The sequence below is a fragment of the Flavobacterium sp. JAS genome, assembly GCF_020991455.1.
Classification (GTDB): domain Bacteria; phylum Bacteroidota; class Bacteroidia; order Flavobacteriales; family Flavobacteriaceae; genus Flavobacterium.
In genome coordinates this window covers 1-115,343 of sequence record NZ_JAJMOX010000015.1, presented here as the reverse complement: position 1 = coordinate 115,343, position 115,343 = coordinate 1, and the positions used below count along the sequence as shown (strand labels likewise).

The following is a 115,343-nucleotide window of genomic DNA, read 5'->3' as shown; positions in this document are numbered from 1 at the left end:
TCCAATATCTGGTTTGCTTCGTTCTGTGCTTTCTTATTATCTCCTTTAGCAAAATAATAATGCATTTTAGCCTTCTTATTAAGGCATTTTTCATAATAAGATAATAGCTGTAAATGCTGATCTTCAATTTTATCAGCCTGCTTAATTAAATCTTCTGCTTCAGGAAATTCTTTTGTTTGAACATGCAAGTCAATAAGATTGGCTATAGTAGTGTAAAGATTTTTAATCGCAACTGGACTTTCAGGATCGGCCAATACACTTTCCTTATCATATTGTTTTACTAAATTGTAATGCTGTATTGCTGTATTATACTGATTGCTGAGTAAGTAATAATGTGCTATATGCTCATTAGTAAACCTAATTTGCATTGGGTCGTTTGTTTTTACAGAAATCTGCTTGAGCTTTTTAATATAAAAAAGAAGCGAGTCTGTCTTATAAAAATTACTTTCTTCACAGGCGGTAAACAACTGCGAATATGCTCTGAAATTATATTTAAAATTATCATCAGGCTGCTCTTTTAAAATTTTTAAAGCAAGCTGGTTTTGTTCAATTGACTTTGGGTATTGGCTAATTTTAGTATTGTCCTGAGCCGCACTAAGTAAGCAGATCACTTTTGCTAATGGTTTGCATTTTAGCGAATCGTCATTCATAATTATTGCAGCCGACTTATTGAAATAATATACCGACTGGTAAAATTTGCCTTCATGTTCTGCTATTAAACCGGCTCCGTTGTAAATGGTAAATTTAAGTACATTGAATCCTTTTTCCTTTTCTATCAAATTTAAAGCAATATTGATGTGATTTTTGGAACTGTCTATATTGCTTTTTACCAGATTTTTAGCCAGATTATAATGTATAAAAGCCTGAGCCGAACCTGTTTTTGAGAAATCTTTTTGTTGGAGCTTACCAGACCAAAATGCAAGTTTGTCGATTTGAGGATTTTGATCCAGACTATCACTTATTACTTGTAAATTTTCTAAGATTTTTTCCGGATTGACTATTACTTTCTCGGATTGCCTCTGACAGGAAATTACAAACAGCAGCAAAAAAAGCACAATTTTATTCATTATCTCAAAGGATTTAAATGATCCATAACAAACTCTTTTCTGCGCGTAGCAACAGGAATTTCAGAATTGTTTTTCATGATTATTATCCCTGTTTTCATGTATTTATCAATGAAGTTTTTATTAACGATATAGGACTGGTGTGTTTTTATAAAATAAGCATCCGGCAAGATATCTTCGTAGTATTTTAAAGGTTTCGAAGCTGTAACTATTTTTTTATTCTCCAGATGAATTTGAGTATAAGATCCCTCACCTGATAGATATATAATTTCATTTAGGCGTATTATCTGCATACAATCTAAAGATGTGATACAAATACTGGAATTCATCTCTACAGATTTCACAGCGCTATACTCTTTCAAAACATTAAGCTGATTCAGATAATCAGTACTTTTAACTTTATTGACTTTTTGTATTGCAATTGAAAATTCATTGCCATCAATTGGTTTTAGAAGATAATCCAATGCTCCGTATTTAATAGCTTTTATGGCAAAATGATTATAGGCGGTGATAAAAATAATATGAAAACCTGGCTCCTGTATTTGATTTAATATATCAAAAGCGTTACCATCTGTTAGTTGAATATCCATCAATACTAAATCTGGTTTTATATTTTCTATGATTTGCAACGACTCTTTTACTGAACCTGTAATCGCTTCTAACTTGAGGGATTCTTCTTGTAAAACCAACCACTCCAGTTCTTTTCTTATCGCTGGCTCGTCTTCTATAATTACTGTTCTTATTTTGTCCATATATGGAATAATGGTTAGATAAATTTAAATTTTAAACAAGTCTTTTTTATTTAAATTTCCGACTCAATGAAATATTTCCAGAAGTAATCTAAAATACAACTTTAGGCTCTGCTCATTTTTAATATTTTAATCTTTTCTGCAAGTAATTCCAATACAGCTTGTTTGGCGACTAGATCGAAACTCCAAATATCATCGGTAATAAAAATGTAGTTACCTTCAAAACTGTAAATATAGTCTCCTCCTTCCAATCCTATAAACCACGTTTCTTTTTTTAGACTCGGATAGGAATTCAGCACTTCCCAACAATAATCCCTAATCTCTTGTTCCTCCTGGAAATCACTTAGCATGGGTAAAATACTTTTCTCTCCCAAAAGCCCATAATCAGTAAGCATATTTTCAATCTCATTTTTCATAGCAATACTATAAGTTAAGCACTTCTCACTGTTTTAATCAGGATCTGTAGTTATGCTTATTCTGATGGCGTATTTCATTGCTATTTCAGTAAGCGTAACAATCTTACTTATCTGAGTTTTAGTTTCCTCATTTAGCGTATTGTAAATGGGACTTGGTATAATTTTATTTAAAAAATCGTTTAACAGAAATGGATTTATTGTATTTTCCCATGAAGATAAAAACACCCTGCGATCTTCAGGATTTGATTTTTGATGATAAAAATTAAAAGGAAATTTTTCTATCTCCTTCTCCCCATAAAATTGCTTTAACTGTATACTCTCATTGGTTATTAAGTCATAAAGTTCCCAAGACAATTCAAAGAGATAATTATTATCCTTGTATAACTCATTGTACTGATCCCAGTAACTGTTTTCTCCGGCTATAATAAAATCTGCAATCGAATTTATGCTTTCCAAATCATTTTTAAAAACATAAAATTCTTTTTGTGGTAATTGTAAATTAAGTGTTACTGGCATAAAATTCGGTTTAAATCAATTAGGTCTTTTTTTCTTTTTAAAAATTTTTTATTGGTTATGATGTCTTCTATATTTAGATAGTTTATGGCATTATTACTAATAACTATCATTTTTTTATTCTCAAAACTGTCCTTAAAATTAAGGCCATTCATATGAGATATCATTTCTATCTTGCAATTATTCTTTACAATTTTAATGTAAAAATTATCGTCAATTATTGTATCAGATAAGATTGCTGATTTTTGTAATCTTTCAATATTTTCCTTTTTGTTATCAATCCAAATATCTAAATCATTTGGAAGTCTTTTAAATCCATTAAATAGAATTGCCCAGCCGCCAACTACCAAGTAATTAATGGAGTGAGCGGATAACTTTTCTATTACTTCAAGGTGTTCTTTTCTCATAAAGATATTGATTACCACAGGATAAATACAAGAGGAATTTGTTTTAAGTATTATTGATTTTATATAATAACTTTTCCTGCTGTAACTACAAATATAATACAAGTCCCAGTTCTATTATACACTATCTCTTAATTGGTCAGGAAATTAAAAATTATAAACTGTACAAATATTAAATATGACAAAACAAAAAAGGGTCTAACTAACAACAACTTACATTTATTTATAATGTAAGTTGTTGTCAGCAGACCTAACCTTATCTACGACAAGAAATTTATTTTATTAGCAACATTTTATACTTAGGTATATCTTTTAAAACAACACCAGTACCTATAACCACAGCTCTTAAAGGATCTTCGGCAATATAAACTGGTAAATCCGTTTTCTGCGATATTCTTTTATCAAGACCTCGCAGCATTGCTCCTCCTCCAGCGAGATACAATCCGGTATTATAAATATCAGCAGCCAATTCTGGTGGCGTCAACGAAAGCGTTACCATAATCGCGTCTTCAATTCTCTGTATTGATTTATCTATAGCTCTTGCAATTTCCTTATAGCTAATCTTAACCTCTTTAGGTTTACCAGTAAGCAAGTCTCTTCCGCGAACTGTTATATCATCAGGAGCGTCTTCTAGTTCTTCCAATGCGGCACCCACATCAATTTTTATTCGCTCTGCTGTAGCCTCTCCAATATATAAATTATGATGAGTTCGCATATAATACAATACATCACTCGTAAACACGTCCCCGGCAATTTTTATGGATTTATCACAAACTATCCCGCCAAGGGCAATAACCGCAATTTCTGTAGTTCCTCCACCAATATCAACTATAATATTTCCTTTGGGCTGCATCACATCTAAACCAATTCCAATAGCTGCTGCCATGGGCTCGTGAATTAAATAAACTTCTTTCCCGTTCACACGTTCACAAGACTCTTTTACGGCTCTCATTTCGACTGCAGTAATACCGCTGGGGATACAAACCACCATTCGGAGCGCCCTAGAAAAAAAACCTTTATTTAATTCCGGTATATTTTTTATAAACCAGCTGATCATTTTCTCTGAAGCATCAAAATCTGCAATAACTCCATCTTTAAGTGGTCTAACCGTTTTAATATTTTCATGCGTCTTTCCTTGCATTAAACTAGCCTCTTTGCCTACAGCGATAATTTTTCCGTTTCTAATATCTCTGGCTACAATTGATGGACTGTCTACTACTATTTTTCCATTGTAAATAATTAAGGTATTTGCTGTTCCTAAATCCATAGCAATTTCCCCTATCATAAAATCAAATAAGCCCATAACATCGTTTTTAATTTTTAACGATATTCTTATTGATTTTATTCTCTATAGAAACGAAAATTCTGCGATAACATTTAAGATAATACTTAATATAAGAAAAGTCCCACGCCTAGAAAAAAACAAGCAACCGGTTTTAAAACTATTAGTACAACTGTAACACATATTACTTTTTTGATGAAAACTCATCCTCAATGAATCTAAACTTTTCTTTATCGAGAGGTTTGTTAAGAAATCGAAATACAAAAGGGTTATTCTCTGCACGCATAAAATCATCCGGATGTATGGATGTAGTAATCATTAAAATAATGCATTTTGTTCTAATAGCTTCAGAAAGTTTTCTATACTCTTCCAGAAATTCATATCCATTCATTCCGGGCATATTGATATCTAAAAAGATAAATTGTGGGAGTAATTCGGGTGTATTTTCTAATGATTTAATATAATCAAGAGCTTCAAGAGCAGATTCTTGTAGAATTATTTCTTCGGCAAAATGATATTTTTCAGCCATTCGCTTTGCAATATAACGATCTGTAGGATTATCGTCTATTACTAAGATTTTTTTGAAGGTTGGTTTTGTAGTTTCTTGATCCATGATTAAGATTTGGTTTATTGTTTTGGTGTGTTGGTTTCCTGGTTTGGAATTTTAATTATAAAGGTGGCACCTGTACCTATTTCAGATTGAACTTTTATTTCGCCATTAAGTTTACTAACAGCTTCTTTTACTATATATAACCCCAGTCCTGATCCAACCGATTCATGCGATACACGATAAAACATATTAAATATTTTCACCTGAGATTCTTTATCGACACCTATACCATTGTCCTGAATTTCAATTCTGGTTTCGGTTTGCGATGTATCTACTTTAATACTCACAAAAGGATTTGAAATTTTGGGATTTTGATATCGAATAGCATTTGAAACAAGATTGCTAAAAATGGTAATAAGACGATTTTTATCAGAGTAAATAGAAGTTTGTCCGGTAATTTCAATTTTAAATTCAACCATTCTGTTATTGTCGCCTATGAATTTTAGATTCTGGGTAACATCATTCAAAAGATCAGTAAAATTAATCTGCTCTATAGCGACCTCCATACGAGAATTTCTGGAGTAATCAAGAATATCACAAATAAAACCATCTAGTTTTTTCGCACTTCTGTTCAGCATTTTAAGATGCTCAAGCGTCAGTTCTTCATGAGTGTCATCTTTAGCAATTTCAATAAGACCAAGCATCGAATTTAGCGGCGCACGCAAATCATGTGATGTGCTGTAAACAAAACGATCCAGCTCGTAATTCGCCGTTCTCAATTCCTGATTTTCGATTTCACGTTTATTAAAAATGAGTTCAATATGTGCCTCGCTGTATTTTTTAAATTGATATGCCCATAATCCGCAAATAGAAAAAATAACACCTGCGAGTATCATGTGAATAATAAAGGTTTGTAGGGACATATAATCTAACTGAGAAAAATAGATTTTATCAAAACCAATGTATTGAAAATAACCAAACAGTGCATGATGAATTGTAACAACCAGCATAAGTGGTATTTGTAGTTTCCAGTTCTGATAAGTGATAAGCATTGCACTTGCAATAAATGCCACAAAATGCATTTCGAACATACCATGCATCTGATAAATAAACTGCGCCATAAAAATCCCCAATACAACACTGAGTACGTATTGGTACAAATTTGATTTGGGCAGGACAATTTTTGTGGAATAATACGCAATCAATAATAAACCTCCAACTCCTATTCCAATTTGCCATGTATCATAGTAAAAAGCAAGAAGCAAGCCTACAATAAAAAAACCGATCAGAAAATAATTAATTAAATCATCTGATTTTCGTTTAATTATCAAAAGAAAATCCTGAATATGCTTAGATTGTTGGTACTCTTCAATTACTTGGTTCATTGTTTTTCAATTTGGGATTGTTGTTTTATTTTCTTTTAATTGTAGGTTATAAGAAACATAACCTCACATCAGTAATTGAGGAGGTGTAAAAACTTTGGTCTTAAGTTTATTAAAAATTCATGTTTTTAGAAAAATCGTTAACAAAGTCTTTACCAAATTATACAAAAAATAACATAATGCCAAACTTTTATTAAGATAATCCACATAATAAATAATTGGATTTTCCAGTTGTTAGTTTTTAAAATTTAAGTTTGAAATATAAGGTATGGAGAATAATAGATATTGAACAACAATTGCTCTTTTGCATTGCTAAATTTAAGAATTCTGAAAACTCAAAAATGGAATTTATATCCAGGTGTAACAAAGCCCTGCTGTTGGCACAGCAGTTATTTTATTGTTCTTGATCTAAAAAAAAATTAAATTTTAATTCCTGATATTAAATTTTCAATTTTAGAATGCGAAATCTCAGGGTTTGCTCCCGGCGCTTCAGCTACTAATGCTCCAACTACACATGCAAAATCGATAGCATATTGTGGTGCTTTTCCGGTAATTAAACAGGTAATTAAAGCTGCGAGAAACGAATCGCCACTTCGCATCCGAATGTTTTCGTATGTAAAGCCACATTCAATGGAGCGCCTCCAATCTTTTTTTCATTGGCAAAAACGTCCCAAAGAACCTCTCCATAAGCTACCGCCTTAAGATTTCTTTCGTTATTCATTCTAAAATAATAGATTTCAATTTAGTATAATCAGAATTTATTTTTTCTCAAAATAAAGATAATCAGTAGTATTACTTACATTGCGTAATCGTATTTGCGAGTTATTAAACTCAAATAACTTCCAATTACTATTTAATTTACCCAGTAATTCTGAACTAAAAGTTAGTTGCAGTTCTCGAACACCATACTGTATTGTACTATCCCATTGACCGGTTTCAGTAATTGCCCCTTTTGTTGCAACCACAGATTTGTCACTTTTAAAAACAAATGAATATCCGCTATAAGAGGAAGTTTTTTCTGAATCATCAAAATAATAAGGTATTCCCCAAGAACCATTTGTTATTGCTGCTGTAAAATCAAGTGATACAATGTTATTTTCAGGACAGGAATCAATAGCATATTTGATAGCATTTTCGAACTCTAAATTACTTGTAATTGATTTTGTCTGATTATTGTAATCTGCTATAGAAATTGGATATTTTAAGGAAATATACTGGCTGGCACTCAAATTTTTTATAAAATTAAAAAATGCCTGATCACTTATAATCGATACAGAACTTGCAATTTGATTGGCACTGTTATAAATATTAATTGTAATAGGATAATTGATATTTAGTCCGTTGATTTTGGATAAAAGATCAGGATAAAGATTCCAATAATCAATTAAAGAATTAAAATCAGCTTCGTTGGGAATATTTTTTTCGATGTAGTTATAATACACCATTGTTACCGGAAAATTAATTTTTACAACATCATCATCATAAGTATTTGCATTGATGTTGTCTGCTACTTTTTGATAATCTGCGGTGGTATTAACTGCGATTTGCGTATTATTAACAGTAACGGTATAAGGTAACTTTATCGTACAATAACTGGATCCGTCAATCACATTATCCTGCACTGTTTTTACCATTGCAACCCTTTGCAGATAAGACGTAAGAGGAGAAACACTTGTAATTGTTCCCTGTGTATTACTACCTTGCTCATCCATCTCGCTTTGGCAAGACAATAAGAACAAGAAAACTATTAGTGATAAATATTTTTTTAAGGGTAACATATTTATATTTTTACAAAGGTAATAAAATTTAAAGAATCTGTTTTTTAATAAATTCGGCATCAAAGGTTTCGGTTCCTTCTTCTGTACTAAATCATCAAAAGGTAATAGCATTTTATACTTCTATAAAACAATCAGCTTTGCTTTTACCCTACTTAAAATAAAAACAAATACTTTTGTCAGGTACAAATTGAAAAATTCAAATGCCAAATCAAAACCAATCAAATACTTGCGACGAAATAATCTTTTCGTCTTTTTTCAAAAGTCATGTAAAAGCACTTCGGAATTTTCTTTTTTACAAATTTGGCAATATCGATCAGGCAGAAGATCTAACTCAGGAAGCATTTGTAAAACTTTGGCAAAACTGTGCCTCGGTACCACTGGAAAAAGCAAAATCATATATCTATACGATTGCAAACAATAGCAGTCTCAACGAAATTGCACATCAAAAAGTTGTTTTGAGATATGAAAAAAACTTCACGGGTATAGATAAAACAAATGAAAATCCGGAATATCTTTTGGAAGAAAAACAATTTCAGTCGAAACTTTTGAAGGCTATCGAAAACTTAAACGAAAAACAGCGTATTGCCTTTTTGATGCATCGAATAGACGGAAAAAAATACAGCGAAATTGCCACGGAGTTAAACATTAGCGTAAAGGCGGTCGAAAAACGCATTCATTTGGCTTTGGTAAGCCTTCGAAAAGAAATTGATTTATAAAAGTAGGGTAAATTTAGTTCCACTTGTTTTAATATATAATACTAGTACAATGAAAAAAAATCGCTTATTAGCAAAATGGCTCAACAATGATTTATCTCCGGATGAATTAGCTGAATTTGAAGCAAGTCCCGATTTTGAAAAATACCAAAAGATAAAAAATTATACAGATCATTTAGAAGTAGATGATTTGGATGAAAATGCTATGTTATCTAGTATTCTGAGTCAGAAAAAAGTAGTTCCAAAAGTAGTTCCGCTATACAAAAAGTGGGTGTTCAAAGCTGCAGCCCTATTTGTTTTATTCCTTGGAATTACCTTTGCGCTGAAATTCTTTGTAGCTCAAACTGAAACAGCAAATTATGGCGAAAAGACCACTTTTTCATTGCCTGATAATTCTCAGGTCGTGCTAAATTCCGGTTCTGAAATAAACTATAAAAAATGGGACTGGGACAACAACAGGCATCTGGAACTAAAAGGTGAAGCTTATTTCAGGGTAGCAAAAGGCCACCGATTTGAAGTGCAGACCAGTCTTGGAAAAGTATCGGTTTTAGGAACTCAGTTTAACGTTAGAGCCCGAAAAAACAGGTTTGATGTCGTGTGTTATGAAGGACGTGTTAAGGTAAATTATGCAAATACTCAAATTTTATTAACTCACGGACAAGGCGTTAGTTTTGAAAACGGGAAACAAATTAAAATGACAATACGCTCCTTGAAACCGGAATGGACAGAAAATCAGATATCTTTTTATAAAGAAAATATCCAAAACCTGTTAGACGAAGTTGAAAGACAATATAATATTAAAATCGAATTAAAAACAAAAGATACGATCTCATTATTTACAGGGAAATTACCCGCTAAAAACCTAGATATTGCCTTGCAAATTATTAGTACAACTTATCATTTAGAAGCCAAGAAAGTCTCGAAAAATAAAATAATTTTTGACGAAAAATAAATGTTGCTCCCCAAACAATTTCATTTTTTGTTTTTTATATTTTTCCTTGTCCTGAATATTTTTGCTCAGGACAAAGGAAAACCTATGTCTTTTAAAAAAATCATAATTGATATTGAACAGCAGTATCAGGTTAGTTTTAATTATACTGAAGATAATATTGTCGGACTGCAATTAAATCCTCCAAAAAAAACACTTTCTCTAGATCAAAAACTGCAATATCTTGCGCAAAACACCAATCTGTCTTTTGAAAATATAGGAAACAGATTCATTAATATTTATAAAAAAGATCCGGAATCTAAGATGATTTGTGGATACATTTTTTCCAGTACGGATAAAAAACCTATTGAAAACGCCAATATTAATCTCAGTAATAAAACCCAGGTTACAACTGATTCAAACGGTTATTTTGAGTTCAAAAAAGAAGATGCAACTGTATTTTTGATTAGTCACGTTGGGTTCACAACCAAAAGAATTGTGGCGGGTAATCAAAACTCAGGCAATTGTCTCCAAATACTATTAGAACCTGAAATTACAGAACTTCAGGAAATTAAAGCTAATGCGATCCTGGCTTCAGGGATTTCAAAAAACAATGATGGATCCTTTGAAATTAAACCCAAAAAATTTGGTATTCTACCTGGTCTTATTGAACCTGATGCTTTACAAACAATGCAGCAAATTCCAGGTGTCAATAGTCTGGATGAAAGTGTATCCAGTATTAATGTTCGCGGTGGCACACACGACCAAAACTTGTTTCTTTGGAATGGAATACGAATGTTCCAGACGGGGCATTTCTTTGGTTTAATATCGGTCTTCAATCCCAATTTGGCCCATACCATTTCTATTTATAAAAATGGAAGTTCTGCCTTTTACGGAGAAAGTGTCTCTAGTGTAGTGGCTATTTCTTCTACTCCCGAAACAGCCGAAAAAAATTCTTTTAGTGCAGGAATAAATATGATCAATGCCGATATTTATGCCAAATACAATCTTACGAAAAAGAGTTATGTCGAAATTTCAGCGCGCAAATCTATTACTGATTTTGTAGAAACGCCTACTTATAAAGAATATTTCAATAAAGTATTTCAAAACACTACAATCACTGATTTTTCAGAAAAACAGAATGTCGATTATCAAAGCGATAAAAAGTTTGGTTTTTATGATGCAACTCTTAAATATGCCCAAAAAATTGGAAGCAAAGACCAAATAGTACTTGATTTAATTACCATAAAGGATAAACTGACGGTTTTTCAAAGTGCGACTGTATATGACATGAATAAATCGGAGAATAATATTTTACGACAAGAAAATTATGGCGGAAATTTGTCATGGAAAAGAAAGTGGAACAATTCTAACACAACTAAAATTAATATTTACAACTCTTCTTATAAACTTTTGGCCAACCAAAAGACCACCATGGGAGATCAAATTGTTACTCAAGAAAATGTAGTTAACAATAATGGAATTAATTTAGAGAATAACCACATCCTTAACTCTAGATTTACTTTTAACGATGGTTATCAGTTTAATGAAATTGGTATTACAAATTTTGAACAGGTAAGTAATCCGGATTTCTATCGTAAAGTTAAAGACGTACTAAGAACCCATGCCTTAATTTTGGAAGGAAAATACAACGATACGCTTTCCAGAATATACTTTAAAGCTGGAGCCCGAATTAATTATATTGAAAAATTCAAAAAAATTATTGTAGAACCCCGAATTCAATTTAATTATGGGATCAGTAAAAACTTAAATTTAGAGCTTCTGGGCGAGCTAAAAAGTCAAAATTCCCAACAAATTATTGATTTGCAAAAAGATTATTTTGGCATCGAAAAAAGACGCTGGATTATCTCGAATAACACAACAATTCCTATTCAAAAAAGCCGACAAATATCTTTAAATTTATTCTATCAAAAGAACGACTGGCTGCTGGATGTAGAAAATTTTTATAAAAAAGTAACCGGAATTACAACCTCCAGCCAAGGTTTTCAGAACCAACTAGAGTTTGTGAGAACAACTGGCGATTACGAAATTGTAGGAACAGAAGTTCTGGTTCAAAAAAAGCTGAATTACTTTCTGACCTGGTTGAGTTATACTTATAACAACAACAACTATCATTTTACCAATTATGAATTTCCAAGTTTTCCCAACAACTTTGAGTTAACTCATACAGTATCATGGGCTGGGATTTATGAAAAAAACAATTTTAAAATCGCTTTGGGAACAAAATGGTCTTCTGGAAGGCCAAAAACATCTCCGGACGTTTCTAAGATCGATCTTTCGAATCCTGTATTAGTTTACAATAAACCAAACAGTACCAATGTGCATATTTTTTCGCAGGTCAATATTTCCTCTACTTACAAGTGGGAAACCACGCAAGGAATTCAATACAAATTAGGAATATCAATCCTGAATATTCTAAACAGAAAAAATGAAATCAGCGAATACTATAGAATAAGCTCCTTAACAAATTCTATAGAGGAAGTTGAAACATTCTCGTTGCAAAGAACCCCAAACATGAGTTTTAGAGTTTCATTCTAACACTCTCTATACAAGGGATGTAAAAACTCTTGTACTTCTTTTTTATCTTTTTTTTCATAAAATAACAATTCTTTGGTAGGGTAATCTGCATCAAAGCTGTTTTACTATTGAATCCTATTAAAAGAAAAAAATGATTCCATTAAACAACTTAATACTATACCATCAAGGTGGCTTTTTTTATGACAGTTCGTAACAATAACCAACAGGATTATTGAAGGGAATGCTCATAAAAAGCTTATGTAGTTCCCTCCTATATAACTATTCCAATAAAACACTTTACCTCTTCTGTAAAGTACTTTTTTCCCATTTCAATATTAATTTAATTAAATAACCATGAAATTAAAACAAATTAAACTCGCCTTAGTTGCTCTTGCTACAACAACATTTTTTGTAAGCTGTAGTAGTGATAATAACAATGACACTGGCACTCCTGCTCCTCCGGTATTAAAAACAGAAGTTAATCTTTCTACAAGTGCAACATTAGGCTCTTATCTTACTGATAAAAGCGGAAGATCTTTGTATTTTTTCTCGACAGATGCAAACGGACAGGTATCTTGTACAGGCGGATGTGAAGCTTTATGGCCTGCTTTTGTAGTAGATAATTTAACTGCCGATAAATTAGGTACAGGATTAACATTATCAGATTTCTCTACAGTAACCACTGCATCTGGTAAAAAACAAGTTACCTATAAAGGCTGGCCGTTGTATTATTATGCACCAGTTTCTGGAGGTGATGGATATGGTAACGGAGGAGTGAATACACCAGAAGCTGCCGGAAAAACAACTGGAGATGGAGTTGGCGGTGTTTGGTTCATTGCCAAACCGGATTATTCTATTATGATTGTAAAAAGCCAGCTTGTAGGACATGACGGTAAAAATTACAAATCAGATTACACTGTTGGAGATGGCTTAACTACCTACTTTACAGATGCTAAAGGAATAACACTGTATACTTTCAAAAATGATAATTTCAATAAAAACAATTTCACAAAAGCAGATTTTTCTAACAATGCTGTTTGGCCAATATATGAAACAGACAAAATTGTTGTTCCTTCTATTCTTGACAAATCTAAATTTGCTGTTATTACAGTATTTGGTAAATCTCAACTGACTTACAACGGTTGGCCTCTGTATTATTTTGGACAAGATGCCAGCGTAAGAGGTTCTAATAAAGGAATTAGTTTTCCTAGCCCGGGTGTTTGGCCAGTGCCTGTAAAAGACATACCACTTGCAATATAAGACTTATAAAATTTCAAATTAGTCCAATTTTCATTGGGCTAATTTGAAATAATAAAAGTGGTATTCTAATACACTACTAATTCATAGATCAATATGAATTAAACAACAATCAGAATTTTGATCACAAAAATCAGCAGCAAATATGTAATTATAAATTATGTACTTGTTTCTGAAAGGGATGACCTATGCCCTAAATCAAAAAAAAACGGCTGCTAACATACCTTTATTTGGTTGATGAAAAGTGAATTATCAGATCAATATTCAATTAAAAACGCACTTAGAAAGATTTAATATTCTAAATGAAAGAGAATTATTTCTATTTGAAATTAAAGCATAAATATGAAAAGAAAAAAAATAGCAATTGTAATTGCGGCCCTGTTGCTACTGGTTTCTGGGGGCATTTATTTTTATTACGGATTTCTCTTTAAGGAAGCCCGCCATATAGAATCAGAGGTGCCGGATTTCAGTATAGCCGCAACAAAACTAATTACAGATTATAACTCAAATCCAGATAAAGCAAATTTGCGATATCTCAATAAAACTGTTGAAATCACAGGAAACGTAACAAAAGAAACTGATTCTGTAATCATACTCGAAAATACTGTTTTTTGTCTGTTTACTCAAAAAACAAAAGACAAACTTATAAATAAGCAAGTAAAAGTTAAGGGCAAATGTATTGGTTATGACGAACTATTTCAAGAAGTTAAACTAGACCAATGCACCATTATTAAACAAAATAATTAATCAATTTATGAAGAAATTTTTAGTCCCAATATGTCTTTTTTTGGCAACTATGTCATATTCACAAGACGATTTGCTCAAGGGTCTTGATTCAACTCAGGTAGATCCAAACTACTCTACAGCTACTTTTAAAGCACTGCAACTTGTAACGTTACAAACGACAAAAATGGCTGCAAAAAAAGAATTCTATTTTGTAGTCTCACATCGTTTTGGCTCTGTTAAAGATGGTTTTGATAGTTTTTTTGGTCTTGATAATGCAACTACAAAATTAGGCGGTATTTATGGAGTTACAGATTGGTTATCTGTTAGTCTGTCCAGACATACCTTAAACAAAATGTATGAAACCGGCCTGAAATACCGAATGATGAGACAAGACGACAGCTTTCCTGTGGACATTGTTGGTTATAGTGTTGCGGATATTAATACATTTTTAGAAAAAGATCAATATCCCGGCTTAGAATTTAAGCATCGTATGACATACGTACAACAGCTGTTAATATCGAGAAAAGTTAGTGAAAAATTATCATTGGAATTAGTGCCTTCATTTGTACACAAAAACCTTTATAATCCAGATATAGAAAGAGATAATCAGTTTTCTTTTGGAGGAGGTGGCCGTTATAAAATCACCAAAAGATTATCTGTTAACTTAGAATACATGCACAATTTTGATGCCCCAAGCTTTTACAAAGATCCATTGTCTGTAGGTTTGGATATCGAAACCGGAGGACATGTTTTTCAACTAATATTTACCAATTCGCAATCTATGAGCGAGAGCGGATACCTTACTAATGCTGCAGGGAATTGGGGCAAAGGAGATTTCTTTTTTGGATTTAACTTATACAGAGTATTTTAATAACTATAAACAACAAATTATGAAAAAAATAATAGCACTTACAATTTTACTGGCTGCACTTACGAGCTGTAGTGATTCTGATACTTATCAGGATATTGAAACGCCACCAAAAACAGGAACCAATCCAGGAACCAATCCAGGAACAGATCCTGTTGTAGCAATTACTTATACTAAAAATGTAAAATCAATTATAGATGCCAGTTGTGCTGGTTGTCACTCCAGTGGCGGATCTGCTTCTTTTAGACCATTAACTACTTATGCACAAGTAAAAAGTGCAGTTGAAAGTGCAGGTTTATTAAGCCGAATTCAATTGCAAAATGGTCAACAAGGACTTATGCCTCAAGGAGGTAGAATGTCTCAGGCCAATATTGATTTGATCGTAAAATGGAACACAGACGGACTAAAAGAGAATTAATTACTATGAAAAAATCATTTTTTAATTTGTTTTTATTACTGTTGTTTTTTGCTGCAAATACAGAAGGATATGCGCAAAAATTAATCACAAAAACAGGGAATATAAAATTTCAGGCTTCTATGCCTTCGTATGAAGAAGTTGCTGCCGAAAATAAAAGTGTATCTGCCGTTTTAGAGCAGTCAACCGGAGATTTTGCTGCTTTGGTTCTTATAAAAGGGTTCCGATTTAAGGTTGCTTTAATGGAAGAGCATTTCAATGAAAATTATATGGAATCTGAAAAATTTTCAAAGGCCACTTTAAAAGCTAAAATACAAGATTTTGATATTTCTAAAATTACAAATACACCTAGTAATTTTACTTTAAAAGGAGATCTTACCATTCACGGAAAAACAAAGCCAGTGACCATAATCCTGAAAATTTCGAAAGCTGCCAACGGCGCTGCTATTGTTGGCTCATTTGAAGTAAAACCCGAAGATTTTGATATAGAAATACCAAGTCTGGTCAGAAAAAAAATTGCTGATAAAATAAAAATCAGCTACAATTTTTTATTGGTTAAATGATCGTTTTCAAAACATCAAATGTTTAGATAATAGGAATTCCCCGATACTATTGGCTAACTTGATATTTTTTGATTGAGAAGATCATTAAACATGACCAATGTTATGAGGTCAGTTTCATGCTAAACTGACTTCTTTTTTTAATAACCCAAAACTAAATTTAAAATGATCTGCAAAAATTATGTTGTTGCCGGAGAAGACGTCGATGATTTAATGGTAATGGAAAGTAATGCGTATGTTTCATACACGCTTCGATTATTATATCATTTTTTGTTTAATAACGGCTTTACAAAAGAGAAACTCAAAACTTTGCATCTGGGACTTCAGGAAGGAAATCATGTATTGGTTTGTTATAAAAATCTAATGTTTACTGAACAATTTTTTGTTGAGATGAAACATTGTTATATAGACGACAAAATTAATATTAAAAGCTGCTTTTTCAACTCAAAAAACGAGTGCTGTGCAGAAGTTACTAAAGAAGTAGAATGGTTTGACTATGCCCGCAGAGAAGTTATTGCAGCGCCTAAACAAATTCTTCAGCATTTCAATACTAAAATCGCTTAAGCCAATTGCAAGTAGGCAATATATCGGCATTGACTGTGTTTTTAAAAATATAAAGCGCCAGCCGTTGGCAGGTGCTTTATATTCTTTCTCCCAATATATTAGGCTACTACTACGTTTACAGCGTTTGGGCCTTTTTTACCTTCTGCTATGTCGTAACGTACTTCATCGTTCTCGCGTATGTTTTCTGATAAACCAGAAACATGAACAAAAACTTCATTTCCACCATTTTTTGGTGTAATAAATCCAAAACCTTTTTCTTCATTGAAGAATTTTACTGTACCTTCTTGCATATTAAAATTATTAGTTAGACGTAAATATACTATTTTTAACAGTACAAATCTGAAAAAGAATCAATTAGATATAAAAAAATATTTTCCAATTTTGTCAACGGCTTTATACAAATAGTATTAGCCTTTTTTTAACTTTTATACAAGTCTCATTTATCCTGCAATCTTTCCTACATCTTCTTCTTTCCTTCCCTAGTTTGTGCCCCTAACGAAGTAACAAAAAAATATCTCGGAGAGATTATATATTGATAAAAATCAGTTTATTCATGTTTTTTTTTGTTCCATGGGAACATCTCATCGGTAGTCAAATAAATACGGCATTTTTTACGTTCCGTAGGAACGTTTGATTTTATAAATAATAACAAAAAAACATACAGATTAGACACACAATTTGTCAAACGTCCTTACAGGACGATATTTCTCACGATCTATTTTTTTTCTACCTATGAGATGTTCCGATGGAACAAATTCTTGTTGACAATATCTCATCAGATTGTTTTGGCTAAGTATTTTTGATTTTAAAAGTCTGAAACCTCGAAAAACTGATGACCGTATATTTTAAACGCAAAATCATAAATATTAAATCGTTAATTTTTAATCTAAAATATCTTAACTTAATGACATTGTCCGTAGAGACTACACTTTATTAACCAGCAACTTGAATTAATAAATAATTTTGAAAAACTTAAAAATAGGAATTATCTTTAGACGCTACAAAACCAAAAAAATTCCACTATTAAAGCTAAACTAAAATGATACCATTAAATTCAAAAGTAGATGAATATATCGCAAAATCAGAAGATTTTGCAAAGCCAATTCTTGAATATTTGCGACAAATTATTCACGAAACCTGTCCAGATGCAGCAGAAGATATTAAGTGGGGAACACCTCATTACGCTTACAAAGGCGACCATTTATGTATGATTGCAGGTTTCAAAAATCATTGCTCATTCAGCCTATACAAAGCAGAATTCATAAAAAACAAAGAAATCGCAGAAAGTGTAAAAGCAGGAAAGAAATTTGGTTATATGGATAAATTGAAATCTGTTTCCGAATTACCATCAAAGAATATTTTGATTTCGCTAATTAAGGAAGCGATGACAATTAATGAGCAAGGAATCAAAAAAGAAAAAACAGTTTCTGACAAACCAAAAGTGATTGAAACGCCGGAGTATTTAGTCGAAGCGCTTAACGCCAATAAAAAAGCAAAAGAGGTTTGGGAATCGAAATCAGATTCATATCGTAAAGACTATTTAGTTTGGATAATCGACGCTAAAACAGACACTACAAGACAAAAACGAATAGAGCAATCACTAGAATGGATAGCAGAAGGAAAAGGCAGATTTTGGCAATACGAAAAAAAATAATTGAATTTAATTTCCTTTATAAAAATCACATTAATCCTTACAGATTTGTTCTGAAAACATACTTATTTCTCAGGTATAACAAAAAAAGCTAAATCTTTCGATTTAGCTTTTTTATTTTTTTTACGAGCCACTCACAAAGTGAGCACTAAAGTTTTCAGTATCCTTTCCAGAATCTGGTTTATTTTGCATCAAACCATAATTTTGTAGTAAGCAGGTCTTTTCCCTGAACAGTTATTGCAGCCTGATAGCTAGTTCCGTTTAACGATTGTTCTGTACCCGGATAGAAGAAACGCGAAGGTATCTGTCCATCTAAAACCGTAGCCGGGCCGGCTTTCAATACTGGATAATCAAGTCTTCTCCACTCCGCGAAAGCGTCAAGGCCTTGTCCAAAGAATGCGATCCATTTTTGTGTACCTATCGATTTGGCATAATTTGTTGCATCATATTTTACGGTTGCCTGATTAAGGTAATTAGAAATAGTTGTTGCATCAGTAATTCCAAATTGATTAAACGATGCTGTAATGGCATTTTTATAAAGCTGCTCTGCATCTCCCGCAATATAACCGCGGGCTACTGCTTCCGAAAGATTGAATAAAGTTTCAGAATAAGAAACAATTACGGCCGGTGATGCTGAAGTTAAGAAGTATTTACCTGGTTTTGACGTTTTAGCAAAACCCTGACTATTGGCATCACTATTTGATAATCCATTAGCTCCTCCAACATATTTACCTACGCTTGCATCAGATGGTAACTGAGCATAAACTGGTAAACGCGGATCTGCTAATTCATATAATTTATCAACTAATGTTTTCGAAATACGATAATCATCTCGTGTTTCAAACCATGCCGAAGCTGGATTTTGTTGAGGCGAGCTAGTGTAAACAAACTGAAAAGTATCGCTATTGCTGCTCAATACTCCTGCAGCATCTGTTGTTGCATCAATTGCAGCTTGCTTAGCTAATGCAGGTTCTTTATCAGAAATTCTTAATGCTATACGCAAACGAAGCGAATTCACTAGTTTTTTCCATTTTAAAATATCACCTTTATAAGACAAATCACCCGTTACAGTTCCATTTGTTGTACCAAGTAAAGACTGAGCTTGTTTTAAATCTTCCAGTAATCCGGTATAAACTTCCTTTTGAGTGTTATATGCAGGCGTCACTTTTAGACCTGCTTCTTTATAAGGAATACTTCCATAAGCATCTGTCAACAATAAAAATGTCCATGAACGCAAGGTCAATGCAATCCCTTTGTAATTTGAGTTTGCCTGCTCTTGTGGGAAATTAATAATCGTATTCAAATCTGTAATTAAGGTTGCATATCCCGTATTCCACAAAGAAGTGAAAGACGTGTTAGATACATCATATCTGTCTGGCTCTGTATATTGAATTTTAGCCCAATGCTGAACAAATAACAAAGACGAGTCAAAATTATTTGTTGCCCCCCAATATAAATCAGCACCCTGCTTTAATGTTCCTGTTAACAGGTAAGGCGCTAATGGTGTTTCTGTTGCATTTGGATTGTTATTAATTTCATCCAGAGCATCACTGCACGAAGTCAGTGACAATGCAAATACAGTTATATATAATATTTTTTTTAGCATGATTTTGTGTTTTTAAAATTTAAGATTAACATTAAAGCTGAAACTTCTGGTCGTTGGCAAAGCTAAACTCTCCAACCCTTGCGCATTACCAGTATTGAAAGCCGTTTCAGGATCAATATTTGGCGCATCTTTATAGATAAAGAACAGGTTACGACCTACTGCAGTAACACTTGCTCCTGCCAATCCCAGCTTCTTAACAAATGACTTATTGAAGTTGTAAGCTAATTTTACCTCTCTTAGTTTTACAAAAGTTGAACTGTAAATATAAGCTTCACTAATATTGTATGATGCTTTGTAATATTCCTGTGCACTAAGTATTGAAGTATTCGGAGTTCCATCAGCATATACTCCTTTAAAGATTATTCCATCATCATATACTGTTGCACCACCCGGGGCACTTGCACCTGCAGGAAGTAATGTTTTCGTAGTACCTACATTGTAGTAACTTAATCCGCCATTGGCAGCATCACGACCCGGAAGAGTCTGAGCTAATACACCAGTATAATTACCAGTTCTGTTTGTTCCTGAGAAAAGTTCTCCACCTACACTGGCATCAACAAGAAATGAAAGTTCAATGTTTTTATACGTCAATGTATTTGTAATACCAGCTAAATAATCAGGTGTATAATGTCCTAATACTTTCTTTGTTGGATCGGCTTTTGGTAATCCATTAGCTCCTACTACTATATTTCCGCTTGCGTCGCGCAGGTAAGCTGTTCCGTAAAGCGCTCCGTAAGCTTGACCTACAGATGCCAATACATCAACACCTCCTGAAGTACCAATTGTATAGTTTTGAATTTGTTTGTCATAATCAAGAATTTCTACTTTACTAACATTCTTTGAATAATTAACACCTACATTCCATTTGAAGTCGTCCGTTTGAATAGGATTTCCATCCAACTGAATTTCTATACCGTGGTTGTTTATTTTACCTGCATTGATTAATTGTGAATTATAACCGCTCGCAGTAGTTGTTTTTATTTCCAAAATTTGATCAAGACTATTCGTGTCATAATAAGCAGCATCAAAATGCAGTCTGTTTTTCCAGAAAGAAGCTTCTAAACCAACTTCAGTAGAGCGTGTGGTTTCCGGTTTCAGGTTCTCATTCAATTTCTTTTGCGAAGAAGTTTGAATTGGATTTCCGTCGAATGCAGTTTGATAATTGTAAACCGTAGACAATTGATAAGGATCTGCGTCATTACCAACTTCAGACCAGCCACCACGTAACTTTAAGAAATCAAGTGTATTGCTTTTCAAATTCAAAGCTTCTGATAATATTAAACTACCATTAATAGATGGATAGAAATAAGAGCGGTTACTGCTTGGCAATGTCGATGACCAGTCATTACGAGCTGTAAGATTTAAATAAGCATAGTTTTTATACCCTACCTGAGCCGAAGCGTATGCACTATATACTCTCAATCTTGATAATGAGTTTGACGACGTTAACGGGTCTCTTGAATTGGTCAAATTATATAAATCAGGTACGGCCAAACGTGGTGCTTTTTGATAATTGTTTGCATCGCTGTGATTGCGAATATTGAATCCGGCAAGAGCATCCAAACTAAAATCATCGTTTAGTTTTTTGGTATAGGTAAAAATACCTTCCGTGTTTTGTTCGTTTACGGTATAAGCATCTTCAGCATAAGATCCAAAAGGAGTTCCGTTTGTACCATATTTAATCTCATATTTTCTGCGGTCGTTGTAATAATCAACTCCGGTACGGAATTTAAAATTAAGACCTTCAGCAAGTTTAGCATCCAGATGAACATCACCTATTATACGGTTACGTTGCTGGCTTGTAGTATTATAATACGCATTCCAATACGGATTGCTGTAGTAGCTGTTGTTCCAGTTAACATCTCTGTTATTTCTAAGCTGTTCAGTATCAACCTGACGTCCGAACCAAAGAAACTGAAGCATTACACCCGCAGCACGGTTACCTGATGGACCACCTGGTAAAGCTGGAGCATCGGTAACAATATAGTTGGCATTTACACCTACTTTTATACCCTTAGATATTTGATAATTAGTGTTAATACTAAAGTTTGTTTTGTTTACTTCACTATTAGGCACTACTCCTGTTTGTTTTTGATTGTTTACTCCTAAACGGAAATCTGATTTATCATCTGATTTGGCTACAGAAATACTATTGTCATAAGTAAGGCCAGTATTAAAGAAATCCTTCACATTGTCAGGATGAGCCACAAAAGGCACTGCTACTCCATTTGAATAAAATTGAGGAATAAGGCGTCCGTCTAATTTAGGTCCCCAGCTTTCATCAACTCCATCATTAACTCCTCCACCTTTACCATCTACGTAGCTGAACTTTCCGTTTGATCCTTGTCCAAATGAATTTTGAAAACTTGGTAATGTTGCAACCTGAGAGATTGTTATACCTGAACTGAAGCTTATACCAAGTCCCTTTTGATTTTTTCCTGATTTTGTAGTGATCAAAACCACACCATGCGCCGCACGTGATCCGTAGAGAGCTGCAGCATTTGGACCTTTCAGCACCGTTAATGTTTCAATATCCTGAGGATTTATATCGGCAATTGCATTTTTGAAATCACGGGTAGCTCCACCAACACTCCCTAATTGCGAGTTATCAACTGGAACTCCATCTACCACAAATAATGGCTGGTTATTTCCACCAATAGAAGTTTCACCACGAATAATAATACGTGAAGATCCCATATCACCCTGAGAATTGGTGATACGTACTCCCGCCAATTTACCGCTAAGACTATTTAAAAAGTTTGTTTCTTTTGTGTCTGACAACTCCTTGCCCTTAAGCGCCTGAGTGGTGTATCCTAAAGATTTCTTTTCTTTTGAAATACCTAATGCCGTAACCACTACCTCTGACAACGCATTTTGTTCCTGGGTAAGTTCAAGGACAACTGAATTTTTATCCACTACAGTTTCCAATCTTTTATACCCTAAAAAACTTACTATTAATGTGTAAGGAAATTTTTGCCCTGTCTGGAAATAAAATTTCCCATCAAAATCTGTTACAACCCCGTGTGTAGTACCTTTAATATTTATTGAAGCGCCAATAACAGGCTCTTTTGTAACGGCATCAATTACTATTCCTTCGAGTTTAGATTGTATTAAAGGTTTTGTTTCCTGAGCTTTAACCCCTATGGAAATCAACAAAATACATAATCCTATATATCTATTTAATTTTTTTTTCATTACTTTGTTTTAGTTTAATAAATAAGGTGAGCCGAAAACGGATTCACTCCACTCTCGCTTTCCTTATAGAGATGTACAATTTCTTTAAGCTTCACCATTTCTGCTGCAACAGGAATGGTTTTTTTTTATCAGCTATGCATTCGTTTTTTCATTTTTACTTTATTTTAGATTATTATTATTTGAATTTAGTCTTTACACGATTTCAACCTTGAAACTAAGAATCCATCTTATTAAAATTTATATAGAATTAAATATTGGAGAATTTTTAAAGGTGAACGTAAGAAATAAGCTACCAAAGGATTCTTATCTATTCAAAAATGAAATACTCTTGATAATCTTTACTCTTTTTTGCATCAATCTAATTTAAACTCTACTAGTTTGATAGAACAAAAATATATTAAAAATATTAATCCGAAAATTTTAATTGTTCTTTTTGCAAAAAAAATGTTAATTAAAATTTTAGTAAAACCTTAAATTACTACAAACAAGACAGTTAATAGTAACCTATACATTTCCTATTGTGTAAGAATTTTTCTAAATTAGAGAGGTCAGACTCCAAGTGGCAAGCATTTTCAAAACCTCTTATTAATAAAACAAGCCGCATTTTCATTGAATAAATGCCTGAAATCTGATCATTTTTCTACATTATTACAGATCGTTTATAGTCTGATTTATGCCTATATTTTGCTTTTCATCAACGTTAAAATTATCTCAAAAAAATATTTTGTTTTTTGAATGGCACAGTTAATGCAAACGAAAAGAAAATTGAATAATCAAATACTTCAAGAAGTATTAAAAAATGAACAAAATGAGAAAAATTAAGAGTGTAGGTGTTTTTATGGTATTTCTATTATCAACACTATCGTATGGACAGGAAACTTTAAAAATGTTTGTCAAAGAAAACAAAGTGCCATGCACGGGTGTTGCTCCTATGGAATGCTTAATGGTAAAGTACAATAATGATAAAGATTGGCAACTATTCTATCATCATATAGAAGGTTTTAATTTTGAAAAAGACAACCGATATGAAATTATGGTTGTTAAAACAAAAAAACAAGGTAGTATTCCGGCAGATGCTTCTTCTTATAAATACACCTTAAAAAGTATTGTTTCTAAAACGCCTGCGACTTCTGTTAAAGGAATTTATAATACTAAAATGATATTAACCAATTTAAATGGTAAAAAGATCAATACAGGGAATGTTTATATCACGATTGATTCAAATACACAAACAATTAGTGGAAAAAGCGGATGTAATAACTTCAATGTAAAATACACCGAACTTCCTTCAAAATATCAAATTCAGACCAATTTGCCTTTTGGTAATCTAAAAGCTTGTGATCAGGAAACTATGAAATTAGAGCAGGATTTTCTTGATGTTATGAAAGACAACAAATTTAAAATTGTAAAGAAAAATAATACGGTTCAGTTTAAAAACCTGAAAAATAAAACTATTATGGAATTCTCCATCCCTACTCAAAATGATGTTTGGAGTTTTATTGAAAAAAATAACTGGAAACTAATAATGCTTGAAAATGTAGGGCAAGATTATGGATCAGCATTTATTAAATTTGATCGCAAAGGAAATAAAGTTAATGGAAACTCTGGTTGCAACAACTTTTTCGGAACATACTCTGTTAGCAATAATGACCATATTAAATTTGGCGGTATGGCATCTACCAGAAGAGCTTGTTTAGATAAAGAAGCTAATAAAACCGAACAAAAAATATTGTCTTATTTAAGTAATAATGACTTACGCTTTGATGTTGCTGAACAAACATTGAATTTCTACCTTGGTGATAAACTGGTAATGATGTTCGGAATCTCGAAATAAATCTTTAAAAACAGATGCTGCCTTAAAATAGGCACACCTGTTTTATAATAATAAGGCTCGACTTTTTAACTAAAGTTGAGCCTTATTTTTTTATAAAATAGTTAATGATGCTAATCAAGGTTTGAAATGTGCCTTTAGGTACTAAATATAGGTAGTCATTCAGTTCCAAATTCGCTAGCGTGCCGTAGGTACGCAATGATTATCGTTTTGTTGTGTACCTACGGCACACTAAATGCATCCTAATTGATGTTTTCTACCAATATTTAGTACCTAAAGGCACAAATTGTAGACTTTCAACTCTTGATCCGTATTAATAACCCGTTATAGATAAATCTTAGTATTCGAATGTGATAAAACAGATATCACCTGAGCTAAAAAAGTTAAAAAAAAATCACTATTTTTAACAAACCATCATTCTTTTCTTATGACAGATAAATCACAACTCCGGGGTTCCATTTTTAGACATCTTGACGGCTTAGCAGTGGCGCCAGTGGCAATAGCATTGAGAAACAAAGCAGTTTTAGAATTTATCCTAAACAAAAAGCAAGTACAATTAACAGAGCTTACAACTACTTCTAAAGCAAATGAAGGCTATCTGAATGTTGGTTTGAGGATTTTGGCTTCTCAAGGTTTTTTAGATTATGAAGTCGATAATCATACACAGGAAATTAGGATTTCAGTAAATGAAAAGACAGCAATAGCCTTTTCATTGTTTCATCTCTATGAAGATGTTGTTGATTTGCTTCAGTTTTCGATTCAGTTTCATTCACGCCTTTTCGAAGATGAACCGTTTGAAAAACTGAATGTTATTTTTGAAAAATATAAAAAAAATTACGGAATTAAACCTTCTGATAATTCGCTGACAAATACAATTCAGGATCAGATTTTAAAACATATAGAAGGTTATTTAATTGGGCCAACCATAGTGCGTTTGGCCATGAAAGGAATGTTTCACAAGTATTTTATGGAGACTTCTTTCAAGCCGGAAGAGTTTCATAAATCTCCTGAAAATTTTAAAAAAATACTAGACTTTTTTGTGCATCTTGGATGGTTTCTGGAAAAAAAAGGCAATTATCAATTTACTGAAGACGGTTTGTTTTTCGCAAAAAGAGCCAGCGCTTATGGCGTTACAGTTTCTTATTTACCAACATTTGCCAAAATTGAAGAATTAATTTTTGGTGATCCAGCCGCATTAAGAATGATAGCTGATGGCGAAAACGAAATTCACGTTGATCGCGAAATGAATGTTTGGGGAAGCGGTGGCGCTCACGACACTTATTTTAAAGTCGTAGACGAAATTATCGTTAAACTTTTTAACCTGCCAATTGAAGAGCAGCCAAAAGGAATCCTTGATATGGGTTGCGGTAATGGTGCTTTTCTGCAACATATTTTTGAAGTCATAGACAGGCAAACTTTACGAGGAAAAATGCTCGATGAGTATCCATTATTTCTGGTTGGAGCCGATTATAACCAAGCTGCCTTGAAAGTAACCAGAGCTAATCTTATCAAAGCAGATATTTGGGCAAAAGTAATCTGGGGAGACATTGGACGCCCGGATTTACTCTCGGATGACTTAAAAGAAAATTATAATATTGATCTGAAAGATTTACTTAACGTGAGGACTTTTCTAGATCACAATCGAATTTGGAAAGATCCGGAGCACATTCACCAAGACCGAATCAGTAAATCTACAGGTGCATTTGCTTCCAGAGGAAAAAGAATCAGCAACAACCTTGTTGAAGATAATCTTCTGGAACATTTACAAAGATGGTCGCCGTATGTGCGTAAATTTGGTTTACTCTTGATTGAATTGCATACCATAAATCCAAAACTTGCTGCCAATAATTTAGGCAAAACTCCTGCAACAGCCTACGATGCCACCCATGGTTTTTCTGATCAGTATATTGTTGAAATAGATGTCTTTAATAATGTTGCTGCCGAGGCAGGATTGTTTCCGGATAAATCAATTTTTAAAAGATTTCCTGAAGCTGATATTGCTACGGTTAGTATCAATTTATTGAAAGGTCATTAAAAATGGATTATTTGAAAAATACAAAAAACGAGGAAAACGGGAACAAATTATAAGTATGAAATTTAAGGAGAATAACAGAAAAGCTTTTATGTCAATTGAGCCCAATATTTATGACCAACTAAATTCGGATTATGATCTCATAGTATCGTGTTTCGAATACCTTCGAGGTAAAATTCCAACTATTTTAAATATTGATCGTGATGATATTGAGGTTTTTCTGGTCTCATTTTGTAACTTTTCAGGACAATATTATCCTGCAATTGGAATTCGGGATAAAGTAGATTCAAAAGAATCGGTAAATTTTGATTTTTTTGAAATTGATGAAAAAGTAGAAACCTGGTTAGCCAATCTGGGAATTGAAAATCTCAAACAAAAAGCAAAAGAAATTAAATCTATCGATTGGAAAACATTGCAAGAGCTAAAAGAATATCCAAGTCAAATATGACCATTCTAAATATTTGATCCTTATAAAAGAATACCAAATCAAGAAACCTCCAAAATCAAATGACTTTGGAGGTTTTTAATTTATAATCTTCAATATAAAATCCGAATATTATATTTCATCATATCTTAATAAATTACTTAACAATCAGTTTTTTGGAAACATTAAAATCATTAGAGCTTATTGTAACAACATATATTCCAGAAGCCAAGTCATGATTAACTTTTGCAGACGTATTGAGTTTCTTTACCAAAACCTTTCTTCCGTTGCTATCTGTTACTGTTATTGTTGCCGTATCGCCCACTTTTAATTCCGGTAAAGCAATATTAAATTCTTTGTCAATTGAAGGATTTGGATAAATACTAACCAACGAATTACTTTTCGCCGTTACTTCTGGTTCTGTAACATTAATCTTTTTTGATGTAGAAACCGTTTGAAATTGCCATTGAGCACTTTCCCAACTGTTTTGGGCTCCTGCATACTGAGCAGAACCATTTAGATTTTCAATATGAATCATGTTCCCTGTCTGCCATCTGTTTTTAATTCGCACCCATGTAGCATCAACATTCTCGGTTGACCATTGTGCGCTCCACCAATCAGATCCTGCAGTAGTACATTGCACCGCTCCTGTCAAATTTTCAATATGCATTACATCTCCCGTACCTACGTTTTTTAATATAAAATAAGTGGCATCAACAGCTACTTTTTCCCATTTGTAATTATTATTGGCAACAGTTGCGCCGTAACCTACATTGGCACCGGCATCATACAAATAATTGTTAGTCCATTTGTTTTTAATGGTAAAGTAACTTCCAGTTGCCGTGTTAACCGTAATTGTAGCGGTACTCGTTTTATTTCCGTCAGCCGTTGTTACTGTAATTATTGCTGATCCGTTAGCAACTGCCGTTACTAAACCTGAAGTATTAACCGTTGCAACGCCCGTATTGTTTGAAGTATAACTAACCGCTTTGTTCGTTGCATTCGACGGAAGAATTGTTGGTGTCAATTGTTGTGTTCCACCAACGCTTAAAGTCGCTGTTGTTGGACTTAAACTTACACTTGTTACCGCCACATTTGATGAACTTACTGTGATTACAGCAGTTGCAGTTTTTGCACCATCCTGAGTTGTCACCGTAATGGTTGCTGATCCCGCAGCAATTGCAGTAACCAAACCTGATCCGTTTACCGTTGCAATACCAGTGTTATTAGAACTATAAGTCACCGTTTTGTTGGTCGCATTTGCCGGGGCAACAGTTGAGGTTAATTGCTGTGTTGCTCCAACGCCTAAAGTAGCTGTTGCAGGTGTAACCCTTACGCCTGTAACAGGAACTGATGTACTAGAGCAGTTAGAACTTTGCGTCCACGAAAATGTACCAATTGCACTGATTTCTTCATTTATTGTTGCATTACCGCCTCTATTGGAATAATTCATGTTGCAATATGTTCCGTTTCCAGCTGGAGAACCTGCTATAAGCACAAAATATCCTCTGCCCCAATTTCTGTTAAGTGCATTATTGTTTGGATATTCTTTACCAGTTCCGTTAACTGTAATGTCCTTAAACGAAAGATTATAAATACCATCTCCGGATCGTTTACTAATAGAAATAGCATCGTTTCTTGAATCTAAAATGTCAATACTATAAAGCTGCACATTTTTAACCTGACTTCCGGCATTAGTAGCACTAAAAATATCTACCGCAGCAACCGGATTATTATAAGTATCATTAAAAGTTCCGCATGCTGTTATGGTAATATCGTGAATTTCGTGCATTCCATCATTGTTAAATGGTGCTCCCGGAAAATTATTACTCACTCTGATACCCGCTTCTAAATTGTCTTTTATAATCAAATTGTAAGCTTTGTTATTTTTTCCGCCATAAATCGCCAGACCACAGGCACGCCAACAGTTTTCAGACGTATTATATCTAAAAGTATTATTGATACATTCCAGTCCATCGGCAGACCAGATTGCCTGATCATCATCGCCATTATTTCTAAAGTTACAATGCTCTACAATAGAGTTTGCAGTTCCTTTGCAAAGATTTATTCCATCAGCATAATTATTTCTAAAACGACAATGAGACAGCGTAAATCCATCGGCAATTGCGGGACCTCCGGTATTATATTGTGCAATCCAGGCGCCGCATTCAAAATGTTCAGCCCAAATATTTCTTACTGTTGATGCAGACGTAAAAACACCATTTATAGCTTTATAAGAATTACTTCTGGATGCTGAATTTGTTGTTAAATAAAGATCCGTAAATGAAATACCTGCCGCATTAGCACGCAATCCACCATTTAAGCTGCTTGTGTTGGTAAAATTAATTTGAGTATACCACATTCCGGCACCTACTAGTGAAGTATTGGCAACACCAAAATACAATTCTCTATTAACGTTATAAACCCCACTTGGAACGAATATTTTTTTACCGCCATTTGCATCAATAAAAGTTTGAAGATCGCTTCCGTTTCCGGTATAAGTCACTGAGCCTGCCGGAGCTGTAACGGCTGTAGCGACTGGTTCCATTTCTGCAAAATCCACATAAACATTCCCTGATTCTCTCACCAATTTTAATGTTCCCGAAGCGGCTATTTTAGCCGGAAGTTTATAACGCACTTCATCAAATCGCATTCTTGGATTTTGATTTGTAATTCCGTTATTATTTGGATTTCCGTTACTCCACAAATATTCCCAAGACCAGGTTGAAGTCAAAGTTAGTGTTGTAATTTTTGTGCTTCCGTTATACACGCCAACAGTACCTGATTGCCCGTCAGGAACACTATATCGAATTACAAGTCCGTCCGCCGCTTCGGTAAGTGTCCATTGCACTGTAGCATTGGTAGCAGACATATTTATGCACTGCTGATCTGTCGCTTCCGATTGAAGATCTGACTGAATGTATGATTTTGAAGTAACCGTAGCGCCATTAGACAATTGCCCTAAGTTTGCTTCATATCTTTTGTACGGTGCATCATAATAACCTCGCTGTGCATACAAATTTGCGGTTAAGAGGATAAAAAAAATCCACATGATGTGGCAATATTTGTCTCCTTTAAAAAAAATAGTGTGTAATTTGTTTCTCATAGTTTTAGGTTTTTTAAATAGTTAGTTCCTACAAAAAGGACATAACGAAACTAGACCTAAAAAAGAAGTTTAAAAAAAGATGGGATAAAAATCAAGATTTACACAAGGCCTCAATCAATCCAACAAGCTAATAATCAACAAAATACACTCTATCATCAAATAAAAAATCAAGAATAAATATAGATGAGAAGTCCGTAATTTAAGGCTTTAAAAATAAGAATATTAAAAAATTTAACATCATTAATAATGATATTCTATTTTTTTATAATTTATAATGTAAAATTGAATTTGTTTTTTTTGAGTTCTTTACCTGTATAATTTCTTTCATCAATAAGAGATTTATTTACCAAGCATTAAAAACTAAAAAAAGCCCATTTCCTAAGAAATGAGCTTTTTTAAAATCTTTAAAAGAATAGGATTTAAAATAATTCGCGATGAAAATTTTCAAAATAAATCTCAATCAATAACTCGGCACCTTTTGCAGATGCCAAATCGATTAATCCTATTTCGCAAAGTGCATCTATTCTGCACATTTGATCTCTAGTCGATTTTAGTTTTCCCACACATTTATCAAAAATAGCGATGTTTTCGATAGCGTTTTTTACAATTTTAATCAATTGTCTAAAATCATCCGAAGATAATTTACTGTCTTTTAGATAATTTTCTAATCTGGCTCCTTCTCTATAATGAGGATAATTTTCTAAACCCATAAAGGTTAACATCCACATTTTATTATAATTCCATGTTGTTTTAATAATACCAATGTAATCGGCTATTAACTCATCGTGCAAATTATTGGTGGCCTGTCCGTATTTTTTAAGCGTATACAAATGCGTAAATTCATGTTCTTTTCGAATAGAAACTGAATATAAATTCCATAAATCCTCTGTCAGTCCTAACTGATTCGCCTTTACGTCACTGTAAGGTTTTGTGCTTAAAATGATCATTTTATCTTTGTATAAAGATTTATTGGGCATTACATTGTCTAAAAATTCTGTGTTCCAGTCTCCTAAGGGATTATTTTGCAACCAGTTTTTTTTGATCATATTTAATCGTTTCGAATTGTTAAGACCATTCAATAATACGGCTCCCATTGATGAAGGAATGGCTACCGGATTGTTTTTATAGACTAAAGACCGTACTATTTTTACAAAATCTTCTTTGTGAGGTATGATTAAAACCGGGATTTTGCCTGCGATGCTTTCATGAACTTCAAAACTAATGTTTTTTGAATCTTCTAATTTTTGATAATCCTCTAATTTTATATCATTCATTTTTCCTCTTAAAACAACATCGATATAGAGGTCTAATTTATCTCTTTCTTTTTCAATCAAAAAATTCAATTGTGAATAACATTCTTTTAATATGCCAAAGATGTCTTTTCTGCCAGAAAAATTAAATATCGTTTCTTTCCAAAATTGAATTCCCTCATCTTCGACAATAGTAGATACCTCATAGTCATCGTTTAACGAAAATTTATTAAACAAATAAGTTTTAAGTTCATAAGATAAATCAATTGATACAACTTGATCAATTCGCTCGAGTGTAAGTGTATTATTCATTATTATTACGAAATTTGACGTTTAGCCAGCTGGTAAAGAAGCCATCCATAATTTGTGATTTGGGTCGGGTAACTTTAATTAATCGATCTCATTTTCTAGTATAGAAACTTTTTCTAACACCTATTTTATAAAAATGCTATCTATATATGTTTTGCAAAGAATTATACAAACTTTCGTAGTCTGTAATAACAGAATCATTTGAATTTACTCTGTTTAATTTGCTTTTTTTTTTGCGTTTAATTCCTGATCACTATGCTTTAGTTTTATAGGAATATTGATGTATAAATATTCTGGATCAGACTGATCTGTTACTTTAATTTTTCTTCCGTTTGGCAAACTTCTCCCAAAAAATTTTTCTAATGTTTCTTCGGGGTTAGTAATTAATGATTTTTTAAAATCATCGTTTTCCCAGGCTTCCGTAATTATCCTAAAAAACACATCCTGACCTTTTTTTTGTTCTTCTGTTAAAATCATTTTATTTATTCTTAAAATTAAAATTTTACTTCGTGCTTATCAAGATTATTAATCTATAACTTATTTGCAGAGAACTGATTAATTATCATACACATAATCTTTTAAGCTGTTAGTAAAGAGTATTCACATTCTTTATTTCGAAATGTTTTATTAGGCATATTATCAATGTTATCAGATGTTATTAAAAATTTATTATCAGAGTAAAACTTTTTCAAACCATCATAACTCATTGCTATTGGTATCGTTTCAGAACCCAGATAATTAATAGAGCTTCCTATAACTTCGGCTTGTATGCCAAGCAAATTCATAATTCGTAGCAGTTTGCTATCGCACTCTGCAAAAGCAATACCTTTTTTTTGCTCGCATAAAGGGGCAATTGCACACACCATTAGTCTTCTAAATAGTGTCTTATCTTTTATGTTTCTTTTGGTCGCAAATCGCCCAATGTGCCAAACTGAAGATAATTTTTCTGAAAGATCTAAAACACTTAAAGGATTAATATCAAAAATTTTCTGAAGCGGAAGCTTCATCTCATAATCCCATTTAATTACTCTAATCGATCCTTGAATATTTCCTGAGAAATCTTTGGCCACAAAAATTTCAGAATCTTTAAAATAATTTAATTCTTCATTATAAACTTCTTGTGTATCTGTGTTAACCTTTTCGGTACTTACATTTTCGCAATGATGATTAAAGTTTTCTTCTACTACAAACTTGGCTAATTCTGTTAATTGATTTAATTCTAATCTTTCAAGGTAATTCTGGTTAATAGTCATGGTAGTCCATTTGCTTTTGGTTATCATCAAAGCTAATTGTAGAAAACCGCACTATAACTACACTAAATAGTAGTATTAAGCTACCTGAAATAAATTGTACTTTAGGGTAATATTGTTTTTAAGCTATAAATTATAAAGAAAGAAATTAATTTTATAAAGATGGATTGATCGATCCCTTTTGAGCAAATAATGGTTTTATCCGTTTTAAAAGAAAACGCTATAGTTAGCTTAAGCTAAAAAACTAACCATTAATAATCAGCAAGTTACAGTAAAACATTTTTTTTTAAAGATCTGTGTGATTATTATCACACATAACAAAAAAATTAAATTAAATTTGATTAAAATTATCCAAATGAAAGAACAGGATTTAAACTCTTTTTTTGATTCCAGAAATATCATTTATGGTATGACAGATGAAGAAAGGTCAAAAAGATTTGATTATTTAGAACCTATTAAGGCATTTGCAAGAGCAACATATACAAGTCTTTACGTTATAGATTATTTAATACAAGGGTTTGAGTTTGTTTCTGATAACCCATTATTTTTATGCGGCAATACAGCACAAGAAGTGCTTGAAATGGGCTATTCTTTTTATTTTAAGCATGTTCCTGAAGCCGATTTAGAATTATTATTAAAAATTAATACTATTGGATTTGATTTTTATGAAAAAACGCCCTTAGAAGAGCGCCCTCATTATACCATATCTTATGATTTTCATTTAAGAAATCAGGAAGGAAAATTAATTTTAATCAATCAAAAACTCACTCCTGTTTTTTTAACATCAAGTGGAAAAATATGGAAAGCAATATGTATTATTTCATTATCATCTGAACGTAAGGCGGGTAATATCAAAATACACAAAAACGGAGAAAACACGGTTCAAAAGTATAATCTTGAACTGAATCATTGGGAAGATTCCAAAAGAATTGCTTTATCTAAAAGAGACAAAGAAATTTTACAGTTTTCGACCAGGGGTTTTACTATAAATGAAATTGCCGAAGCGCTATTTATTTCGCCGGATACGGTAAAATTTCACAGAAGAAATCTTTTTCAAAAATTAGAAGTAACGAATATTTCAGAAGCAATTGCTTTTGTAACCAGTAATAAATTAATCTAAAAAATAATCTCTTTAGATTAAGGTTTTAGATTTCATGTTTTTTTCTATCTGATCGTCGTTAAATAAAACTCCGGAAATACTTTTATGCGTTTATTGATACAGATATCAAACGCAATATTACTGCATATTCCAGCCACTAACCAGGAAGCAATAGAAAGTTGCGGAGGCGAAAGATTTTTGTTTTCATTTATATATTCCCCTAGAATTTTTTCCAGCCAGTCCTGCGGATTTTCCCAATACCTCATATATTCTAAAACATAATTGACGACATTAATTTCGCTAAATTTTTCGTCCGGTTTTCTTAATGCATCTAATCCTTCATCATCTGAAATAACTAATACTAATGCTCCCCATCCTAAATTATACGGATGCAAAACCGGTATCTTTTTTTTCTGGCAAATAGAGTCAAACAAAAGCGGAACATCAGAAGTAAAATCTAAAGCGTTTATAGCAACTTTGTGATCTTTTATATAATCTTCGACATTTTCCGGTGTTAAAAAACAATTATGAGTTGTAATTTTAGCTTCACTATTAATCGCAAGTAATCTTTCTTTAAGCGCTTCTACCTTAGGTTTTGAAATATCTTTTTCGGTATAATTTTGTCTGTTTAAATTTGATAATTCAACAACATCGCCATCGATTATGGTCAGAGTTTCGAAACCCAGTCTTAATAAACATTCGGCAATAACACTGCCTATACCTGCCCCGCCTAATAATATGGGAGTATTCTTTATTAATTCTTGTTCTTCAGGGCTAATATAAAGCCTGTTTCTTATATGTCGTTGATCCATGTCTAAATTTTACAGTAATTATAATTTATCTTTTGAAAGATATAAAAAAAGTAACAATATGATATTTGAAATTTGATTTTATTCCGGTTGATAAATTGAATTAATTATAATGATATCAAAATAGAAATTACTGATGTCATTATCTCAAAATAACCCATTATCTAAGTACTTTTATAAGAAATAAAAACAGATGAATTTAAAGGTGTTTTTAACGAACTTGAATATTATTTTTATATATAATAAAGCCTTAAAGAGGACCATTTATCCTATAATGTTTCATCATTTTTATTTAACTTAGCACAGTAGATCTTAAAATGTAAGATTAAAACAAACTTTATTTTTCTGCAAAAAACTGATTGAAAAAGTATTACCTTTTTTTCTCTTACATTTTTTCTGAAAAAAGCATCTTTCTAATAATTTTAGTTAATTGAAAACTATGAACAAATTTGATTTTGGAATTGTAGGGCTCGGCGTAATGGGTCGTAACTTACTTTTAAATATTGCGAGCCATAACTTTGCGGCAGCAGGTTTAGATTTAGATACTGAAAAAGTCAATTCTCTTCAACAAGAAGCAGACTCTGACCATACAATTGAAGCAACAACAGATGTTAAGCATTTTGTAGAGCTTATACAAAAACCAAGAGCTATTATGCTGCTGGTTCCGGCAGGAAAACCTGTTGACAGCGCAATAGCAAGTTTACTTCCTCATTTAGATAAAGGAGATATTATAATCGATGGTGGTAACACTTATTTCACCGATACAGACAGAAGATTTCTGGAATTATCTGCTAAGGGAATTCATTTCTTTGGAATGGGAATTTCCGGTGGAGAAAAAGGAGCGAGATTTGGTCCTGCTATGATGCCTGGTGGAGATCAGAAAGCATACGAGAGACTTCGTCCTATTTTTGAAGCTATTGCAGCAAAAGTTGATGGAGAACCTTGTGTTGAATATTTAGGAAACGGATCTGCCGGAAACTACGTAAAAATGGTTCATAACGGTATCGAATACGGAATCATGCAATTGATTTCTGAAATTTATGACCTGATGAAAAGAGGTTATAATCTGGATGAAGACACGATTCAGAAAACTTTTGAAGAATGGAATCAAACCACTGATCTTAAATCGTATCTGATCGAAATTACCGGAAAAATCCTGAAAGAAAAAGATGCAGACGGAAGCAAACTCATCAATAAAATCTCAGATTGGGCAAAATCTAAAGGAACAGGAAAATGGACTTCTCAAAACGCAATGGATTTGCAAGTGCCGGTTCCAACTATCGATGCAGCAGTTTTTATGCGCGATATGTCTAAAACTAAACCGGAAAGGATTGAAGCCGCTACTAAATTAGTTTGGAATACTAATCCAACCGATGTAAATGCAAGTGAAGCAATTTCGGCATTAAAATCGGCATTATACTTTTCTATTGTCGTGACTTATGCACAGGGATTAGCGCAGCTTCACACAGCTTCCAAAGAATACAATTACGGATTAAATTTAGAAACTGTTGCCAAAATATGGCGCGGAGGATGTATTATTCGTGCGAATGCTTTAGAAGATTTTAGAAAAGCATTTGCTGCAAAATCAGATTTACCAAACTTACTTTTAGATGCTGGAATCGCTTCAAAATTAACCGATAACCAAGCCGGAATAAGAACCGTAATTCAATTTGCTGTTCAACAAGGATTACCTGTAGCCGGACTTATGAATTCATTGGCCTATTTTGACGCCTACAGATCTGCAAATCTACCAACAAATCTAATTCAGGCACAGCGCGATTATTTTGGTGCTCATACCTACGAACGTATTGATACCACTGGAGTTTTCCACACACAATGGTCTGAATAAAGAACTATAAGCAACACAACACACACAAATGAGTAAGTTCAAAAATATAAATCCAACAGTCATTGTGATTTTTGGAGGAACCGGAGACCTGGCAAAGAGAAAGCTCTTTCCCGCATTTCAAAATCTGTATCTTGATGGCCGTATGTCAGACAAGTTTCAGATTATCGCGCTTGGAAGAGCCGAAAAAAGCGATGAAGAATTTCGCAGCTATGTCTTAGAAAATCTAAATACTTTTTCAAGAAAAAAAGGTCTTTCTGATCCTGAAACTCAAAAATTTCTTTCCCACATAACGTATCATAGTCTTGATATCGACAAAGAAGAATCTTATCAAAGTTTAAATGAAAAGATAAACAATATCGATGAGTCCTTTGGAGAACGTGCCAATCGTCTTTTTTACCTTTCGATTACGCCTTCTTTCATTACTACAATCTCAAGTAATATCAAGAAAATTGGCCTTGCCGAAAATCCAAAACAAGACCGTATTATTATCGAGAAACCTTTTGGTTACGATAAAACTTCTGCTATTGGGCTTAATGCGATGCTTTCGCAGACTTTTAAAGAAGAACAGATTTACAGAATCGATCATTATTTAGGTAAAGAAACTGTTCAAAATATCCTTGCTTTCCGTTTTGGAAATTCGATGTTTGAACCTTTATGGAGCCGTAATTTTATTGATTTTGTCCAGATTACAGTTGCAGAAGAAGTTGGCGTTGAAGAACGCGGCGGATTCTATGAAGGTGTTGGTGCATTGAAAGATATGATTCAGAACCATTTGCTTCAAATTTTATGTATGACCGCTATGGAGGCGCCGGCCTCATTAGAAGCAGATGATATTCGTAACCGTAAGGCAGATGTTTTAAAATCTATTCGCCGCATCAAGCCGGATGAAGTGGATCACTACGTTGTCAGAGGGCAATATGATGCAGGTGAAATAAAAGGAAATCCAGTTCCCGGATACCGTCAGGACAAAGGAATTGCTCCAGATTCTACTACAGAAACCTATGTGGCAATGAAAATTTATCTGGACAACTGGAGATGGCAGGGAATTCCGTTTTATCTGCGCACAGGAAAAAGAATGGAAGAAAAGCAGTCTTCTATCATTATACAGTTTAAACCGGTTCCGCATTCTGCATTTTCTTATGGAAAACAAGGTATGACACCAAACAGACTTATTATCAATATTCAGCCTGCAATGGATATCAAGCTGCAGTTTATGACCAAAAAACCAGGTCTGTCGCTTTCTTTAAGACCGGCAGAAATGATATTTGATTATTTTGCCTGCTCGACAATGTCACCTGAAGCTTATGAAACGCTTATAGCTGACGCTTTAGCAGGAGATCCTACCCTATTTATGCGTTGGGATCAGGTAGAACAAGCATGGGATGCTATTGACACTATTCAGCAGGTATGGAAAACTACAGCACCAACCAATTTTCCTAACTATAAAGCTGGAAGCTGGGGACCTGAAGAAGCTAACGAATTATTGGCTCGTCAGGGACATGCATGGATTCCGAACACACAAAATAAAATAACCGAAGAAATCTTAGATGATACAGATATACAATAATACAGAAGAAATTAATACCGCGGCGGCAGATCTTTTTGTAACATTAGCACAGAAAGCAATTGCCGAAAAAGATAAATTCACCGCTGTACTTACAGGAGGTTCATCTCCTGCAGGGATTTACAAATTATTAGCTTCTGATGATTACAAAACTAAAATAGACTGGAGTAAAGTTTTTATATTCTGGGGAGACGAACGTTGGGTTCCTCTTAATGATGACCTCAGCAATGCAAAAATGTCTTATGCCGCATTGCTAAGCCACGTTCCTATTCCGTCCGAAAATATTTTTGAAATGTACAAAGATGGTGTTACACCAGAAGATTATGCAGTTACCTACGAGCAATCTATTCGAAAAGTATTGGGAGAGGAAGGAAAATTCGATCTTATCTTATTAGGAATGGGAGACGACGGACATACAGCTTCGCTTTTTCCTGGTCAACCTGTGTTGGAAGAACAAACTAAATGGGTTTCTGCCTACTATCTTGAACCTCAAAAAATGCACCGTATTACCCTTACTGCACCATTAATAAACAAAGCCGAAAAGATTATTGTAGTAGCTTTTGGAGAGAAAAAAGCACCTGCATTAAAGGAAGTAACAACTGGAGCATATAATCCTGCAACTTACCCAATGCAACTGATTAAACCCGTTTCTGGTGAATTATTATTTCTGGTAGATAAAAGTGCTGCCGGAACAAATTAAGGAATCGTTTTTACAATCTATATTAAAGGTTTATGCTGAAAAGTATAAACCTTTTTTTTTGTTAAAAACCATTCTACCAACATTTTGCCCCTAACGCCACAAAATACAAACTTTAAAACATTATGAATGTATGTTTATCAAGAATTAAAATATGGCATTATTTACTAAATACTAATACCAGAAAAATACCTTCAAAACTACATATTGATAGTGCGAACTGTGCCGTTAGGCACTAAATGTTGGTAGAAAACATGAATTGGAATAAATTTAGCGTGCCATAGGTACGCAATAGGCATCTTTTTGTTGCGTACCTACGGCACGCTGTTATCTTTTGTACCTAAATTAGCTACCAACATTTAGTGCCTAACGGCACAAATTGCAGACTTTCATCTTTTAATTGGCATCAAAAATTACTATCCGAAAATTAATTATTTAAAGATGTTCATTTTCTCATCATAAATTGGACTTTGCACGCTTAAGAAATTTAAAACACTGTGAAACACATTGTTCTGTGATAGTACTTTATTAGGCTTGAGCTGTTTTGAACCGTCCGACGTCCAAACTATAAAAGGAATTTCATATTGTTCTTTAGGAGCAATACTTAAAGGTAATCCATGCATATATAGATTATTTTCGCCCAAAGATTCTCCATGATCCGAAACAAAAATCATTGCACTATTAAATTCTTTTAATGCCTTTAAATCCTCAATTACATGATATAAGATATAGTCTGTGTAAACAATCGTATTGTCATAAGCGTTGATTAGCTCTGTTTGAGAACATTTTCCTAATTCAACGCTATTACAAACGGGTTTAAAAGTCTCAAATCGAGCTGGATATTTCTTGCTATAAGTAGGTCCGTGACTTGTACTGGTATGCAATACTATTAATATTTTATTCTTTTTACTGGCTAATATTCGCTCTTTTAATCCGATCAGGAGAACCTCATCATAATTACATCCTTCGCCTTTACAATTTTGTTTTAAAACATCTCTATTTTGATATTCTTTTATATGAATTGGCGGTTCTCCCCAGTTTGTAGTTCTCCAAATAACATCTACATTGTTTCTGTATAAATAATTAGGTAAAACTTCATATAAATCATCTGTATGTGTATGTTCTAAAATGCATTTTACACCGGCAGTAGTATAAGTAGCACCAGAAGTCGCTTCAAAATGAAATAGATCTGGTGTTTTGGAAAGCAAAGGATTCGTGTTTTTCTTGTATCCATATAAAGAAAAATTCTGGCTTCTTGCAGACTCTCCTATGACCAAAACTACAACTGATTTCTTATTATCTTTTATGGTAGCACTGGGTAATAAAATTTCTTTTTCATTCTTTTTATATTGATGAATATAAAAAAGAGCTGTATTTACGGTGTAAGACCAAGGCATTGCAAGTCCTCCTAATGTTTTTGAATTTTTATCAATCCACAACCAATTACTGGCATTAGCAAATATTAAAGTTAGGATAAATAAAAGAGTAAGTGAAGAGGTAATTAAAAATTTCTTTACTGTTACATTTATAATTTTAGCTTTAATAATATAAATGGCAGGAATAACGCCTAGCAGAATTATATATAGTATTAATTTGATGGAAAAAAAACTGGCAGATTCTTCACTATTGGTATTAAGTATATTACCAATCATACTTTCGTCTATTATAACGCCATAAGTATTTACAAAGTAAACTGCAATTGCATTGATCATAAAGAATAAAACCAATAAAGTTTTTCCAACAAAACGTGATGCAAAAAAAATCAGATAAAAAACAAAAGCATTCAAAACCAACATTAGAATAATTAAGCTAACTACAATGGTAATACTGCTTGAGCTTTTATAATCGACATTATTAAAAACGAAGGTGAAAAATGGAAAATGAAAAAATAAAAAATTAAGCAAACTCATCAGTAAAACAAAATGAGTAATTTTTAAATTATTTTTTAACATAAACAGTAATGATTTTAAATAGTGAAATGGCTGCACTAGTTAATGATATTGTCGCTTCATTGTTTAAAACAGATCAAAGGCTCAAAAGCCTATTTCTTATGAAACAGGCTTCTTTATGCCTTTTATTATTATTTACAAAGGTAATCCTTATTACTCACATACCCTTTAAAATGTGTTAGTTAACTCTTTTCATATGCTATTATTCGTCTTCTTTTATAGCTTTAATTTCAGCTTCTGATAAGATTTGATTGAATACTTTTAGGTTTTTCATTTTTCCGATAAAAGAATTCTTGCTATCCCCAATTTTATCCAGTGGAAAAAACAGTGTTTTCATAATCCAAATCGTATCCTTTTTGTTCCCGAATGGAATTCCTTCTCTTTCCAGTTTTTTAACCAACTTGCCATTTATATACAATGTAGTCGAGTTATTATCTCCCGAAACCGCAATGCTGCTCCACTCCTTTTCCGGAATTGCAACTCCAAAATCATAATCTTTACCTTCGTGAGAAAAACCAAGATTAGAAGTGTTTCCTTGTTTTAATTTCACAACCGCATGATCCGATTGAAAAAGAACCGCATTGTCAGCATTGTTTTCAGAAGGTTTCACTTTAAAAACAACTGTATAATTATACCCAATTTCCTTGTAAGGAAGTTTCACCTGACTGCTACTATTCTTAAAATTTAGTACTTTTCTGGCTCCATCCTTTACGTAACTTACATCGACTATTTTTTTTACTTCTTTGTCGTTCCCTTTCATTTCATAGTTTACAACCAAAGGATCTTTACTCAAAATTTTCCCTCTCAAATTCAATCCCGGACCTTCATTGATAAATTTAACCTTACCCGAAAAATCATTAAAATTTACCTTTTGATTTGTTCCGCTCCACATTTTTTCGCTTAATACCTGAATTGCAGGAAAAACTCTGTCAGTAACATCCTGAGTGGTAATTCCGTTGTTTGCCACATCATTCCACACGGCAAACATACCGCCTCGAATAAAAGGATCTCCCATTTTAAAAACTATATCACCAATTGCTACAGGTTCCCATTTTTCATATAAATATTTCAAATCTAAATAATCGTAATAATACCCCGCAGCTGGCACAATATAAAGATACCCATCCGGCGTACTGATTAGCGGATATCCCAATTCTTTCATTTTCAAAGGATCAGCATAACCATTATACCAGGCATTCATGGTTACACCTTTTGAAGTAACTGGAGTTACACCCTGAGCATGTGTTAAGGCTCCCCAAACCCTGACATCTTTGCCAAAACTTTGTACATATTTTATAAAATGATCTGTGAATTTTCTAAAGGGTTCTGCCTCTTCTTTGGCATATTCATCAGTACCAATATGTACTTCCTTAAAACGAAATACCGGATTTTTACCTTCCAAATATTCTTTAAATATATTTTCTACAATAGTGTAAGTCTCCGGATTTTTTATGTCAAGATGATCTTTTCCATATTTTTTGCTCGCAATTTGCGGAAATGCTTTAGAAATAGCCAATGAATGAGCAGGAACGTCAATCTCCGGAATAATGTTTATTCCGTAACTCTCGGCCAATACTTGTAAATCGATAAATTCTTTCTTGGTGTAAAATTCGCCCTTTGTGGGTAGATTTGGATATCGTTCATTTTCCAGTCTAAATCCGCTATAGGTTTTATCCCAGTCATTGTCAAAATGTTTTGCAAATGCATTATCGCTTAAATGTATCTGAAAATCACTCATTTTATAATAGGACATCAACTTTACGTAATCTCTCAAAAAATCTATCTTGAAATATTTTCTTCCCACATCCAATAAAAAACCTCTTACTTCATATTTTGGATAATCCCTTGAAATTCCTTTAGGCAAAGTGCAATGTTTTGTGTCTTGTTCTAGTATTTGCAAAATGGTGCGTGTTCCCCAAAATGCTCCTTTGTATTGAGCAGCATTAATAGCAACATAATCACGAATGGAAAGTGAATAACCTTCTGTTCCTAATTCTTCCTTTTTCCCATTAAGGGAAATAAAAATATCTCCTGCTTTTGGATTACCTATACTAACTTTTAGCTTTAAATTATAGGCTTTATCTAGATCGTCCTGAAAGGTTTTTGCCGCTTGCAGAAGTGTTTCTGCATATTTTGCATCAACTATAATTCTTGATTTTGAGGTCAATATAAAATTTCCTTCCTCTCCATGCCATTCTCGTAATGACGGAATCACAAAAGGTTTTGCATTCTTTCCCTGATTATTAAAAGTTCCTTCTACGTTTACAACCCACGGAATTTCCATAGACGAACCATTCTCAATTTTAACCGCTTTGAACAATAGATTAACCATCATATCATTCAACGGAGTAAAAACAGTTCCTGATTTAGTTATTATCGAAAGGTTATCTGAACCTATCAATTGCAAACTAAAACCTTCAGGGCATTTGGGTGTTTTATAGGTTGTTATTTCTTTTGAAATAACCGATTCAAATGTTATTTTTTCTACTAAAAAAATCGAATCTGACTTTGTCATTTTCGATTGTGTTAATGCTCGGGGTGAGACTAAAAAAAGACTTATAAGAATCAGATAATGTTTGTAATCCATTTTTAAGTTTTTAAAAAATTAGATTTATACTTTTTACAAATAAAAATCCTGCCTACTTTAATCGATAGATTAGTTCAAAAAAACTCCATTAGAGAGGCCCTAATGAAGTCTTTTCAACTAATCAAAAACCAATTCATTGGTAAAAAATTCTACAAATAAAAACTACAATTAAGGCAATGTCGTAAGATTAACCGTTGGTTGATTTCCTGTGGCCGTTCTTGTAAACTTTGTATATTTAGCAACATACACAGGGAAGAAACCACCGTTTTGAAGATAAAAACTTCCGTTTTGTATTCCTCCTGCATAATCCATTCGCTGTTTGTTGTCGCCAGTGGCATCAATTGTAAATTCTGCCGTGGTTCTTTCTATCCAAGTGCCTTCTACAGTGCGAACCCACTGATTATTAAAAAGTACTTTTCTGCCAAGATATCCTTGTTCCGGGTCAAAATTTTCAAGGAAAGAATAAAATCCCGTTAGATAAGTAACTGTATTAGGTCTTTTCCATGTTGCAATAAATTTCCAGCTTCCTGCTTCAGGAGCAAAAAACCATGCTGAATAAACAGTCGCTCCTGTTCCGTCTGGCTTAGCCTGAGTAAGAAACTTATAGGTATTTCCGGCAACCCAGTTGTAAACCAAATAACTTTGTCCGCCAGTGCCTTCTCCTCCAAAAGCATTATCAACTACATTTGGGCCTTTGCGCACTAATGTTGTTTTGCCTACAGATGGATCCCAGACAGAAAACAGAATTCGTCTTTCTGTTGCTGAATTAACCTGGATTCCAAAATAACCTTCTCCAAAACCATTAGCCATAAAGTAAGAACCTATTTTATCTTCTCCCACAGGAATAGTTACTTCATTATAATTCCATTCATTGTTTGAAGTAGGTGTTCCCGCATCGTAACTCAAATGAACTGACGGGCCTCTTCTTGACCAATAATAATTAGCTGGATCATTTGCATACAATACATCTGAAGCTGTTGCAGCACCGCTAATTACCAAATCAGAAACCTCAGCGTAGTTGCTTCCTGTTTTACTAACGCCTTGAAAATCTACTTTTACATAACCAACACTGCTAATATTAACAGTTGCTACGTTGTACGTTGCGTAATTTTTTCCGGTTACGTTTACATTATAAGAAGTTCCGTTTATCGTGACTTTAATGGTACTATTCCCAGACGGAACTTTGGCTTTTACTTTTACTGTTAAAGCCCCCGTAAGTCCCAGTCTAAAATAAGCACTAAAAATACTATTGGGATTTGTCCAGCCAGCCAAAGAAGTAGCCGTAACATTTTCTGTGCCGCCTGCCGCCAGGTTTGTAACATAGGCATTGCCTCCCATAGAAACCGTATAAGCTGCCGCTGGTTTACTGGTACTTTCATTTTTTACCAAACTATTTTGATCGTTGGCAGTTATCTCTTCTTTATTACAAGAATACAAACCACCAGTTATTAATACAAGTAACATAAATCCAATTCTTTCTTTAATTCGTCTCATAATTTTATTGTTTTGAGGTTAAAAAAAATCTATTTATATATAAAAAAGTTATTTCTTCGTTGTGTACGGGATTTTCATTTTAATTTCCCATGTACCTGAATCATTAATCTTCATTCCCCATCGTATATAGGCTCTATTGCGGATTTGCCCTGTAGAAGGGTCAAGATATTTACTCCAATCCCTTACTCCATTGTCTGCTTCAAAGGCGTCTTTGTCTACTGTAAAAGCATCAGCAGTGGTTAAATAATACATTAAATAGGCATCATTTCCGGTATAGTTTCTGGCATATTGCGGGAATGGCGGAGCCGGTAAACCAAAAGTGGTACTTTCAGAATCCAAGACTGTTCCTATGGTATTATCATGATAATTCTGCAAAGGCTCAGATCCTCCTCCATAGTTAAAAACAACTTTATTAGGATCAAGAGGTGTACCATGACTATCTGTAATAATCATTTTTACTTTTACTGCCAATTTAGGCTCATCACTTATTTTTACAATGGTAACATAAGGATCTGTCCCGTCTAATACACCCGGCACTTTTGGATCATTATCATTAACTATAGAATAGGTATATCCGGTATCATAAACACCAGCTCCTCTACCCAATTGTAGTCTTGATCGAATCTCGGTTTTGAACTCTATAGGTACGAAAGGTCCCATTTTTACACGTGTAAACTTGTCTAATTGACGTTCTCCTCGAACATTTTTTGCATTTACATTAACGATAAAATTATCGTTAACAACTGCTTTCGAAGCTTGTGTAAAAACAAACTCTCCACTTACCGGATTCATTATAATCGAGGGCTGCGGACTCAACTTTAATTTTTTCATTGCTAACTCCAGCGTAGTGTCTGTAGTAGGATCAAATGGAGCCGTCCAGGTTAAGATCTCATGTTTATCTTCTAGTTCAGTGGTTGGTTTTCCGTCCTTATCCGTAATACTGGTAATTGCCCATTCTAACGGATATGTTGATCCTTCGACTGCCGGTGGAGCCGAAGAAAAAAAGACGCCACGAGGAACCGTTATCGTGTCTTGTAGTGAATGTATATTATCACTGATATAACCCACTTCGGGCTGCTCACAGGACAACACAAATAGTGCAATCCCAAATAGATAAATTATTTTTTTCATATTGATGTTTTTTTATAATAGATGTCGTTCATTTAAAACAAGAACTTAATCTATGTAATTTGAAAAATGATGCGATCCTTGAAGAACATGAATTACTCCGTTTGTAGAAATTAAATTAGAAGTTCTAACTACCGTTTTAACATCATCATCAACAGCATCTGTTGGATCCCAATCGTCACCACCTTTAACAGTGTAATACACATATTCCGGAAACTCATCCAGTTGGTCTTTATAATCTTCTACAGGCTCGAGAGAAAGTAATCTTTCCTCTCCGTTATGTGCTGTATAAACTTTTCCTTCTTTTACCAATTTGCTGCGATCCAGGCTTTCGTTAAAAATATACGCGCCCAGCATTTCTTTCAAATCGGCAACAGGAATATCGTTAATACCATAATTCTGATTCTCCTCTATGTCTTTCATATAAAGAATATATTTTTTAATAGACAAGTTATTTGGAGCGAAGAGCGTGGTTGATTTAGCATTGACCACATCAATCATATCTGCTTTTTGAATTAAAATAGCCAAAGTGTCTAATTGTTTATTTGATTTTAGAAAATCATAAGTAGACACTCCAACATTTTGGTTGGCCAAACCTCCGTCTATTAGATAGTCATCGTTTGAACAGGAAGTCAAGCTAAATAGTACTATTAATACATATATATATTTCATGTTTATGTTCTTTAAAGATTATTAAATAAATTACAGTTTGCCTTTCCAGTAATCGGTTTGAATAAGGGCTGGGTTAATTGAAATCATTGATGGATCAACTGGCCAAAAGCAACCATCATGTGAAATTCTGCCAGGGGTCATCCAGCTTACTCCCGAAAAGTAATTCAGTCTTATTCTGTCAAAACCTGATTGTCCTTCTCCAACCAACTCAATAGCGCGTTCATCAAATATGGCTTTCGTTAATGATGTACGGTCAGTAGCTCCGGTATAATCGGGTACGTTAGCTTTAGATCTGATCATATTAATATCAGCAACAGCGGCAGCACCATTTCCTAATTTCATATTCGCTTCTGCTCTAAGAAGATAGACATCTGCCAATCTGAAAACTAAAATATTAGACTCTGAAAATCTTGCGTATGAATCTGATGCTTGCCCGTCTTTAGCGGTTTGAGAATATTTAAGTAAAGAAGATTGTTCGGAAGAATCAAAATCACTAAAAAATAACGTTTTACGGATATCATTATCACGATCACTGTCAGAATTCATCATTTCCTTACCATAAAAATCTTCGCTTATAATTGGCGCATTACCATTTGGATCTTTGAAAAAAGGATTCGTTAATGTTAATCCTGTAACGTATGCATCTTCATCGCTAACGCGGTACGATTCATTCATCGTGGCACTAACATTAATCTCGAAAAGCCCCGTTTTTGATTGACCAATGCACATATCATTAAACCCATCTACACCTTCATTTACATAATCAATAAGCGACGCATTACTATTAGAAATTACAGAATTGGCAGCTGCAAGCGCCTGATTAATCATAGTAATATTGTCCTGATCTCTGCTCGCGTACCAAAGAGCAATATGTGCTTTTAAGGCCTCGGCACTTGCTTTATTGGCCGTAATAGCCCATTTTGAAGCGCCTGGAGAAGAATATTTTAATAAACCAATTGCTTTATTGGCCGCAGCCAAAGAAACATCCAATACTTTTAGTTCGTTTTCTCTCGGTTTTGTAACGATATTACCGTCTTTAATCAATTGATCTGATGTTTCTATAACTTCGTCTACAATAGGTGCATCACCCCAAATACGGGCGATGTAGAAATAAGCTAATGATCTTATAAAAGCGGCTTCTCCTATTAGTCTGTCTTTCTCCGCTTTTGATTTGAATTTGCTGTCCGGCATTTCACTAACGTGTTTCTCGATTGAAAGTGCCCAGTTTGCTGCTCTGTAAAATCCTTTCCAATTGCGGGATGCATCACGATACGCTAAAACGTAATTTCCGTTTCCTTCGATGTAATCAACAATCCAGTTTTCACTGTCCATAAAAGTCATTCCCGTAAACTCTCCCCATAACATAAAGTTCGAATCTGTCATCAAAGCCTCTTTAAGTAAAGCATAATCTCCTGCTACAGCAGATTCAACATTCTCTTGAGAAACCCAGAAATTTTGTGGCGTTGCAAGTCCTAATGGTTCCTGGTCCAGCATATCTGTACAGCCAAAAGTGCTGCACAAAACAAGCATTAAGGCTATTATTTTACTATGTGTATATTTTTTCATTTTCGAGTCAATTAAAATTTAACATCCAATCCAAATGAGATTGTTTTTGTTTGTGGATAGCTATTTCTAAGAGTATATCCCATTTCATCTACCTGAGAAGCATCTGCCACTACTTTAGAACGCTGCCATTGGTACGGGTTAATAATCGAACCATAAATACGTACACGAGAAATATGTATTTGTTCCAGAATACGGCTTTTATCAATTGTGTATCCAATAGAGGCGTTTGTTATTTTCCAATAATCACCACTTTCTTTCCACAGAGACTGACCGCTTCTAAATCTATAATACGGCGTAGTATTTGGTCGTGCCGGATATAAAGCCGGATAATGTACTCCCGCTGCACCGTCTCCCGGATTCTCCCAAAAAGAGAGATTACTTAAATCTTGCAGTCCTTTAACAGCCCAATCATCGCCTCTGTCATAATTATCTAAATATTTTTGTGTTGACGAATCTATAATATCAGAACCAAATGAGAATTGGCTGTAAGCTTGTAAATACCATCCTTTGTATTTTAAGTTTAAATTGAATAAACCTGTAAAATCCGGTGTTGGTTTAAATGAAGTATCTAATTTATAATCGCCCGCTTCATCTAACAGATAATCGCCGTTGTAATCTTTCCAGATTGGTGTACCAGGTGCAATAGTGCCCCAAGCCGACTTACCGTGTAGTACTTCACCTGTATATGGATTTACAGGTAACTGACTCAAATCATCAATGATATACTCATTTTTGAATTGTACAGGAAGAATTAATGGCATTCCAACTACATATCCATAATTTCTATCTGTATCTACATCATATCCGTAGTAATCTTTGTTTCCGTTAGGAAGCTTCGTTACGAAGTTTTTGTTTTGACTAACTCCCGTGCTTATTTCCAGTTTCCAAGGATTTGTACTTGAGAATATTTGGAATTTAACCATTGATTCCCAACCATAATTCATTACTCCAGCCACATTTGACTTTGCCTGATTGAATCCTGAATAAGCAGGAAAAAGTGTTTCGAATAATAAATTTTCTGTTTTCTTATTATAAGCATCAAAAGTTACATTGATACGATTGTTAAACAAATCCAGATCAAAACCAATATCCCATTGTTTCGAACTTACCCAGGAAAGATTCGGATTTCCGATAGTATTGTAATCTGTCACAACTCCTGTTGTACCTCCGTAAGTAGAAACATTCATCAGGTTAGACCATAATGAAGATGGATTTCCACCGTATCCTAATTTGTAGGATCCGTATCTTAAAAAATTCTCATCAATTTCGTTTCCATTTACACCGTAACTGGCTCTGAATTTTCCATAGCTCAAAAAGTTTAAACCTAGATTTTTGATAAAAGGTTCATCAGAAAATATCCAGCCTACTGCGGCAGAAGAGAAATTAGCATATCGAACATCTTCTCCAAAACGAGAAGAACCATCTCTACTAAAAGCCACATCAATCATAAAGCGATCTTTATAACGATACCCTAAACGACCAAAATAAGACAACAGAGCATTTGATTCTATACTTGTATAACCGTTAATCTGATTTTGAGTATATCGGTCGTTGATAACCTTAATAGCATCTACACCAAATCCTTTGGCATAAATAAACATATCTTCGTATTTATTATAATCTGTTTTTTGACCTAATACAGCTGTAACGGTATGGATTCCAAATTTTTTATAATAGTTGACATAAAGATCCGATGATAAATTTTTACGGTTATACAACGCATAACTTGCAAAACCATCTCCCTCTTCACGGACTGTCGAAGGCTCATAATAATTTTTCTTTTCAGAACTATACACATAATTAAACTGAGCATTAACCGAAAAAGCACTAGTGAAATCATATTTCATAAAATCTGACAAAGTCATTTGTACGGTTTCGTCAGTGTTTAGTTTTTCGGAAAGTTCTCCTTTTAGCGCTTTTGTTTTAGCATCAGAAACATAAAACAAAGAAGAATTTAAATCAGAAGGATCCGTTGGTAAGGTATTGTTAAACTGAAATTTTCCACCATCGGGATTTCCCTGACCCGTTTGATTATCGGTTTGTACTAAATTCACTCTAAATTGATTGTCAAAATTCTGACCTACTTTAGAATTAACATTCCCAGAAAAAGTATAACGTTTAAAACCTGAGTTTTGAATAACTCCCTCTACATTATCATAACCTAACGACAATCTATAGTTTGTAGTTTCGCTTCCGCCTCTCATGCTTAAATTATATTTATTAGAAATTCCGGTTCTATAAAATAATCCCTGATAATCAACTTTATTATTAAACGCCGGATTCAAACTATCAGATAAAACCATTGGCACATGGGATGTCTGCACATCATCAGACTTCCACCATTTATAAAGCATCGCCATTTTGGCATTTCTTTCAGCAGATCCAATATTCATTGGCACTAAATTAGGAATTGGAGATATTCCTGTGTTTAATGAAAAAGTAAACTCGGGTTTATCCAAAGCGCCACCTTTTTTCGTCGTAATGATAATAACCCCATTTGCTCCGCGTGATCCGTAAATCGCAGCGGCAGAAGCATCTTTCAGGAAATCTATTTTTTCAATATCATTTGGATTCAGGGAAGCTAAAAAGTCTGTATTAGAAGTATTATATCCTGCTAAATCTTCCAGTGAAGTCTGTACTCCGTCAATTACATAAAGCGGACTGCTGTATCCAGAACCGGATAAATTAGAGTTCCCACGGATAACTAAAGACCCTCTTCCTCCGGGAGCTCCCGTTTGTGTAGGAGTTTGTATTCCTGTGGCCAAACTACCAATGATAGAAGAAACACTGATTACCGGAATATCCTGCAAATCTTTACTGCTAATAGTAGATACTGCAGCATTGACATTTTTTTTATGTACTTTTTGATATCCAATAATTACAACATCACTCAAATCATTTTGTGCCGATTTAAGTTTAATATTATAATTTTTCTGACTGCCTACAACTATCTGTTTGCCTTCATAACCAACAAAAGAGATTATAAGAACATCCCCTTCTTTTGCAGCAATAGAGAAACTCCCGTCGGCTGTAGTAATGGCCTGCGTGGTTGACCCTTTTACTTTAATAATAGCACCTGATAAATTTTCGCCCAGTTCTCCTGAAATTTTTCCGGTTATGATATTGTCGATTGTTAGAAAAACTAAATCCTTTTCTGTTTTTGAATTCTCAGAATACTCCATCAAATTGGTTTTGTTTAAATGGAGAGCATGTAATAAAGTATGTCCAAAAGAGGAGATACTGAATAAGGTCACACAAAAAAAGATCGATCTCTTTTTCATCCGAAGAAATAGCTTCTTTTGTTTCGTTAACATCCCGGTATTTGCCGGGCCTAACAGGTTTTTCATAAAATTGGTTTTTTATTGGTTAATAAATTGGTTACTTATGCAGCATTCATAAAGTTTCATTCGTAAAATAACTTCCGGTTCATTCTTTATGAATGGGTTTTCAATCCTGTTTTTTAAAATCAAAATCGGTTAAGTTTTAATTTTAAAAAGGGTAAAATGAGGACAAAAAGCGTCCCTTTATTTTGAAATATTTTGCGGTATTTATTTAAAAAAAAGCATAGAAAGAGCTAGAATTAAACCAATGTGGCTTAACCTTGTAAAAATCTCAATTGAAAAAAAATGTATTATTATGATTATCAGCCTGTAGCAGCTTTTTTGACTGCAACAGGCTTTTTTGGCGTTTGCTTAGCCTTTTTCAGGTTGCAAACTTTCTAATATTGGGTTTTCTAAAGTTCCTACCGATGTTTGAATCTTGTCATTTTTTTGTTCGAAAATCACAATCTCATTAACACCTTCTTTTAACCAGCATCCCGGCACGTATAAAGTTTGTTGCGGCCCAACACTCCAATAACGACCGATATTGATTCCGTTAATAAAAATTATTCCTTTGCCCCAGTCACGCATGTCAAGGAAAGCATCACCCGTTTTACTCAGGTTAAAAGTTCCCTGATAAACAGTAGGAAGTCCAACTTTAGCCGTGTTCTTGGCATCTGCTAAATTAGGCACAACATCCATTGGCAATGAATACATATTCCAATCTCCGGTGATGGTTTGTCCGTTAATGATTACCGGCGAAATAATTCCTTTAGTACTGTTTATGATATCGGCACCATAATTAATACGTCCCATATTTTCTACAATAATATCCAAAGTGGCGTTAAAAGGCACATCAATCATGCAGTCGTATTTTTTATAATAACGATTCAATTCGGCCACTTTTACTCCGTTTACATAAACAATTGCATAATCACGAAGTCCTTTTAGTTCTAATTTTCCGCTAATAGGCTGTTTGAATTTTTTGCTATACCAAACATAGCCATGACCTTGGTTTAAATCTTCAAAAGTCAAAGGAGAATCTGCAGTAACCGGTTTTACTTTACTCTTGAAATATTCCAGACTTACTGCTTTTGTTAATTGGATGTTCGGAATTGTAATTACCGGAATCTTTGCAGGAACTTCCGGCGTTTTAGGATTTTTTAATAGCATACGTAAAGCATTGTATTTTTCTGTTCCCCAGCCTGCTTCGCTTATTGGTGCATCGTAATCATAAGTTGTTAAATCTGGCTGAATATCATGGTTTCCATCATAATTTGCTCCAGAAGTAAAACCAAAATTAGTTCCTCCGTGAACCATGTAATAATTGAAAGAAACACCGCCATCAAGATATTTCTGAGTTTGTTTTACAACACTTTCTGTAGAAACTTTCGGAAATTCCTCTGCCCAATGATCTAACCAACCCGGATAAAATTCGGCAACCATATACGGTCCTTTTCCGCCATTGTATTTATTGACAACTTCTTTTAATTTGGTAACATCATCTTCTCCATTTGCAGTTGGTAAAGCCCCAGGAAGTGCACCTCCTTCAAACAGCCAGCTTCCATCAGAAGTAAAAAAGGGCACATTGAAACCTGCGTCTTTTAATTGCTGAAAAACTGCAGCGCTATATTTCTTATGCTCTTCTAAAGGTATATCCTTACGCTGCGCCACATAAGATCCAAATTCATTTTCACCCTGAACCATAATTATAGGCCCGCCATTCGTAATTAATAGTTTCTTTACCTGACCATAAAGTGCTGTAAAATAAGATTTTGTCGCTGCCAAGTATTGCGGATTATTACCTCGAATAACCATTCCCGGAACTTTTTGCAAGAACCATGGATATCCTCCAAATTCCCATTCGGCACAAACGTATGGCCCCGGACGCAGAATAACGTACAGTCCTTCCTCTTGTGCAATTTTGATGTACTCTGCAATATCTTTGTTACCTGTTTTAAAATCCCAAACACCAGGTGCTGTTTCATGATAATTCCAAAAGACATAAGTTGCCACAGCATTCAGTCCCATGGCTTTCATCATTTTTAATCGATGACGCCAATATGGTTTAGGAATACGTGCATAATGCATCTCGCCACTATGAATCTGAACTGGTTTACCGTCTAAAACAAAATTACCATCAGTAATAGCAAATGTGTGTTTAGTTTGACCTGTTGCGTTTACCGCTAACAAAAGGAATAAAAACAAGGTAAAAAGACTTTTTTTCATTTGAAACTATTTAATTTTAATGGGCTTGCCATTGTTATGCGTTAATTTTCATTTTCAAATACAACTGTACACTATCCATAAGTTTAATTTGCGTTTTGGCTCTCACCAGATTCTGATCTTCGTATGTTGTAGTGTAATAACTATCATTGTTTAAATAATCGCCCAGAAAACGGCAGGCTTGCTCAAAAAGAATTAATGGTAAACTTAAATGAATGTTTTTCGCTTCTTCTTCTGACATGAAAGAAGCCGCTTGATCAATATAAGCCTTCATAAAAGCTTCATATATTTCGATATCGAAACGCACTTTAGACAAATCCTTTTCTTCTTCTGTAGAAGTGTTGGTACCTGTTCTTAATGCATCGCCAATATCATGAAAAATACTTCCCGGCATTACCGTATCAAAATCAATGATGCACAGAATATTTCCATTTTCATCAAAAAGCATATTCATAATCTTGGTATCATTGTGCACTACCCGCATTGGTATTATACCCGTATTTATAGCCGTGGCAACGTCTTCTATATTTTCGAAATTAGATTTTAAGAACTCAATTGATGCTTCTGCTTTTGATAGTCTTTCTGTCGAAGCTTTTTTTATACTTTGCTCAAAATCATGAAACCTTTTTATCGTATTATGAAAATCCGGAATTGTATATTCTAAATCCGAAACCGGAAAATTGAGCAATGCTGTATGAAACTTAGCCAAATAAGTACCTACCTGACTCGCTACAGCATTCGAATCAATTCGATCCAAAACCACTGACGGAATGTAAGTTGAAAGCTGCCAAATCGCTTCGCCGTGTTTGGAATAAAACCGTCCTTCTCTATTTTCAATAAATGTCAAAGTAGGAAATCCGTTTGCGTTTAGATAACGAGTGGTTTTTATCTTATTATTCAATAAAGCTTTTATGTTTGGAAATACAACCTGATTCATTTTCTGCAAAATATAATCTGCATCTGCAGTCTCAATTTTATAGGTACTATTAATCAAGCCACTATGTATGGTTGTATAACCAAGGATTGGTTTGTCCAGATAAAAATCTTTAAATACGGTCTGAATTATTTCTTCCATATTATATTTTTATACGTTTGACAATGAAACAATTATTTAGTAATTTCTTCTTCATTCTTTTTATTATTATCCTACTTTTTGAGAGTCGTTTTTCCATCAAAAAATGATGGTTTATTCTGTTTTACTTTTCTATTATAAAATCGCGAAAAAACAGCTGTGCTGAAGGCACAGTTATTTCTTAAAAAAAATAAAAAATGATGCTAAAAAAGTACTTTTAGCATTTTTAATTTAAAAATAAGACAATATAATTCACAATTTGATGACGAATATATATATTATTTTTTAATAAAAAAATGAAAATTAAAAAAATGTGCTCGTGCACATAAAATTAGTGTTATCGAGCACACGTAAAAGCACTTATTGACTGGGCTCAACAACTTTTGTTAATTTTTGTTTTTATTAGATGTAAGAAAAATAAAGTATCTTTTTTTTACCTTTAAAACTTAAAATCAGTAAATTAGTTTGAGATTAAACAAAAAAAATCACCATTCAACTTAAAATTTGAGCGGTATTTTATAATTCAAAGCGAAAATTAAGTAGGCTCATTACATTTAAAATAAATGAAAACCCTTTATATTGATAAAAAGTCTCATTAGAGTTTAGTCCTGAAAATGCCTAAATTTGTATAAGCAGCTAATTATAGAAAAATGGAAGAAATAAAACTATATATTGAATATGTCGCAAAAGCTATAGAAATAGCCGGTATCATTACAATAATCATAGGAATACTATTAGCAATGGGTAAATTTATTTTGGCTTTGCAAGGAACAGTTACCCGTTCTTATATAATATTGAGACAAGAACTTGGTAAAGCCATTTTATTAGGATTAGAAATATTGGTTGCCGGCGATATCATTGGAACCGTAGTTACCGAACCAACAATGGATCGTGTACTTTCGTTAGCTGTAATTGTATTAATAAGAACATTTTTAAGCTTATCACTTGAAGTAGAAATTGAAGGAAGATTTCCTTGGCAAAAAAGAGAAACTAACGAAAAATAAGAATTTAGTTTTCACACTATTATACAAATTCAAGTACATAAAACATTAATAATCAAAAACATTTTCCGAAATTTGTTAGTACAATAAACAGATTATTCCTTTAGTTGCTCTTTTTTACTTCTTGAAAAATGTTTCAACTAAATAAGATTCATTATCACAAAAATGGAATTTTAAAACTTAGCATTGCCAAATAAAATGCTATTCCTGCCGCATACCGCTTGAACAAATTACAGTGCCCTGATAAAGAAAGTTTGCATCATTAGATACAACAAATGTAATTCAATATTATTTGATGGTATAACCTATTTTTCTTTTAAATTAAACGAAATCAACTGGTAAAACTCATTGTCTATTATGAAAATAACGAAACATTCGGGCCATAAAGTACCTTTCGATAAAGAAAAACTAAAACTTTCTCTTGAAAAATCAGGAGCGAGTAATGATCTTATAAATGAATCTCTGGCAGAAATAGAAAAGCGAATATATGACGGTATAACTACAAAAGAAATATACAAACTGGCCTTTGATTTTTTGAAAAAAGCATCAAATGGACATGCGGCACGTTACAACATCAGGCTTGCTTTACAATTGCTTGGCCCGGCAGGGTTTTTCTTTGAAAAATACATTGCAAGATTGTATGAAGCTGATGGATTTAAAACGAAAATAAATTTAACGCTGCTAGGAAAGTGTGTATCGCATGAAGTTGACATAGCAATCTTGAAAAACAACATGATATCTATGGTCGAATGTAAGTTTCACGGCAGTCGGGAAGCTTCTACAGATGTAAAAGTACCCATGTATATTCTTTCTCGTTTTAACGACCTAAGAGCAAGACAACACCTCATTTTTTCTAATAATGAAAGTATTAGTTCCTGCATTATAGTAACCAACAATCGTTTTACAAAAGATGCACAGGATTTTGCTAATTGCAGCGGAATTTCTCTTTTAAGCTGGGATTATCCACAGAATAACAATCTCAAAGATAAAATAGACAAAGGCTCTCTTTACCCCATTACCTGTCTTACAACACTATCAATGGTTGAAAAAGAAAAATTGCTTATTCTGGATCAAATACTTGTCAAAGATCTTCTTCACGATTCGCAAAGTCTGTATAAAATCGGACTTAGCAATAATCGGATTAAAAATATACTAAAAGAAGCTTCACAACTTTGTAAACATTTTTAAAATGAAAATAAAATTTATAGGAGGTGCTGGAACTGTAACAGGTTCAAAAACCCTCATCGAAACTAACGGCTTTAGAATATTGATTGATTGTGGTCTTTTTCAGGGTCTTAAAGCACTTAGAGAACTCAACTGGGATCCATTGCCTATTTTACCCTCTACAATAGACTGTGTCCTTCTTACGCACGGCCACCTGGATCATTGCGGCTGGCTGCCCCTACTCGTTTCTCAAGGATTTAATGGTAAAATATACTGTACCGGTCCAACCAAATCAATAGCCAAATTGGTTCTTTTGGATAGTGCTAAAATTCAGGAAGAAGAAGCCAATAGAGCTAACGAAGAATCTTATTCTAAACATACGCACCCGGAGCCACTCTATACAGTACAGCAAGCTGAGGCTGTTACTCCGTTTTTTAAAATTATCCCGCCAAATACATCTGTAGCAATCACAGATGATATCACAGCTGTTTTTGAAAATGCTGGACATATCATAGGTGCCTGCAGTATTACACTAACTCTCGAGGGTAAAACGTTAGTTTTCTCAGGCGATATAGGGCGAGATGACGATGTATTGATGTTTCCGCCAACAAAACCCACTATGGCAGATTATCTCTTTTTGGAAAGCACTTATGGAGACCGACTTCATCCTGATTTAGATGTAAAGAAAGAACTGGAAACGCATATAAACAATACTATAAAACAGAAAGGAACCGTGATTATTCCCGGCTTTGCCGTAGAGAGAGCACAATCGATAATGTATTTATTATGGCAGTTAAAAACCGAAGGCAAAATCCCAGATATTCCCTACATACTCGATACTCCAATGGGAGTAAATGCATTTCATGTATTTTTAGAAAATATGCAATGGCACAAACTTTCGATCGATGATTGCCATCAAATGTCTAAAATGTTTACTATTGTCTCTAATTTTGAAGAAACAGCACGTATTATCTCAAATCCACAGCCCAAAGTGGTCATTGCTGCAAGTGGTATGGTGACAGGCGGACGCGTATTATCCTATTTTGAACATTATATTGGCATTGAAAATACAACGGTTATTTTTGTTGGCTATCAGGCAGAAGGCACACGTGGAAGAAGACTTCTTGAAGGAGCAGACGAAATTAAAATATATGGAAACTACTATAATGTAAGGGCTAAAATATTCCAAATCGAAGGACTTTCCGCACATGGAGACCAGCAAGATCTCTTAAACTGGCTTTCGGCTCTTAAAAACACTCCCAAATGTGTCTATTTAGTGCATGGCGAAAATCTACCGGCTGATGAGCTACGTATTAAAATTCAGAAGCATTATGGTTATAAATGCAGTGTTCCGTTAATGGGAAATGAAATCGAGATTTAGGCTTTCTTTGCCTTCTTCATACAAACAAAAAGCCCATTTCGTGAGAAATGGGCTTTTTATATATGATCTATTACTTCTATTTCAATTAGTTCAAATCATTGAATTCATGTAATGATTTCAATGTACTTTCGTAAAATAAAATTGCTGCAATTAAATTTCCTTTATCAGAATATGGCATCATTTTTCTTTGAAAATCAACTGTTGTATCTAAGAAAATTGTAGTACCTTCTGCCTGAGTATCTAATACTTTTTTGTGTTCACTATCGTCCGGAATACCTAAGTCTGCCATAGTAACACCTGGTTTTGTAACCAAAGCAATATAAGGAAGAGTTTTCACTAATACTTTAATACGCTCAATGTATAATTCTAACAATTCTCCTTTTTGCATACCGCTCAATTCTTTTTGATCATGGTATTTGCGAATTAAAGCTGTTGTACTGATGATACTTCTTGGAGCATTTTTTGCCTGTGCTGAAATAGCGCCAGTTGTCAAAAAGAAAAGGGCACTTAGTATAATAATCTTACTCTTAATTTTCATAATGTAGTTGGGGTTGTTAATGAAACAAAAATATATAAATTAACTTAAATTACAACTTTATTGATTTCTTTTTTTTGAAAAAAATTTAACAATTGGTTTTGTACTATTCTATCGCGCCATCATAAGTAAGGGTATCTTTAGAAAGCCCCGAAGTTTTATAGCTGTTTTTTCCTTCTTCCGATTTGATTATTCTAAAACGTCCTGGATATTTTTTTATCCATATACTCTTTTTATTACCATAATAATCCATAAACTCTTCGCAAACAAAAACGGCATGTGCTGTTGACCATGCAACTACTCCACAAAATTCATTTCCTGATTCTCGCTTTAGCTTTTCTATCTGTTTGCCTTTTTCGAATCCTAAATATTTATAAATTGTTGGGGTATATACTTCGCCATCTTCTAAATCTTCTAATGCTCTGGCAAAAGTAGATTCATTATCAACAATCTGCTTGTATTTTGCCATCACAGCATAAGCTAATATTGCATATTCAGTAATTTCTTCGCTCTCACAATTGTCTTTTATAAATACAAAACCGGCAGAAAATTTCGCTTTATCTAACTCTTCTTTTTTCAGATTAAAGGAAGCGTTATTTTTTAGTGTTATTTTTTGCAAACTGTCGTTTAATTTTTCAGTCACAAAAAGGTTGTCTAATCCATAAATATTTAAAGAAGCTTTAATTAAAGCAATCGATGAACAATTTGTACGTTCTCCTTGTTTAAAGCTGTCAAATATTTGATCAGAACTCAATTGTGCATAAGTGGCAGAACAACTAAAAATGAAAAATAAAAATATTGAGTTAACAGATTTCATTGTCTTTAGATTTTACATTTGTTTCCCAACTATTTTTTGGGAGTACATAGATTCTACAAATCTATAAAAAATCAACTCATATTTTTTTTTACGTCTTAACTTTTATCAAAAATTACAAAATAACCACTTACACCACTCTTTTACAGCATCTTAACACAACCTAACTAATATTCAAAATCTAAGAGACTTTCTTCTTATTCATCCAAATCAAACATTGGAAAAAATTGTTAGTTCGCTTAGTATAACAATGATAAGTTCTTTTTTCTAGCAATAGAAGGCAAAAAATAGTACCTAAATAATTTATGAAAGTGTTTTTGCCAAATCTCCCAATTCTTTCAGTTTTAACCTAAGTTCGTCCGTCCATGGTAAACCAATACTAAGGCGCATACAATTTTCAAACTGATTTTGTAAAGTAAACATTCGACCCGGAGAAATACTTATGCCGTGTTTTATAGCCAAATCATACAATTCAACAGTATCAATATTTTTATTAAACTCCACCCAAATCGCAAGTCCCCCTTGTGGCCGGCTCGTTTTGGTTCCTTCCGGAAAATATTCCGCTATTGCCTCAACATAATTTTGATAGTTTTGCTGTAAGGTCCGACGAAGGTGATTCAAATGATTTTCATATCTTCCTGTTTTTAAGAAATTACCAACTGCTTCCTGAATAATAGAAGTCGAAGATATGGAATGTACGAGTTTTAATTTCAATATTTTGTCTTTGTATTTTCCCGGAGCAATCCAACCAACACGAAATCCCGGTGCTAAAGTCTTGGATACAGAACTACACCACAAAACGTTACCATCAGTATCAAAAGATTTACAGCATTTTGGGCGCTGTGAACCAAAATACAAATCGCCATAAATATCATCTTCAATTAGAGGTATATTATTCTTTGACAGGATTCTTACAACCTCTTTTTTGTTTTCATCAGACATGCAACTTCCTAAAGGCGTATTAAAATTTGGAATCAACAAACAAAGATTGATTTTTGAAACAACTGCTTTTAATACCTCCAGTTCTATTCCTTTTGTTGGATGTGTCGGTAATTCTAACACTTTTAACCCTAAACTAATGGCAAGTTGCAAAATACCCGGATAACAAGGACTTTCTATTGCAATCGTGTCCCCTGGTTTTCCTAAAGCCATTAAACAAAAAGACAAAGAATTCATTCCTCCACTTGTAGTGATCAGATCATTTTCATGTAAATTTCCGCCCCACGCCAGAGATCTTACAGCAACCATCCTTCTTAATTTAACATTGCCCTGCAAAGGTTCATATTCGGTACCACCCTCTTTTAATTCACGGGTAGCATAAACAATCTCCTTTTTTAACTTGGCAACCGGCAATAAATTTCCCGAAGGAATACCAATAGAAAACAACGTAAGATCTTCACGTCCCATGTTTGAATAAACTTTGGTAATCAACTCATCAGGTTCATTATTATTTGCTACAAGAGAAGGACTACTTACTTCTGACAGCGGTAAATTTAAGTACGTTAACTTGCTCACCAGAAATCCCGATTGCGGTCTTGATTCTACTAAAGATTGTGCTTCCAATTCCCAAAAAACCCGTTTTGCCGTATTCATACTAATGCCATGATCCTGACACAATGCTCTTACAGATGGCAATTTATCCCCTGATTTTAAAACTCCATTTCTAATTTGAAATGCAATTCCGTTTGCAATTTCAATATACTTAAAGGTCTTACTCATTATTTACATTTTAAACTGTATCCATGCAAATATACAAAATTGATACTGTGCTTAATTTTTACTCCTTCATAATTTTGTTCAGATATAAATTAAACCATGAAAAACACCAACATTAATAATTCAGTAGAAAACACATCAGGCGGATGGATAAACGGCTTTATTGGTGTAGTAATATTCAGCGGATCTTTGCCAGCAACCCGAATTGCCGTTTCAGATTTTAATCCACAATTTTTAACCGTTGCCCGAGCAGCTATTGCGGGTTTGCTTGCCCTTTGTCTTTTAGTACTTTCTAAAGAAAAACGACCAACGCAAAAACAAATATTCCCGTTAATTATTGTTTCATTAGGCGTCGTGATCGGTTTTCCTCTACTCTCAGCTTTGGCGTTACAATATATTACTTCTGCCCACTCGATAGTTTTCGTGGGAATCTTGCCTTTATGTACCGCTATATTTGGCATAATCAGAGGTGGAGAACGTCCGCCCCGAATATTTTGGCTCTTCTCTGTTATTGGAAGTCTTATAGTAGTTGGATTTGCCATTTCTCAAGGACTCACTGCTTCGCCAATTGGTGATCTCTTTATGTTATTAGCAGTTATTTTATGCGGACTTGGATATGCCGAAGGCGCAAAACTTTCAAAAACATTAGGCGGATGGCAGGTAATTTCCTGGTCGCTTGTGTTGTCCTTGCCTCTTATGATTCCCCTCACTTTTTTGCTTCAGCCGGAATCGTTTTCAGAAATAAAAACAACTGCGTGGATAAGTTTAGGCTACGTTTCGCTATTTAGTATGTTCATTGGTTTTATATTCTGGTATCGCGGACTTGCTCAAGGCGGAATCGCAACTGTAGGGCAATTACAATTACTGCAGCCGCTTTTTGGCTTGGCATTAGCCTCAACATTATTACACGAAAAAGTGAGTATTGGCATGTTAGGAGTTACCGCAGGCGTTGTGCTTTGCGTAGCCGGAACTAAGAAGTTCTCCAAAAAAGCAGAACCAGCCAAAAGCTACAATTAACTCTAAAATAATACAATATGTTTATACCTAATATGTTTAAATTCGAAAGCGAAACTGATAAAATTGCTTTTATGAAACAATACAGTTTTGCAACCATAATTACAAACAAAGACAATGTTCCGATTGCGACACAACTGCCTTTTATAATTGATGAACGCTCCGGTAAATTAATATTAAGCGCCCATTTTGCAGCAGCTAATGAACAAACTAAATACATCGAAGCAAATACGTCTTTGGTAATTTTTTCTGAACCTCATGCTTATATTTCTCCTTCGCATTATGATAAGGAACAAAGTGTTCCTACCTGGGATTATATCACGGTACACGCTTACGGAAAAGCAAAAATCATAACAGATGAAGATTCTAAAATTAAAGCCTTAGAACAAATGATCCAGTTCTATGATAAAGATTATATGAAACAATGGAACACTCTTTCTGATAAATTCAAAAAAGGAATGATAAAAGGCATAGTTGCTTTTGAACTTGAAGTCTCTGATTTACAAGGACAAAAAAAACTCAGTCAGAACAAATCAGAAATTGAAAGAAAAAGAATTATACAGGAACTTGAACAAAGCAATAATACCGCAGAAAAAGACTTAGCATCCTATATTAAAAACACTCTTTAAACTAAATTTTATAACAATGCAGATAACAAATTGTACCCTAGCCGATATTGAAAAAATTGCTGAACTTTATGAAGTAGCACGACAATATCAAAAAATAAAATTATCCACAATCTGGCCAGTATTCAGTCACAATCTTATTGAAACCGACATTAATGAAAAACGCCAGTATAAAATTGTTATTGATAATGAAATAGCCTGTATCTGGACATTAACCTATAATGATCCGCAAATTTGGGAAGATAAAGACAATAACTTTTCAATATACATTCATCGTATCGCTACAAATCCATCCTTTAGAGGACAAAACTTAGTCGCTATTATCATAAAATGGGCTAAAGAATACGCTCAGGAAAACAACAAAAAATTCATCCGATTAGATACTGTAGGTGAAAATTTAGGATTGATTAGCCATTATAAAAAACTAGGTTTCGATTTTTTAGGTTTATTTGACTTAAAAGACACCAGCGAACTGCCAGAACATTATCATAATGCAGCAGTAAGTTTATTTGAATTATCAGTCTAGATAATTTTTATGCTTAACTAATATCCTGTTGGATGTATTATTAATGTTTCTATGTACAATGTCATTAAATTAAGCTTTTTTTAGCGAATTATACTTAATCTTTTTTTCGCAGGAGACGCAAAATCGCCAAGTTTTTTTGCCACTCCCGATAGCTATCGGGATGTACAGATTAAAAAGATTTTGTTTCACGCAGATTATACAGATTTTAGCAGATTTATTTTAATTATAATCTGCGTAGATCTGCTTAAATCTTTTTAAATCTGCGTGAAAAACTCTTGTTGAAATTCACCGCATATTTTAACTGCCACAAAGAAAATGGGATAAACTTTGCGATTTTGCGCCCAATAGCTATCGGGAGCAGATTTATTTTAATTATAATCTGTGCAGATCTGCTTAAATCTTTTTAAATCTGCGTGAAAGCCATCACTCCTATCCAATTTCTTTAAATCTCACCTAAAATGGTTTGAAAATTGTATTTTTGCAATCATTCATAAAGAATGCTAAAGCTAAAAATCCAGCATTTTTTTATGTCTTTTTATCCCATTGAATCAATCTCTAATAATGATTGATTTATCCAGCCAGGATACAAGTCAATATCAAGTAAAAAATCGAAGTGAAAAAAGTAGAAAATAAAGAAACAAACTGGACGATTTGCGAAGACTGTCTGGGACGCGGTAAAAAAAGTCGGGGAATTACCAATAAAGCACGACTTCGCTATCAGAAAGCCTTAGAGCAATTTGAACAAACCAATGGTGAAGGAATACCTCCTGTTCCTCCAAAAGGACATCAGCATATCTGTTTAAAATGTTCCGCTTCCGGATTGATTCCTGCTGCAGAACCTCCTGTTGCCGACAATGAAAACTATCCACACGTTGCTATTATTGGTGGTGGAATTGGCGGTACAGCTCTGGCTATAGCTTGTTTACACCGAAAAATTCCTTTTACGATTTATGAACGCGATACTAGTTTTGATGCCAGATCTCAGGGTTATGGACTTACTTTGCAACAGGCTAGTAAAGCCATCGAAGGATTGGGTATTTTTTCACTGAAAGATCGTGTTATTTCGACAAGACATTTGGTTCATACTACCGAGGGAAAAGTAATTGGAGAATGGGGAATCAGAAAATGGATACAATCCGAAGAGAAGACCTCTACAAAACGTTCTAATATGCATATTGCACGTCAATCTTTGCGCTTAGCATTACTTGAACAGCTTGGCGGACACGATGCTGTACAATGGGGACATCAATTAATCGATTTTAAAGATCTTGGAGATAAAGGTGTCGAATTAAACTTTCAGGTAAATGGTGAAGTAAAAACCACCAAAGCCGATCTTATAGTTGGTGCAGACGGCATTCGAAGCACGGTACGAAAATTAATAATTGGTGAGGATATTTCTCCTTTGCGTTATCTGGATTGTATCGTAATCTTAGGAATTTGTCCCTTGAATGCTCTTGAAAATCTTGACAATTCTTTACTCGATTCCGCTACTGTTTTTCAAACTGCCAATGGCAATGAGCGAATTTATATAATGCCTTACACAGCAGATTCTGTGATGTGGCAGCTTAGTTTTCCAATGTCCGAAGAAGAAGCTAAAGCCTTAAGCGCCAAAGGCCCTAAGGCACTCAAAGAAGAAGCTTGTCGCAGAACACAATGGCATGATCCTATTCCACAGATTTTATCAGCAACTCAGGAAGCTCAAATTTCAGGATATCCTGTATATGACCGCGAATTACTACAATCAGAATTATTGGAGAAAGCCGGAAAAACAACGCTAATTGGCGATGCAGCACATCCAATGAGTCCGTTTAAAGGACAGGGTGCAAATCAGGCGTTGCTGGATGCTTTGAAACTGGCTCGAAAAATAGTAAGAGGCTGCAGACCTTCCTCTCAATGGAGGGAAATTGGAATACGGAAAAGTGTTTTAACAGAGTATGAATCAGAAATGTTAGAACGCAGCGCTACCAAAGTAAAAGATTCAGCAGAAGCCGCACAGTTTCTACATTCTGATATTGTACTTCATGAAGGTGACGAACCCAGAGGAAGAATTTTGAAGAAAAAAGACTCCTAATATTTGTTCCGTATAGCATTCAATTATAAGAAGTAAGATATCTTTTTTAATCATTTATTTTCTTAAATTTACTTCTCTTTTTATAATCAACTTACATGGAAATGAATAATCTGGAATTAGTTTCCGTTAAGGAAGTACTAATTGAAAAAGTCGCTGGTTTTAAAAGTTCGGCAGTATCAGATATTCTTTCTGTCGAAGAACCTTTGGAAATCAAAATCCTATACGGATCTGAAAATCAAAGGATACAAAAAAACATATCGGTAACAATGCGCACTCCCGGCAATGATCCGGAACTTGCAGTAGGTTTTTTATTTACTGAAGGAATCATTTCATCTTACCAAGTTGTAAAAGAGGTCAGCCATTTACAAACAGGATGCACAAAACAAAAGAAAAACAGTATTCAGGTCGAACTTAAAGAAGACTTTGTTCCTCATTTAATGCAAGCGGACCGAAATTTTTATACCACTTCCAGTTGTGGCGTTTGCGGAAAAGGTTCTATCGAATCTATAAAAACCGTTAGTTCATTTAGTACTATAAACAGACCAAGGTTAAATATTTCTTTGGATGTATTATATCAATTGCCTCAAAAATTAAGAATAGCTCAAAGTGATTTTGCCAGTACAGGCGGTATTCATGCTTCTGGTTTATTTTCCGCTGAAGGAGATCTTATCCTTTTACAGGAAGATGTAGGAAGACATAATGCTCTGGATAAATTAATTGGTGCTGCTTTGACATCTGACCTGTTGTCATTAAACAAACATATTTTGCTTCTTAGCGGAAGAGCCAGTTTTGAGCTAATTCAAAAAGCGGCTATGGCAGGTATATCAGTTGTTGCGGCAATTGGTGCTCCATCAAGTCTTGCGGTAGAATTAGCCGTCGAATTTAATATGACACTTTTAGGTTTTCTCAAAGAAGATCGATTCAATATCTACAATTCTTGTGACGATGTAGTCATACAAACTTCTTATCAGGATTAAACCGATTAAGAATTAAAAAAGAACAAAAATCATCATTCTGTTAACGTGCTAATTAAATAAAAAAGCCATGAAAGAGGATCAACACGACAAAAATACGGATAATAAAAAACTACCTGACGCCGAAAATCCATACAGACTTTTAGACCTGAAATTAACAAAAGTCGAAGATTGGGCTGCAGGTATTCCTGCTGTTATGGCGGCTTTTAGTGATCTTATCGAAGAAAAAACTCTTGTTAGAGGAACACAAGCGCTATTTAAGATGAATCAGGTTGGTGGTTTTGACTGTCCAAGTTGTGCGTGGCCTGATCCTGATGATGAACGTTCTCCGCTTGGCGAATATTGCGAAAATGGTGCTAAAGCATTGGCAGAAGAAGCAACTACCAAAAAAGTTACAGCCGAGTTTTTTAAAGAAAATTCCGTTTATGATCTTGCTAAATTAGATGATTATCAGATTGGCAAAATGGGACGACTGACTGATCCGATGTATTTGCCTAAAAATGGGACACATTACGAGCCCATAAGTTGGGATGATGCCTTCAAAAAAATAGCCGAACATCTTAACGCACTGGAATCTCCGGATCAGGCGGCTTTTTATACCTCGGGAAGAACAGGTAATGAAACCTCTTTTCTGTATCAGCTTTTTGCAAAAGAATACGGTACTAATAATATGCCGGATTGCTCAAATATGTGCCACGAAACTTCCGGATCTGCTTTAAGACCAACAATTGGAATTGGAAAAGGTACTGTAACACTCGATGATTTTTATGATACCGATGTGATCGTAATTATTGGGCAAAACCCGGGAACCAATGCACCCAGAATGATGAGCGCACTATCGAGAGGTAAAAAGAACGGTGCAAAAATTATTGCTATTAATCCTTTGCCCGAAGCAGGTTTAATGGGATTTAGAAATCCGCAGGAAATAAGTGGCGTTATTGGAAGCGGTGTTAAACTGGCAGATCTTTATTTGCCTGTAAAAATAAACGGGGATATGGCTTTGCTAAAAGCTCTCGAAATTATACTAATTGAATTTGAAAAGAAAAATCCCGGAAAAGTCTTTGATTACGACTTCATCAAAGAAAAAACAACTGGATATGATGCATTTCTGAAACAGTTTGAAGATTATAATCTGGATGATCTTGCCCTGCTTTCAGGTGTTTCAAAAGAAGTAATTTATGAAGCTGCCGAAATATTAGCCTTCAAAAAACGAATTATAGTTTGTTGGGGAATGGGACTTACACAACAGCCAAACGGCGTCGAAATGATCAGGGAAATTCTCAATATTTTATTACTCAAAGGAAGTATTGGAAAACCCGGAGCAGGAGCTTGCCCAGTTCGTGGTCACAGTAATGTGCAGGGAAACAGAACCATGATGATTGATGAAAAACCTACTGACGAACAATTGGATCGTCTGCAGGCATTTTATGGTTTTAATCCGCCTCGTAAACACGGTTATGATGTTGTACGGGCCATTAAAGCTATGCAGGAAGAAAAAATAAAATTATTGTTTTGTATGGGAGGTAATTTTTTATCCGCAACGCCAGACACAACCTACACTGCCACTGCTTTAAGAAAACTTAATTTAACGGTTTGCGTCTCTACTAAACTCAACCGTACACACTTGATTCATGGACAGGAAGCCCTCATTTTGCCTACATTATCCCGAAGCGATATTGATATGGTGAATGGTGAAATTCAGTTTATAACTACAGAGAATTCGATGGGGGTTGTACAATCCTCAAAAGGAATGCTTAAACCGGTATCTGATAATCTTATTAATGAAACGCAAATTGTCTGTAAAATGGCAATGGCAACATTAGGAAGCAAATCAGTGATTAACTGGCAGCGTTATCATGATAGTTATGATGCTGTGAGAGATGATATCGAAAAATGTATTCCGGGTTTTGAAAATTATAATACAAAAGTGCGTCAAAAAGGAGGCTTTTATTTGCCTAATGCCGCACGAGAGGGACAATTTATCACCAAAAATTTTGGAGATCGCGCACCTTTTACATTAACGGCTGTACCAAACAACGAACTTGCTCCTGACGAGTATATGATGGCCACAACCCGAACACACGACCAGTTTAATACCACAATCTATGGGCTTGACGATCGCTATCGTGGTATAAAAAACGAACGCAGGGTAATATTCATGAATCAAAAAGATATTGAACAAGCAGGTTTTAAATCTGGCGACAAGGTCGATTTGTTTAATTATGATGACGATATCGAACGAATTGCGCCTTTATTTATCATTGTTTCGTATCAAATACCGGAGAGAAATACAGTTACTTACTTTCCTGAAACAAACGTTCTTGTTTCGGTTAACAATGTGGTTAAGGACAGTAATATGCCCGCATCAAAATATGTGAAGATTAAAATTAAAAAACACGATAGCACAATTTATGACCGAATAAATCAATTGTAATTTGATTGTACGGGTATAATTATAAGTAATGTCATTAAATTAAGCTTTTAGAGAATAAAATTAATCACGCGCAATCCCGATGGCTATCGGGATTGTGCGTGATTTAACAAAAAAACAAAATACAGATGAGCCAGCGTCAAAGTATGTGAAGATCAAAAGTCTATGTTTCTATGTGTTAAAATTTTATGCCCACCGTATTATTTTACTCTGGATTATTAAATGCTGAAGGCATCAATTCAATGTTATATTTACTGGCTACTTTTATCAATATTGGCATTAAAACAGAAGCTCCCGGAATCAATAAAAAAGGAATACCAATACCAATTATCTTGAACGAATCACAAAGTTGTGTTTTAAGGATATTTTCTTCTTCATCGCTTATTTTCCCTTCTTTTATATACTTCTGGATAATTAAGCCTGCCTCCTCTTCTCCTTGTCCTTCTTTTTTCAGATCTAATAAAAAGTGATGAACATTTTCTTCTATGATCGTGATCGTGGTTTCAATCTCCATAAATTTGCTTGGTTAGTTGTTCATCTTTTTATTTTGTTGCTCCTTAATTCTTAAAACAATTTAAGCATCAGCGGAGTAGTCATCTAATAAATCTAACGTAGGTACAAAAAACAATGTTCCGGTTTGTGCTGTACTAAAATCTAAAATTCGATCATAATTACCTGCTGGGTTTCCTATGAACATGTTTTCAAGCATCTTTTTTGTAGTGCTAAATTTACTCGCATAAGCAATAAAGTACGTTCCGACTTCTCCTTTTGAAGGATTTCCAAAAGGCATATTATCTCTTACAATTTTAAGATCATTACCATTTTCGTCTGTAATGGCGGTAAGAGCGCTATGAGAATTTGTTGGTTTCACATCATCAGCCATTTCTATATCGTTCATTTTAGATCTTCCAATTACTTTTTCCTGATCTTCGGTAGACAGGTTTTCCCAGTTTTTCATGTTGTGAAAGTATTTCTGAACAAACAAATAACTTCCTCCTTTGTATGCAGGATCTTCGTCTCCTATTACACCAAAAAAATCTCGTTCCTCGCCTATCGGATTTTCGGTACCGTCTACAAAACCAATGATAGAACGACCATCCCAATACCTGAATCCGTGAACTTCTTCAAGGCATTCTGCTACAGCTTCTAAAACCTTCGAAATAGCCATTGCCATATCAAAACAAATCGCTGCATTTTGGGCTCTTAAATGAAAATGAAGATCACCGGCAGTAGATTTTGCAGTATGTTTTACGCCAACAATGGGTTCAAAATTCACTAATTCCTTAGGTAAAGGCGTTGGTAAACCAAGCTTTATCCAGGCATCATGTCCAACACCCATTACACAGCTGGTTCGTCCGTCGGGGATTCTTATGGTATACGAATTATTTAAATTGCTTACTAATGCACAAAGTTTCTCAAATACAGACTTTATATTAGCCTCATTTTTAAATTTCCATACCATGAAAATGGTATTATTATTTGGATAATCAGTGACATTTTGCGATTGACTCATACTTGATTTTTATATTTTACTTGCTATTCAAATTTAAAGATAAAATTCTAAAGAAAGACTACTATCCGTAAATTAGAAATAGGTTTAAGTAAACTTAATCTTTTAAAATACGACAGAACCTTTAATCAAGATCTAAAACTAAAAAAAGTGCCAAATAATTCAATTTAGCACTTCTTTCTTCTTTTTTCTAAACAACTTTCAATCTACGCTTAAACAGCTTGTATTTAAAGTTTTTAATTCCTGTATTTAACCAATTGTAATAATTTTCAACGTCAGGATTGTACGCTGAAGGCTCGTTTAATTTTGTCTTATTATGATCTACAACTACATAAAAAGGCTGTGCATTTGCCTTATAAGTTTTAATTTGTAAATCGCTCCATTTGTTACCAATGGTTTTAATTTTCTTACCCGTTGTTTCCGAAACATATTGCTCATTTTCAGGCAATTCTTTTTTGTCATCAACATACAGCGAAATCAGAATCAGATCGTTTTTTAAAGCTCCTAATACTTTAAGATCAGACCAAACGAGTTCTTCCATTTTTCTGCAATTGACGCAGGCATATCCTGTAAAATCTAATAAAACAGGTTTTCCGGCTTTTTTTGCAAATTCCATTCCTTTGTCATAATCATGAAAAGTGATGATATTCTGTGCGCCATATTCGGCTCCTTCGGGCAAAGCAGACTTTATTTCGGCCGTACTTTTAGAAGCTCCAAATCCGTCAGGCGATTCGCTGTAATGTAATGGTGGCGGGAATCCGCTGATTAATTTAAGAGGTGCTCCAAAAAGTCCCGGAATCAGGTAAATGGTAAAACTCAAAACTAATACCCCGAAAGTCAGTCGCCCAACCGAAATATAATTTAATGGAGCATCGTGTGGCAAAGTTATTTTTCCAAATAAATAAAACGATAAAACTCCAAAAATGGCAATCCAGATTGTTAGAAAAACTTCTCTTTCCAACCAATGCAATTGCAGCACCAAATCGGCATTGGATAAAAATTTAAAGGCTAAAGCCAATTCTAAAAAACCAAGAACTACTTTAACTGTATTTAGCCATCCGCCAGATTTAGGCAACGCATTTAGCCAACCCGGAAAAGCCGCAAATAAAGAAAATGGCAATGCAATGGCGATTGAAAATCCTAACATTCCAACAATTGGTGCGATTCCGCCTTTGGAAGCGGCTTCGACCAATAAAGTCCCAACAATTGGGCCTGTGCAGGAAAAGGATACAATAGCCAAAGCCAAAGCCATAAAGAAGATACCTAAAAGCCCCCCTTTATCGGCTTGTGAATCTACTTTGTTGGCTATGGCATTTGGTAACATTATTTCGAAAGCGCCTAAAAATGAACAGGCAAAAACAATCAATAGAATAAAGAAAATGATGTTGAACCACACATTTGTAGAAAGTGCATTCAAAGAATCGGCACCAAAAACAGCCGTTACAATTGAGCCCAATAACACATAAATAACCACAATTGAAAACCCATAAATCATAGCATTTCTAATTCCGGCTGCTTTGGTTTTACTTTGCTTGGTAAAATAACTTACCGTCATTGGAATCATAGGGAAAACGCAAGGCGTTAGCAAAGCTGCGAATCCTGATAAAAATGCAAGTATAAAAATGCCTAAAAAACTTTTTGAATCACCACTTTTATGTGGTTTTCTAAACTCTTTTTGTAGCGTTGCAATTTCTTTAGAATGAACTTCATCCTGGGCAGTTTCTTTAGTTTCTGCAACTATTATTGAATCTTTTACAACGATATTCGTGGCTGTTTTTTCTACCGCTTTTTCTGCAATAACGCTTGTATTCGGGCTAACATTAAACTCCATTTCTTCGGTACTTGGCGGTAAACAATTTTCGTCATTACAAACCATAAACTCCGCTTCACTTTTGATTTTAAATGGTTTTGAACCAATGATTTTAATACGCTGTTTAAATGTCGTTTCTTTTTCAAAAAACTTAATTGGCATTTTAAAAACGGGGTCCTGAACCGTTTTCCCTTTTTCTTCTTTTACATCTCCAAGTAATTGAAAATCGGGACTCTTGGGAAAAGTAAAATGAGTTGGAATTGGTCCTCCGTCAGCAACGTTCTGACTGTATAAATGCCAGCCATTGTCTATAATTGCTTTGATATTCAATTCATATTCAGTATCCGATATTTTTTGTACACTCGGTTTCCACTTGATGGGATTATAAATTTGAGCTTTTGCCATTATTGAAAACAATAGCATAATACTCACTAAAAATATGTTCTTGTTCATGAAATAAAATTTTAAAAAAGAGGGCTGAATAGCAAAAAACAACCCTCCTTATAATCCGCTATAAAAATTTATTTGCTTACTAATTCAAAATAATGATTCATAGGGAATAATAATTAAACACTTTTGTGAAAAACCTTTTGAAAAACTATAATTGCGGTTTAAAAACAACTTCGTATGAATCTGCTTTATTGAGGAAAGAATTGGCAAAATCCTGAATATCCTTTGCTGTGATTCCATTGACAATATCCAAATAATTTTTTGGGTCATCCATATTTAAATTATTTTGGAAATAATTATAAATCAAATCCATACTATTAAAATTAAAATCTTGTTGATCTTTCTTTACTTTGATATAGTTGGTTCTAGTTTTTTCTAAATCTTCCTTTACAATTTCTCCTTTTTTAATCTTGTCCATTTCCTGATATACAATAGGCAATAAATGATCGACTTTGTTAGCATCACAATCAAATGCAATAGCAAGAGAAGCGGTCGGTTTTGGCAGTTTGACAACACTTGCTCCCACTTGAGCACCATAAGTTCCGCCCTCTTTTTCACGTAAACTTTCCGTATATCTCAAAGTCAGGATATCGCCAAGAAATGAAGCTGCGATTACATTTTTCTGATTATAAGCAAAATCCTCTGTGTATTTGATTTTTACCGAACTTTTTGGTGTTTCCATTTTTAGAAAAACATCCTTTTGAATTTTATTCGAAACCCATTTAACGGTATTATCCTTAAATTTTTCGTTTCTTTTAATTCCAGTAATACTTGCGATATATTTTTCTAATAAAGGCTTCAAAACCTCAGGAGTAACATCTCCAACGATATAAAATTCAAAATTAGCAATGTCAGCAAAACGTTCCAGATAGATTGATTTCATTTTATCAAAAGACAAATCATCAATATATTGCTGGTCCATTAAACGTATTTTTGGGTTGTTTTTTCCATAAACTGCATACGTCAGACTATCAGACATTTTTGAGTTGATATTTTTCTCTTTATTCTTCAAAGAATTCTGTTTTCTTTGTTTTGTCAAAGCATACATTTCAGGATCAAATCTTGGTTTCATAAAGCGTAAATAAACCAATTGCATCATGGTTTCTATATCTTTTACGTTTGTATTAGCCTGAATCTTTTCGGTCAAATTATAAATAGACACATTTGCTGATGCTGTTTTTCCTTTCAGAACTTTTTCTAAATCTGTATTCGAAAGTGATCCAACACCTGACATCATCGCCAAAGTTGTAGCGCCATCTACAGACGGAATATCTGCGGGCTCGTATAGCGAAGCTCCACCAAAACTTTCAGCTATTAGTGATACTTCTTTTTTGTTTTTATCAGCGAATTTGTAATGCACTTTTACGCCATTACTCAACACATAAGTTGTTGCGTCGATCGCTGCCGTTTTCTGTTCTGATACAATTTTCCCGGGCTTCAAAACGATATCACCCATAAGTGTTGTAGCGACAAAAGTGTCTACATACGGTTTTAAGGTTGGGTTGTTTTCCGCTTTAGCGATAATATCAAAAGCTTGTTCTTCATTCAGATTATTTTCGTTTTCTACTCCTGTAACACCAACAACTCTATTGTTTGCAGTGTATAATTCGTTTAATTGTTTCTGAAGAATTGCTGTATCTAAATTTTTCAGAATCGCTTTTTCCATTTCAAATTCAGCTGTAGGATCACTAATGATTTCATGTTTCAAATAATCATTTTTCACCATCCCGATGACGCTTTTATGCGAAATCTCGTTTATCTTTTCAAGGTAGTTTTCATAACCTGAAATGTCTTCTGCAACTGCTCTTTCGATTTCTCCTTTAGAAAAACCAAATTTAGAAGCACGAACCCATTCGTTCATTACTGCTGTAAAAGCGGCTTGTTGCTGATTGGGCTTTGGCGAAACACTAGCAAATAAAATATCGTTTAAACGGCTGTAATTTTGATACCCAATTTGTGCACCTTTAAACGGACAATCTTCTTTTTGTGCCATTTCGGCCAATCTGTTATTGATCAGTGAAAAGGCAATGCTGCGTTGGGTTGATTTTTCTAAATCAGCGAAAGTTCCGGTTGGTTTTTCAGCTTTGTGACGAATCATATAAATGATACTCGAAGAAGAAATTTCTTTGTCTAATGCCAATTTAAAAGTTGCTTTATCATTATCCGGAATTGCGATTTCAAAACGCTTTTTAGGGTTTACAGGTGTTGGAATATCTGCAAAAAGCTTCTTGATTTTTTCTTCGATTTCGTTAGCATTGATATCTCCTACAATGGCGATTGCCTGCAAATCCGGACGGTACCAATCTTTATAAAAATCTTTTAAAACCTGATATTTAAAGTTTTTGACAATTTCCATATCACCAATTGGTTTGCGGTCTGCGTACAAACAGTTGTTGTAGTAATATGGCGAAAGCTGATCGTAAATGCGTTGTCCTGCATTTTGTCTTGTACGCCATTCCTCCGTAATTACGCCGCGCTCAGCATCAATTTCTTCGTTGGTTAAAGACAAAAAGTTAGACCAATCGTGCAAAACCAATAAACACGTATCTACTACTCCGCCATCTTGCGACGGAATATTATCGAGGTTGTAAACGGTTTCATCTGTGCTTGTGTACGCATTGATATTTTTACCAAAAACAGCTCCTTGCTTCTGAAGTGTATTCAGGATTCCTTTTCCTTCAAAATGTTTGGTTCCGTTAAACGCCATGTGTTCCAGAAAATGCGCCAAACCTTTTTGTTGATCATTTTCGAGAATTGAACCTACGTTTTGAATGATGTAATAACTTGCTGTATTTTTATTTACCGTTGTTGGATAAATGTAATACGTCATGCCGTTTGGCAATACTCCTTTTTTTATTTTCTGATTGATTGCAATTGGGTCATTTGCCTTGAAATTCTGAGCACTTGCCTGAAATAATCCAATTACAAATAAAAAAACAAGTGTAGACTTTTGTTTATAAAACATATTATTTTTCTTTTTATCTAGTTGATAAGTATTTAAACACATAGAAACATAGTTTATCGATACACGTAAAAGGCGTTTCACTTATATGAACACATATAGCCCTATGTGATAAAATCTTGATTTTTTAAAAACATCTTAAACTTTTAATTTAAATCTATGTCACTATGTGTTTAAATAGTTACCACAAATAGGTTACTTATACTTTTAATAATTTATCTAATTGCTCTCTCAATTCAGGATTTGATGGGCGCAATGCATCTGAGTTGATGATATTTCCTTTGGGATCAAATAATAAAAATCTCGGAATGGCATTGACGTCATAATTCTTGGCTACATCTGATTCGAAATCTTTATCTGCCATGATTTGGATGCCTTTTAATTGTTCTTTTTTAACGAAGTCTTTCCATTTTTGATTGTCTTTTAATTTGTCTAAAGAAAGGCTTACAAATACAATATTTTTTCCGTGATAGTCTTCTTCGATTTTTTTCATGTGTGGAATTTCTGCTTTACAAGGCCCGCACCAGGTTGCCCATAAATCGATGTACACGTATTTTCCTTTAAAATCTGAGAATGAAACCGGTTTTCCTTCAATGTCATTATAAGTGAATTCTAATCCTTTTTGACCTACATTTTTATGAAGCACTTTTTCATATTCTAAGATAAATGTTTTGCTGTTTTCTGAGATTAGATAAGGTTTAAGAAGCGGCGCTATTTTTTCGTATTCTTCGATTTTCATGCGCGATGTTGCAATTGCGTCACGCACATAAGCGTCTTTTAAACCCGGATCTGTAATGTGTGTGATGGTTTCTGCATAGTCTATACGTTTTGGAGTTTCGGCTCCATTTACATAAATATAAAAGAAATAATTTGACATTAATGAAACGCCGTTTGCCAATTTAAGCAAATCAGGATCTGTAAATTTTTTGTCGGTTTGCCATGTTTTTATCACTGCCGGAGTATCTTTTTTGTCCGGAAATGCAGTTCTTGGCATTCTAAAAAACGTATAGGTTAATTCTTCAACATCTGTAGCAACTGCCAGTTTTAATAATTTATTAAATGTTGCGTCTTTGGTTTTAATGGTTTTGCTAAAGGCATCTGCCTTTGCTAATCCTCCGTCAAGCCAAGGATAAAAATCTACGTAGGTTACATTGCCTCCAAGTCTTGCAAAAACAGCAAATTCATTGTAGATTTCATTTGCTTTTTGAACCAAAGCATTCTGACCTACATTTTTACCGCTTAAAACATAATTGTCTTTATTGATATCTAGATTTAAGTCTGTTTTTGGTTCTAAATACAAGCGAATTAATTGATTTCTGCCTTTAAATTGCCCGTAATCAACATAATAAAATCCCGCAGTTGTAATTGGAAGCATAAACCCAAATTCGCCTGAAGCGTTTACTTTTGCGGTTGCTGCAATTGCCGCCTGCCCTTCTACAACATTTAGAATATTAACTTCTTTGATTTTATTTTCGATAATCGAAAGTTTTCCTGTAATCATTGCGTATTCAGAATTGCCTGAAGCAAAACCAAATTGCCCGATAAAAATGGCAATTAGAAGGAGATAGATAGTGTATTTTTTCATGATGTCTTTTGTTTTTTGATTGCTGTTTAAAGTGATATTCTAAGGGACTGTTCGTTTTGTTCTATGATAAAATCTTTGGTTTCTTTAGAGGTTTTTAGTTTTTTAATATTTTCAGGGTTGCGTAAATCTGTACTTTCAAAATCGTTAATCTGAGTTATTTTGGCACCCGGTTTTATACTTTTTAATTCTTCGTTTTCAGAATTTATTATTCTTTTTATGATTAAGTTATTCTGTTCATCAAAATCCAAATCAAGTCCTGATAAATAAAAAGAAGATGTTTTCTTAAAGCTTTTATTAGGTTCCAGATACATGGTTTTGTGCAATAAATCGATCGTAAAATTGAATCGTTTTATTAAATCAATTCCCAATGAACCATCGGCGGAAGCCCAACTTTTATTGTCTTCCTGATATTCCTGCAACGCAATTGTTACGTCTGGAAAATTGTTTCCGTTGATAGAAATATTCGGAATTGTTCCGCCAATAATTTGGGTTTGTTTCCCCAGACTATGATTTGTTGATACGTATTCGGTTTTCAAACTTTTTTGCAAATCGTTTTTATGGTTGAAAGGTCCGTAAGCAATCAAATCGTAACCGGCTCCGGTATCAAAAGTAAAATTGCCTTCTACTGTTTTTTTATCTTCAAAAGTCAAACTCAATTTTACAACCGGCAGACCTGTTTTATAATCAAAAACAAATGGTTTTGCTTTGCCATCATAAACATAACTTCCAAAATTATAAAGGTCAATTGTATGGGTATCGAAGTTGACTTTTGTGATATAATTGCGAAGTAAATTTGCTCCAAACAATCCGTCATAAACACTGCTTTTTGGAAAAATAACCAATCCTTGATTTGGTATTGTCTGATTGCCAATGTAAATCGTATTGTTTGCTGAATATTGTACTTGCTGACTTCCGCCAACTACTGATGTTGATTTATTACTTGTAACCACAACTCCAGCTTTGTAAGCGCTGTCAGGATTTAAAGCCATTCCGTCTGCTCCGGTATCAAAAAGCATTAAAAATTCGCGATCAGATTTATTCAGTTTTATTTTTATGGCGATTGCATTTTCTATCATTTCAAACGGAATACTCGCCACTTTTTGAACGGCTGCATTTCGGTCGACTCTGTACAATTTGTCAAAAAATGCCACATATAGAATTTTGTTTTCTTTGTTAAAAACGATTTCTGATGCTTTTTTTTCTTTTCCCTTAAAGCAAAAATCTACCGCAACTCTGGTTTCATTTTTAACCACAGTAGATTTCCCCACCTGTAAAGAATCCAACGCCGGAAAAGCATTAAAAATCCCGTTTAAATAGAATTCATTTGAAGACGAATCGCCAACACCAACAGTAAATTCAGGCGCCAAAAGGTTTTTTAAACTGTTGTAATCTTTGTTTTGAAATGATTTTCCAAAGGCTTTTATAACTTGTGGAATGGTACTTTTTTGCGCATTTGCACACAAACCAGTAAACGATATCCATAGCATCAATATCTTTTTCATTTTGGGTTATTTTTGTAATGTATACGGGTTGTCCGATGTCTTTGCTGTACCAAAATCTTTCAGTAAAATACCCTCGTATCTCGTCCATTCATCTGATGTATAATATTCTTTTGAGCTTTCTAATACTTTTTTGAATCCCACTAAATCATTGCTTTTTTCAAACTCTTTTTTCTTACGCTGCAAAATGTAAAATAGCTGACCGTTTACGCTTGATCTCCCGTAATCTTTGAAAAGTGTTTTTATATTTTTGAAGAAAAAATCATCGTATTCTCTTCCAATTCTAAGTCCGGAGATGATTACAAAAGGAACTTCTTCTAATAAAGATGGCTGCGCTTTTAAGTATGCATCAACAACTTCAAAAGTAACATTTCTTTTGCCTGCCATATAAGCTTGTTGGTAAAACTCGGGATAATCTTTCTCCTTAATTTCCGGGCTGTATTTTTTGAAATTTCCTTTTTTAGCCGCTTCTTTCGCGTTTTGAAGTAATGTAGTAAATTGATCTACAGATTGAAATCCTGCCGCTATATCAATAATTTTTCCATCAGAATTTACAAATAAGAAGGTTGGAAAACCCGTTACGCCATATTTCATACATAACTTTTTGCCAATTTCTTCTTTCATAATATCAGATTTGAATGTCACAAAATCTGCGCTTAGCAAAGCTGTAACTTTAGGATCCGGAAATACTTCTTTGTCCATTTGTGCACAAGGCATGCAACCCGTAAAATAAAGGTCTACAAAAATTAATTTCTTTTCGGCAACGGCTTGTTTTTTAGTCTTTTCCCAACTTTCATCCGTAGCTTGCGTTTGTGCGTTTAAGGCAACAGAAGTCCCGGCAAGCAGCAAAAATGCGCTTGCAATTTTAAAAATGAGTTTCATAAATGTGTGTGGTTTTTAAACCGAATGAATGTTTAAAATTCATTCGGCTTTTTAGTATTTAAGGTTATTAATTATCTTGAACGATAGGCAACATCAACAATTTTGCACAAACCGTTATAGGTTTGATCCAAAACTAAGGCGCCGTTTACAGGAGGAACTGTAAATAATTCCATCTTTCCAACTGTTCCGTTATAACTGCCTACAATTAAACTTTTAGAAAAAGTTTTTGATCTGTTGTTAAAATCTATAAAAGTAATTTCTTCAGATCCTTTGTCTAACATTAGCTTAGCCGTTTGGGTTCCGTTATCGTATTCATACAATTTTCCGCCAACAGCATAAAACAAATATCCGGAATCGGGACTTACAGCAAATTTTGTTGCTTTGTCAAAATCTGGTGCATTTAGAATTTCTTTGTAATAAACTTGCACCAATTCTCTGTTGAATCGAAGCAAATGATATTTACCGGTTGTAAGGTTTTTTAACACCGCAAAATTTTCTCCCTGATTAAAAGCTGTTGATGCCATAAAAACCAAATCGCAATTGGTATTATTCCAATCCAGCACACTCGATGAACCAACCACCGGAGGCATTATAGAACAACTTCCTTTAGTAGTGCTATAACGTAAAAAACGTCTTGCGTCTTTATCATAAAAAACTGGAGTTCCTAATGATCCCTGGTTTTCTGCAATAAATGGTGCTGCATAAAAAGTTTTAGTTTCTGTATCTACTTTGTTTTGAGGAAGACCGTATTTTATCTGATAAATTCTAAAATAAAAATAGATATCACCATTACTGTAAAGAAAATTTTCGCCTGGTGTGGCAGATTTCATAAAATCTACCCCAAAATTGTTAGGAAGCGCACCTCCAACTGTTTCGTAGGCAATATTTTGAGACGGCACCCATGAAAATGAATCCTGATCTAGTCTGGCTGTTCCGCTTTCTGAAGCTGTTACATAAATTCCGTACATCAGCGGTGTAACAAATGGCTGATTAAAACAATCTACACTAACCGCTTTTCCGGCTAACTTTAAGGCTGATCCTGACGCATCCAGAACATCTGTAATAATACGTGGAGTCGCTACATTTGGAATAATCGATACCATGTCTAAACGTGCTTTTCCGTCGACATCACCAATGACCATCCAGCCTTCATAAATAGACGAAACTACGTTTAATTCAAAAGCTGGCTGCTGCCATTTTACTCCTGTTACTTTATCTTTAATAAAATAATAAACAGCATATTTTGCAGGCGGTAACTTTAATATACCATCAAAGTTTTTTGTTGTTGCAATAAGCGTTCTGGATTCTGATGCAAGTTTTGCAGGATTTACGGCAACCCATTCGTATGCATAACGAACCGGATCGCTGCCATCGTCTATTGTTGGGCTTAAATTGGGTTCAATCTTAAAATGTTCTCCTGTATAAGTGGTGTAGGTTTGTGCTATTCCGGTTACTTTTATTTCGTTTATGGCATTATAGTTATAAGTACCTTCATCGTTGGCGCAGCTCCAGCTCAAAAGCAGCAGCAGTAACAGCGTACATAATATTTTTATATTTTTTGACATCGTTGTATGTGTTTTATATTAAAAATGAATGATTATCAAGGAATAAACATTTCAGTTCCGTCCTCTTCATAAATTGTATTACCCTGCGCTTTTTGATCGAGAAGATAGCGTTTCATAAAATTTTGATAATACTGTACATCTGGAAGTGATAATCCGGTCGATCCCAGTTTCTGATTGAACATCGACGGTTCTAAATGCATTAAATCACACATTAAAAAGAACTTTTTGGCTGTAAAAACGCCCAAAAATGGAGCGAACCATCCCGGAGGCATTGTCAGTTTATCATCAAAAGTCAATTTGAAACTAATAAAACTCATCTTTTTTTGAGTCAAAACATTTATCACTTTGCTTTTCATTTTTGTAGTAAAGGCTTCGTTTTCTTCTAAGTTTAAAACCAAAAGCATGCTTTTGTCTTTCATGTCCGGAGTTCTGCGAATCTTTACTGCAATAGTATCGACTTCATGTCCGGCATGCATAACAATATTTTCAGGAAGCGTAAAATGCGTTCCTTCAATAGCTGTACTTGCGGGATCAATGGTTACTTTTACTTTTCGGTCTGTATCGCTTAGTTTTCCTTGTACTCTTATCGGAATTTTATATGTTTTTTCGATGATTGACGGATTCTCTAAACCAAAACTTAATCCTACACTATCGGTTAATATATTTACTGCACTTACGGGAATTGGGAATACTGAAGGCGAAAAATAGATATTATCGGTATCTTTATAGGTTTCTATTTCTTCCTGACTGCATGACGTAAATCCTAAAATGGATAAAAGAATACTACTTAAAATCAATATTTTTTTCATCTTTACTTTTTTAAATTATTGAAAATTAATCTCAGAATCCGGTAACGGCACAACATATTGAAGTGGTCCCATCGAAATATTTCCTGATGCGGCTGAACCGTTAGGAATTGTTGCCGAATTGATTCTTTTATAATAAAAAAACAATTGCCCTTCGCCTATAAATTCTTTTCTGTATTCTTTTGTAACTTCTGTTGTTAATACTGCATTTGTTCCCAGATTTACTAAACCTCTGTTGAAACGCAATGTATTCAAAAAAGCAATTCCATCAGCAGGAACCGTTGCTGTTTCTGCCGCTATTAAATACATCTCTGAAAGTTTAAACATCGGAATCTGTAAACGGAACAATTTGGTTTTATTAGCTACATCCTCATATTTAAAAAAGGTTTTCATTGTTTTTCCTCCCACAATTGGAATTTTCCAACTTGGCAAACTTCTGTAATCATTATCATTAGATTCAAAAACGGCCGTTAATCGGTTCAATAATGGAGCGTATATTCTGCTATCCTCCAAACTCGAATCAAACAGGTCTTTTTGTTTGGTGTATAAAGTATAATCACTTAGGGAAAAGAAATTTTCTGAAGAAAAAGTTCTATCAGGATTAGACGCATTTGTAGCTTCTAAAAATGGTGTCCACGGAAAAAATGGGGTTGTTTTTGCAAAAGTAATCAGTTCATTTGCTACTGCTGATGCTCCAACTTTATCACCTGAATACAAGAGAACACGAGCTTTTAAACATTTTACAGCTAAATAATTCATTCTTTGCCCACGGTTTGAAGCATAATACGGGTTACCATCAAAGGTTTTTGCGGTATCGTATCTTCCAACTATAAGTATAGGGTCATTTGCTAATAAACCTAAAGCAGTATCTAAATCTGCAAGGATTTTTGCAATAACATCTTTTGCCGGTAAGATTGGATTATTTGTCGTTACAAATACATCATAATACGGTATTGCAGGATCTGAGGACGCAACTTTATAAATTGGTCCAAACAGGCGCAGCATATCAAAATGAAGCATAGCACGTATCGCAATAGCTTCTCCTTTTAACAGATTTGCTTTTTCTGCCGGGATTGCTCCTGTATGTTCGTCTATACTTTCTAAGAATTTATTGGTCGATAAAATTGTCGTGTACGCTTTTTCCCAAATACCTGACATGGTTGCTTTTGGCGTTTTTTCGGCGTAAGCATAAGTAGCCATTCTATTTTGACTATGGGAGGAAGAAATGTTGTATTGCTGTCCTAAAATTTCTACAGCATCCATCGTCAATTGTCTGCCATACAAGTCCTCTGACGCTAATTGAAGGTACAATCCGTTGTGTACATTTTGAACTCCTGCCTCTGAACTATAGGTTTGGTCTTCTAAAATTTTGTCTTGTGGCACTACATCCAAAAAATCACTACAACCAATGGCTGTAAGGGATACAAGAATGGTAAATGCAATTTTATATAAGTACTTTTTCATAAGGATTAAAATGATAAGTTTAAACTAAGTGAATAGATTCTTGAAAAAGGATAATCGATACCACGTTCTGCTTTTATAGTAGAAATTCTAAAAAATTCATTGGCCAATGCATTAAATCCTAATGCGGTTAGTCCTGCTCTTTTTAACCATACTCTATCGGTTACTCTGTATCCAAAACGAACAGATTCTCCTGAAATATAATCGTCTTTCTGGATAAACCTTGATGAAATTGGTGTCGCATTTGTTAAACCAATAGCTTTAAATTGTGCCATTTGTCCTGGTGTTGTCCAACGATCTGTAAAGGCTCTGGCGTCTTGATTATCAAAAATATTATCTTTAGAAATGTTCTCAACTTTATCGTATAATGCTGAGTTAAATCGGTCTGCACCAAAGCTGTAACGCACGAATAATCCAAAACTAAAACCTTGATAAGTTAGGTTTGTCGAAATAACTCCTGTAGCGGTTTCTCTTGAATTTCCCATTACTACTTCATCTTTTTTATCTAAAATAAAAGTAGTTTGTCCGTTTTTCTTCAGGAAAATTTCTTTACCTGTTGCCGGGTCAATTCCTAAAGAAGGTACTGCCCAAAGATCGTTACTGCTTGCTCCATCATAGTATCTGGTTAAGCTGCTTGTTTTTTGCGCTGCATCATTCAAAGAAGTTAACGCATTATTGAAACCTCCCAATTTATTATCTCCGGAGGCCGACATTAAACCTACTCCCCAAACAAAATTGTTTCTCAGGTCGTAAATAAAGTTGTAGTTTATTTTAATCTCTAATCCCTCAGTGGTCAAATAACCCAAATTTAAAGGGTAAGCATTTACTCCTGTAGAAGCTGCTAGATCTATGGCTACAATTTGAGGCGAAGTTCTGCGACGATAAGCGCCAAATGTTGCTGTTAATCTGTTTCTGAACATTCCTAAATCTAATCCTAAAGATAAATCCTTTGTTTTTTGAGCTTCCAGATTAGGATTTGCTATTTGAGAAATCCCTAATCCTGCACCAAAAACGTTGGTATTAGCATTATAAGCATATACATCATAAGAAGCAAAACCTACTAAATTCTGGTTTCCGGTCTGACCAAGATTCGCACGTAATTTTAAAATGTTAACAATCTCTTCTTTCATTTTAAATTCATTATTCAAATTCCAGCCAATACCTACACCCCAATAAGGTGAATATTTTTTGTTGGTTCCGAAATTTGTCGCACCTGAAATCGTTTGTGTAAAATCAAATAGAAATCTGCGGTCGTAAGCGTAGTTGATTTGGTTGGTTAAATCAACGCTTCGAATTAATTCTGTGAAAACTTTCGGTTTTTCGTTTGGTTCATATCCAAAAGCAAATGAAGGATTTCCCGCTACTCCAATTGGAAATCCTCTTAAAGCTGATAAATAAGAGTTGTTTTTGGTTTCCTGAGCCGTTGCTCTAATAGTATAATTGAAAGAGTGCACATTATTGAAAACATTAGAATATGTTCCTCCAAGGTTTGCATTCCATTTATTAGTTATGGCTTCATTTCTCGTATAAGTTCCTTTTTCTGTAGCAATCTTAGTGATAAAACTGGTGTCATCCGGAGATACAAATACAGTTCCTATACCACTATTTCTGGAAACAGATATTGCGCCGGTCGTTTTAATATGTGCGTTTACATCATAATTTATAGCAAAGTTATTGGTGAAATTAAAGTCATTTCCTTTATCATAACTTGGCAAAAACACATTGTAAAGCGGATTGGGTGCGTGATTAACAATTGTAGGTTCGTTTGACGGAATTGGCAAAGATGTTCCGTCAAGATAACGTGTTATCACACCGTTTTCATTCATCTTTGGATAATATGGACTGGCTTTTGCCCAAATTTCAAAAGAACCGTATGGGGATTCCTGATTGTTTCCGCCCGAAACAAAGAAGTTATTATTAATGCTTAGTTTATTTTTTCTATAGTTTAAGGTTGTATTGTATCCCCAGGTATTGTGCTCAGAACCTTTCATTGTTCCGGTTAGCGTTTTGTAGTTTCCTGCGATATTAAATCTAAATTCTTCAGATCCTCCTCCAAAAGACAAACTGTGTCCGGAAGTTATTCCCATTTGAATCGGTTCATTTAACCAATAGGTGTTTACTCCGCGACGTACAGCGGCTAAACGTTTATTATACTCCTGATCCCACTGGTATTGTACCGCTGCACTTGTACCGGCAGAAGTTTGGAAAGCTCCTGAAAGTCTTTCGAATTCTAATTTCTGGTCGGCATTCATTAAATGATAAACCCCTAAATCTGCCAATTCATAAGAAGAATTATAGACATACGAAAACTGTAATCTTCCTGGTATTGGTTTGTTGGTTTCTATAACCACAACTCCGTTTGCAGAACGAGACCCGTATAAGGCCGTCGAAGCTGCATCTTTCAATAATGTTATGCTCGCAATTCTATTAATATCCAAATCAACTACTTGTTGTAAAGTCGTAGGAAATCCATCTAAAATAAACAACGGCTGATTAGGGTCGTCTCTAAACTGACTGTCAACCTGATTCGCTGTTAAACTAGTTTGCCCTCTAACCTCAATTGTTGGCAAAATATTCGGGTTTGACCCAACTAAATTGTTGTTTAAAACGATAAATGACGGATCTAAAGATTTTAAAGCCTGAACTACGTTTTGGGTCGAAACTTGTCTTAATTCTTCACCTCTGTATATGGTTACTGCTCCAGTAATAAGTTCTTTTTTACGAACTGTAACCCCCGTATTTACTACAACTCCGTCTAACTGCCTTGTTTCTTCCGTAAGGGTTATGTTGATTACTTTTTTATTATTTACAGCAATAATTTCTGATCTGTGCCCAATATAACTGAACAGTAAAATCCCGTCGTTTGGGGCTATAATCGTATATTTTCCGTCAAAATCAGTTTGTGCGGTTGCGTTTGTTCCTTTGACTTTTACGTTAACTCCCGGCAGGGGTTCTTTTTTGGCATTGGTTACCGTACCGGTAATTTCAATAGGTTTTGCCTGTTGCAAAACGTATACTTTCTCTACTCGATTTTCTTTTACTAAAATCGTATTGCCATTGGTAAAGCTAAAATCAAAATCTTTTTTGGGAAAACTGGCTTCAAGTAATTCGTTTACTCTGATTTTTCCTTTCTTTAAATGTACTTTGGGTAATTTTTTAAATAAATCTTCCTGATAAATAAAGGTGTAGTTTGTTTGTTGTTTGATAATATCAAAAACTTCGTCTACAGTCACCGTTTTATCAGCGGGAATCACAACTTTTAAGTTTTGAGAAAACATATTTCCTGGTGTAAAACCAAAAATTGCGGTGCAAAACAAGAAAATGAAAGTTCTCATAATGTTAATAATTAGCCTTTTTCTAAAATAGAAAAAGACTCCGGTTAATTTAAATTTCATAAATTTACATGTTAATTGGTTGGTTGGTTGTTAAAATCGATTAATTGATTAATCTCAAAAAAGGGATGAAGCGCGGTACCGTCGGAAGTCTAAACTTCAATCCCTTTTCTTTTTATTTTATTATCACTTTGTGTTTTTTTATCTCATAGGCATTAATAAAATTAATATTCTTTATAGTGGTTAATATGTCTTCCAGTTTTTGATCCTTATTCAATACTCCGTTAAATTTTACATTTCCTAAAGCAGGATCAGCAAACTCGATATCAACGTCATACCAGCGTGATAAGACTTTTGCAATATCTTTTAACGGCATTCCTTTAAATACAAAAAGCCCTTTTCGCCACGATGTTTCGTTGTAAACATCTACGGTTTCAATTTTTATATTATCATCGGTTCGACTTATTTTCGATTGCTGGCTTGGCACTAAAAATTGTTTGTTTTGTGCATTGCTAATAGCCACTTTTCCTTCTACTAAAGTGGTATAAATATTCGTTTCATCTTTATATGCTTTAATGTTAAACTGAGTTCCTATAACCTCTACATTTTGCATTTGTGTTTTTACTTTGAATTTTGCGCCTTTGTGTTTCGTACTTGGCGAAACTTCAAAATAAGCTTCTCCGTAAACCAATTCTACTTGTCTCGTTTCTCCATCAACAAATTCTACCGGATATTTTAATTGTGATTCTGAGTTCAGCCAAACTTTTGTGCTATCTGCCAATTGTACAAAAAACTGTCCTCCTCTTGGAATCGTTAAATAGTTACTGGCAATTGTGCTTTTATTATTCTTAGAATTATAAATTAATTTCTCTCCGTTACTGCTAACACTTCCTGAATTGTAGGCTTTTCCTTTTTCTAAAGCGATTACAGATCCGTCTTCAAGAGTTAAAGTTGCCTTATCACTGCCAATCATAATCTTTTTGTTGATTACAACTGAATTATTTTGTTTATCAAATGCATTTGTATTGAATAATATCGAAATTGAAACAAACAATAGTACAACTGCCGCCGCAGCGATTCTGAAAATATTTTTGGAGTAGAATGGTTTATGAATCGGTATTACTTTTACTTCTTCTGAAGCTAAAGCATTTTGGATCCTATTTCTCATTTTACTTTCCAATTCTTCTTTTGATCCCAAAGCCAAATCCCACTCTGAACTTGTTTGAAAGCTTTCGTAATAATTCAGCAATAATTTATTCTCCTCTGCATTGGTTTCACCAGAAAGATATTTATTTAGTAACACCAAAAATTCTTCTCTTTTCATTTTCTTTTAATATATTAATCGGGGAGTAATACTAGTAAGTGTACAAAATGACTTGTACCCCCTAGTCGAAATGGATTTTTTTTTGAAATATTTTATATTTTTTATGAAAAGCATCTAAAAAATAGGAAAAGTTTTATTTTGTAAAATCAAATAATGGCCTATAGTTTAGAATAATACATTTCTATTTGAAGAGGTATTTTGAAAGCCATAAAACCATTGCCACACTCGCAGTGCTTCCCATAGAAAATCGGATGACATGAAGTGCTTTTGTAATGTGGTTTTCGACGGTTTTTTTAGAAATACTTAACCGTTCGGCAATTTCTTTATGCGATAATTGCTCCTCTCTGCTGAGTTTGTAAACCTGTTGGCATTTCTCAGGAAGGGTTTCAATTATGGCGTTTATTTGTTGCACCAGCTCTTCGTGCATCAATAAAGTTTCGGGAGTTGCGTGCTGAAAACGTTTATCAATATCCTCAAAAAGCTCTACATGAATTTTGTCTTTATTTTTCCTAAACTGATTAAAAACCTGATATCTGGCGCAGGCATACATATAGCCTTTTAAAGAAATGTTTATTTCAAGTTTTTCGCGATTGTGCCATATATTCATGAAAATATCCTGAATAATATCTTCACACAATTCTTTATCTTTCAATACATTATAAGAAGAAACAAATAAAGATTGCCAAAATTTGTTGTACAATTCTGTCAAAGCCGACTCATCACCGCCACGTAAGCGATTTATTAAGATAATATCGTGATTTAAGTCCGAATTTGACAATGTATTCTGTTTTTGAGTAATGTATTCTGAGCAAACATAATAAAATTATTCAATAAATATAATTAGACGTTAAACAAGAAATTAGGTTCTGTTTCTTTATCTCATTCTTAAACTCGACTAAAATTGTAGAAATAACAATACTTTTCAATTTAAGTGTTCCCAAAATTTAAAATCGTTAATACTCCATTACTTTAAAAATATTTTCTTTAATGCTATACGATTAATACCACAAAAATAAAAACAGTCACTTTATTTTTAAATTCTCATTTGATGTAGGCAATTTCTTTAAACCAAAATATTGAGATTTAAATTTTATAAAATTCCAAATTTATATGGATGTAACAGAGCTAAAATGGTGTACAAAACATAATTCAGTTTGATTTTTTGCATGTTTAACAATATTTTAATACTGTAAAACCCTTGTACAGACAAATAAATTTAGGTTTACTTCGAGTTCATTTCTATCTTTGCACCAAAAATTACCTAGGTTCAAATTTATGAGTCAGACAATTTTTTGTTCGCGGTAAAATAGGCTTGATTGCTATCGTGAAATGATTCCCCCACTGTCCTGACTTTAAAAAAACAATATTAAAAATGACTTTGATTAAAGAAAAAACAGAACTTCATTTTACTCCGCAGGTTCTTTAGCTGACTTTAAGAAAATAAGCCAGGTAAAAGGGAACCAAAATAAGAAAAACACACAATAGAGAAACATTAAAATAAATGAATACAATTAACGCTTCCATTATTGCTATTGGAGGATATGTACCGGAAACGGTATTAAGCAATACTGATTTAGAAAAAATGGTTGATACCTCAGATGAGTGGATTACTTCACGCACGGGTATAAAAGAAAGAAGAATACTTGATGATCCTACATTGGCTACTTCAGATATGGCAGCTTTTGCAGTTAAAGATTTAATGAAAAACTACGCAATAGATCCTCTGGATGTTGATTGTGTTATTCTAGCAACCTCTACGCCAGACCGTATTTTAACTCCGGCAGCTAGCTTAGTATGCGAAAAAGCAGGCTTGAAAAACGCTTGGGGATTTGACCTTAATTCTGCTTGCAGCGGTTTTTTATACGCTCTTTCAGTTGGCGCAAGTTTCATTGAAAGCGGCAGATACAAAAATGTAATCGTAATTGGTGCAGATAAAATGAGTTCTATCGTTAATTATGAAGATAGAAACAGTTGTATTTTATTTGGTGACGGTGCCGGTGCGGTACTTTTACGACCAAATACAGAAGGACGAGGCATACAACAAAACATTTTTAGAACTGACGGAACAGGAGCTGAATATCTTACGGTACGTGCCGGTGGTTCTCTACTTTCGACATCTGAAGAAACGATTCATAACAAACAGCATTTTGTACAGCAAGAAGGAAGAACTGTTTTTAAACAAGCTGTTAAAAACATGAGCGGAACTTCTAAGGAATTAATGGAAAAAGCTTCTCTGACTCCGGAAATGGTGGACTGGGTAATACCACATCAGGCTAACCTGAGAATTATTCAGGCGGTAAGTGAAGATATCGGAATTGGTATCGACAAGTTTAAGATAAACATTCAGCGATACGGAAATACTACGGCAGCAACGATTCCTTTATGTTTATGGGATTTTAAAAACGACTTCAAAAAAGGAGATAATATTATAGTAACCGCTTTTGGTGCAGGGTTCTCTTGGGGAAGTATGCATATAAAATGGTAATTTAGAAGAAAGCTTATTGTTTAAATTTTACTTTTATAGCTTAGAAAAACACTCAGTTCAAATTTGTACTGAGTGTTTTTTTTTAATCAAAAATAACTTTACATTTGAAATAATCAAGTACTTCAAAAATAAAAAATCACTTCTAAGTAATAAATTTTATAATAACAAAACCAGTTCTGCTATTACAATATGATACAACTCAAAAAAATTGAAAGCCTAAGTTCAATTAAAAACACAACCAATAGAATACAACTAAAGTACCGTGGTTGGGAAGAACGAAGTGCCGGGCAAATGATTGTTTATCATGCTGTTTTAATTGATGACTTTGACAGAACGCAAGAGCTTTTTGGAGAAAAGATAATTCAATGTTTTATTGATGAAAAAATCGAAATTGAACATCCAACTAAAAGTTTTGGTTTCATTTGCACTCTCGGTTCTTTTTTAATAAACACTTCTACTTATTACAAAACAAATTTAGATACTTATTACAGAGATGATAAAACTATGATTTTGGATTCTTTAGTTGGCAGCTTTTTTTATCCTGATTTTCATTTGATGATTAATAAAAGAAGTTTAGTGGTTACGGATTTGGCAACTTTAGAAAAGAAAAGAATAAAGTTTGATGAACACGTTGACATTGAATGGGCGTATTTTATTAATCCGACTCAAATTCAAATTATTCAGGCATTTTCTAATCTTAGTTTTGTTTATGATTTGAAAGAAGAAAAAATTATAAATCAGAGAAGTATTGTCGACAAGAATCTTTACCCTAACATTTTCAGATGGATTTACAGAGGCCAGCAATACAATTCGAATAAAATAGAAATAGAGTTACTTCAAAGAAATGAAGACCAACAATTTATAAGTACTTATTTTGAAATAATGTAACTCAAAAAAAACATCTGACATAAATACTTATATGCCAGATGCAATTACAAATCAACGTCCAATAATTTTTTATTTTACCAAATAAGATACTTTATCGGCTTCGCAAAGTCTGAAATAACCGAAAGCAAAATTATTTGGGTCAGTTGTATTTACAATATTTCCTCTAATATTTCCCGGAGGAATTGAGAAAGGACTTCCTCCGTATATTTCTAAAATTAATTTCATATAATTATAGAAATTTTTAGAAATACCACGATGTGTAATGTCAATAGTTTTTCCAGGTACTATTTTGTCGTCATCATTTGTGAATCGGTTGTTTATTTCATTTCCATTATATAATTCATCATCTGTAAGTATATATTCCGGATACAATAGGAAATCACTTTTAAAATCAGCCAGATAATAATTCGTTTGATCAGCAGGATCTTTAAAATAATATACGATCTCAATTGTCTCATCTCCAACTCCATCTTTATGAATTTCTTGTTCTACTCTGTCAATTGGTGCTACAGATGTCAGTTTTTCAACTGCTTTAAAGCTTTGTCCTTCAGCAGTTACAGACAGTGTATATTCCATATTTAGAACAGGAACAAAATTATTACAGACATAAGAACCCGGTTCTGTTTCATTAAAAGTAAAAATATCTCCATTGCTATTTTCAACTTTTACTTGTGCTCCTGAAACTTTTGGTGTGGTGTTATTATAATACGGTGCCGTTTTACTGACTTTTATAACTTGTACATTTCCGGTTGTTCCTTTTTGCCAAATAATTTCGGCATCGACAACTAATTTTGTTGGTCCATTTTCTAGATCTAGTTTTACAACATCTTCACAAGATGCAAAAAACAAGACCGAAAGAAGGCTTAAAAAAAACAGTGCTTTACTTTTAAAAGTATACTTATTAATACTTTGCATATTCATTAAAATTTAAAATTATAAGAAATACCAGGAACTACACCAAAAATAGACAGTCTTCTGGTTTCGTTATCTCCTGTATCATCGTTTGTTGCAAACGTAATCGAAGCGGCATTTTTTCTGTTGTAAACATTATAAAGACTAAATACCCAATAGCTTTGCCATCCTTTCTTTTTGTCTGGTTTTGGCGTATATGTTGCTGCTAAATCTAAGTGATGAAATAGCGGAAGTCTGTTTTCGTTTCTCAAAGAAAAATTAGGAATATTAATGCCACCAAATTCATAATAACCATTTGCATACGTTACTGGCTGACCTGATTGCAAAGTAAAATTAGCATTAAAGGACCATTTAGGATTGTATTCATAACTTCCTACAATACTCAAATTGTGCAGTTTATCGTATCCTGACAAATACCAATCACCATTTGCAATTCCCGGTTCTTCCGGCGTTCTTCCCGGCGTTTTTTGTTCGGCTCTTGATAAAGTGTATGAAACCCATCCTGTAAAACGTCCGGTATTCTTTCTTAGCGATAATTCCATACCGTAAGATCTCGCTTTACCATTCAGGATTACCTGCTCTACGTTATTATTGGCCAATATATCTGCTCCGTCGATATAATCGATACGGTTTTGGATTTTCTTATAAAATAATTCTCCTTCAAAAGAATATTCTTTGTCTTTGAAATTCTTAAAATATCCTACCGCATACTGATCCAGAATCTGTGGTTTTGTAAAAGGTCCGCTTGGTGTCCAGATTGTCATTGGCAAAGGTGACTGCGTGTTAGACAACATATGAATGTATTGCGCCATTCTGTTGTAACTTGCTTTTACAGAAGTATTGTCGTCAAAAGCGTAAGACAATGCCGCACGTGGCTCCAGATTATCAAATTTACTGATCGTTTCTCCGCTTTTATAAGATATTGTTCCCGTTGGAGTTCCTTCTTCATAAATTTTGTATAAAGGATTATAAACAACCGCTTGCCCATTTTGATACGTGCTTATTTCCTCACCTCCTAAACGATAAAACATACTGTATCGAAGTCCATATCTTAAATTCAGTTTTTCTGTAATCTGATGTTCGAAGTCCAGATAAATAGACGATTCAAAGGCATATTTTTTATCCAGCTGTTTGTAATTAAACTGAGAATCAGATCTCGTTGGTTGTACCGTTCCGGGATTGAAATTGTAATATTGACCGTCGATTCCGTAATTTAGTTTTAACTTATCTGATACAGTATGATTCCATGCATACTTAAGTCCGGAAGTCTGGATGTTATTGTTCCATTTAAAAAATTCTGTAGGCAAGCCAAGATTAAATCTATAATCGCTATAGAAAACGGATAAATTGGTATTTAAATTATCCGAAAATTTATGTTTCCAGCTCAAGGTTCCCATAGTATTTCCAAATGTGCTGGTAAAACGATTATCAATATCAAAAACATCATTCCCAAAATATCCCGAAAAAGCAATGGAGTTATTCGCTCCTAAACGGTAATTAGCTTTAGCATTAAGATCATAGAACAGGGCCGAATTATTATTATCAGCCAGTTTCAAGAATAAATGAGCATAAGAAGCACGTCCGGCAACGATAAATGAACCTTTTCCTTTCTCGATTGGTCCCTGAACTAATAATCGGCTCGATATTAACCCAATACCTCCGTTTACTTTATAATCTTCAAAATCACCTGTTTGCTGTGTTACATCAAGAACAGACGAAACGCGTCCGCCAAATTTAGACGGAATCCCTCCTTTGTATAATTCTATTCCACTTATCATATCTGCGTTAAAAATAGAGAAGAATCCAAACATGTGAGAATCACCATATACGGGAGCGCCATCCAAAAGAATCAAATTCTGATCGGCCGCACCACCACGTACATTAAACCCTGACGAAGCTTCTCCTGCATTTGTAACTCCGGGCAATGTCAATAACGATTTTAAAGGATCCGGCTCGCCCATAGCAGCTGGAATTCTTTTGATCTCTGCCATTGAAAGTTTGCTAACACTCATTTGAGTATTCTTTACATCAACGGCTTTGTTTGTGGTTATAATTACCTGCTCCAGTTCCTGACTGTCTGCGTCCATAGTAAAATTTATCCTTGCATCGTCAGAAACGGTAATTTGTGTTTCTTTATTCTTTAAGCCAATATAACTAATCGCAACGGTATAAGTGCCTTTATCCAGATCTACAGAAAACATTCCGTTTCTGTCTGTTGTAATGCCTGTTTCGGTTTCTTTAATAAAAACATTGGCTCCAATAATAGGCTCATTGTTATCGTCAAAAACCTGTCCGGTCAGTTTATTTTTTTTTTTAGGTGCCTTGGCTGTTTTTTGTTTTACAAAAATATTACTCCCAACAATTGAAAACTGAACCGACCCGCTCTTATTTAACTCATGAATAAGTTCCTTTATGTCAATATTCTTATATGTTTTTTTATGGGTAAAATACTTCTGATTGGTATTAATTTGGTCTGTAAAAGCAAACTTGAAATCGGTTTGATTTTCAATTTGTTTAAAGAATTCTTTTAATGTTACCGTTTTATCAACAGTTACGGTTACGTTTTGAGAAAACACGCCTAAACTGAGTAAAAAAAAGCACGCTGAAATTATATGCTTCATGAAATTTTGTATTTTTGAATATTATTAAATAGGATAGCTTCATACTATCCTGACCATGAGGAGGATGTTTAGTTTCGCGGCTAGTGCATCCTTTTCTTTTCTATTGAAAAGTAATTACTTTTAATTCTTCATTTATTTCAAAGTTTAGGTTATACATTTCGGATATTAATTGGATAATTATTTTTAAATCTTCTTTTTTATTGATTCGAACCGTAATTCGCTGGTTGATATATTCCTGCGGAAATGTCATTTTATAACCATAGTTCGTTTTAATATAATCACTAAGAACTGTTAGTTTTTCATTTTCAAAATCAGTAAATCTCTCGAATTCTGTTACCGCAGCAGTATTGTTTGCATAGGTAAAAGTTTCACCCGGAACAAGTATCCATTTTTTGTCCTGATTTTTTACACTCATTTCAACGCTTCCTTCAAAAAGTGATACACTCACTCCGTTTTCTGTATTTCCTTTTACAGTAAAAGAAGTTCCTAAAACGGTTGTTGTGGTTTCTTTACAAAAAACCTGGAAAGGATGTTTTTTATCTTTTTGAACTTTAAAATATCCTTCTCCATCAATTTCAATCTTTCTGTTAGTTGTAAAATTATTGGCGTATGTAAGTTTAGAATTCGGACTTAATTCAACCTTAGAACTATCCGGCAGGAAAACTGTTTTTATTTTTGAAGTTGTATTTTCAATTACAGTTGAAGCAACCATAATATTTTGCTCTATAGGACCTTTGGTAAAATAAATCCCGGTTCCGATAAGGGTAAAAATTAAAACTGCCGCCGCCGCTGCATAACGCCAAACTTTAAATTTAGGCTTCTTTGGAGAAAAGGCTTTCGATTGAAATTCTTCCCACGAAGCTTCTTTTTCACTATCCGAATGCGAAATGGGAACTTCATCCCAGATCTTTTTTAATTCGTCTTCTATTTTTTTATCATTCATATCTTTGGAGCGTTAAAGTTTCTGACAATAAAATCCTTGCTTATTAAAAACACCATACACCATTTCTTTAATTTCTCTGTTGGTTTCGATTCTTAGAACATGATTAGAATCTTCTAAATCAAAATTCATGATACAATCAGAAATAACAAATTGAAGCAGGGCTACAATAAACCTTGCATCTTCCTTGGTTGTAATATCCGTTTTATAAGCCTCAATATTCATTTTATGATTCTGTTTTTATATATAACAAACGAGATCACAAAAGTTCCTAATGGTTTTCGATTTTTTTTCGAATAAATTTACTGGCGAGGTAAATATGATTGGCAATTGTCTTTTCAGAAAGATCTGTCATTGCTGCAATCTCCTTATAGCTAAGGTTTTCCAGTTTATGTAGTGTATAAATTTTTTGTTGCTGTTCCGGAAGCAGATTTATGAAATTATATAGTTTTTCTTGTCTTTCCTCAAAAACTTCAGTTTCGGTATCCTCCTCCTCCATTACAACATGTAAAGGATCAAGTTGTACTATTTTATTTTCTCTATTAAGATGATTAATGATAATGTTCTTGCAGATGACGAACAATTGTTTATCTAATAAAACATCTTCATTGAGTAGTTCTCTTTTATTATATAATCTTAGAAAAGTTTCCTGAACAAAGTCCTGCGGAGTCAGAACTGTAAAATTAAATCGTTTGGCAATATTTACCAGTTTATCATAATAGTTTAAATAAGCTTCCTTGAAAGAAGCTTCATTACCTTTTTTTAAACTTAATATAAACTTTCTATTGTCCATAACGTAAATATGATAATTAGTCTAAACTCCATGTCTTTTATAATATTGCATTATAAAATGGATCGCCTTAAGACTTCCTTAATCATTTTCTTAATAAATCTTAAGGTACAAAGAACAGAAATTAATTTTATTCTAAAATTATTTAACAGAAAATTATACTTTAAAAAATTGTATCCTCAAAATCAGAAATGGTTTTGGCACTATTCTAAAAAACAAAAAACCTCTTTTTTACGAAAGAGGTTTCTTTTACTATAAAATTAAACAGCACTGATTTTCTGTTAATTAAAATCAAATTTTTAAGATTTAATAAATGCTAAAATATCTGCGTTAACAGTTGGTGCATGAGTTGTTGGCATTCCGTGAGGCAGACCCGGATAAGTAATCAGTTTTCCGTTTTTTACAAGCGCTGCTGCTCTTAAAGCGGTAGTTTTGTACGGAACGATTTGATCGTCTTCTCCATGTAAGACAAGCACAGGCACGTCGACACTTTTTAAATCTTCGGTAAAATCAGTTTCCGAGAATGCTTTTATACAATCAACATGAGCTTTAATACCGCCCATCATTCCCTGACGCCACCAATTGTCCTGAATTCCTTTCTTTATATCGGCCCCTTCTCTATTATATCCGTAAAACGGAAAAGTAATATCGTGATAGAATTGTTGTCTGTTATTAGCTGTGTTAAAACGAATATCATCAAAAACTGCCAATGGAACTCCTTCCGGATTATTAGCATCTACAATCATATAAGGCGTCACAGCACTTATAAGAATCACTTTTGATACCTTGTTTTTTCCGTATTTTGCAGCATATCTAATAGCTTCTCCGCCTCCGGTTGAATGCCCGATATGTATAGCATCTTTTAAACCTAAAAACGTTGTTAGTTCGTCTACATCAGCTGCGTAAGTATCCATTTCATTCCCTGTATAGGTCTGTGTAGACCTTCCGTGTCCGCGTCTGTCATGTGCTATTACTCTATATCCTTTTTCTAAGAAAAAAATGATTTGTGCATCCCAATCGTCTGCAGACAATGGCCAACCGTGATGAAAGAAAATTGGTTGCCCTGTTCCCAAATCTTTGTAATAAATTTCTGTTCCGTCTTTTACTGTAATCTTGCTCATTTTGATTTCTTTTAATAGGTTTATTAATGATTAAAAATTGAACTTGTTCTTATACTTTATATTCTAAATTTCTAAAGTCGTTTGGCAAAAAGCTTATAGTTCCTCATACCAATCTAAAATATAATCTGCTACCACTTCCCAACCTTTTTCTCCACAGATGAAGTGACTTTTTCCCTGAAAAATCTTCAAGTCGGCACGGCTATTTTCATCTGTATATTTATGTGCTAATGTTGTTGTGAGAGCCGGTGGAAATATATTATCGCTTCCGCCGCCAATAAATAAAATTGGTTCATGCGGTTTTTTAAAATCAATGTTAGAAAAAGAATTCAGGACTAATTCTCTGCTTACTTTAAAACTTTCGGGTACTGCAATACTATCAAAAGCTTTGGCTCTTTCTCCTTCGGGTAATGTATTGAAAAAACATCTATTATACCATTCCCTACTCCCCATAAAATAGTCTTTGCCAGAAAAGAAACCAAACGCAGGAATCACGGCTTTTAAAGTTGCAAATGGCGGAAACACATTCTTTGGCGGTGCACCGTCTATACTTACCGCTGCCGCAACTTTATCTAGTTCTAACAATTTCATTGCTGCCATTCCTGCCATAGAATGCCCTATAACTAATGGTTTTTCGGGCAAACTTTTAATTAGTTCCTGGATATTATTAACCACATCTATAAAACCTGTTTTAGTAAGTGCAGGATGGACTTGATTTCTTAAATCTGCAGGAACTCCTTCGTGACCCGGATTGGCTGGTGTGTAAACCGTATAACCTTTTTGTTCGTAGTGAGTTTTCCATTTCTCCCAGGTTAGATTATTTACAAAATTTCCGTGAATAAGAATTATTGATTTTGTCATAAGATTGAATATTTAATGAGTAATAAAGTATGGTCAATTACGATTTAATACTATTAAGTTCTAATTACTACTCTGATATTCTTAGAATAAATCAGCGTAATTATGCACTTAATTTTGCGATCTCGAAAAACTCAAAGCAATCATTAAGCCAAACTCACAACATGGTAATTTACAATTATCTACAACAATAAACATGTTTTATTTATCGCTACATTTCGCTAATTTTTATTAACTTTTGTGATATATAACAAAAACTAGCTTTTCGTAAAAAGGCCCAAAAATTAATGCCAACTCACTGTAAATATCAATTAACAAATTGACTTGTTTCTTTGAGCAAAGCAATTCCCTTTTTTAGTAAATTTGAATGTATTGTCGATTATCAAATTCTAGAATTGTGTCACCTAAAATGAGAACTTATGAAGATTTTACCATCAAATTCTACATTACTTGTCATAGATGTTCAAGAAAGGCTGCTGCCGAAGATTCATGAAAATGAAGAGGTTATGAAAAGCGTTATCTGGACAATTGATTTGGCCAAATTAATTGGTATTCCAATACTTTTAACCGAACATTGTCCGGAGAAAATTGGAACCACACCAATTATAATCAGAGAAAAATTTGAAGAAACTGAAATTGTAACAAAGACTTATTTTTCGGCAGTTCGTGAAGGAAATCTTCTGGAGAATATTCAAAAAGGAAGAAAGCAGATTGTTATAGCCGGAACCGAAGCTCATATTTGTGTACAACAAACGGTTTTAGATCTTTTAGAACTGGATTATGAGGTTTTTATACTTGATTCAGTCGTTGGAACCCGAAATCCAACAGACAAAGAAAGAGCGCTACAAAGAATGCAACAAAATGGCGCCGAAATAATTACACGCGATATGCTGGCTTTTGAATGGCTGGAAAAAGCAGAAACAGAACTTTTTAAAATTGTGCTTAATAAATTTATTAAGAATACTTAAATCTGTGTAATCCCTGCGGGCAATGTCATTAAGTTAAGATATTTTAGATTGTGTTCCATCGGAACACCTCATCGGTAGAAAAAAAATGCATCGTGAGAAACATCGTCCCATTGGGACGCTTGAGAAATTGTATATCTAATCTGTATTTGTTTTTACCAATATTATTTATAAAATCAAACGTTCCTATGGAACGTAAAAAAACGCCGTATTTATTGGGCTACTACCGATGAAATGTTCCGATGGAACAGAAACAAAGCGATGAGATATTCTCTTTAACAAATTGCTCCATTGGATTTTTTCTTAACTTAATGACAATGCCCGTAGGGAATACACTTTACAAATTAATACAAATCACTTACGCATTCTTCGGATTATATAACATTGCTGTACACAAACAGTTTTTTCTGTCTTTGCTCATTAAAATAGGACAATTGATACAAGACTTACAGCTCTCCCAGAAAACCTCATCCTTTGTTAGTTCTGAATAAGTAACGGGTTCAAAACCAAGTTCGTGGTTCATTTTCATCACTGCCAATCCTGTAGTCAAACTGAATATACTCGCCTCGGGATATTTTTGACAGCTCAGTTCGAAAATTTTTCTTTTAATTTTTTTTGCAAGACCTGTATGTCTGAATTGAGGCGCGACTATCAATCCGGAATTAGAAACATATTTACCATTTTCCCACGAAGAAATAAAAGAGAAACCTGCCCATGTTCCGTCTGATGCAAAAGCAATTATGGCTTCTCCATTTTTCATTTTTAATTCGAGTGATTCAGCAGAACGTCCCGAAATACCAGTTCCCCGCGCTATAGCAGAAGATAATGTGACGTCGCAAATTTCTTTTACCCAAAAAAAATGATTGACGTTAGCGACCTCAATCGTAAAATCGAGTAATTCTTCGGAAATTTCACATTTTTGTTCTAATGATATTTTGTTCGAGAATGGGTCAGGCAAAGGAAAATCTTTGTCTGAAAAATCTATAATAGAATGTTCGGTTTTCATAATTGATTATTGGAAATACAAAACACAATATTCAAACGACATACCACAACTGTTATTCTACTCAAGTAACAAGTGTAATAGCCTGTTTATATTATACTTACAATACAATCGAGATATTTATTACATACCTATATACATATCAAAATGATACGATTTTATCATTTTGATATCCACACTCTTCCATATTAATTAGCCTAAGTAATAATTTCTTCTAATTTTTAAAATATTAAGTAAAATTTCTCAAATACCGATCGGTATTTATGTTTATATTTGTTATGATTTTAATTATTTCAAACAGAAAAATCATGAATACTTCTGAATTCATACTGGATAAAGTAGCCCCTATTTTCAATAAACAGGGATACATTGGCACTAGTCTAACCGATATAACAAAAGCAACCGGTCTCACAAAAGGGGCTATTTATTGCAATTTTTCTAATAAGGAGGATTTAGCATTACAATCATTTCAACTCAATATAAGTCTGGCAATAACGCCTTTATTCAAAATTGTTGCCACTAAAGAAGGTTCTCTAAATAAGTTATATGCCATAACAAACTATCAGCGCAGTTATTATGATTTAGTCAAAGACAGAGGTGGATGTCCTATGTTACGAGTTGGAGTTGATACCAAATTTATCAATCCGTTATTATTCGAAGCGGCACAAAATTTATCTCAAAAATTTACTTTGGGTTTAACTAATATTATTACGGATGGTATTATGAATAATGAAATTCAACCCAATACTGATCCTGTTAAATACGCAAAAACAATATTGTCGCTTATCGAAGGAAGTTCGCTTCTGGCATTTACCCATAATGACCAATCTTATATAGATAGTGCGATGGACTTTATAGACAGTACACTAATAGAAAGCATCAGGAAGTAGAAAGAAAAATTTTTTAACCTATCAAATACCGATCGGTATTTGATGTAATTTATTATCAAAATGGAAAAAGTATTAAAAACAAAAAGAAAAGTAAGATTTCAGGATTGTGATCCTTTTAATCATTTAAACAACTCCAAGTATTTAGAATACTTCCTTAATACACGTGAGGATCAAATTGCGGAACATTACGATCTTGATGTGTTTAAATATATGCACGCAACAGGACTTAGTTGGGTTGTTGCCTCTAATCAAATCAGTTATATAAAACCAGCCTTTACAATGGAAACCGTATTAATTGAGTCGCAATTGATTCAATATACCGATAATCTTCTGCTGGTAGAAATGAAAATGTGGAATGAAAACGAAACAGAATTAAAGGCTATTCTATGGATAAAGTTTATTCCATATAACGTTCAGACCAAAAAAGCAGCAAATCATTCTGATGATTTAATGAAACTATTTCAATCGGTTGTCGTGCCGGTCGATCAATCTATTTTTGAACATAGATATATAGCAACTATTCAAAATCTAAAAGCCAGAACTCATGCCTAAATTAGAAACAATAGAACAATTTATCGCAATGGTCGAATCCAACGAGCACGATAAAGCAATCGAAAAATTTTATACTATTGATGCTTCAATGCAAGAAAATCAATCTGAACCTAGAGTTGGTCGGGATTTTCTTATTGCTAACGAAAAAAATACGCTGGCAAAAGTCAAATCATTAGTATCCAAATGCATTCGCCCTTATTTTATCAATGAAGATTATGTTGTTATTCAGTGGTATTTCCGTTTTGAGTGGAAAGATGGACGCATTTCTGAAATTGAAGAAATTGCCTATCAAAACTGGGAAGGTGAACTTATAAAGAAAGAAAAGTTTTTTTATGACCCGAAGCAGTTTGCGGGGATATAATTGTATTTTTTTGATTTAAATAATTAGGAATAAAAAAGCCCATTCCTTTTCGGTTTGGGCTTTTTTTAGTCTTACAACTCGGATTATTTCAGGTTGTGATTAATTACCAAGAACAGCTTTTAATTCGATATACTTTTCTATGTTTTTAAAATCGTGTCCTTTACCTCTCATTGATTTGATGAAAGATGGTGTAGTTCCCGTTGCTTTAGCTCCAATAATATCGTCTATTGCTAAATCATTAAAACCAAGTTCTTTGTATTGTTGCATTAAATCCGGTGTAATGTTTTGTGATTTCAAGGCAACCAAATCGCTTGCGCTAATATTTTTATATCCTGCTTTTTGAAACTCGGTTACATATTCAGGTGTTACATTTAGAGATTTCATTGCGATAAAATCGTCTACCTGAATATCTTTATATCCCGCTTTTTGAAAACCACTTATATATTCAGGAGTTACATTTAGGGATTTCATAGCAATCAAATCACTGTTTGAAATGTTATTGTAGCCTAATTTTTTGAAAGAATTAATAAATTCCTGATCAACATTCAAAGACTTAAAAGCAATGATATCGTCATCATCATCAGAATCTTTATTGTTATCTGTCTTGTCTCCTTTAGTAGAATTGCGAACATCAGTAATATATTTTCCATCAATACCCTGAGATTTCAACGCTATAAGTTTACCCGGACTAACATCTTTATAACCTGCTTTGCGTATTTCTTCGATAAAAGCTTTGTCTATACCTAATGATTTAAAAGGAACCAGATTGTCTAAATCAATATCCGGAATCGCTTGTTTGATAGAGGTAATATAAGCCTCATTTATATCTAAGGCAGCAAGAGGAATCAGCTGGTCTTTGTCAATATCAGTATAACCGTTTTTCTTCAGCATTTGCACATAAGAAACTTTGATATTGATCATAAAGAAAACAATAAGATCAATGTCTTTTTTAACCACAACTCCTTCTTTTAACATTGCTGCGCTATAAGCTGCATTAGGTATAAATTTATAGGTTCCCATACCTTTATCACCTTCAAATTTTCCGTTAAAAGACATTGTTCCCGCTTCACGCTCTAGCGTAAATGTACCTTGCTTATCTCTTGGAATATTTGCCAGTTCGCTTAATTGAAAAGTACTTGAAGAATTGTCCCTTTCATTATTTTTGAAGTGAATCTCTACAGTATTGCCTTTGATTGTGGCAAACCAGTCCCCTTCTGTTTTCATTTCGCTTTTAATATCCAGGTTCTCTTTTGGCTCTTCGTTAGAACTAAGAGTTTGACTTTGCGCTGCCGGTTGATTAAAAAGGCAGGCAAACAACACCAATAATGGCAATAGGAAAAAATATTTCCAAGTGGTATGCACGTTTGATTTTTTTGAGTTCATCATGATGATTCGTTTTTTTAATAATGATTGATTATAGTTGGTTGTAAGACTCAAAGGGAATTGGGGCGCAGCTACTTTTAGTAAACTAAACTGGTAGCTTTCTTTTTCGACATTATCCTGTTGTAACATTTGATCGTCTGTCAAAAATTCAAGGTTAATTTCTAAAGCTTTTCTCCATTGCCAGGCAAACGGATTGAACCATTGAAAAATAAGAACCATCTCAGCAAGCAGAAGGTCTATAGTATGTTTTTGCTCGATATGAATTTTTTCATGCAGCAAAATTTGATTATACGTTTCCCACTCATATTTCTCCGGATTGATAAAAATATTATTAGCAAATGAACACGGAGCTTTATCGTCTGTTATTTCGATAATACGGAATTTTCCGTCCTGAATAACTGATTTTGAATAGGCCCTGTAAAGCAATAAAACTACTTGCATCAAAAAGTTAAGAGCAAAAACTATTACGCCAAACCAATACAAATAAACCAGCCATTGAACCGCAGATTCAAGATTAAAAGTTTCATTGGTTTGTTCAACAATTGTTGGCTCAACGGCTTGAACTTTAGATTGTACAGGTTCAATTTTACTAACCGGAATTTTAGCAGCCTCAACAGGTTTTTCTACAGCTGCCTTTCTTAATGATAATTGCTGAGGAATTGGAACCAATGGCAAAATAAAAGCCAGTATCATACAAGATAACAAAATATATCTGTTGAGATGAAAGAATGTCTCTTTTTGCAGAAGCAGTTTATAAAATACGAAACATGCTGCAAGAATAAGCGCTGTATATAAGATATAAGGTATCATACTTTTCCTTTTTTAATGATATCAACTATTTCATCCAAATCATTTTCTGTAAGCTTTTGCTCTTTTGCAAAAAAAGCAAGCATTCGTGGGTACGAATTATCAAAATACTGGCTAACAATATCCTTCAAGGCAAATTGTTGGTATTCTTCTCTACTGATTATCGGAAAAAAACAATGCATATTCCCTGCCGTTTCACTATTCAGGAATCCTTTGTCTTTTAGAATCTTTACTATTGTTGCCACACTGTTGTAATGTGGTTTTGGATCTGGCAACAATGGGATTATATCTCTTATAAAGGCTTTGTCTAAATCCCAAAACACTTGCATGATTTGTTCTTCTCGTTTGGCTAATTTTATCATGGTTAAATCTTTTTACGAAGATACTACTAATTAGTTAGTAGACAAACTAATTAGTTAGTATTTTTACTAATCAATTAGTAAATCAATACTAACAAACTGATTTTCAATGAAAAATAAGTTAAATTCTGTCAATAATTCTTTTTAGGTTTATTATATTATGAAATATGGCAAGTATCTGTTATTTATTATTTAATTTTCCTATCCTAAAACAAATCGAATGATTGAGTTTTTTAGTCGAATAATTGTAATGCAAATAAATTTAAAGAATGGTATTAGATTTTAAAAATTTCCCACAACTCCAAACAGATCGGTTAATATTGCGAAACATTGAAAATACTGATGCCAATTTGATCCATAAACTACATTCTGATGAAATTGTAAACGCATTTGTTGGAAGAGATAATTCATCAACTTTACAAAAAGCACAAGATTACATCATCAAAATGCAAAATTTAAGGGAACAAAATGAATGCATTTATTGGGTCATAAACCTAAAAGAAAGCAATGATCTGATTGGTTCTATTTGTTTGTGGAATTTTGATCTTGAAAATGAAATTGTTGAAATTGGCTATGAAATGCTGAGTGAATTTCAAGGTAAAGGAATAATGGGCGAAGCTATTAAAAAAGTCATAGAATATGCGTTTGAAGAAATACAAGCAAAAATAATTACGGCATTTCCATCCTCTGACAATATCAATTCTGTAGCAATGCTTAAGAAAATGAATTTTGAATTTGAAGATAAAAATTACAATAATACGCATGAAAAAGTAAAAAATCTGGTGACTTATACTTTAAGAAATAATAAAGAGCAGAACCATTTTTAATACTTTATTCGAATCCTAAATCAGGTATTTATACTTTAAACAGAAAACCGTAAATGATTTATTTTTGAATTAACTGATTCTTAAAATCTATTTAAATGGGAGAACCTCTAATTATTCTTGAAAAACTCTGGAACCGTGCTTTGTATCCTTCCAATATTTCTTCTGGGGAAACTACCCAAACCTGGAATGAAGAAATAAAAGCTTTGTATCAATTGGGTATTGGTATGGAAGATACACTACAGTTTCTATATTTTGAGAAACCCGATTTTGAAACTTTCAAAACCTGGATTAATAATAAAAAGAAAATAGAAAATACCGAATCCCACGATTTTACAGCTAATGTTCTCTCAGAGGAAGATCTTCAATTTTGGGATAAAAATGGTTATGTTATTATAAAAAATGCTGTCTCGAAAAAAGACTGCGAAGATACTCAACAAGCTATTTGGGAGTATTTAAAAATGGATCCCAACAAAAAAGAAACGTGGTACAACAGACATCCGGATCAAAAAGGATTAATGCTTAATTTTTCGGATCATGAAACCTTAAATAAAAACAGATTTTCTCCAAGAATAAAAAAAGCTTATGAACAGCTTTACAACACTGATAAAATATACAAAACTATTGACAAAGTAAGTTTTAACCCGCCTGAAACTGATAATTTTATTTTTTTAGGAAGTCCGCTTCATTGGGATACCAGTTTAAAACAGCCTATAAAATTTGGACTTCAGGGACTACTCTATCTCACGGATTGTGGCGTTAACGACGGCGCATTTCATTGCGTTCCGGGATTTCATAACCAAATTAATCAATGGCTTGATAGTCTTAAGTCAAATGAAAACCCCAGAGATAAAGCTATTGCTACATTACAGCCAAAAGCTATTACTGGTAATACCGGCGATTTTATAATCTGGAACAATACATTACCACATTGCGCTACACCAAACAGAGGAAAAACTCCAAGAATGGTTCAATACCTTACCTATTTACCAAATGATTATAATACTGCGGGAGAATGGATCTAAAATCTAAGACTCAGAATCAATCACGTTTTTTTCACCTTTTCGCAAACGCATCGCAACATAACCTAAGGCCAGGAAAACCATTACGGCACTGGCGTACATAAGCATCGGTATTTTTGCAATCACATCCTGATACATCCAGCCTGCTATAAGTGCGCCAAGACCAATTCCGGCTTCAAGTGCAATGTACATCGTTGCCATGGCTTTACCGCGATGATCAGCGAAACTCATATCAACCGTCCATGCATTTAAAGCTGGCGAAACAATTCCGGTAGAAACTCCATAAAGCGCTGCACCTACTAAAAGTCCGCTAATTGAGGTAGAGAATCCAACAATAATTAGCGATATAATCAAAAAGAATAATCCAATTGCGATTATATGCAAACGACCATATTTGTCAGAGGCTTTTCCGGCTCCAAAACGAATCATTACCGAAGTAATTGTAAAAACCATAAAAAACAAACCTTTATTGGTAATGCCTAAATACTGACTCCAATCTGGAATTAAGGTCAAAATCACGCCATAAGCCATATAAGACAGAAACGTTACAATCGCAGCTGGTAAAACTTCTATAGCAATAATATCTTTTCTTGAAATCTTTAAAATACGCAGACTAAAACGCTGTTTGTATTTTAAAGTTTCCTTCATATTCATTAAAATTACAATAGACATAAGAGCAAAAACCGAAGATGCATAAAAAAGCATGTTCATAGAAGAATATATTTTGATCGTACTTCCAATGGCAGGTCCCAAAGCCATTCCTATAGAAAAGCAAAGTCCGTGCAAGCCCAAAGCTTCTCCCCAACGTTCTCTTGGAACAATATCTGCCACGTAAGCTGCCGTTGCTGTAGGTTTAAATCCTGTAGAAAATCCATGAATCAATCGCAAGAATAAAAACCCGGAAACTGTTCCTAAAACAGGATAAAGAATACCACAAACAAAACAAACAATTGATCCTACCGCCATAACGGGAACTCTTCCTAAAGTGTCCGTCAAACGACCGCTAAAAGGCCTTGAAATCCCAGCTGTTAAGGTAAAAAGTGCAACAATCAATCCTTTATACTCTGCCCCGCCCATCTTACTCAAATATTCAGGAAGTTCTGGAATTAACATATTAAAACTGGCAGAAAAAAGCAACGAACTTAAACAGACTAATCCAAATTGAAGATTATAGATTGGATGAATGGCTTTGACAGAGGGATTCATGAGGTAATTTTAGAAGCGCAAAGATAACGAAAACTCTATCTTCAAACTAACACAAAAAAAGAAGAAAAACGTTCTTAAAAAACTTTTGATTAGATTCAATTGTGTCAAAACTTCGGAATAAACCAACAAATTTAATTATAAATGTTTTCTAAAATTTACCTTTTTATGGAGCTGTTTAAAAAGTTTAAAATATATTTACACTTTTGGTTGACAAAATAACGTTATGTAAATAGCGTTTTTTTATAGCAGTAAGCCAATAAATTTTAAGCAGTCAAGATGGAGAAACATACCATATCAGTAGCATCATTACCTTTGAGTGATAATCCAATACCGAATAACCAAATAAAGAAAGTCGATTTATTACCTGATCAGGAATCGCAGTTAAATTCTATAGAAATGAAGGAAAAACCTCTTATGGATTCCAGTATTCCGTTTAGAGATTTGACCGATACTGCCAGTAAAAAAGAAAGTATTCACAAACTTATTGCAAAATTAGATGTTGAAACGAGTCTTCGATATCAAAGAACGGTTGAAGATACGTATTGCAATGTCTATTCTTATGATTACTGCTATTTCTCTAAAGTATATTTACCAACGGTTTGGTGGACAGATGAATCTCTTGAAAAAGTATTGAAGGGCGAAGAAGTTGAACCTGTTTTTGAGCAAACTGTTGATCGCATTTACTCCAGCGCTATACACGATTGGTTTTTAGAATGGGGAGCCAGTTTTGGATGGAAAAGAATGTTTACTGTTGATGAAATTCAGAATAAAGTAAACGCTGATGGCGGAATTGGAATCATTTGTGCCAAAAGAAGAGAAAAAGGACTTTCCGGACATATTGTTCCTGTCGTTCCTGAAACGGATTTGCATAAAGCGTATCGCGAAAATGACGAAGTAGTATATCCGCTACAATCGCAAGCAGGAAAATTGAATTATAATTACTTTTCAGAAGTTAGAAAAGACTGGTGGAATGATGAGTTATATTCCTCTCACGTCTTCTATTACCATGAATAAATAAAAACAATTCCTAAAATTGTTTAAACCCTTAAAAACTTTATTGATTTTCAATGCATTAAGCATTTGTAAATGACATAATAAAAACATACTTTTGCAACTTGGAAAAAACAGGAATAGTAAAAGTTGTCATTCGGCTATTCATCTTCTTAAATTATTGATATAAAAGTAATTACAATCAATAGTAATTTTATAACCTACTTATAAAATTCTACTGGTTTATCAATCATTCAGTCGATACAAGTGCAAAATTTCTGAAACTAATATAAATTCATACAATTTTAAAAGTAAATCAAGACTTTTTTAATGGATGCAACCAATTATGCTTTATCCGTTAAAAGATTTCTTGCCCCTGATTGTTAACAAATTAGTTTCGTGTTTCCGAGCAAAAACAATGATTTCAAAAAATTAAATTAACCATAAAAAAGACAATTAGTATAAATGAAAGACAATCAGACACAAAAATATTATTGGGGAATAGGATTAGAAAACGAAACCTACATGCAATTTGAAGAATCCCTAATAGTCTCTGGTGAGTTTATACAAGAAAAAATTGGCTTTGAAAAATATAGCATTGACTATAGAAAATGCTACAAACCAGAGAGTTTAACCTCTGTTTTGAAAAAAGCTTTTGGCATTAACGAAAACTACACTGTGAGCCGAATGATGAACAGTCATTCGCTTGAAAAACTAGATATAAACTATCAGCACAAAACACTATCACCCGTTAAACCATTAATTGATACCGAAACTGGCGAAGTAACGGCACAACCTATTGAAAATCCTGATTATCTTGGAAAATCTATTATGGAACTTTTCCTTGAAGATCAACCGTACAATATTCAAAGTATGATTACCCAAAGAAACAAAACAATGGGTTCTGTACATTTTGATGGTGATTCTATCGAATTTGTAACTAAATATTTTGAAAACAGAACAATAGTCGATTCTTGCAAAGAACTGAAAGCTACTAAAAAATTGTTCCTGGATAAAATCAATGAATCGGCTGTTTTAGACGGAAAATTAAGTTTTCCGGATTATAATAATGGTCTGAATATGTTCATGACCAATCAGGAAAATCTTGTTTTGTTTAATAACGGAACGTACCATTTTCATATTACTTTACCGTCATTGACTGAAGACAGCAGGATTATCGATTATAATGAGTTTAATAAAACACATAGCAATGCGATTTATTTGCTGCAATGGTTTGAACCTTTCTTTATCGCAACTCTTGGAAGCCCGGATATTATGGGAGTGATAAGTGATAAATACAGTTTAGACAAAAAGTTTACTCTGGGCTCTATGAGAAATGCTATGTCTCGTTACATAGGCGTGGGAACATACAATACTGCAATGCCAAAAGGTAAAATTTTGACTTATAAAGTTGATGATTTTAGAAAGTTACTAAAGTTTGAAAAAGAAGAAAACATTTGGTGGCGAGATCAGATTGAAGCTGACATGGAATATGAAATGCTTTCGGAATTGGGTCTTGATTTCAATCAGGAAAAAATGTACCAAAGTGGTTTTGAATTCAGAAGTTTTGATGAGTTTCCGGCAGAATACTTAAATGATGTACTTTTTTCTATCATTTTAATTTGCGAGCATTCTTTAAATTTACCTGATGTTCAATGGGGACATGACAGCGTGGCTTGGAATAATTTGGTTTTTAAAACCTTAAAAATGGGTTATTTAACTGAAATTAATGAAGAGGAAAAGAAAGAAGTTTTAGATTTATTACAAATACTAAATCCGGCAGATTCTAATTATGACACACTAAAATCAGAGTTTGAAGCTATCGTAATGCTTGATGAATTTTTCTTTAAAATTCTAGCTGTTTTACACGATAAGTACAAAGACAACAATGTTTGTCTGGATGCTATGTGCGGACAAAAAACAAGTTTCCCTCCAAAATGGGATAACTTTAATAAATACCAAACAGAAAGACATTTGAAACAAATTGGTGCTTTCTGCGAGAATTAAAATTCTTATGATGCCCTATTCTGCATCTCTTTGACTTTTAATATTCATTTTATAAAAATTTGCTTGACCTGTTCGCTATCGCTCAGGTGAGCAGATTTTTTTTTAGCATTTATTTTTTACTTTCTCACTATTAAAAGATTAAAAAGCAAGGCTTCATTTTTCTTAATCTCTTAATGGTTCAATAGAATATTTTTTAAATAGAAAAACTTCTTTCCTACTAAATTATAATGAGGGATTTTAAAGAATAGTTTTCTTTTTGCTTCAAATTAAAACCTCAATTGAGTATTTCGCAAAAAACCCTACTTCATAAATCTTCTGAAATTTTACAAAAAGAGGTTTGTAAATTGTCCAATAAAACAAAAATCAAACATCTTTTATCTTCAAAATCATTAAAATTCTCCTTAATTAAAGTGAAATTAAGCGAATTTTTGGTACGTAAAATTCTACTCTCAATTCTTTAAATTGTATTTAATCTATGATATTTGCTCTTTGTCGATATTTTAAAATAAGCACTTAATTATCTGATTATCAATAAACTAAATCGTTTCAATGTATTTATTTCTCAAAACACTTTCCTTCCAAAAAAAATCAAATTTTTGAAATATGAGATTTTTTAGCCCATTCTATTTGAAAAAAACTTCAATTCAACGAGTTTTTAAGTAATTCAAAGAGAAAAGAAATCAAATCTAACTAAAGGATATAATTTTGATATCGTAATTAATATGTTAATTTTTTAAGATAACAACAATATTGATTTCAGGTCATTTTCGCCCGATACTTTTTAGTCAAACAAAAACTGATTAAAAAAAATATAAAATTCTCATAATAATAGTACTAAAGTTTAAAAAATAGAGATTATGAAAAACATTACTTCTTTTTTTAAAAATATTAATATTAAAAGCGTTTTTATAACGTTGGTTCTAATATTTAATATCAATTTTTCATATTCACAAGTAGATTTAAGAACCTGTGGATATGCTTGTACATCGAACAACTACACCTTAACGGATGTATATTTGAGTCTTTCTGCTGCAAATGGAGACCCTATAACTAATACGACCTGTACTATTGGACAAGTACAGCAAGTATACATTTATCTTAACTATTCTTCAAATTCAAATTCCAGTATTCACTTTGCAAGATTAAATACAGATTTAATTATAAATGGAGTACCAACATTTTTAAATGTTCTTTTGGGAACTATTGTTCCCGGAAGTAACAAAAAGTTAATATATGGTCCTTTTAATTGGACTTGTGGAGATGAATTAGTTCTTTCTAATTCTATAATCGCCTGGAAAACGAGCCCTAACAATGATCCCGGGTCGAATTACAATTGTGGCAGCTACTCCAACTCTCAATGTGATTTTACAAATTCATTTGTTATTTCTAAACCTTTGGCTGTTCAATTTACATACAAAGCGTGTAAAGTGGGAACAAATACAACAGTTGCGTTTACTTCAACAACAAATGGAGGATTAACTCCATATACCTTTGCTTGGGATTTTAGAAACGATGGCGGAGCACCAGACTCCACATCGCCAAATCCTACCTTCACGTATACAACTTCGAACAATACTGCTAAGCTAACAGTTACGGATTCTCAAAACATTTCAAATTCATATATCGTACCGATAATTGAGCCTGATGAACTAATGTTAAGTGAAACTCATCCAAATGTTGGTTGCAGCGGAGGTACAACTACTATAACACTGACACCAACCGGCGGAACTCCTAATTACACTTATTTGTGGAATACCGGCGCTGTTACGAAAGATTTACCAGGTGTGGGACCAGGAACCTACACTGTTACCGTTACTGATAGTAATAACTGTACAAAACAGCTTTCAGTAACCATAACAAGTGGTGATTTAACTAATCCTGTCGTCGACCCTTTACCGGCTCCTTCAACAATTAATTGTCCTGATACTCCAATATTTGCTGTAGCAACAGCTACAGACAATAGTGGCACTGTATCTTCATTAACTTATGTTGATGTTAATACACCAGGGGCATGTGCGGGCACTTATTCTATAACAAGAACTTGGACAGCAAAAGACGCTTGTGATAACGCATCTCTTCCTGTAAGTCAAACCATAAATGTTGTAGACACTACCGCTCCAGCATGGACTACTGCACCAACCGCATTAAATGTAACATTACAATGCAGCAATACAGCCGGATTGGCAGCTGCACAAAGTCAGGCTCCTGTAGCAACAGATGCTTGCTCTGCAGTATCTTATAATAAAATAAGCGGTGGTTTTGTTGCCGGTTCTTGTGCTAATTCAGGAACTTATACCAATACCTGGGAAGCTAAAGATCTATGTTTAAACACCAGCACAACTTTTACCCAAATAATTACTATTGAAGACACTACCCCGCCAGCATGGACTACTGCACCAACTGCATTAAACGTAACACTACAATGTAGCGATACAGCCGGATTGGCAACTGCACAAAGTCAGGCTCCTGTAGCAACAGATAATTGCAACGGAACGGTAACCTATAGTAAAATCAGTGGTAGTTTTGTTGCAGGTTCTTGTATAAATTCAGGAACTTACACCAACACTTGGATAGCTAAAGATGTTTGCCTTAACGCCAGTACCACTTTTACTCAGGTAATTACTATAGAAGATACTACTCCACCAGCATGGACTACTGCAGCGACTACCTTAAATGTAACGCTAGAATGTAGCGATACAGCAGGACTAGCAACTGCACAAAGTCAGGCTCCTGTGGCAACGGATAATTGCAACGGAACAGTAACCTATACTAAAACCAGTGGTAGTTTTGTTGCAGGTTCTTGTGTAAATTCAGGAACTTACACCAATACCTGGAAAGCTAAAGACTTGTGTTTGAACACCAGCACTACCTTTACGCAAGTAATCACTATCGAAGATACTACTCCACCAGCATGGACTACTGCGGCAACTGATCTAAATGTAACACTACAATGCAGCAATGCCGCTGGATTAGCAACTGCACAAAGTCAGGCTCCCGTAGCAACAGATAATTGCAACGGAACAGTAACCTATACTAAAACCAGTGGTAGCTTTGTTGCCGGTTCTTGTGCAAATTCAGGAACTTACACCAATACCTGGAAAGCTAAAGATGTGTGTTTGAACACAAGCACCACCTTTACTCAGGTAATTACTATTGAAGATACTACCCCGCCATCATGGACTACTGCTGCAACTGCGCTAAATGTAACATTACAATGCAGTAATACAGCTGGATTGGCAACTGCACAAAGTCAGGCTCCTGTAGCAACTGATAATTGCAACGGAACAGTAACCTACACTAAAACAAGCGGTGCTTTTGTTGCCGGTTCTTGTGTAAATTCAGGAACTTATACCAATACTTGGGTAGCTAAAGATATTTGCCTTAACGCCAGTACCACTTTTACTCAGGTAATTACTATCGAAGATACTACTGCCCCAGCCTGGACAACTGCTCCAGCTGCGCTTGATGTAACGATACAATGTAGCGATACTGCAGGGCTAAATAATGCTCAAAGTCAGGCTCCGGTAGCC

The 115,343-nt window shown here is 33.8% G+C and carries 91 protein-coding genes (1 of these 91 running past the window's edge); 37 read left to right on the top strand and 54 right to left on the bottom strand.

The window, feature by feature from the left end; all coding sequences use genetic code 11:
• From LPB88_RS21345 to LPB88_RS21300, 10 genes are all read right to left on the bottom strand, one after another.
• A protein-coding gene (locus LPB88_RS21345; RefSeq protein WP_230717687.1) for a histidine kinase crosses the window boundary here: on the bottom strand, positions 1–779 show its 5' end (the start). 865 nt of this gene lie to the left of the window's left edge; only the first 779 of its 1,644 coding nucleotides appear in the window; the start codon lies at positions 777–779; its stop codon lies beyond the left edge, outside the window.
• A gap of 287 nt (positions 780–1,066) precedes the next feature.
• Complete coding sequence (locus LPB88_RS21340; RefSeq protein WP_230717686.1) at positions 1,067–1,816, bottom strand: LytTR family DNA-binding domain-containing protein; 750 nt, start codon at positions 1,814–1,816, stop codon at positions 1,067–1,069.
• Between the two features lie 101 nt (positions 1,817–1,917).
• Complete coding sequence (locus tag LPB88_RS21335) at positions 1,918–2,229, bottom strand: hypothetical protein (protein WP_230717685.1); 312 nt, start codon at positions 2,227–2,229, stop codon at positions 1,918–1,920.
• Positions 2,230–2,262: 33 nt separating this feature from the next.
• Positions 2,263–2,745 carry a hypothetical protein gene (locus LPB88_RS21330; protein WP_230717684.1) on the bottom strand — a complete coding sequence of 161 codons (483 nt, stop codon included), beginning with the start codon at positions 2,743–2,745 and terminating at the stop codon, positions 2,263–2,265.
• On the bottom strand, positions 2,736–3,149 hold the full coding sequence (locus tag LPB88_RS21325) for a hypothetical protein (protein WP_230717683.1): 414 nt from the start codon (positions 3,147–3,149) through the stop codon (positions 2,736–2,738). The genes LPB88_RS21330 and LPB88_RS21325 overlap by 10 nt, the downstream gene beginning before the upstream one ends.
• Before the next feature lie 271 nt (positions 3,150–3,420).
• Positions 3,421–4,449: a rod shape-determining protein gene (locus LPB88_RS21320; protein WP_230717682.1), complete on the bottom strand. Its 1,029-nt coding sequence runs from the start codon at positions 4,447–4,449 to the stop codon at positions 3,421–3,423.
• A 163-nt stretch (positions 4,450–4,612) separates the two neighbouring features.
• Complete coding sequence (locus LPB88_RS21315) at positions 4,613–5,041, bottom strand: response regulator (protein WP_230717681.1); 429 nt, start codon at positions 5,039–5,041, stop codon at positions 4,613–4,615.
• A 14-nt stretch (positions 5,042–5,055) separates the two neighbouring features.
• Positions 5,056–6,363: a HAMP domain-containing sensor histidine kinase gene (locus LPB88_RS21310; protein ID WP_230717680.1), complete on the bottom strand. Its 1,308-nt coding sequence runs from the start codon at positions 6,361–6,363 to the stop codon at positions 5,056–5,058.
• A 416-nt stretch (positions 6,364–6,779) separates the two neighbouring features.
• Positions 6,780–6,959: a PfkB family carbohydrate kinase gene (locus LPB88_RS21305; protein WP_230717679.1), complete on the bottom strand. Its 180-nt coding sequence runs from the start codon at positions 6,957–6,959 to the stop codon at positions 6,780–6,782.
• A gap of 159 nt (positions 6,960–7,118) precedes the next feature.
• Entirely contained in the window at positions 7,119–8,138 is a 1,020-nt protein-coding gene (locus LPB88_RS21300) for a hypothetical protein (RefSeq protein ID WP_230717678.1), read from the bottom strand.
• A gap of 200 nt (positions 8,139–8,338) precedes the next feature.
• Here LPB88_RS21300 and LPB88_RS21295 point away from each other — a divergent pair, with 200 nt between their 5' ends.
• The 9 genes from LPB88_RS21295 to LPB88_RS21255 all read left to right on the top strand — a co-directional run bounded on the left by LPB88_RS21295 (position 8,339) and on the right by LPB88_RS21255 (position 16,707).
• A complete protein-coding gene (locus LPB88_RS21295) occupies positions 8,339–8,854 on the top strand; it encodes an RNA polymerase sigma factor (RefSeq protein WP_230717677.1) in 516 nt (171 codons plus the stop codon).
• A 49-nt stretch (positions 8,855–8,903) separates the two neighbouring features.
• The gene (locus LPB88_RS21290; RefSeq protein ID WP_230717676.1) at positions 8,904–9,803 is read left to right on the top strand and encodes a FecR family protein; all 900 of its coding nucleotides are present in this window, start codon (positions 8,904–8,906) and stop codon (positions 9,801–9,803) included.
• 27 nt (positions 9,804–9,830) lie between these two features.
• The gene (locus LPB88_RS21285; protein WP_230717675.1) at positions 9,831–12,338 is read left to right on the top strand and encodes a carboxypeptidase-like regulatory domain-containing protein; all 2,508 of its coding nucleotides are present in this window, start codon (positions 9,831–9,833) and stop codon (positions 12,336–12,338) included.
• A gap of 333 nt (positions 12,339–12,671) precedes the next feature.
• Positions 12,672–13,577, top strand: coding sequence for a hypothetical protein (locus LPB88_RS21280; RefSeq protein ID WP_230717674.1), 906 nt, complete (start codon positions 12,672–12,674; stop codon positions 13,575–13,577).
• Positions 13,578–13,916: 339 nt separating this feature from the next.
• Complete coding sequence (locus tag LPB88_RS21275) at positions 13,917–14,321, top strand: OB-fold putative lipoprotein (protein ID WP_230717673.1); 405 nt, start codon at positions 13,917–13,919, stop codon at positions 14,319–14,321.
• Between the two features lie 7 nt (positions 14,322–14,328).
• The gene (locus LPB88_RS21270) at positions 14,329–15,171 is read left to right on the top strand and encodes a DUF5777 family beta-barrel protein (protein WP_230717672.1); all 843 of its coding nucleotides are present in this window, start codon (positions 14,329–14,331) and stop codon (positions 15,169–15,171) included.
• 19 nt (positions 15,172–15,190) lie between these two features.
• Positions 15,191–15,586: a cytochrome c gene (locus LPB88_RS21265; RefSeq protein ID WP_230717671.1), complete on the top strand. Its 396-nt coding sequence runs from the start codon at positions 15,191–15,193 to the stop codon at positions 15,584–15,586.
• Between the two features lie 5 nt (positions 15,587–15,591).
• Positions 15,592–16,146 carry a YceI family protein gene (locus LPB88_RS21260; protein WP_230717670.1) on the top strand — a complete coding sequence of 185 codons (555 nt, stop codon included), beginning with the start codon at positions 15,592–15,594 and terminating at the stop codon, positions 16,144–16,146.
• Between the two features lie 162 nt (positions 16,147–16,308).
• A complete protein-coding gene (locus LPB88_RS21255) occupies positions 16,309–16,707 on the top strand; it encodes a hypothetical protein (protein ID WP_230717669.1) in 399 nt (132 codons plus the stop codon).
• A gap of 98 nt (positions 16,708–16,805) precedes the next feature.
• Here the strand turns inward: LPB88_RS21255 and LPB88_RS21250 are convergent, their stop codons facing one another.
• Positions 16,806–16,997: a cold-shock protein gene (locus tag LPB88_RS21250; RefSeq protein ID WP_230717668.1), complete on the bottom strand. Its 192-nt coding sequence runs from the start codon at positions 16,995–16,997 to the stop codon at positions 16,806–16,808.
• 749 nt (positions 16,998–17,746) lie between these two features.
• On the opposite strand from LPB88_RS21250, the gene LPB88_RS21245 reads away from it, so the two are divergent.
• On the top strand, positions 17,747–18,361 hold the full coding sequence (locus tag LPB88_RS21245) for a YdeI family protein (protein WP_230717667.1): 615 nt from the start codon (positions 17,747–17,749) through the stop codon (positions 18,359–18,361).
• Between the two features lie 178 nt (positions 18,362–18,539).
• Here the strand turns inward: LPB88_RS21245 and LPB88_RS21240 are convergent, their stop codons facing one another.
• Positions 18,540–19,964: a SusD/RagB family nutrient-binding outer membrane lipoprotein gene (locus LPB88_RS21240; protein ID WP_230717666.1), complete on the bottom strand. Its 1,425-nt coding sequence runs from the start codon at positions 19,962–19,964 to the stop codon at positions 18,540–18,542.
• 12 nt (positions 19,965–19,976) lie between these two features.
• Positions 19,977–23,159, bottom strand: a complete 3,183-nt coding sequence (locus LPB88_RS21235; protein WP_230717665.1) for a SusC/RagA family TonB-linked outer membrane protein — start codon at positions 23,157–23,159, stop codon at positions 19,977–19,979.
• A gap of 808 nt (positions 23,160–23,967) precedes the next feature.
• On the opposite strand from LPB88_RS21235, the gene LPB88_RS21230 reads away from it, so the two are divergent.
• The 3 genes from LPB88_RS21230 to LPB88_RS21220 all read left to right on the top strand — a co-directional run bounded on the left by LPB88_RS21230 (position 23,968) and on the right by LPB88_RS21220 (position 27,470).
• The gene (locus tag LPB88_RS21230) at positions 23,968–24,993 is read left to right on the top strand and encodes an META domain-containing protein (RefSeq protein ID WP_230717664.1); all 1,026 of its coding nucleotides are present in this window, start codon (positions 23,968–23,970) and stop codon (positions 24,991–24,993) included.
• Positions 24,994–25,417: 424 nt separating this feature from the next.
• Positions 25,418–27,025 carry a class I SAM-dependent methyltransferase gene (locus LPB88_RS21225; protein WP_230717663.1) on the top strand — a complete coding sequence of 536 codons (1,608 nt, stop codon included), beginning with the start codon at positions 25,418–25,420 and terminating at the stop codon, positions 27,023–27,025.
• Between the two features lie 55 nt (positions 27,026–27,080).
• Entirely contained in the window at positions 27,081–27,470 is a 390-nt protein-coding gene (locus LPB88_RS21220) for a hypothetical protein (RefSeq protein WP_230717662.1), read from the top strand.
• Between the two features lie 133 nt (positions 27,471–27,603).
• Here LPB88_RS21220 and LPB88_RS21215 read toward each other — a convergent pair whose 3' ends face one another.
• From LPB88_RS21215 to LPB88_RS21200, 4 genes are all read right to left on the bottom strand, one after another.
• Complete coding sequence (locus LPB88_RS21215; protein ID WP_230717661.1) at positions 27,604–30,552, bottom strand: Ig-like domain-containing protein; 2,949 nt, start codon at positions 30,550–30,552, stop codon at positions 27,604–27,606.
• Between the two features lie 419 nt (positions 30,553–30,971).
• The gene (locus LPB88_RS21210; RefSeq protein ID WP_230717660.1) at positions 30,972–32,114 is read right to left on the bottom strand and encodes a hypothetical protein; all 1,143 of its coding nucleotides are present in this window, start codon (positions 32,112–32,114) and stop codon (positions 30,972–30,974) included.
• Between the two features lie 213 nt (positions 32,115–32,327).
• The gene (locus LPB88_RS21205; RefSeq protein WP_110834972.1) at positions 32,328–32,588 is read right to left on the bottom strand and encodes a hypothetical protein; all 261 of its coding nucleotides are present in this window, start codon (positions 32,586–32,588) and stop codon (positions 32,328–32,330) included.
• Positions 32,589–32,689: 101 nt separating this feature from the next.
• Positions 32,690–33,364 carry a hypothetical protein gene (locus tag LPB88_RS21200; RefSeq protein ID WP_230717659.1) on the bottom strand — a complete coding sequence of 225 codons (675 nt, stop codon included), beginning with the start codon at positions 33,362–33,364 and terminating at the stop codon, positions 32,690–32,692.
• A 406-nt stretch (positions 33,365–33,770) separates the two neighbouring features.
• Between LPB88_RS21200 and LPB88_RS21195 the strand changes: the two genes are divergently transcribed.
• Complete coding sequence (locus LPB88_RS21195; protein WP_230717658.1) at positions 33,771–34,481, top strand: response regulator transcription factor; 711 nt, start codon at positions 33,771–33,773, stop codon at positions 34,479–34,481.
• Positions 34,482–34,525: 44 nt separating this feature from the next.
• Here the strand turns inward: LPB88_RS21195 and LPB88_RS21190 are convergent, their stop codons facing one another.
• Complete coding sequence (locus LPB88_RS21190; protein ID WP_230717657.1) at positions 34,526–35,272, bottom strand: ThiF family adenylyltransferase; 747 nt, start codon at positions 35,270–35,272, stop codon at positions 34,526–34,528.
• A gap of 436 nt (positions 35,273–35,708) precedes the next feature.
• On the opposite strand from LPB88_RS21190, the gene gndA reads away from it, so the two are divergent.
• From gndA to pgl, 3 genes are read left to right on the top strand one after another with little or no spacing between them, the layout of a single operon-like run.
• Complete coding sequence (gndA, locus tag LPB88_RS21185; protein WP_230717656.1) at positions 35,709–37,118, top strand: NADP-dependent phosphogluconate dehydrogenase; 1,410 nt, start codon at positions 35,709–35,711, stop codon at positions 37,116–37,118.
• 28 nt (positions 37,119–37,146) lie between these two features.
• Entirely contained in the window at positions 37,147–38,685 is a 1,539-nt protein-coding gene (gene zwf, locus LPB88_RS21180; RefSeq protein ID WP_230717655.1) for a glucose-6-phosphate dehydrogenase, read from the top strand.
• On the top strand, positions 38,666–39,382 hold the full coding sequence (gene pgl / locus LPB88_RS21175) for a 6-phosphogluconolactonase (RefSeq protein ID WP_230717654.1): 717 nt from the start codon (positions 38,666–38,668) through the stop codon (positions 39,380–39,382). Before zwf ends, pgl begins: the two co-directional genes overlap by 20 nt.
• Before the next feature lie 428 nt (positions 39,383–39,810).
• Here the strand turns inward: pgl and eptA are convergent, their stop codons facing one another.
• From eptA to LPB88_RS21130, 9 genes are all read right to left on the bottom strand, one after another.
• Positions 39,811–41,331 (bottom strand): phosphoethanolamine--lipid A transferase EptA, encoded by a 1,521-nt coding sequence (eptA, locus tag LPB88_RS21170; protein WP_230717653.1) that lies wholly within the window; start codon positions 41,329–41,331, stop codon positions 39,811–39,813.
• 199 nt (positions 41,332–41,530) lie between these two features.
• Positions 41,531–43,843, bottom strand: a complete 2,313-nt coding sequence (locus tag LPB88_RS21165; RefSeq protein WP_230717652.1) for a family 20 glycosylhydrolase — start codon at positions 43,841–43,843, stop codon at positions 41,531–41,533.
• 240 nt (positions 43,844–44,083) lie between these two features.
• Positions 44,084–45,409: a DUF5077 domain-containing protein gene (locus LPB88_RS21160; RefSeq protein WP_230717651.1), complete on the bottom strand. Its 1,326-nt coding sequence runs from the start codon at positions 45,407–45,409 to the stop codon at positions 44,084–44,086.
• Positions 45,410–45,457: 48 nt separating this feature from the next.
• Complete coding sequence (locus LPB88_RS21155; RefSeq protein WP_230717650.1) at positions 45,458–46,540, bottom strand: DUF5007 domain-containing protein; 1,083 nt, start codon at positions 46,538–46,540, stop codon at positions 45,458–45,460.
• Between the two features lie 45 nt (positions 46,541–46,585).
• The gene (locus LPB88_RS21150) at positions 46,586–47,209 is read right to left on the bottom strand and encodes a fasciclin domain-containing protein (RefSeq protein ID WP_230717649.1); all 624 of its coding nucleotides are present in this window, start codon (positions 47,207–47,209) and stop codon (positions 46,586–46,588) included.
• Between the two features lie 30 nt (positions 47,210–47,239).
• Positions 47,240–48,775, bottom strand: coding sequence for a RagB/SusD family nutrient uptake outer membrane protein (locus LPB88_RS21145; protein ID WP_230717648.1), 1,536 nt, complete (start codon positions 48,773–48,775; stop codon positions 47,240–47,242).
• 11 nt (positions 48,776–48,786) lie between these two features.
• Positions 48,787–52,122 carry a SusC/RagA family TonB-linked outer membrane protein gene (locus LPB88_RS21140; RefSeq protein WP_230717647.1) on the bottom strand — a complete coding sequence of 1,112 codons (3,336 nt, stop codon included), beginning with the start codon at positions 52,120–52,122 and terminating at the stop codon, positions 48,787–48,789.
• A gap of 345 nt (positions 52,123–52,467) precedes the next feature.
• Entirely contained in the window at positions 52,468–54,324 is a 1,857-nt protein-coding gene (locus LPB88_RS21135) for a beta-galactosidase family protein (RefSeq protein ID WP_230717646.1), read from the bottom strand.
• A gap of 34 nt (positions 54,325–54,358) precedes the next feature.
• On the bottom strand, positions 54,359–55,396 hold the full coding sequence (locus LPB88_RS21130) for a phosphotransferase enzyme family protein (RefSeq protein ID WP_230717645.1): 1,038 nt from the start codon (positions 55,394–55,396) through the stop codon (positions 54,359–54,361).
• Between the two features lie 647 nt (positions 55,397–56,043).
• Here LPB88_RS21130 and LPB88_RS21125 point away from each other — a divergent pair.
• From LPB88_RS21125 to LPB88_RS21115, 3 genes are all read left to right on the top strand, one after another.
• Complete coding sequence (locus tag LPB88_RS21125; protein ID WP_230717644.1) at positions 56,044–56,397, top strand: DUF1622 domain-containing protein; 354 nt, start codon at positions 56,044–56,046, stop codon at positions 56,395–56,397.
• Positions 56,398–56,751: 354 nt separating this feature from the next.
• Positions 56,752–57,582, top strand: a complete 831-nt coding sequence (locus LPB88_RS21120) for an ATP cone domain-containing protein (RefSeq protein ID WP_230717643.1) — start codon at positions 56,752–56,754, stop codon at positions 57,580–57,582.
• Between the two features lies 1 nt (position 57,583).
• Entirely contained in the window at positions 57,584–58,939 is a 1,356-nt protein-coding gene (locus LPB88_RS21115) for an MBL fold metallo-hydrolase (RefSeq protein WP_230717642.1), read from the top strand.
• Positions 58,940–59,024: 85 nt separating this feature from the next.
• Here LPB88_RS21115 and LPB88_RS21110 read toward each other — a convergent pair whose 3' ends face one another.
• The 3 genes from LPB88_RS21110 to LPB88_RS21100 form a co-directional block, all read right to left on the bottom strand.
• Positions 59,025–59,471, bottom strand: a complete 447-nt coding sequence (locus tag LPB88_RS21110; RefSeq protein ID WP_230717695.1) for a hypothetical protein — start codon at positions 59,469–59,471, stop codon at positions 59,025–59,027.
• Positions 59,472–59,580: 109 nt separating this feature from the next.
• The gene (locus LPB88_RS21105; protein WP_230717641.1) at positions 59,581–60,291 is read right to left on the bottom strand and encodes a hypothetical protein; all 711 of its coding nucleotides are present in this window, start codon (positions 60,289–60,291) and stop codon (positions 59,581–59,583) included.
• Positions 60,292–60,591: 300 nt separating this feature from the next.
• On the bottom strand, positions 60,592–62,007 hold the full coding sequence (locus tag LPB88_RS21100; RefSeq protein ID WP_230717640.1) for a PLP-dependent aminotransferase family protein: 1,416 nt from the start codon (positions 62,005–62,007) through the stop codon (positions 60,592–60,594).
• 96 nt (positions 62,008–62,103) lie between these two features.
• Here LPB88_RS21100 and LPB88_RS21095 point away from each other — a divergent pair, with 96 nt between their 5' ends.
• The 6 genes from LPB88_RS21095 to LPB88_RS21070 all read left to right on the top strand — a co-directional run bounded on the left by LPB88_RS21095 (position 62,104) and on the right by LPB88_RS21070 (position 69,649).
• Complete coding sequence (locus tag LPB88_RS21095; protein ID WP_230717639.1) at positions 62,104–63,021, top strand: DMT family transporter; 918 nt, start codon at positions 62,104–62,106, stop codon at positions 63,019–63,021.
• Positions 63,022–63,038: 17 nt separating this feature from the next.
• Positions 63,039–63,647: an FMN-binding negative transcriptional regulator gene (locus tag LPB88_RS21090; protein WP_230717638.1), complete on the top strand. Its 609-nt coding sequence runs from the start codon at positions 63,039–63,041 to the stop codon at positions 63,645–63,647.
• 16 nt (positions 63,648–63,663) lie between these two features.
• Positions 63,664–64,170, top strand: coding sequence for a GNAT family N-acetyltransferase (locus LPB88_RS21085; protein ID WP_230717637.1), 507 nt, complete (start codon positions 63,664–63,666; stop codon positions 64,168–64,170).
• Positions 64,171–64,783: 613 nt separating this feature from the next.
• Positions 64,784–66,241, top strand: a complete 1,458-nt coding sequence (locus LPB88_RS21080) for an NAD(P)/FAD-dependent oxidoreductase (protein WP_230717636.1) — start codon at positions 64,784–64,786, stop codon at positions 66,239–66,241.
• A 95-nt stretch (positions 66,242–66,336) separates the two neighbouring features.
• Positions 66,337–67,218 (top strand): formate dehydrogenase accessory sulfurtransferase FdhD, encoded by an 882-nt coding sequence (gene fdhD, locus LPB88_RS21075; RefSeq protein ID WP_230717635.1) that lies wholly within the window; start codon positions 66,337–66,339, stop codon positions 67,216–67,218.
• A gap of 67 nt (positions 67,219–67,285) precedes the next feature.
• Positions 67,286–69,649, top strand: a complete 2,364-nt coding sequence (locus LPB88_RS21070; protein ID WP_230717634.1) for an FdhF/YdeP family oxidoreductase — start codon at positions 67,286–67,288, stop codon at positions 69,647–69,649.
• Positions 69,650–69,851: 202 nt separating this feature from the next.
• Here the strand turns inward: LPB88_RS21070 and LPB88_RS21065 are convergent, their stop codons facing one another.
• The 13 genes from LPB88_RS21065 to LPB88_RS21005 all read right to left on the bottom strand — a co-directional run bounded on the left by LPB88_RS21065 (position 69,852) and on the right by LPB88_RS21005 (position 89,610).
• Complete coding sequence (locus tag LPB88_RS21065; protein WP_230717633.1) at positions 69,852–70,160, bottom strand: hypothetical protein; 309 nt, start codon at positions 70,158–70,160, stop codon at positions 69,852–69,854.
• 60 nt (positions 70,161–70,220) lie between these two features.
• A complete protein-coding gene (locus LPB88_RS21060) occupies positions 70,221–71,159 on the bottom strand; it encodes a Dyp-type peroxidase (RefSeq protein ID WP_230717632.1) in 939 nt (312 codons plus the stop codon).
• 187 nt (positions 71,160–71,346) lie between these two features.
• On the bottom strand, positions 71,347–73,419 hold the full coding sequence (locus LPB88_RS21055) for a cytochrome c biogenesis protein CcdA (RefSeq protein ID WP_230717631.1): 2,073 nt from the start codon (positions 73,417–73,419) through the stop codon (positions 71,347–71,349).
• Between the two features lie 145 nt (positions 73,420–73,564).
• Complete coding sequence (locus tag LPB88_RS21050; protein WP_230717630.1) at positions 73,565–76,381, bottom strand: pitrilysin family protein; 2,817 nt, start codon at positions 76,379–76,381, stop codon at positions 73,565–73,567.
• Positions 76,382–76,577: 196 nt separating this feature from the next.
• Complete coding sequence (locus LPB88_RS21045; protein WP_230717629.1) at positions 76,578–77,963, bottom strand: TlpA disulfide reductase family protein; 1,386 nt, start codon at positions 77,961–77,963, stop codon at positions 76,578–76,580.
• Between the two features lie 26 nt (positions 77,964–77,989).
• Complete coding sequence (locus LPB88_RS21040) at positions 77,990–79,465, bottom strand: retropepsin-like aspartic protease (RefSeq protein WP_230717628.1); 1,476 nt, start codon at positions 79,463–79,465, stop codon at positions 77,990–77,992.
• A gap of 6 nt (positions 79,466–79,471) precedes the next feature.
• Positions 79,472–80,344, bottom strand: coding sequence for a thioredoxin fold domain-containing protein (locus LPB88_RS21035; RefSeq protein ID WP_230717627.1), 873 nt, complete (start codon positions 80,342–80,344; stop codon positions 79,472–79,474).
• A 71-nt stretch (positions 80,345–80,415) separates the two neighbouring features.
• The gene (locus LPB88_RS21030; RefSeq protein WP_230717626.1) at positions 80,416–81,909 is read right to left on the bottom strand and encodes a PKD-like family lipoprotein; all 1,494 of its coding nucleotides are present in this window, start codon (positions 81,907–81,909) and stop codon (positions 80,416–80,418) included.
• 35 nt (positions 81,910–81,944) lie between these two features.
• Positions 81,945–82,718, bottom strand: a complete 774-nt coding sequence (locus LPB88_RS21025; RefSeq protein WP_230717625.1) for a DUF4843 domain-containing protein — start codon at positions 82,716–82,718, stop codon at positions 81,945–81,947.
• Between the two features lie 15 nt (positions 82,719–82,733).
• A complete protein-coding gene (locus LPB88_RS21020; RefSeq protein ID WP_230717624.1) occupies positions 82,734–84,179 on the bottom strand; it encodes a RagB/SusD family nutrient uptake outer membrane protein in 1,446 nt (481 codons plus the stop codon).
• Positions 84,180–84,184: 5 nt separating this feature from the next.
• On the bottom strand, positions 84,185–87,511 hold the full coding sequence (locus tag LPB88_RS21015) for a SusC/RagA family TonB-linked outer membrane protein (protein WP_230717623.1): 3,327 nt from the start codon (positions 87,509–87,511) through the stop codon (positions 84,185–84,187).
• 172 nt (positions 87,512–87,683) lie between these two features.
• Entirely contained in the window at positions 87,684–88,832 is a 1,149-nt protein-coding gene (locus tag LPB88_RS21010) for a FecR family protein (RefSeq protein WP_230717622.1), read from the bottom strand.
• A 181-nt stretch (positions 88,833–89,013) separates the two neighbouring features.
• Positions 89,014–89,610: an RNA polymerase sigma factor gene (locus tag LPB88_RS21005; RefSeq protein WP_230717621.1), complete on the bottom strand. Its 597-nt coding sequence runs from the start codon at positions 89,608–89,610 to the stop codon at positions 89,014–89,016.
• A gap of 723 nt (positions 89,611–90,333) precedes the next feature.
• Between LPB88_RS21005 and LPB88_RS21000 the strand changes: the two genes are divergently transcribed.
• Both LPB88_RS21000 and LPB88_RS20995 read left to right on the top strand, forming a co-directional pair.
• On the top strand, positions 90,334–91,317 hold the full coding sequence (locus LPB88_RS21000) for a beta-ketoacyl-ACP synthase III (protein WP_230717620.1): 984 nt from the start codon (positions 90,334–90,336) through the stop codon (positions 91,315–91,317).
• Between the two features lie 189 nt (positions 91,318–91,506).
• The gene (locus LPB88_RS20995) at positions 91,507–92,205 is read left to right on the top strand and encodes a hypothetical protein (protein WP_230717619.1); all 699 of its coding nucleotides are present in this window, start codon (positions 91,507–91,509) and stop codon (positions 92,203–92,205) included.
• 69 nt (positions 92,206–92,274) lie between these two features.
• Here the strand turns inward: LPB88_RS20995 and LPB88_RS20990 are convergent, their stop codons facing one another.
• From LPB88_RS20990 to LPB88_RS20960, 7 genes are all read right to left on the bottom strand, one after another.
• Positions 92,275–93,120 carry a DUF4249 domain-containing protein gene (locus LPB88_RS20990; RefSeq protein WP_230717618.1) on the bottom strand — a complete coding sequence of 282 codons (846 nt, stop codon included), beginning with the start codon at positions 93,118–93,120 and terminating at the stop codon, positions 92,275–92,277.
• A 5-nt stretch (positions 93,121–93,125) separates the two neighbouring features.
• A complete protein-coding gene (locus LPB88_RS20985) occupies positions 93,126–95,738 on the bottom strand; it encodes a TonB-dependent receptor domain-containing protein (RefSeq protein WP_230717617.1) in 2,613 nt (870 codons plus the stop codon).
• 100 nt (positions 95,739–95,838) lie between these two features.
• Complete coding sequence (locus LPB88_RS20980; RefSeq protein WP_230717616.1) at positions 95,839–96,681, bottom strand: FecR family protein; 843 nt, start codon at positions 96,679–96,681, stop codon at positions 95,839–95,841.
• Between the two features lie 12 nt (positions 96,682–96,693).
• The gene (locus tag LPB88_RS20975) at positions 96,694–96,903 is read right to left on the bottom strand and encodes a hypothetical protein (RefSeq protein WP_089351141.1); all 210 of its coding nucleotides are present in this window, start codon (positions 96,901–96,903) and stop codon (positions 96,694–96,696) included.
• Positions 96,904–96,949: 46 nt separating this feature from the next.
• Positions 96,950–97,471: an RNA polymerase sigma factor gene (locus LPB88_RS20970; protein ID WP_230717615.1), complete on the bottom strand. Its 522-nt coding sequence runs from the start codon at positions 97,469–97,471 to the stop codon at positions 96,950–96,952.
• A gap of 296 nt (positions 97,472–97,767) precedes the next feature.
• A complete protein-coding gene (locus LPB88_RS20965; RefSeq protein ID WP_230717614.1) occupies positions 97,768–98,589 on the bottom strand; it encodes an alpha/beta fold hydrolase in 822 nt (273 codons plus the stop codon).
• Between the two features lie 93 nt (positions 98,590–98,682).
• The gene (locus LPB88_RS20960) at positions 98,683–99,447 is read right to left on the bottom strand and encodes a carboxylesterase (RefSeq protein ID WP_230717613.1); all 765 of its coding nucleotides are present in this window, start codon (positions 99,445–99,447) and stop codon (positions 98,683–98,685) included.
• 416 nt (positions 99,448–99,863) lie between these two features.
• On the opposite strand from LPB88_RS20960, the gene LPB88_RS20955 reads away from it, so the two are divergent.
• A complete protein-coding gene (locus tag LPB88_RS20955; RefSeq protein ID WP_230717612.1) occupies positions 99,864–100,412 on the top strand; it encodes an isochorismatase family protein in 549 nt (182 codons plus the stop codon).
• Positions 100,413–100,767: 355 nt separating this feature from the next.
• On the opposite strand, the gene LPB88_RS20950 is transcribed toward LPB88_RS20955, so the two are convergent.
• Positions 100,768–101,415, bottom strand: a complete 648-nt coding sequence (locus LPB88_RS20950) for a GNAT family N-acetyltransferase (RefSeq protein WP_230717611.1) — start codon at positions 101,413–101,415, stop codon at positions 100,768–100,770.
• A gap of 260 nt (positions 101,416–101,675) precedes the next feature.
• On the opposite strand from LPB88_RS20950, the gene LPB88_RS20945 reads away from it, so the two are divergent.
• The 3 genes from LPB88_RS20945 to LPB88_RS20935 are packed head-to-tail and all read left to right on the top strand — an operon-like array spanning position 101,676 to position 103,215.
• Positions 101,676–102,302 carry a TetR/AcrR family transcriptional regulator gene (locus tag LPB88_RS20945; protein WP_230717610.1) on the top strand — a complete coding sequence of 209 codons (627 nt, stop codon included), beginning with the start codon at positions 101,676–101,678 and terminating at the stop codon, positions 102,300–102,302.
• 60 nt (positions 102,303–102,362) lie between these two features.
• On the top strand, positions 102,363–102,854 hold the full coding sequence (locus tag LPB88_RS20940; protein ID WP_230717609.1) for a thioesterase family protein: 492 nt from the start codon (positions 102,363–102,365) through the stop codon (positions 102,852–102,854).
• On the top strand, positions 102,847–103,215 hold the full coding sequence (locus LPB88_RS20935; RefSeq protein ID WP_230717608.1) for a nuclear transport factor 2 family protein: 369 nt from the start codon (positions 102,847–102,849) through the stop codon (positions 103,213–103,215). The genes LPB88_RS20940 and LPB88_RS20935 overlap by 8 nt, the downstream gene beginning before the upstream one ends.
• A gap of 99 nt (positions 103,216–103,314) precedes the next feature.
• On the opposite strand, the gene LPB88_RS20930 is transcribed toward LPB88_RS20935, so the two are convergent.
• Together LPB88_RS20930 and LPB88_RS20925 are read right to left on the bottom strand one after the other, a co-directional pair.
• Positions 103,315–105,408, bottom strand: a complete 2,094-nt coding sequence (locus tag LPB88_RS20930) for a M56 family metallopeptidase (RefSeq protein ID WP_230717607.1) — start codon at positions 105,406–105,408, stop codon at positions 103,315–103,317.
• Positions 105,405–105,767 (bottom strand): BlaI/MecI/CopY family transcriptional regulator, encoded by a 363-nt coding sequence (locus tag LPB88_RS20925; RefSeq protein WP_089351129.1) that lies wholly within the window; start codon positions 105,765–105,767, stop codon positions 105,405–105,407. Before LPB88_RS20925 ends, LPB88_RS20930 begins: the two co-directional genes overlap by 4 nt.
• Positions 105,768–106,033: 266 nt before the next feature.
• Between LPB88_RS20925 and LPB88_RS20920 the strand changes: the two genes are divergently transcribed.
• Both LPB88_RS20920 and LPB88_RS20915 read left to right on the top strand, forming a co-directional pair.
• Complete coding sequence (locus LPB88_RS20920) at positions 106,034–106,591, top strand: GNAT family N-acetyltransferase (RefSeq protein WP_230717606.1); 558 nt, start codon at positions 106,034–106,036, stop codon at positions 106,589–106,591.
• Between the two features lie 95 nt (positions 106,592–106,686).
• The gene (locus LPB88_RS20915; protein ID WP_230717605.1) at positions 106,687–107,613 is read left to right on the top strand and encodes a phytanoyl-CoA dioxygenase family protein; all 927 of its coding nucleotides are present in this window, start codon (positions 106,687–106,689) and stop codon (positions 107,611–107,613) included.
• A gap of 3 nt (positions 107,614–107,616) precedes the next feature.
• Here LPB88_RS20915 and LPB88_RS20910 read toward each other — a convergent pair whose 3' ends face one another.
• The gene (locus LPB88_RS20910; protein ID WP_230717604.1) at positions 107,617–108,816 is read right to left on the bottom strand and encodes an MFS transporter; all 1,200 of its coding nucleotides are present in this window, start codon (positions 108,814–108,816) and stop codon (positions 107,617–107,619) included.
• 276 nt (positions 108,817–109,092) lie between these two features.
• Between LPB88_RS20910 and LPB88_RS20905 the strand changes: the two genes are divergently transcribed.
• The 3 genes from LPB88_RS20905 to LPB88_RS20895 all read left to right on the top strand — a co-directional run.
• Positions 109,093–109,830 (top strand): hypothetical protein, encoded by a 738-nt coding sequence (locus tag LPB88_RS20905; RefSeq protein WP_230717603.1) that lies wholly within the window; start codon positions 109,093–109,095, stop codon positions 109,828–109,830.
• A 441-nt stretch (positions 109,831–110,271) separates the two neighbouring features.
• The gene (locus LPB88_RS20900) at positions 110,272–111,813 is read left to right on the top strand and encodes a hypothetical protein (RefSeq protein ID WP_230717602.1); all 1,542 of its coding nucleotides are present in this window, start codon (positions 110,272–110,274) and stop codon (positions 111,811–111,813) included.
• An 857-nt stretch (positions 111,814–112,670) separates the two neighbouring features.
• The coding region (locus tag LPB88_RS20895) for a PKD domain-containing protein (RefSeq protein WP_230717601.1) at positions 112,671–115,343 on the top strand (2,673 nt) is incomplete at its 3' end.

Excerpts from the sequence above, each read along its gene's own strand:
- LPB88_RS21340 (WP_230717686.1), bottom strand. The coding sequence starts at position 1,816 with ATGGACAAAATAAGAACAGTAATTATAGAAGACGAGCCAGCGATAAGA.
- LPB88_RS21335 (WP_230717685.1), bottom strand. The coding sequence starts at position 2,229 with ATGAAAAATGAGATTGAAAATATGCTTACTGATTATGGGCTTTTGGGA.
- LPB88_RS21330 (WP_230717684.1), bottom strand. The coding sequence starts at position 2,745 with ATGCCAGTAACACTTAATTTACAATTACCACAAAAAGAATTTTATGTT.
- LPB88_RS21325 (WP_230717683.1), bottom strand. The coding sequence starts at position 3,149 with ATGAGAAAAGAACACCTTGAAGTAATAGAAAAGTTATCCGCTCACTCC.
- LPB88_RS21320 (WP_230717682.1), bottom strand. The coding sequence starts at position 4,449 with ATGGGCTTATTTGATTTTATGATAGGGGAAATTGCTATGGATTTAGGA.
- LPB88_RS21315 (WP_230717681.1), bottom strand. The coding sequence starts at position 5,041 with ATGGATCAAGAAACTACAAAACCAACCTTCAAAAAAATCTTAGTAATA.
- LPB88_RS21310 (WP_230717680.1), bottom strand. The coding sequence starts at position 6,363 with ATGAACCAAGTAATTGAAGAGTACCAACAATCTAAGCATATTCAGGAT.
- LPB88_RS21305 (WP_230717679.1), bottom strand. The coding sequence starts at position 6,959 with ATGCGAAGTGGCGATTCGTTTCTCGCAGCTTTAATTACCTGTTTAATT.
- LPB88_RS21300 (WP_230717678.1), bottom strand. The coding sequence starts at position 8,138 with ATGTTACCCTTAAAAAAATATTTATCACTAATAGTTTTCTTGTTCTTA.
- LPB88_RS21295 (WP_230717677.1), top strand. The coding sequence starts at position 8,339 with ATGCCAAATCAAAACCAATCAAATACTTGCGACGAAATAATCTTTTCG.
- LPB88_RS21290 (WP_230717676.1), top strand. The coding sequence starts at position 8,904 with ATGAAAAAAAATCGCTTATTAGCAAAATGGCTCAACAATGATTTATCT.
- LPB88_RS21280 (WP_230717674.1), top strand. The coding sequence starts at position 12,672 with ATGAAATTAAAACAAATTAAACTCGCCTTAGTTGCTCTTGCTACAACA.
- LPB88_RS21275 (WP_230717673.1), top strand. The coding sequence starts at position 13,917 with ATGAAAAGAAAAAAAATAGCAATTGTAATTGCGGCCCTGTTGCTACTG.
- LPB88_RS21270 (WP_230717672.1), top strand. The coding sequence starts at position 14,329 with ATGAAGAAATTTTTAGTCCCAATATGTCTTTTTTTGGCAACTATGTCA.
- LPB88_RS21265 (WP_230717671.1), top strand. The coding sequence starts at position 15,191 with ATGAAAAAAATAATAGCACTTACAATTTTACTGGCTGCACTTACGAGC.
- LPB88_RS21260 (WP_230717670.1), top strand. The coding sequence starts at position 15,592 with ATGAAAAAATCATTTTTTAATTTGTTTTTATTACTGTTGTTTTTTGCT.
- LPB88_RS21255 (WP_230717669.1), top strand. The coding sequence starts at position 16,309 with ATGATCTGCAAAAATTATGTTGTTGCCGGAGAAGACGTCGATGATTTA.
- LPB88_RS21250 (WP_230717668.1), bottom strand. The coding sequence starts at position 16,997 with ATGCAAGAAGGTACAGTAAAATTCTTCAATGAAGAAAAAGGTTTTGGA.
- LPB88_RS21245 (WP_230717667.1), top strand. The coding sequence starts at position 17,747 with ATGATACCATTAAATTCAAAAGTAGATGAATATATCGCAAAATCAGAA.
- LPB88_RS21240 (WP_230717666.1), bottom strand. The coding sequence starts at position 19,964 with ATGCTAAAAAAAATATTATATATAACTGTATTTGCATTGTCACTGACT.
- LPB88_RS21235 (WP_230717665.1), bottom strand. The coding sequence starts at position 23,159 with ATGAAAAAAAAATTAAATAGATATATAGGATTATGTATTTTGTTGATT.
- LPB88_RS21230 (WP_230717664.1), top strand. The coding sequence starts at position 23,968 with ATGAGAAAAATTAAGAGTGTAGGTGTTTTTATGGTATTTCTATTATCA.
- LPB88_RS21225 (WP_230717663.1), top strand. The coding sequence starts at position 25,418 with ATGACAGATAAATCACAACTCCGGGGTTCCATTTTTAGACATCTTGAC.
- LPB88_RS21220 (WP_230717662.1), top strand. The coding sequence starts at position 27,081 with ATGAAATTTAAGGAGAATAACAGAAAAGCTTTTATGTCAATTGAGCCC.
- LPB88_RS21215 (WP_230717661.1), bottom strand. The coding sequence starts at position 30,552 with ATGAGAAACAAATTACACACTATTTTTTTTAAAGGAGACAAATATTGC.
- LPB88_RS21210 (WP_230717660.1), bottom strand. The coding sequence starts at position 32,114 with ATGAATAATACACTTACACTCGAGCGAATTGATCAAGTTGTATCAATT.
- LPB88_RS21205 (WP_110834972.1), bottom strand. The coding sequence starts at position 32,588 with ATGATTTTAACAGAAGAACAAAAAAAAGGTCAGGATGTGTTTTTTAGG.
- LPB88_RS21200 (WP_230717659.1), bottom strand. The coding sequence starts at position 33,364 with ATGACTATTAACCAGAATTACCTTGAAAGATTAGAATTAAATCAATTA.
- LPB88_RS21195 (WP_230717658.1), top strand. The coding sequence starts at position 33,771 with ATGACAGATGAAGAAAGGTCAAAAAGATTTGATTATTTAGAACCTATT.
- LPB88_RS21190 (WP_230717657.1), bottom strand. The coding sequence starts at position 35,272 with ATGGATCAACGACATATAAGAAACAGGCTTTATATTAGCCCTGAAGAA.
- gndA (WP_230717656.1), top strand. The coding sequence starts at position 35,709 with ATGAACAAATTTGATTTTGGAATTGTAGGGCTCGGCGTAATGGGTCGT.
- zwf (WP_230717655.1), top strand. The coding sequence starts at position 37,147 with ATGAGTAAGTTCAAAAATATAAATCCAACAGTCATTGTGATTTTTGGA.
- pgl (WP_230717654.1), top strand. The coding sequence starts at position 38,666 with ATGATACAGATATACAATAATACAGAAGAAATTAATACCGCGGCGGCA.
- eptA (WP_230717653.1), bottom strand. The coding sequence starts at position 41,331 with ATGTTAAAAAATAATTTAAAAATTACTCATTTTGTTTTACTGATGAGT.
- LPB88_RS21165 (WP_230717652.1), bottom strand. The coding sequence starts at position 43,843 with ATGACAAAGTCAGATTCGATTTTTTTAGTAGAAAAAATAACATTTGAA.
- LPB88_RS21160 (WP_230717651.1), bottom strand. The coding sequence starts at position 45,409 with ATGAGACGAATTAAAGAAAGAATTGGATTTATGTTACTTGTATTAATA.
- LPB88_RS21155 (WP_230717650.1), bottom strand. The coding sequence starts at position 46,540 with ATGAAAAAAATAATTTATCTATTTGGGATTGCACTATTTGTGTTGTCC.
- LPB88_RS21150 (WP_230717649.1), bottom strand. The coding sequence starts at position 47,209 with ATGAAATATATATATGTATTAATAGTACTATTTAGCTTGACTTCCTGT.
- LPB88_RS21145 (WP_230717648.1), bottom strand. The coding sequence starts at position 48,775 with ATGAAAAAATATACACATAGTAAAATAATAGCCTTAATGCTTGTTTTG.
- LPB88_RS21140 (WP_230717647.1), bottom strand. The coding sequence starts at position 52,122 with ATGAAAAACCTGTTAGGCCCGGCAAATACCGGGATGTTAACGAAACAA.
- LPB88_RS21135 (WP_230717646.1), bottom strand. The coding sequence starts at position 54,324 with ATGAAAAAAAGTCTTTTTACCTTGTTTTTATTCCTTTTGTTAGCGGTA.
- LPB88_RS21130 (WP_230717645.1), bottom strand. The coding sequence starts at position 55,396 with ATGGAAGAAATAATTCAGACCGTATTTAAAGATTTTTATCTGGACAAA.
- LPB88_RS21125 (WP_230717644.1), top strand. The coding sequence starts at position 56,044 with ATGGAAGAAATAAAACTATATATTGAATATGTCGCAAAAGCTATAGAA.
- LPB88_RS21120 (WP_230717643.1), top strand. The coding sequence starts at position 56,752 with ATGAAAATAACGAAACATTCGGGCCATAAAGTACCTTTCGATAAAGAA.
- LPB88_RS21115 (WP_230717642.1), top strand. The coding sequence starts at position 57,584 with ATGAAAATAAAATTTATAGGAGGTGCTGGAACTGTAACAGGTTCAAAA.
- LPB88_RS21105 (WP_230717641.1), bottom strand. The coding sequence starts at position 60,291 with ATGAAATCTGTTAACTCAATATTTTTATTTTTCATTTTTAGTTGTTCT.
- LPB88_RS21100 (WP_230717640.1), bottom strand. The coding sequence starts at position 62,007 with ATGAGTAAGACCTTTAAGTATATTGAAATTGCAAACGGAATTGCATTT.
- LPB88_RS21095 (WP_230717639.1), top strand. The coding sequence starts at position 62,104 with ATGAAAAACACCAACATTAATAATTCAGTAGAAAACACATCAGGCGGA.
- LPB88_RS21090 (WP_230717638.1), top strand. The coding sequence starts at position 63,039 with ATGTTTATACCTAATATGTTTAAATTCGAAAGCGAAACTGATAAAATT.
- LPB88_RS21085 (WP_230717637.1), top strand. The coding sequence starts at position 63,664 with ATGCAGATAACAAATTGTACCCTAGCCGATATTGAAAAAATTGCTGAA.
- fdhD (WP_230717635.1), top strand. The coding sequence starts at position 66,337 with ATGGAAATGAATAATCTGGAATTAGTTTCCGTTAAGGAAGTACTAATT.
- LPB88_RS21070 (WP_230717634.1), top strand. The coding sequence starts at position 67,286 with ATGAAAGAGGATCAACACGACAAAAATACGGATAATAAAAAACTACCT.
- LPB88_RS21065 (WP_230717633.1), bottom strand. The coding sequence starts at position 70,160 with ATGGAGATTGAAACCACGATCACGATCATAGAAGAAAATGTTCATCAC.
- LPB88_RS21060 (WP_230717632.1), bottom strand. The coding sequence starts at position 71,159 with ATGAGTCAATCGCAAAATGTCACTGATTATCCAAATAATAATACCATT.
- LPB88_RS21055 (WP_230717631.1), bottom strand. The coding sequence starts at position 73,419 with ATGAACAAGAACATATTTTTAGTGAGTATTATGCTATTGTTTTCAATA.
- LPB88_RS21050 (WP_230717630.1), bottom strand. The coding sequence starts at position 76,381 with ATGTTTTATAAACAAAAGTCTACACTTGTTTTTTTATTTGTAATTGGA.
- LPB88_RS21045 (WP_230717629.1), bottom strand. The coding sequence starts at position 77,963 with ATGAAAAAATACACTATCTATCTCCTTCTAATTGCCATTTTTATCGGG.
- LPB88_RS21040 (WP_230717628.1), bottom strand. The coding sequence starts at position 79,465 with ATGAAAAAGATATTGATGCTATGGATATCGTTTACTGGTTTGTGTGCA.
- LPB88_RS21035 (WP_230717627.1), bottom strand. The coding sequence starts at position 80,344 with ATGAAACTCATTTTTAAAATTGCAAGCGCATTTTTGCTGCTTGCCGGG.
- LPB88_RS21030 (WP_230717626.1), bottom strand. The coding sequence starts at position 81,909 with ATGTCAAAAAATATAAAAATATTATGTACGCTGTTACTGCTGCTGCTT.
- LPB88_RS21025 (WP_230717625.1), bottom strand. The coding sequence starts at position 82,718 with ATGAAAAAAATATTGATTTTAAGTAGTATTCTTTTATCCATTTTAGGA.
- LPB88_RS21020 (WP_230717624.1), bottom strand. The coding sequence starts at position 84,179 with ATGAAAAAGTACTTATATAAAATTGCATTTACCATTCTTGTATCCCTT.
- LPB88_RS21015 (WP_230717623.1), bottom strand. The coding sequence starts at position 87,511 with ATGAGAACTTTCATTTTCTTGTTTTGCACCGCAATTTTTGGTTTTACA.
- LPB88_RS21010 (WP_230717622.1), bottom strand. The coding sequence starts at position 88,832 with ATGAAAAGAGAAGAATTTTTGGTGTTACTAAATAAATATCTTTCTGGT.
- LPB88_RS21000 (WP_230717620.1), top strand. The coding sequence starts at position 90,334 with ATGAATACAATTAACGCTTCCATTATTGCTATTGGAGGATATGTACCG.
- LPB88_RS20995 (WP_230717619.1), top strand. The coding sequence starts at position 91,507 with ATGATACAACTCAAAAAAATTGAAAGCCTAAGTTCAATTAAAAACACA.
- LPB88_RS20990 (WP_230717618.1), bottom strand. The coding sequence starts at position 93,120 with ATGCAAAGTATTAATAAGTATACTTTTAAAAGTAAAGCACTGTTTTTT.
- LPB88_RS20985 (WP_230717617.1), bottom strand. The coding sequence starts at position 95,738 with ATGAAGCATATAATTTCAGCGTGCTTTTTTTTACTCAGTTTAGGCGTG.
- LPB88_RS20980 (WP_230717616.1), bottom strand. The coding sequence starts at position 96,681 with ATGAATGATAAAAAAATAGAAGACGAATTAAAAAAGATCTGGGATGAA.
- LPB88_RS20975 (WP_089351141.1), bottom strand. The coding sequence starts at position 96,903 with ATGAATATTGAGGCTTATAAAACGGATATTACAACCAAGGAAGATGCA.
- LPB88_RS20970 (WP_230717615.1), bottom strand. The coding sequence starts at position 97,471 with ATGGACAATAGAAAGTTTATATTAAGTTTAAAAAAAGGTAATGAAGCT.
- LPB88_RS20965 (WP_230717614.1), bottom strand. The coding sequence starts at position 98,589 with ATGAGCAAGATTACAGTAAAAGACGGAACAGAAATTTATTACAAAGAT.
- LPB88_RS20960 (WP_230717613.1), bottom strand. The coding sequence starts at position 99,447 with ATGACAAAATCAATAATTCTTATTCACGGAAATTTTGTAAATAATCTA.
- LPB88_RS20955 (WP_230717612.1), top strand. The coding sequence starts at position 99,864 with ATGAAGATTTTACCATCAAATTCTACATTACTTGTCATAGATGTTCAA.
- LPB88_RS20950 (WP_230717611.1), bottom strand. The coding sequence starts at position 101,415 with ATGAAAACCGAACATTCTATTATAGATTTTTCAGACAAAGATTTTCCT.
- LPB88_RS20945 (WP_230717610.1), top strand. The coding sequence starts at position 101,676 with ATGTTTATATTTGTTATGATTTTAATTATTTCAAACAGAAAAATCATG.
- LPB88_RS20940 (WP_230717609.1), top strand. The coding sequence starts at position 102,363 with ATGGAAAAAGTATTAAAAACAAAAAGAAAAGTAAGATTTCAGGATTGT.
- LPB88_RS20935 (WP_230717608.1), top strand. The coding sequence starts at position 102,847 with ATGCCTAAATTAGAAACAATAGAACAATTTATCGCAATGGTCGAATCC.
- LPB88_RS20930 (WP_230717607.1), bottom strand. The coding sequence starts at position 105,408 with ATGATACCTTATATCTTATATACAGCGCTTATTCTTGCAGCATGTTTC.
- LPB88_RS20925 (WP_089351129.1), bottom strand. The coding sequence starts at position 105,767 with ATGATAAAATTAGCCAAACGAGAAGAACAAATCATGCAAGTGTTTTGG.
- LPB88_RS20920 (WP_230717606.1), top strand. The coding sequence starts at position 106,034 with ATGGTATTAGATTTTAAAAATTTCCCACAACTCCAAACAGATCGGTTA.
- LPB88_RS20915 (WP_230717605.1), top strand. The coding sequence starts at position 106,687 with ATGGGAGAACCTCTAATTATTCTTGAAAAACTCTGGAACCGTGCTTTG.
- LPB88_RS20910 (WP_230717604.1), bottom strand. The coding sequence starts at position 108,816 with ATGAATCCCTCTGTCAAAGCCATTCATCCAATCTATAATCTTCAATTT.
- LPB88_RS20905 (WP_230717603.1), top strand. The coding sequence starts at position 109,093 with ATGGAGAAACATACCATATCAGTAGCATCATTACCTTTGAGTGATAAT.
- LPB88_RS20900 (WP_230717602.1), top strand. The coding sequence starts at position 110,272 with ATGAAAGACAATCAGACACAAAAATATTATTGGGGAATAGGATTAGAA.